Raw genomic sequence first — 113588 nt, 5'->3', positions numbered from 1 at the left:
TCGAAGTTCGCGACATCGGGCTGCTCGTCGAACATGACGGGCTTGCCATCGACGATGCCCTTCATGGCCGGGCGGTGGAAATGGTCATAGCCGAAGATGACGTCGACGCCGAGGTCGTCGGCGGCCAGGACAGCCTCGCGCCAGGTGCGGTAGTCGGGTGTGCCGCCGGGCTGGATCTGTACGGCGACGCGGATGGGACGGGTCATGGATGCTCCTGAGTCGGGGGAGGGCGACTCTTGGGCCAAGTTCACCGGGCCCAGTGTTTATTCCGGACCGCGAAGGGACGCGAACGGTTCAGCCAGATTTGACCGACACCGACGAAGGACGCGAGAGTGAGGCCATGATGACGATCACATACCGTCACAAGGCAGTCGTCGGCTTGGCCGTCGTCGCATTGATCACCGTGGGCTGCAGCAATGGCAGTAGCGTCGACGCGTCGGCGCCGCCGCAGGTCGGGTTGATCGCCACCTCCGAGGCCGAAGCCCCGCCCGCCGAAGTGAAGCTCATCGGGGAGCGGGACGTCGAGGTGACGCTGACCGGTCCGATTGCGACCAAGTACGCATCGGCCACCGAATATCAGCGGCAGGCTCTCGGTAAGCCACTGACGGGTGACCGCAATGCGGGGGCTCGGGAGAGCGGTGTGCTGTTCCAGCAATTTCAGGGCGGCGTAATCACTGCCAAGAACGGCGAAGCGGGCACGCCTGGGTACATCACCTGGGGCAAGATCCGGGAGGCCTGGAATGTCCCGCGTGACCCGGAGGGCGTGCCTGCGGTCACCGGCGAGAACGGCTCAGTGGGTCCGCTGGGCGCACCCACCAGCGACGAGGACACCGTCGGCGATCTCCTGGTGACGACCTTCGAACACGGCAAGATCGAGTACGACGCGAAAACGGATCAGGTCGAGGTGACGGTCAACGACAAGGTCGTACCGGCCGGGCTCTAACTCATCCCAGGATTGCCCGCGCGGCGCGTTCGGCGATCAGCATGACCGGCGCGTTGGTGTTCCCGGACGTGATGGTGGGCATGGCCGACGCATCGACCACCCGCAGGCCGGCGACGCGGTACACGCGACAATCGGTGTCGAGCACCGTGGCGGCCGACCGCGGCAGACCACGGGTGTCGAAAGCTCCCATCGCGCAGGTGCCCACCGGATGAAAGATGGTGGTACCGAGTTCGCGGGCCGCCTGCTGCAGGTCTTCGTCGGTCACCAATTGCGGGCCGGGAAGCAGTTCTTCTGGGCGATACCGGGCCAGCGAGGGCGCCGCCATGATCTGCCGGGTCATCCTCAGGCCCCGCACGGCGACTTCACGATCGGCGTCGGTGGACAGGTAGTTACAGGTGATCTTGGGGTTGGTCAGCGGATCGGCACCGGCTATCCGCACATGACCTCGCGAGCTGGGTCGCAGATTGCAGACCGAGGGAGTGATGGCTCCAAACGGGTGCAGCGGTTCGCCGAACTTGGTCAGGGACAAGGGCTGCACGTGCCACTCCAAATTCGGACTGGCCAACGCGGGATCGCTCTTGGCGAAAGCTCCCAGCGTGGAGGGCGGCATGGTCATGGGTCCTGAACGCAGCAGCAGGTACTGAAGTCCCATGCCTGCACGGGTGATCCAGTTCCGGTACAGCGTGTTGACGGTCCGGGCGCCCCGCACCCGGTAGACCGTTCGCAGCTGCAGGTGATCCTGGAGGTTTTCGCCCACGCCCGGCAGATCGACGGCCACCGGCACCTGGTGCTGGGTGAGCAGCCCGGCCGGGCCCAGACCAGAGGCCTGCATGAGCTGCGGTGACCCGATCGCTCCGGCGCTCAGGATCACCTCCCTGCGCGCATGGATGTCGACGAGCTGGCCGTCCTTGAGCAGCTGCACACCGGTGGCGCGGCGCTGAGCCGTCATCCAGGCACCGCGACGCTGATCGTCGTGGACCTCGTCGTCCATCAACAGCTTTACGGCTTGAGCGTGGGTGTAGACGGTGAGATTCGGTCGGTGGGCGACGGGATGCAGGAAGGCATCGGCCATCGACCAGCGACGGCCGCGTCGTTGATTGACATGAAAGTAGGCACTGCCGGAATTGTCTCCCCGGTTGAACTCGTCGATCGGGTCGATGCCCACCTGGGCAGCGGCGGCCTGCCAGGCATCCAAGATCTTCCAGCGCACCCGCGGCCGCTCGACGGCGATCTCACCACCGGCACCGTGCCAGTCGTCGGCTCCGCCGAAGTAGTCTTCCAATTCTTTGTAGATCGACAATGTCTCCCCGGAGCCGTCCCACCGCCAACGGTCGTCACCGGTGGCTTGGGCCCACAGCTCGTAATCGGTTGCCTGTCCACGCATGTGGATCATGGCGTTGATCGACGAGCTGCCACCGATGACGCGGCCGCGCGCGTAATGAATGGTGCGGTCGGCCAGACCCGTGTCGGCCTCAGTGGTGAAGCACCAGTCGGTGCGGGGGTTGGCGATGGTGTACAGGTAGCCCACCGGGATCTTGATCCAGAACCAGTCGTCTTTGCCGCCGGCCTCGATCAACAGCACGCGGTGATCGGGGTTGGCGCTGAGACGGTTGGCGAGCAGGCAGCCCGCACTACCTGCTCCCACGATGACGAAGTCGAATTCGGTGGCGGGGCTCATCTTCCTCCATGCGTCGGTGCGGCAACCGACGATCGCACATGTGCGAGGACACCGAGACCCTTCGGTCACATAGACGGGTGGCCCCGGCGGTCAGTCAGCCTCGTTCACGTCACCGGGATGCGGGACATTTTCGTCATCGACATAGGGTGCGTGATCGGTGTCGACCTGGCTGTGGTCGCGCGGACCCTCGTTGGCTCCCTGGGACTCAACTGCATCCGCTGCGTCACTGGGCATTGTCATCGTCGGATCCTCCGGGTTCGGTGGCGGGCTGGGCCCGCCGGAATGTTCGCCGGTGTGCGGGTGCCCTTTTTGCGCCGACCCGAACCACGCTCAGAGGGGCCGGCAGGTTCTGAGGTAACTGAGGAACGAAGCCTGCAGGCCGGTGACGTGCGTTTCGTGCAGGATCTCGCGGGTGACCGATTCGCGGCGCGAGGTGAGTCGGTGAAGGACCGTGGCCGTGTTCTTCGCGAGACTCTGGTAGACGGCCAGGTCTCCGAGAAGCTCTCGGTCGTTGAAGGTGACGTGAAGCTTGGTGGCCCGCCGGCTGTCGTCCATCTCATCGAGCTGGGCGAAGATCTGACTGTTCTCGGCGATGACGCCGGGGCTGCCCGCTCCGATGCTCTCGAAGAGCGTGGCGCCGGTGAGCCAGGCGTAGAGACTGAACAGTCCACCGTAGGAGTAGCCGAAAAGGCCGTGACCGCTTGTGGCGGTGCCATAGTCGCGTTCGATCCTTGGGTGCAGTTCCGTCGTCAGGAAGCTCAGGAACACATCGGCGTGGGTGTCGCGTAATTCGGCGAGGTAGGCGTCGGCTTCCTCGCGGGTACGCGCGCCTGCCTGCAGGCCCATTTCCACGGCATCGACGAGCTCCCGGGCGATGGGCTCGCCCGGTGGCACAAAGTCTCTGTTGCGCAGCCGATCCCAGTCCTGTGCTTCCTCGCCTGCGTAGCCGACGCTGACTTGGATGTAGGGCTGGATCTTCTGCATGGGGTCCATCTGGGTCACGATCAGGGGAGCGGTCAGACCCACAGCCCAGTTGCCGTCGAGCACATACAAGACAGGTGCCTGGGTCGTGGCGGGGTCGTAGCCCGGCGGCGTGGTCACCCAGACGCCGTAGTCATGCCCAGCCCGGGAACGCATCTCGAAATAGTCGGTGCCGGCCAAACAGCCTTGCCACATGGAGCTCATCGAAGTCCTTCACAACTTGGCCGGCTCACAGCTCGGTGGACTCGGCAGGTTTTCCATTGGATAAATACTATCCAATGGATAAACTGCAAGCATGCTCTTGTCAAGTGAGGAACGCGGAGGCGGCGCGCGCGACCGTCTGCTGGCTCGGCTTCTCGACGCCTACGGGCAGGCCCTTCCCTCGCCGGAGGTGTCGCTGCGTGAGGTCGCCGCCCGGGCCGGGACCAGCCACGCCTTGCTGCGCTACCACTTCGGTTCGCTCCCGGGCGTTTTGGCGGCCATGCTCACGGTGCAGCGAGCTCATGACAACGAGGCGCTCCTCGCGACCGCTCGGCAAGGCACCTTCGACGACCTCGTCGTCGCGATCTGGCGGACCTACACCCGCCCCGAACAGCTGTCACGGATACGCGGTTTCTTCCACGTCGTGGGGCTGGCGGCGTACAGCCCGGGGGACTTTGGTGAATTCATCGACTCACTCGACGACCTGACCGCGATGCTGGTCTCGCTGGCGGAAAGCGAAGGGCACGACACCAGGCAAGCACTGAGCATGGCCACCGTGGCCACTGCCGCGATTCGTGGCCTGCTGCTGCAGGAAGTGCTGACCCCGGGGGGCCAATCGGAGGACACGGTGGACCTGATCCTGCGTATGAGCAGAGGCTGACAGGACCAGCCGGGCGGAGGATCGTTCGCGGTTGTCAATCCGCAAACGCTCGGAGAACCGAAAGGCTGTCCTCGTACACGTGGTGGCGGGTGATCAGTCCGTTCACCACAGTCAGGTGCAACGCAAAGGCGGCGTCGTAGCTGCGGCCAGTCGGTGCGGCAGTGTTGTGGAGCTCGCCGAGTACGACAGCGTCCGCCCCGTCTACCAGCACGGAATTCACCTCGGCGGAACTGAGTTTCGTGATGTGATGTTCTGCGATGAGCCGCTAGTGTTGCTCGACACCGCCACGAGTGGACCGCTGTTGAATCCACGGGACGACGTCTGCGTAGTCGCCGGTCGGCCAGTTCAGTTTCCACGAGATCTGCTCGGCATAGAGCTCGGCGATGCTCGTGGGATCACCGACCGCGATGCGCCGCAGCAGTTCGTTGACTGTCTCCCTGGTATCCACAGTCCGAGTCTGGCATTTGGCGGATCGCCAAGCGATTACGTGACACGTCATGGTGGCGACGACGCAGCCTTGAAGGCCGATGCCGCACGTATGGCAGGAATGCCTACATATGCGAGGATGATGACGCGGTCGGCACGCGTCGGCCGGATCGGAGTCGGGCGATGCAGCGGCCGCATCAGGTGGTGGTCCTCGTACTCGACGGCGCGCTCCCGCTGGATGTCGGAATCCCGGCGGAGGTCTTCCATCCGGAGACGGGGTTCGCCTACGAGGTGTCGGCCTGCGGGGTCACCGCCGGGACGGTGCCGTCGCACGGGGGCTTCGGCTACGCCGTCCCGCGAGGCCTGGACGCACTGGCCGACGCGGACACGATCGTCGTCCCGGGGTACGCCCCGGCCGGTCGGCCGATACCGGTGGAGGTGTGCGAGGCGCTTCAGGGCGCCGCATCTCGCGGGACGCGCATCGCGTCGATCTGCTACGGCGCGTTCGCCCTCGCGGAGGCCGGGCTGCTCGACGGTCTGCGGGCGACGACGCACTGGGATGCGGCGGACAAGCTCGCGGCGCGGTACCCGGACGTGACGGTCGAGCCGAACGTGCTCTTCGTCGACGAGGGATCCATTCTCACCTCGGCGGGCGCCGCCGCCGGTCTCGACCTGTGCCTGCACATCGTTCGCTGCGACCTCGGCGTGAGCGCGGCGAACGAGATCGCACGAGGGCTCGTCACCGCGCCCTACCGGACCGGGGGTCAGGCCCAGTACCTGCCGAAGACCAACTCGGCGGCCCATGGCGAAACCCTTGCCGCGACACGCGAATGGGCCATGACCCGGCTCGACCAACAGCTCACGATTGCCGGGCTCGCCGCACACGCACGGATGTCGCCCCGAACGTTCCTGCGGCGCTTCACCGAAGAGACCGGCAGCACCCCGCTGCAGTGGATCCTCCGGGCGCGGGTCGACACCGCCCGCGAACTCCTGGAGAGCACCAGGCTTTCGGTCGACCGCATCGCGGAGCAGGTCGGCCTGGGAACCGGATCTAATCTGCGACTGCACTTTCGGAGGCTGCTCGATGTGTCCCCGTCGGAGTACCGAGCCACCTTCTCCGGGCGGAGTTGACTGCTACGAGATGCGAGGGGGGAGCGTGGCGGTGTCACCGGCCACGTCGATCGCGACCTTGCCGCGGAGTGCATACGACCGCCTGTTCTCCATGAGCTCATGAGCCTCACCCATTCGAGCGAGCGGAAGAGTGGCGCCGATGACCGGTTTCACCAGACCACGCTCGACCAGCGTGGTGAGCGCGTCCAGCTTTCCTCGGTTCTGTCGGGTGAAGACGAAATGATAGGCCGCGTTCTTGCCCCACGCCTCGATGAGGTTCTGCGGCTGCGCGATGTCAACGATGCTGACGACGCGCCCAAAGTCTGCGAGCGTCAACGGACTGCGGGTGAGCGCGTCGCCACCGATCGTGTCGAAGACGACGTCGACCCCGTTGCCTGCGGTCATCTCGGCCACCGCATCCACGTAGTCGGTCGACGTGTGGTCGATCGCCGCATCCGCTCCGAGTGAGCGCACGAACTCGTGGTCGCCGGCTTTCGCGGTGGTGATCACCCGTGCGCCGATCGCCGTCGCGACCTGGATCGCGATCGTGCCGACCCCGCCCGCGCCGCCGTGGATGAGGATCGTCTCGCCCACGCCGAGCTGAGCCCGCGTCACCAGGGCTTCCCAGACCGTGCCGCCGACGAGGGTCAGGCTCGCCGCCTCAAGGTGACTGATGTTCTCCGGCTTGCGGCCGACGAGGTCGACGTCGGCGACGTGCTGCTCGGCGTATGAGCCTGGGCCGCCGAAGATCTGGGGCGTGTAGTACACCGCATCACCGGCGCGGAACTCGGTGACGTGGGATCCGACCTCCTCGATCACGCCGGAGATGTCGTGCCCGATGATCGCCGGTAGCGCCACATTGTCCGCGTAGTCGCCGCGACGGATCTGATAGTCGAGCGGGTTGACGGCGGTCGCATGAACGCGCACCCGTACCTGGCGGGGACCGACGGCCGGTACGGAGACCTCGCGCAGCTCGAAAGCATCGGGCCCTCCGAAACGGGCGAGCACAACGGCTTTCATCAAGTCAGTCATCTAGGTGTTCCTCAACGTGGTTCTGGGCGCGCGGGTCTATCCCAGTGTTTCGCGCACGATCCACCCACTCCAGTGGCAGCAATGCCAATATCCGCGAGGATAATGACAAGCGTGTCAAGGATTGAGGGCTACAGTTGGCCCAGCGGCCGGCAGACATTGGACAGGGCGTTCCAATACTGACCGGGCGCACAGTTCTCCGCCGGACGTGGCGTCTGGCAGGTGTTGGTGATCGGATCCCAGAATTGTCCGTTGACACAATTCGGGGGTTCTGCCGATCCGATCCCGGCTCCGAACAGCGAGCCGGCAGCGATCGGGGCGGCCGCAAGAATGGCGATGGTGGAACGGCGTAGAAGATTTCGCATGAGTTGATCTTGCCCGACGAAGTGGATTGCAAAACGCCTTCAGTGCGAAACCATTCCCATCTGCACAGTTCGGGATGATTCGTCAGCCGAGCAGAGCGCAGTTCGCTGTCGCGCAGCGGGTGCCGCCCGGCTCAGCTGTAGCGCGCCACAAGCGCGCCGCCGATCGAAGCGAGGTGATCGCGCACGCCCTGCGGTTCGGTGACTTCGAGCCATTCGGTGAGCCAGGCAAGTTCGCCCGCGAGGGCGTACTCGTCGCGGCCACGGATCACGATCTCGATCCGGCCGTCGGGCGTGGAACCACCCACCTCGAGGCGGGTCCCGAGCACCATCCGGAGCAGGCTGAGCCCGTCGGGAGCGCACATGGCCCGGGCCGCGAGGGGAGTCCGCTTTCGATCGACCTCGTCGGCGATCTCTCGCCAACTCTCGGCAAGGTCGAATCCGTCTGGTCGGTTCACGGCGTCGTCGGTCAACTCGATTGAGAAGACACGGTCGATCCGGAAGGTCCGTCGACCGGCCTCCGTCTGGGAGACCAGGTACCACGTCGGCCTCTTGGCCACGATGCCCAGTGGGTGCACGGTCCGCTCGGTCTCCGAGCCCATGCGGTCGACGTAGCCGAGTCTTACCTGGACACCGCGGATCACCGCTTCCTGAAGTTCCTCCAGGAACCGGGGTGGCGGAGGCTCGGGCTGGCCGGCTCCCCAGTGCCGCGGGTCTACGACGACGGATGCCGCTGCGGTCTCGGCCTGCTCGCGGAAGGGCTCGGGCAGCGCGCGTACGAGTTTGCGCAGAGCTGCCTTCACGTTCGGGGTGGCGGTCGAGGCGGGTCCGGCAACCAGAAACAGCGCGCGAGCCTCGCTCGCTGTCAGCCCAGACAGATCGGTGCGAGCGCCGCCCAGCATGCGCCACCCGCCCCCTCGGCCCGGCACGGCGTACACAGGCACCCCGGCGCTGCTCAACGCTTCGAGGTCGCGGCGGGCGGTGCGCTCGGACACCTCCAACTCGAGAGCGACCTCCGATGCTGTGACGCGCTCGCGCCGTTGCAGCAGGAGGAGGACAGCCACTAGCCGGTCGGCTCGCATGCAACCACACTCCCACATCAAACCGGCCACAAGGTGACCGGTTTAGGTCGGCACAATCGCGCCATGAACACACCCACCAGCACCACGGACCCCCGCCCGATTCTCGCCCGTGCCATCACTACCGGCGGGTCCGTCGTCGCCGGCGTGCGGCCGGAGCAACTCGCGGACCCGACGCCCTGCCCAGACATGGACGTGCGAGCACTGCTCGCCCACCTCGTCGGCGTGCTTGACCGAGTTGCCGCGCTCGGCGACGGCGCAGATCCGCTCGCGGTCACCGACACCCCTGTGGCCGAGGATCGCTGGCGCGATGTGTGGCGGGAGTCGGGGAGACGCGCCGCCGATGCCTGGAGCGATGACGCCGTGCTCGAACGACCCATGGCACTGCCGTGGATCGAAGGTGGCGGCGCCGAAGTGCTGGCTTCCTACTTCTCCGAGCTGACCGTCCACACGTGGGACCTTGCGACGGCGACCGGTCAGCAGCCCGACTGGGACGACACAGTGGTCGTCGCGGCGCTCGACGGCGCTCGCCGGATCTTGCCGGCCGAGAATCGCCGGGCTCTCTACGAGCAGATCTCGGCTGCAAGGGGCCTCGACGCGGTCGCCGTCCCGTTCGCCGAGGCTGTCCCGATCTCCGACGACGCCCCTCGCATCGACCGCCTCGTTGCCTGGAATGGCAGGGATCCGTTCTGGTCCTGACGCGCTGGGTCAGGTCATGGCTGTGCTGATGGCGGCCAGCTTGCTTGCCGGCCGGTCGCGTAGATTCTCTGAGAACAGTCCGAGCACCTGAAGCACTATTCAACGAAGGCCATCATGTCCGAGGACCAGAGCACAGACGTTCCACCGAACCACCTTTCGATCGATCCGCGCAGTGCCTTCTATAGCGAAGAGGCGCTTCGCCGCGACGTGGGTATTCGCTTCAATGGCGTCGAGAAAACCAACGTTCACGAATACAACGTGGCCGAGGGATGGGTGCGCGTTGAAGTCCCTACCGCGAAGGATCGCCGCGGAAATCCCATGGTCGTCAAGCTCAGCGGCACGGTAGAACCTTATTTCCGCTGAGCGGAATGGCGGACGTCTCGCGCTCCGTGGGGGAGTAACGGGTCACGCGACACTGCTGACGATCGCGATAACCAGCCCGCCCAGGGTGAGCACCCCGACCATCGCCGCGGCGGCGATCGCCCGCTGCCGGTGATGCCGACGTGCGTAGAAGATCGCGACCGCGATACCGGCGAGGATCAACGCTGCATAGGCCATCAGCCCGACCGTCAGAGCCGCCGTTGACGCGGGGCTGGCCAGGGTCACGTTGGGCACGCCGTGAGCCTACGGCGCGAGTGGATCGCTCCGTCCGTCAGTCAGTTGTCCTACCGCGGCAAATGGTGGTAGATATCGCGGCCAAAGGCATGGTTGGGCTTGTCTTCGGTAATCAGCGGTAGCGTTCTGCATCCCACATCGGTACCATTGCGCTGTGAGCAAGCAGATTGCCGTTCGGCTTCCGGACGAAGTCGTCGATTTCATTGACAGGGAAGTGGACCAACGGCACGTCGAGAGCCGCGCATCATTTGTGCTCAAAGCGCTCGAACGCGAGCGTCGCCGTCTGATCGCTGCTCGCGATGCGGCGATTCTCGCCAAGCCCACCACCGCGGACGATGACTTCGACGAGCTCGCTGCTCATACGTCCACCTTCGAGCTGGATATCGATTGAGACCAATACACGTCGCCCAGCTCGACAAGGCTCGGCCGGTTCTGATCCTGACTCGGGAGCTCGTGCGGCCCCACCTCACCAGGGTCACCGTGGCACCGATCACCGGAACAGTTCGCGGCCTGTCGACCGAAGTTCCAGTAGGTGTGCGTAACGGGCTCGAGAAAGATTCCGTCGTCAGCGTCGACAACATTGTCACGATCCCGGCTGCGGCACTGGGCCGTCAGATTGGCTTCTTTCTTCCTGATCAAGAGGAATCGCTGACAACGGCGATCCAGCACGCGTTCGATCTCGACTGACAAGCAGGGGTCAATGCGAGCGATGTACGAGACGATCCGGATGCGCGTGCTCTGTTCGCTGAAGGGCCACACCGGGGTTGTCGGCGGGTAGGCGCCATTGGCGTTGCCGCTGCTGTGCGAAAACAGCGCTGATGAGGATCTTGTGACTTCTTTGACCACATCAGACGCGGCGGTAGTACCTGCGAGACTGGACGTATGAGTACCACACCGCAGTGCTGGCTGACCGACATGGATGGCGTCTTGGTCCGGGAGGAGCACGCCCTGCCAGGGGCCGCGGAGTTCCTCCAGGCGCTCAGCGACCGGCAGCGGCCCTTCCTGGTACTCACCAACAACTCGATCTTCACGCCACGTGACCTGGCGGCCCGGTTGGCGCGGTCGGGCCTGATTGTGCCCGAGGAGTCGATCTGGACCTCGGCCCTTGCGACGGCGGCCTTCCTGCACGACCAGCTGCCGGGCGGCTCGGCCTATGTGATCGGCGAGGCCGGCCTGACCACGGCGCTGCACCACGTGGGCTACACGTTGACAGACGTCGGCCCGGACTTCGTCGTGCTGGGAGAGACGCGCACGTACTCGTTCGAGGCCATCACCAAGGCGATCCGCCTGATTCTCGGCGGGGCGCGTTTCATCGCCACCAACCCCGACGTGAGCGGTCCGTCGGCGGAGGGTCCGCTGCCTGCCACGGGCTCGGTCGCCGCGCTGATCACCAAGGCGACCGGCAGGGAGCCCTACTTCGTCGGCAAGCCGAATCCGATGATGTTCCGCAGCGCGATGAACCGCATCGATGCCCATTCGGAAGGCACCGTAATGATCGGCGATCGGATGGACACCGACGTGGTTGCGGGCATCGAGGCCGGGCTGGAGACGATCCTGATTCTCACCGGCTCGACGACGCGCGAGGAGATCGAGCGCTATCCGTTCCGGCCCAGCCGGGTGTTCGAATCCATCGCCGACGTGATCGAACTCGTCTGACGCGACGTCTGATGAACACGGCGCACTTAACTTGACATAATGTAGATTATCGGCATAAATCTGAACTGGGTGAACGTTCGAGAGGTGCTGCTGTCCGGCCGGAACCGGTTGGCGCACATCGGGAAAGCTCGACTGCTACCCCCGTAACCCGCGTGTTCGCGTTGCGGCACTTTCAACATGGGTCAACCGGACATGGTGAAACCGAGGCCCAATTCCGCGACTGCCCGGGGTTTCGGGCCCCGATCGCAGCGACCGAAAACCGTGCCTTCCGCAAGCGCCCTGGCAGCCGCTCTCGGGGCATTCGTCACTGTGACGATAATGCCCCTTGGGCCGGGAGTGGCCGACAACGAAGAACGGTGACGAAGGCGGGTTTCGGGGTGCGTAAGTCCCGGCCGACGAAACGGTCGCTGTCCAGGTCCGACAGATACGCGGCCACCATTCGGATCATCGCCCCACACGGTGCGGACGCCCGTCGCGACCGTCGGCTATCCCCCGGTTGATCCTCGCAGCAGACCGGCGGCGGTTCGTCCAGCTGGGCACGTGAGCCCGCAAAACGTCACTGTGACAAAAGGATCCAGGTACTCGCCCGTTTGTGAGACACGTTCTCCGGATATACGCAAAGGATGACTACGCATGCCGTGTCAGGCGCATCGCTGATAGCGCTGGCTTCCGCCGGCGTCCTACTGCTTTCAGGATGTTCGTCCGATGGCGGCGGCACGAACGCCGACCCGGCCACGAACGCAACGTCGAGCTCGGAGTCGACATCGACCGGCGCTCCTTCGGCGACCGGCACATCGACGACAGCGGCCGCAGCGACGCCGGGGCCCGACGTCGACCTCGCCACGGCGACGTTCCCCGTCGACCTCAATCGTGCGCTCGCGGTGGCCGATGAAACCGCGCCCGGCGGCACCATTACCAAAATCGAGCTTGAGTTCGACCGGCCCGCGAATGCCTGGGTGTGGAAAATCGACTCGCAGAACAACACTGAGCAGCGCGAGATCAAGATCGATGCGAACTCCGCGCGGGTGATCGCCGACGAGCGAGATCAGGAGTCATCGGCTCCGGTGGCTGTCGACCCGCGGAAGCTCGACCCGGCGGACGCATTGGGCCTTGCGACCGCGCTGGTGCCCGGGTCGGTCGAATCGTGGGCGCTTGAGTTCGACGACGGCCGCCAGCGGTACTCGTTCGACATCCGGACGCCGGCTGGCGCCGACGACGACGTGGATGTCGACGTCGACACTCGCGTCGCAACCAGGTCATAGAGTCACGGAGACGAAGCATCCTCCTGCACAAGGCATTCCAGTCGAAGAGAGTTACTGCTCCCGAGCGCCGATCAACGCTTCAGAGATGACGCTGGTTGCCTTCTGCAGTGCGGGAATAGCGCGAGCGATCACATCCTCGTCGACATGACTCGATGCGCCGGAAATGCCGATCGCCATCGGGGTCGGGGCCCCTGGCACCGCCATCGCGATGGAGCGAACGCCGACCTCGTGCTCCTCATTATCGATCGCGTAGCCGTCGGTGCGCACGCGTTCGACGTTCGCGAACACCGCAGAAAGAGTCGCCGCACTGTTCTCGGTCGGTGCGGGAAGTCCGGACTGCGTCACCAGTTTCAAAATTCGGGCATCGTCCAATTCGCTCAACACAGCCTTACCCACGCCAGACGTATGAAGGCCGATGCGCTTGCCGACTTCATTGTGCGTCCGCGTCCGCTCCGAAGACAGAACCTGTCCGGTATAGATCACCATGTCACCGTCGAGCACCGCGAGACTCGCCGTCTCTGACAGTTCGTCGACCAACGACTGCAGCACCGGATCGGCGACCGCGCCCAACTGTCGGTTCGCCACTTCGCCGAGTCGAATCAGCCTCGGCCCCAGGGCGTAACGGCGATTCGGTAGTTGACGCACGTAACCGAGTCCGACCAGCGTGCGCAGGAGGCGGTGGATCGTCGGTGGCGGCAGCGGAGACTCCGCCGACAATTCCGTCAGTGAGCACTCCCCTCCCGCCCGTCCGATCAATTCCATCAGCTCGAACGCGCGCTCCACCGATTGGACGCCGCCCGATCTCTCCGCCATACGAACCACTTCCCGCCGATGAATTTCGTTCCATCCAACACACTCAAAAAGAGTTCCGCAATACGGAATAAGTAACCATTGGAAGAACATGCAACCGGAGCCCGGAGCCGCGCGTTAAACTCCACATGGTGGAATTTATTTGGCGCGGAGACTTCCAGCCAGGAAAGGGGCACCTGTGACTCGACGCCTCGACGGTGCGGTGCTGGCCGACGTCGACCGCCGCCTCTCGAACGCCGATGCTCAATTGGGCACCCGATACCCCGGCGATGACGGCCGTCGACAGCCCGTCCACACCGTTTACATCCCGGGCAACCGGTACTCGGCAACGATGCCCGCCAATTGGGGATCCGCCGCTCTCGCAGCCGCGGAGAACGCCGGCGGCCTCGACGCCGTGGCCTCGCTCGTCGGTGCGAGCAGCGGAACCGACTGCGCTCCGGAGACTCTCGCAGCCCTTGTCGAGAACAAGCTGACCACCGAGCCGATCGAAGACCTCCGCATCGACTTCGAGGACGGCTACGGCACCTTCGACGATGCGACCGAGGACGCCGATGTCGCACAGGCGATCGCCGCGCTGCGGATCGCGCTCGACGCAGGTACCTCCACGCCGTTCGTCGGCACCCGCTTCAAGTGCTTCGAAGCGGGCACCCGGGCGCGCGGATTGCGCACGCTCGACATGTTCGTCAGCGGACTCGTCGACTCCGGCGGCCTCCCCGATGGCCTCACCCTCACCCTCCCCAAGGTGACCTCCGTCGACCAGGTCGAAGCGATGGTCGCGGTCGCGAGCGCCCTTGAAGGGGCGAACGGACTGCCGGCCGGCCGCATCCGCTTCGAGGTGCAGGTCGAAACACCGCAGGCGATCCTCGACGCCGACGGCCGCGCACCCGTTGCCCGGTTCATCCACGCCGGCCAGGGCCGCGTCAGCTCGCTGCACTACGGGACCTACGACTACTCGGCGTCCCTCGGTATCGCCGCCGCCTACCAGTCGATGGAGCATCCCGCGGCCGACCACGCCAAGAACGTCATGCAACTCGCCGTCGCCGGCACCGGCGTGCACCTGTCCGATGGCTCGACCAACATCCTCCCGGTCGGTGACCCCGACAACATGGCCACGGCGTGGAAGCTGCACGCGCGCCTCGTCCGGCGACACCTGGAACGCGGTATCTACCAGGGCTGGGACATGCATCCCGCCCAACTCGTCACCCGCTACCTGGCGACCTACGCGTTCTACCGTGATGCCTTTGCGCCCGCCGCGACGCGCCTGCGCAACTACGTCCATCAACTCGACTCGACCGTCATGGACGAACCGGCCACCGCTCGCGCACTCGGCAACGTGATCCACCGTGGCAGCGTGTGCGGCGCCCTGACCGTCGACGAGATCGAGGCAGCTACCGATCTCCCGATCTCCACCGTGCGTGATATCGCGCTCGGCCGCACAACCAGGAGCAATCAGTGACCACTGCGTCGTACTACACGCCCCGCGGCGGACTGCCCCCGCAGACCGATCTGCTGACCGACCGCGCCATCGTCACCGAGGCCTATACGGTGATCCCGCGTGGCGTCCTCTCCGACATCGTCACCTCGGTGCTTCCGGAGTGGACCGATACGCGGGCATGGATTATCAACCGTCCGGTCGCCGGCGGCGCGACGACGTACTACCAGGCGATCGTCGAGGTCAAGCCGGGTGGTGGGGCGCAGCAACCCGAGCCGCAACCGGAGGTGCAGAGCTTCCTGTTCGTTACGTCCGGTGCGCTCACCGTCGACGCGGCAGGTCAGTCGCAGACACTCACCGAGGGCGGATTCGCCTACCTTCCCGCGGGCACCGACTGGTCGGCCCACAACACGGGCGACGCCGACGCGACGTTCGTCTGGATCCGCAAGCGCTATGAAGCCGTCGCGGGCCACACGGCATCCGTCAAGTTCGGTAACGAGCAGGACATCGCGCCGTCGGCCATGCCCGGGACCGACGGCAAATGGCGTACGACGCGCATGCTCGACCCACAGGATCTCGCGTACGACATGCACGTCAACATCGTCACCTTCGAGCCCGGCGCGACCATTCCGTTCGCCGAGACCCACGTGATGGAACACGGCCTCCTGATGCTCGAAGGCAAAGCCGTCTATCACCTCAACGGTGACTGGGTGGAGGTCCAGGAAGGCGACTTCCTCTCGCTGCGCGCCTTCTGTCCGCAGGCGTGCTACGCGGGCGGGCCGTCAAACTTCCGCTACCTGCTGTACAAGGACGTCAACCGGCAGATCATGCTCTAAGACGTTGGGCTACAACTGGAATGGCCACCCGATGACCGTCTTCTTGCGGGGGTTCGCGTAGGTACGGACCTTCGATGTGGACAGGCCCATCCGGACCAGCCCTTCGGCGATGGTGACCGCGGCGCGGACTCCGTCGACGATCGGGACGCCGGTCGCGGCCGTCACCTTCTCCTCGAGTTCGGCCATGCCGCCGCAGCCGAGGCAGATCACCTCGGCGTGATCGTTCTCGACTGCCTCGCGTGCCTGGCGGACGATCGCCTCGACCGCCCGGTCCGGATCCGACTCGAGTTCGAGCACACCGAGGCCCGACGCCCGCACCGACGCGCATCGTGCATCGAGTCCCGCGAGCTTGAGACGGTCTTCGATCAGGGGGACGGTGCGGTCGAGGGTGGTGACCACCGAATACTTGTGTCCGAGATACATCGCCGTCGACGCCGCCGCCTCGGTGATGTCGACCACCGGGACGTCGAGCAACTCCTGCAGACCTTCCCGGCCGTGCTCGCCGTAGCCGGCCTGGATCACGGCGTCGAACGGTTCGGAGTACGAGGTGATCGCGTCCATGACGGCGATGGCCGCGAGATAGCTCTCGAAGTTCCCTTCGCACGAGTCCGCACCGAATCGTGGCGTGATGCCGACGATCTCAGTACCCGGCGACGCGACACCGCGCGCCGACTCGGCGATCGCATCGGTCATCGAGGCCGTGGTGTTGACGTTGGCGACGAGAATCCTCATGGGTGGTCCCTACTAGTGAGTGCTCGCCACGGCAATGGACTCGCCGGAGACGTCGTTGAAGGGCCCCCGGCGGTCGGCGACCACCAGGTACACGATCGCCCCGAGCCCCGCACCGATGAACCACGAGAACTCCGAGACGATCTTGAATGCCGGAACGAACGCCATCAGCAGTGCCGCCACCGCGGTGATGACGAGAGCAACCACGGCCCGCACGTTGACGCCCCTCGTGTACTGGTATTCGCCGTCCGCATCGGTGGTGAACAGGGCTGGAACGTTGATCTTGGAACGACGCACCAGCCAGTAGTCGGCCATGATGATGCCGAACAGCGGCCCGAGGATGGCACCGAGCCCACCGAGGAAGTAGTTGATGACAGCAGGCGAGTTGTACAGGTTCCACGGCAGGATCACCAGACCAATGACGGCCGAGATGAATGCTGCACGACGAAAGTTCAATTGCTTCGGGAACAGGTTGTTGAGCGCATAGATGGGGGCGACGAAGTTCGCCATCAGGTTCACCGCGACGGTCAAAATCAGCAGCGCAAGTGCGGCGAGCACCAGCAGCAGGGTGTTCGGCACTTCTTGGACGATGTCGGCGGGCGCTTCGATGATGCGTCCGTCGATGCGGAACTGAGCGCCGGCCAGCGTGATGACGATGGCGCCGAACACCAGCATGTTGAGCGGGATACCCCAGAAGTTGCCCTTCACGATGGCCCGCTTCGACGTCGCGTTACGGGTGAAGTCGCAGAAGTTGAGGACGAACGTGCCATAGATCGCGACCCAAAGGCTGGCGCCGCCGACGATCTGCAACCACATGTCGACGCCGGTCAGCGAGTCGGGGGTCGTCCACGCGATGGTCCAATCGGCGTTGCTGAGCATCCAGACCGCGAGCGCGATCATCGTGAACAGGATGACCGGACCCGCGAATGCCTCGTACCTGCGGATCATCTCCATGCCGTAACTGACGATGATCACCTGGATCACCCAGAGGACGACGAACGAGATCCAGCCGAGCGTCGACAATCCCAGGAAGCTGTTGGTGTCGAGGGTCTGGGCGGACGGCACGAGCGCGATGATCATGATGCGCAGCACTACGGACGCGAGATAGGTCTGGATGCCGAACCAGGCGATCGCGACCGCGCCGCGGATGAGGGCGGGGATCTGCGCTCCGAGGGTGCCGAACGAAATGCGGCTCATCACCGGGAACGGGACGCCGGTCTTCTCCCCCATGAACCCGGACAGGTTGAGCAGTAAGAAGAGGAAGACGCCGCCGAGTCCGAGCGCCAACAGGATCTGCCACCCACCGAGGCCCAGGGCGAACAGTCCGATGGCGAACGAGTAGTTGCCCAGGCTGTGTACATCGTTCGCCCACAACGTGAAGATGTTGTACGCGCTCCACCGTCGGCCTTCGCGCTTGGTGGGCGCGAGGTCGGGGTTGTACAGATGAGGACTCACGTCGGCGAACGGGGTTACATCACGACGACTGGAGTCGCCGATGAGCCCGGTGGACTCTGTGCTCATGGATACGCCTGTCACGGTCGGTGCGCCGGCGCTTGGCGCCGCCGCAAATAATCCACTGTGTGGAAGTAAGATTCCACGGATTCGACAAGTTAGTCGCATCGGCACGCCCCGTGTCAAGCTTTTCGGACGATTGACTGTGTCAGCGCTCACACCTAGAGTCGCCCCAGAAATGGAGTTCAAGTTCCACGATGAGGAATTTCGCTCAAGCAACGGAGAGCTGCCGATGACCGCCGATACCCCCGACCATTCTGATTTCGACCTGGTGGTCCGCGGCGAACGCACGCTGACAACGGCGGGGATCGTCGCTCGCGAAATCGGCATCCGCGACGGTCGCGTTGTCGCGATCGAGCCGCTGGGCAGCGGCCTCACCGGCACGGAGGTCGTCGGACTCAGCGACGACCAGGTGATGATCCCCGGGTTGGTCGATACACACGTGCACGTCAACGAGCCGGGACGCACCGAGTGGGAGGGGTTCGACTCCGCCACCCGTGCGGCGGCCGCGGGCGGTGTGACCACGCTGATCGACATGCCGCTCAACTCGATTCCGCCGACGGTCAACGTCGACGCACTGAACGCCAAGCGCGCGGCGGCATCTGGCAAGACGCACATCGACGTCGGCTTCTGGGGCGGCGCCATCCCCGGCAACACCGGCGACCTGCGCGGCCTGCATGACGATGGCGTCTTCGGCTTCAAGTGCTTCCTGCTGCACTCCGGCGTCGACGAGTTCCCCCATCTCGACGCCGACGAGATGGAGAAGGACATGGCCGTACTGGCCGGGTTCGACTCCATGATGATCGTGCACGCCGAGGACTCCCGCGCCATCGACCGAGCTCCCTCGGCCGAGGGCAACAAGTACGAGCGCTTCCTCGCGTCGCGGCCGCGCGGCGCCGAGAACGTGGCGATCGCGGAAGTCATCGAACGCGCGCGGTGGACCGGCGTCCGCGCGCACATCCTGCACCTCTCGTCGTCGGACGCCCTGCCCATGCTCGCCACTGCCAAGCGCGACGGCGTCAAGATCACCGTCGAGACCTGCCCGCACTACCTGACCCTGCTGGCCGAGGAGATCCCGAACGGCGCGACCGCATTCAAGTGCTGTCCACCGATCCGGGAGGCGTCGAACCGCGAACTGCTGTGGCAGGGCCTGCTCGACGGCACGATCGACTGCATCGTCTCTGACCACTCACCGTCGACGGTGGACCTGAAGGACGTCGAGAACGGCGACTTCGGCGTGGCGTGGGGTGGCGTCGCGTCGCTGCAGCTCGGCCTGTCGCTGATCTGGACCGAGGCCAAGCGTCGCGGCATCGAACTCACGCAGGTGCTCGAGTGGATGGCGGCCAAACCCGCCGAACTCGCCGGACTGAACACCAAGGGCAAGATCGCCCTTGGCTACGACGCCGATTTCGCGATCTTCGAGCCCGAGTCCGCGCAGGTCGTCGACGTGCACAAGCTGCACCACAAGAACCCGGTCAGCCCGTACGACGGGCGCGCACTTGCCGGTGTGGTGACGAGTACCTGGTTGCGTGGCAGGAAGATTGACTTCCAGACCGCTCAGGGCCGGATGCTGCGCCGCGGCGGCGTGTAGCGCACCCAGGCTCATCTCGCTGGGCGCCCGAGCGCATAGGCTGTCTCGGTGAAACTTCTGCTCGGTCCCGTGCTGCGCCACGTCGGCGAAACCACCGCGATGGTCTGGGTGGAGACCGACGAACCCACCGAGGTCGAAGTCCTGGGGTGCTCGGCGCGCACCTTCCAGGTGCAGGACCAGCATTACGCGCTGGTTCCGGTGCAGGGACTGACCCCGGATTCGACCACCGAGTACCAGGTGCGCATCAACGGCACGCAGGTCTGGCCAGAGCCCGACTCCGAATTCCCGCCGAGCGTCATCCGCACCCGGGGCCCGGCGGCATCTGACCGGTTGCGGCTGATCTTCGGTTCGTGCCGGTATCCGAAGACCGGCGATGCCAAGATCGACAAGAAGCTCGGTGAGGACGCCCTGGACTGCTATGCGGAACGACTGACCTCGCAGCCGCACGAGGATTGGCCCGACGTGCTGATCCTGCTCGGCGATCAGGTCTACGCCGATGAGTTGACTCCGGAAGCGCGCCAGCAGATCACCGGCCGGCGCACCAACAAGAAGCGTCCACCGGACGAGGTGGTCAGTTTCGGCGAGTACGTGGGCCTGTACCGGCACACCTGGGGCGATCCCGAGATCCGCTGGGTGATGTCGACGCTGCCCACCGCGATGATCTTCGACGACCACGACATCCGTGACGATTGGAACACGTCTGCGGCGTGGCGGGCAGCCGTCAACAAGAAGCCGTGGTGGCGGGACCGGATCCGTGCCGGCCTGGCGTCCTACTGGGTCTATCAGCACATCGGCAATTTGAGCCCGCAGCAGCTGGAGCAGGATGCGGACTATCAGCAGGTGCTGGCCAACGCCGGTGACTGCTGGCCGCTGCTCGCCGAACTTGCCGACCGCGCAGACCGGGAGGTCGACGGGGAGAAAGGCCTGCGGTTCAGTTTTCGCTGGGATCTGGGGCGCAGCAGGCTGATCATGGTCGACTCGCGAAATTCCCGGATCCTTGACGGCGGGAACCGGAAGATGTTGGGCGACGCGGAGTTCAGCTGGCTGGAGAAGCATGTCAACGAGGGTCTGGAGGGCCTTGACCATCTGATTCTCGCGTCCTCGCTGCCGTGGCTGTTGCCGCCGGCGATCGGTGACATGCAGACCGTCAACGAGTTCGCGGCCGAACGGTCGGGCTTGCACGGTGCGGTGGCCGAGAAGATCAGACAGACAGCGGATTTCGAGCACTGGCCGGCGTTCTTGAAGTCATTCCTGCGGTTGAGCGAACTCATCATCGAAGCAGCCAGCAGTTCTGAGGCTGGGCCGGCGACGGTCAGCGTGCTCTCCGGCGATGTCCACCACAGCTACGCGGCGCGGGCACACTTCCCGGGTGACTCCGCTGCCCGGGTACACCAGCTGGTCTGCTCCCCCGTCCACAACTACGTCCCGTTCTTCGTCAAGCCGGTGTTCAAGCTGGGCTGGTCGCCGCGAGCGGCCCGGGTTGCCCGACGGTGGGCGCGTCGTCACGGGGCGCCCGATCTGCCGATGTCGTGGCGCAACCTGAGCGGCCCGCTGTTCGGCAATACCATCGCCACCCTGGAGACGGCGGGGCGCACCGCGCGAGTGGTTTTCGAACAGCCCCGGGAAAACAGTGAGTTGGCGACCGTGACTGAAATCTCGCTGACCGACTGAGCCGACCGTGTCGTAACGCAACCACGCACGGCTGCGATGACATGAGCGGTGCCTCGCTTGAGGAACACGTTCAGGGCAGGCGGGCGAAAATACCGCCGCCTGCCACGGGGGTCTGGCACAGTCTGCGCAGGGCTGTTTGGGGAGGGTTCAATTGGTCACTGGTGTGCGAATCGTCAGTCGCCTGGTCGCGGCGACTGTCCTGGCGGCGGCGGCGTTGCCCGTCATGGTGCCGACTGCCGGCTCGCAGTCGTGCCCCGATATCGGAGTCGTGTTCGCCAGGGGCACCTCGGAGCCGCCCGGCGTCGGCGGTGTCGGACAACGATTTGTCGAAGCGCTACGCGCACAAGCATTTCCGCGAACGGTGGGTGTACACGGCGTCAATTATCCGGCGAGTGACAACTTCACCGGCGGCCCGGCATTCCAGATGAACGTCGTCGAAGGTGTGCGCGACGAGTCCATCCATGTGCAGGGCGTGACCTCGGTGTGCCCGGGCACCCAGATGGTGCTCGGCGGGTACTCGCAGGGGGCGGTCGTGACCGCTCTTGCCACCTCCGGTGTGGTACCCGCGGGTGTCGCGTCGGGGACTGCTCCCCTGCCGCTGCCCGCCGATGCCGTCGACAATGTCGCCGCGGTCGTCCTGTTCGGGACGCCGGCGGGTTGGTCGGCGGAGAAGTACGGCGCCCCGGTGATCGACGTCGGACCCGCCTACGCCGCCAAGGCCCTGGAGTTCTGCGCTCCCGGTGACACCGTCTGCTCGGGCGCGCCGCCGTCCGGATCGAGCGCACCTCATCAGCAGTACGGCGTCAACGGAATGGTCGACCAGGCGGCGGCCTTCACCATCAGCAGGCTGGTGCGGTCACCAGCGCCGGTCTAGCCGTCAATCAGGTTGGCGCGTCGCGTGTTCCGCGGCGCGTCGTCCGGAGAACACGCAATCGGCCAACGACAGACCGCTGACATAGGAGTTGGCGCAGATCCCCACCGCGGTGCGGCCGGCGGCGAACAGGCCCGGGATCGTGGATCCCGACGGGGTCTGCACCGCACCTGTCGGCTCATCGACGGTGAGTCCACCAAGGGTGAACATCGGACACGGATTGATCAGGCTCGGCTTGACCGAGATCGAGATCAATGAGAACGGGCCCTGCCCAACGGGTTCCACGAAGTCGGCCGGTTTGCCCATCGGATCGGGTGCGCCGGCGGCGGCCGCGTCGTTATGGGCGGCGACGGTGGCACGCAGACCCACCGGGTCGACACCGGCTTTGAGCGCGACCTCGTCCAACGTGTCGGCCTGGACTCGGTCGGTACGCAGCATGGCCTCCATCTGGAGCCGCTGAAACCAGATGGCCTGCTCAGGCAGTTGAGTGCGCGCCTGCTTGAGCAACCGATCATCGGCCAGGATCCAGGCACGGCCGTCGTGATCTTGCACCATGGCGTGCCCGACCGCTGCGCCATAGCGCGTCTCATCGATGAATCGTTGCCCCTGCGCATTCACCACGAGTGAGCCCAGGAAGGCACTGGGTGGAGTGATGAAGCGCCATGCCGACACATTGTCCAACCGGTCCACGGCCGCGCCGAGTTCCGCGCCGAGCCGGATGCCGCTGCCGTCGTCGGCGCTGGTGCCGAGTTGCAGTCCGTCACGGTAGGCCGGCGCGTGCTCGGCGATCCACTCCCGATTGGCGATATAGCCGCCCGCGCTGAGAATGACTGCGCGGCGTGCCTGCACGTCGACCGTGCGTGCGTACCGAGATTCCAAGCGCCGCAGGAGTGTGTCCATGGCTGCCCGCAGCGGTGGGTAGTAGATCCCCGGCTTGACGGCCAGCGCGGCGTACCCCCGGTAGCGGCGTTGCACCCAGGACGGGGCCTCGTCGAGCGTGCTGGTGCGCACGCCGACCACCCGGCCCGTCGGATCGGTCAGCAGTGACACCGCTCGAGTCAGGAACTTGGTGCGAACCCCACGGCGTTTCGCCGACGCGGCCAGCGGCTGATAGATCTGCTTGCCCGAGGCGCCCGGCCCTTTGGCCCGGTGGCCGCGTTGCACCGGTGGCGTGATCGCCCGGAACCGGCCGGAATTCTCGCTCCCGGAAAAGTACAGGTAGTACTTGTTGTTCGGGTAGGACGTCTTATACGGGCACACCGACGCCTCGAAGGGCACACCGTGCCCACTGAGCCAGTCGATCATTGCCGGGCTGGAATCCACGAACCGGCGCAGTGTTTCGGGCTGTACCGCGTCACCGATCTCCGCCTGCAGGTAGGCGTACATTCCGTCGGCGGTGTCCCGGATGCCGGCATCGCGCTGCACCCAGGTCCCACCGCCGGCGTAGATGATGCCGCCGGATACCTGAGTGGCACCGCCGCCGTTGAAGCGATCGATGGCCAGGACGTCCGCTCCCCTGTCCCGCGCTTCCAGTGCAGCGCAGACCCCCGCGGCCCCGTACCCGACCACGACGATGTCCGCCGACTCATCCCACTCCATAGCGCCCCCGTCCAGTTCTCGGACCAGTAGTTTGTACTCAAAGTACAACATATGAGTTCATGTCAGCGACGTAGACTGCGGGCGTGGCTGAACAGACGGGGCGCACGGTACCCACGGCCGTGGCCGGGAAGCTCTATGCGGCAGCCGAGCTGATCGCCACCAAAGGCCTGGAGAACACCAAGATCGAGGAGATCGCGGCGGCCTCCGGTGTTCCGAAGGCCACCCTGTACTACTACTTCACCGGCAAGGACGACATCCTCGCCTTCCTGCTGCGGGATTCACTCGGAGAGCTCGCCGAGGAGGTGGCACAGGCCGCCGACTCCCCCGGCCGCGGCAGCGACCGGCTCGCCGCGGTGATCACCGCCCAGATCGCGCACACCATGAAACGGCCGGGCACCAGCCGGGCGCTCGTCGGCGACCTCGGGCGTGCCATCAGGCTGCCCGAGCTCACATCGGCGGTCCAGCAGGCCTTCTACGAACCGCTGGCCCGGGTACTGCGGGCCGGCGCCGAGGACGGGTCTCTCAAGGTGGTCGGCGACCCGCAGAGCGATGCGATCAGCATCTTCGGCGCCATGATGATGACGGCGCTGTTACACAATGTCATCGCATCCGAGAAGACCGAACACGAAGTCGCACAACAGGTCATCGACCTCATCATGAACGGTCTCGCGCCGACGCAGTGATGTCGGGCCGCGCTCTTCCGGTTATCCCCCAGTGTGGATGGACGCCAGCGGCATCGACGGGTGTGGCGGCGAGGCCCAGTATTGAGCCAGCACCACTCGCCGTCGAGAGGAACCGTCATGACCGCCTCGGTACACACCCAGCAGGTCGTGCTGACCAAGCATTCACCGGCGTATTGGCGGGTGACGTTCACCAACCCGCCGCTGAACATCTTCGGCCCGGAGACGCTGCCGCAACTCGATGCAGTCGTCACGGCCCTGGAGACCGACGACCAGGTGAAGGTCGTCGTCTTCGACAGCGACGTCGACGGGTTTTTTCTGACCCACTACAACTTCGTCGCGCCGCTGGAGGACTCGACGAGCTACCCCGCCGGCAAAACCGGCCTGCAGGCGCTGCCCGACATGCTCGTGCGGTTGAGCCGCGCATCGGTGGTATCGATCGCCGCGATCCGCGGCCGCGCCACCGGGGTCGGCAGCGAACTGGCCCTGGCCAGCGACATGCGCTTCGCCAGCCGCGAGAAGGCCATCCTGTCGCAGTGGGAGGTGGGCGCCGGCCTGGTGCCCGGAGGCGGGCCGATGGCTCGGCTGCCGCGCTTGATCGGACGCGGACGCGCGCTCGAAGTGCTGCTGGGAGCCGACGACATCGACGGTGAACTGGCCGAACGGTACGGCTACGTCAACCGCGCGCTCCCCGACGTCGAACTGGACGCCTTCGTCGACGCGCTGGCCACCCGGATCGCGTCGTTCGACAAGCAGGCGCTCGCCGAGACCAAACGCCTGGTGAACATCAACAGCCTGCCGTCCGATGAGGAGATCGCCCCCGAATGGGATGCCTTCCTCGGCGCACTGCAACGCCCCGCCGCGCAAGCCCGCATCCAGACCCTCTTCGAACGCGGATTCCACCAGCCCGGAGACGTTGAGACCCGCCTCGGCCATCACGTAGGTCTGCTCGGCGCCGACCCGGCCCCGGCGCGATGACCGCGATCGGGGCGGCGCGCCACGATCTGGCGATCGGTGTCATCGGTGGTCCCACGGTGGTGATCGATTACGGCGGAACGCGTTTGGTGACCGACCCCACCTTCGACGAACCCCGTGACTACGGTGCGATGGCCAAGCTGACACCACCGGCCGTGCCGGTTTCCGATCTCGGGAACGTCAATGCCGTGCTGCTGAGCCACGACGATCACAGCGACAATCTCGATATCGCCGGCCGCGAATGGGCGACCACCGCGGTGCCGCTGATCATCACCGGCCCGGGCGCCGCTCGTCGGCTGGGGTCACCCGCCATCGGTCTATCGACCTGGCAGACAACCGAACTTGATCGTGCAGACGGTCAGGGCACCATCACCGTCACCGCCGTGCCCGCCGTACACGGGCCGCTGGACGGCACCCGCGATGACTCCGGGCACGTCAACGCCGAGGTCACCGGTTTCATCCTGCAGTCCGAGGCACTTCCGACGGTGTATGTCAGCGGTGACAACGCCTCGATGCTGCCGGCCAGTCAGATCGCGCAGCGCTTTCCGGCAATCGATATTGCCGTGCTCTTCGCCGGCGCATCGCGGCTGGCGACGAAGAATCAGGGCCGTCCCCTGACCTCGACGGGCCCTCGCGCCGCCGATATCGCCACCGTGCTGGCGGTCCCCCGGGTGGTGATCGCGCACATCGAGGGTTGGTCGATCTACAGCGAGACTTTCGATGACGTCCGCACCGCATTCAGCGAGGCCGGTATCGCCGACCGCCTCGTTCCCTACAGCGCCGGCAGGTGGGCGTTGCCGGCTCCCTGATGACGGGCCGAGGGTTCAGGAATCGAGAAAGGCCAGCAGCTGCTGCGTCATTTCCTCGGGCCGTTCCTCGTAGAGCCAGTGCCCGCAGTCGCCGACAACGATGGCGGTGACGTGATCGGCGTATTCCCGGACCTGCGTCCCGACGAACTCCCCCAGGCTGCCTTCGGCGCCGACCGCCAGGACCGGCATGCCGAGCTTGGTCTTCTTCGTTTGCGCGGTGGCCGCCATATCGAGTGGAAGGGTGCGAAACCAGGCGAGGTTCGCCCGGAGGTGCGCGGGCTCGCTCAGGTAGCCGGCGTAGACGGCGATGTCCTCGGCGGTGACAGAGCCCTTGACCACTTCGAGGGCGTCGGTGAACTTGCTGATCCAGAGCGCTTCCCGCCCCGCGATCATCTCTTCGGCAAACCCGTTCATCAAACTGAAGAACCCGAAGTGCCACGCGCCCGGGCCCTGAGGGGTCAGAGATTGAAAGCTGTAGATGCTCTCGTCGGGGATCGGCGCCTCACTGAGAACCAGTTTGTGCACGTCGTGGGGATGGGCGGCGGCGTAGGCGTAGGCGACCATGGTGCCGATGTCGTGGCCGACCAAGCGGATGTCCGCGTCATGGCCGAGCTCGACGAGCAGGCGGTGAATATCGTCGGCCAGGGTCGTCTTCTCGTAGCCGGTGGGCGGCGCATCACTGCGGCCCGCTCCGCGCAGGCTGGGCGCGATTACCGTGTAATGCTCGGACAGCGCCGGCATGATGTGACGCCACTCGTACCAGGTCTGCGGATAGCCGTGCAGCAGAACCAATGTCGGACCGGACCCACCGATCGCGTAGTCGATTCCGACGTCGCCCACCGACACCTTGTCGCGGGTGAAACCGTCTGGCAGAGCTTCGTTCGGCATCGGCGTCTCCGGCCACTAGGTGGACGGATCGGTCCGTCTGCTGCGGACAGTACCCGCTCCTGCCGCAGTGGGAGTCTGTGTCTCCTGACAGGGAGGAAACCAGTCCTGCCGCGGCGGATGGCTCAGACGGCAGAATCGTTTCACCAAAGGCCACATCCGTCAGAATGGCCTACCAAGGCCGATATCGAGGAGCAGCCATGACGACACCGAAGAACTCCGCACTGGCCGGCCTCGGTCTGACAATCCCGCTGATCGCCGCCCCGATGGCCGGCGGTGCCACCACGCCCGCCATGGTGATCGCGGCGTTCCGCGCCGGCGCGCTCGGGTTCCTGGCGGCCGGGTACAAGAGCGCGCAGAACCTGGAATCCGAGATCGCCGCGGTGCGTGACGCCTCGATCCCATTCGGGGTCAACGTCTTCGTACCCAACGCCGTCCCCATCACCGACGAGGCGTACCGCCACTACGCGGATGCGCTGCACGCGGAGGCGGACCGATTCGGGCTCACCTTGCCCGCGCATCCCGTCGATGACGATGACGCTTTCGGCGCCAAGATCGAGGTGCTGTTGTCGAACCCCGTCCCGGCGGTCAGCTTCACCTTCGGGCTGCCGGGCAACGATGTCATCAGGGCCCTACAGAAGGCCGGCACGGTGGTCATCCAGACGGTGACCACGCTGCCCGAAGCCGAACTGGCGGCCGAAGCGGGCGCCGATATGCTCGCGGTCCAGGCCAGCGTCGCCGGAGGCCATTCCGGAACGTTCACCCCGGACCGGATGCCGGCACCGGTGCCGATCGGAGATCTGATCGGGCAGATCAGCACCGGCGTGGGTCTCCCCCTGATTGCCGCGGGCGGTCTGGCCACACCGGAAGCAGTAGCCGGCGTCCTGGATGCCGGCGCGGTGGCCGCCGCCGTGGGCACGGTGCTGCTGCGCGCCGACGAAAGCGGCGCGTCGGCAACCCACAAGGCCGCGCTGATCGATCCGTCGCGCACCGAGACCACCCTCACCCGCGCGTTCACCGGACGTCCCGCGCGCGGCCTGCGCAACAGCTTCATCGACCGTTTCGAGCCGATCGCTCCGCTGGGCTATCCGGCCATCCACCACCTGACCAGCCCGCTGCGTAAGGCAGCCGCTGCTGCCGGAGAAGCCGATCTGGTGCACCTGTGGGCGGGCACCGGTTACCGGCATGTCCGCGATGAGTCGACCGCAACGATCCTCGCGGCGCTGGCCGGCTGAAATTGCTTGCACGCGCTTCGGTCGGTCGTACACAGTGGACGGGGTGATGACGACGCAATACGGCAGTGCCGACGATCTCCGGGTCGCGATGAGACGTGACCTCGTCGTCGCACTCAAGGCCCGCGACACCGAGACCGTCGCGGCGTTGCGGACCGCCATCGCCGCGATCGACAACGCCGAGGCGGTCGACACGAGTGCGCTGCCCGCTTGCGCGCCAGACGGGCCGGTGGCCGGCGCGACGGCCGGACTGGGCTCCAGCGAGGTTGCGCGGCGCGTCCTCACGGTCGCCGATATGCAATCGGTGGTGAGCGCGGTCGTCGCCGAGTACCTCGACGAGGCGGAACGCTACGAATCCACCGGCCACGGCGAGGCTGCCGAAGTACTGCGCCGCCAAGCGCGGGTGTTGCGCGACTATTCGGGTGATCCCGACTGAACGTCAGTCATCCTCAGGTGGTCTGAGGAGATCTTCCGGGTGATGGAAGTAGTTGAGTGTTGGCTGGCCGGTGTCCAGCAGCGGCGGTGGGTGCCAGTGGATGCGGCCGTTTGCGTCGATGCTGTTGGTCCATCCGGTTTCGTAGGCCAGCCGGTTGTCCCATCCACAGCCGAGCCCGAGGCCGGTGATATCGGTCCGGCCGCCGGCTTCCCAGTCCAGCTCGGCGTGCATTCCCTGACAATCCGCGCCCGCCGCCGGGCAGCCGGGCATTGTGCAGCCCCTGTCCCGAGAGATCATCACCAGCCGTTGCGCCTTATTCGCCAGCCGTTTGGTGCGGCCGAGGTACAGCGGCTCGGCGGTGTGGTGCCGGTAGACCAGCAGGTAGTGGTAGGCGTGCTCGGCGAGCCGGATCAAGTCCCGAATCGGCATCCTCGTCCCGGCCGAGGTGGTCGCAAGTCCGGCACCGGACTGCAACTCGGCCAGGGTGGTGGAGACGACCACGGTGACCGGTAATCCGTTGTGCTGACCGAGTTCCTTGGACATCAGCGCGTTACGCACGACCGCTTTGAGTGCATCGTGGTTGCGCTGGGCGGCGGAGCGGTCATCCCGGGACGCCGCACAGTCCGGCTCGACGTCGAGCAGCGCACGGCGCTCGTCCAGCGCCTCGTCGGACACGGCGGATTGGTCGGCGTCCTGTGCGGGGACTGTCACGGGCCCGGGCGCGACAGTCGGGTCATCGGGCCCGGCCGGCGGCGCTACCGGCTCCGGTGCCGGCAACTCATCGTTGTCCTGGAGTGGGTTGGGTGTCGGGTTGTTGATCGGTTCCGTGTCGACGGGATTGTTGACCCCTGGTGCGCCCCAGACCTGGTTCACGGTTTTGAGGTAGGCGCCCAGTTCCGGGTCCACCCATCCGGTGACCCGGATCAATCCGTCTGCGTCCTGGCGTCCCAGGGTGATGCCGCGTGTGTGGGCGGCCACATCCGGGCTGTCACCGTCCTGGTTGAGGACACACAGTGCGTAGGTGGCGACTTCACGCAGAGTCCGCGGGCTGATCCCGGTCGCCGCGTCGACCAGGTCTCGTTCAAGCTGTGCACATTTCGTCGGGGTGGCGTACTTGGCCGCGGCTGCGACCGCGCCCCGGATCTCGTCGACATGGCCGCTGTTGATGCTGCCGTCGGCCAGCGCCGCCGCACACACCGCCAATTCCGGGTCCAGGGTCTGGCCGTCCATGCTGTAGCGCGGCCCGAGGTCGCGAGCATCTCGAACCCGGCGCTGCGCCTCGGCTTCTGAGATCCGCAGGCGGGTGGCGAGAATCTGGACCCAGGTGCGCGCTCCGACGTCTTTCGGGGTCGCCTGGGCCTGCAGTGCGGCCAGGATCCGGTGGTCCACGGCGGCCGTAGTGCGGGTGCGGTGTTCGCGGCGGCTTTGCAGCGCGAACAATTCGGCCGGATCCATGCGGGTGAAATTCAGTTCGGCCAGTCGCTCGCAGGCGGCGTCGTAGGCATCGAAAGCCGCCGTTACGGCCTCTCGATCCGCTACCACATTCGCAAGCATGTTCGAATTCTACCGCCGAAAGGTGACATCCGGATCGGTTATCCACTGCGTTGAAACCATCCACAGATCTGCTGAAACCATTGGCGCACAGCGATTTCGAGGAGTAAGAGGCGCGCGGAGTTTGGCCGTGGCGCAATCGGGGCAGAATAACCGGATGCCGTCCGTGTTGTGGTTCCGTCGTGATCTCCGGTTGACCGATCTGCCCTCATTGCTGGCCGCCGCAGACGGTGACGGCGATGTGCTCGGCTGTTTCGTCCTCGACCCCCGACTGGAGGCGTCCTCGGGTCCCCGGCGTCTGCAGTACCTCGGCGACAGCCTGCGCCACCTGCAGGGCGAACTGGACGGCCGGCTGCTCGTGGTCCGCGGATCTGCCGAGAAACAGATTCCGTTGATCGCCAAGGATATCGGCGCGGATGCAGTGCACATCTCCGGTGACTTCACACCGTACGGCCGACGTCGCGACGAACAGGTGCAGAACGCGCTCGACGACATCCCGTTGGTGGCCACCGGTTCGCCTTACCTGGTGTCTCCCGGCCGGATCCTCAAGGACGACGACAGCCCCTATAAGGTCTTCACCCCGTTCTTCCGCCGGTGGAATGAACACGGCTGGCGGGATCCCGCCACGTCGACCGCGAGATCGGCGCGCTGGCTCGATCCTGCGGATCTGTCGCACAAGACGCTGCGACCTGTGCAGATTCCGGACCCGGGCGCGGATATGGACGTCACCGCCGGCGAAGCCGCCGCCCTGGAGCAGTGGAAGAACTTCGTCGACGACGACCTGCAGAACTATGAGGAGGACCGCAACCGCCCCGACCTTGCCCGCACCAGTCGGATGTCCGGCCCGCTGAAGTTCGGCACGATCCACCCGCGCACCATGGCCGCCGACCTCAATGCGCGCCGCAAGGGCGATGCTGCGTACCTGCGCGAGTTGGCATTTCGCGACTTCTACGCCGACGTACTCAATCACTGGCCCCGCAGCGTCTGGTGGAATTGGAACGCCGACTTCGACGCGATCGAGATCGACGACGGGTCCGATGCCGAGCATTTGTTCGCGGCGTGGAAGGCCGGTGAGACCGGCTTTCCGATCGTCGACGCCGGCATGCGCCAGCTGCGAGATTCCGGTTTCATGCACAACAGGGTCCGGATGATCACCGCCTCATTCCTGGTCAAAGACCTCCACCTGCCCTGGCAGTGGGGTGCCCGCTGGTTCCTGGAACAGCTGGTCGACGGGGACATGGCGAGCAATCAGCACGGGTGGCAATGGTGTGCGGGCAGCGGCACCGATGCCGCGCCCTACTTCCGGGTGTTCAATCCGACCACGCAGGGGCAAAAGTTCGATCCCGCAGGCGATTACATCCGGCGCTGGGTTCCCGAACTGGTCGACGCCGACGACCCGCACCTGAAGAAGGGCCAGCGCCCGCAGGGCTACCCGGAGCCGATCGTGGATCACAGCCAGGAACGGGCCGAGGCTCTGCGCCGCTATCAGGCGATCACGGGCAAATGATCTGGTGGCACTGATACGGTCGCGCTATGCGTGATTCCGCCACACTTGTCATTGATGTCCCTGCCATCGATGTGTGGAACGTGGTGTCCGATATCCGCAACACCGGCAAGTTCTCCCCCGAGGTCTTCGAGGCGGAGTGGCTCGACGGAGCAACCGGACCGGCGCTCGGCGCGAAGTTCCGCGGGCACGTCAAGCGCAACGAGATCGGACCGATCTACTGGACGACCTGCCGCGTGACGGCCTGCCAACCGGGCAAGGAGTTCGGCTTCGAGGTCCTCATCGGCGATCGCGCGGTCAACAACTGGCATTACCGATTCGAGCCCAACGGCGCGACGTCGACGAAGGTGACCGAATCCTTCTTCCTGCCGCTCCCGGCATTGGTGCGACCCTTTGAGCCGCTGTACTTCCTGCGCCGCCGCCGCAACGTCCGGGACATGACCACGACGCTGAACCGCATCAAGGATTACGTCGAACAAGGCTGACCGCGCAGTCAGGCTTCGATCATGGCGACCGTCGCCGGCAGATCACCCACGAGGAGGCGCATGGCTTCCGCGCCGAAGCCGGCCGCAGCTGAACTCAGCGGGTGCGGACCGGTAACTGTGCCCAGCCGCGCACACTGGAGGTGTGTGCGCGGCGCGCGTTGTCGTAGTCGACATCCCAGTCGGTCCAGCGCTTGAGCACCTCCTCGAACGCCACCCGCGCTTCCAGGCGCGCGAGCGCCGAGCCCAGGCAGAAGTGAATGCCCTGACCGAAGCCCAGATGCGGTGCCTTGCGGTGGATGTCGAACCGGTCAGGGTCGGGGTGTCGCGCAGGATCCCGATCGGCGGACGCGTTGAGCAACAGCAGGTAGGACCCCGCACTGATGGTCTGGCCGTAGTGTTCGACATCGCGGGCCACGTAGCGGGCCTGAACCGGTGACGGCGGCTCGAAACGCAGCGTCTCCTCGACGGCGCCGGGGATCAGCGACGGGTCGGCGACGAGCTGCCTCCGCTGCTCGGGATGCTCGGCGAGCAGCTGCCCCATCGCGCCGATCAGACGCGCGGTGGTTTCGTTACCCGCTCCGGCGATCATCGCGGTGTACGCCAGTACTTCACCGCGTTCGAGCTTGCGACGGTTGCCGCCGGTCTCCTCGATCTCGGCGTTGAGCAGTTCGGTCATCAAATCGTCGGAAGGGTGCGTGGCCCGCCATTCGATGTATTCCACGAACTCGGCGATCGCGTCCTGGAAGATCGACGGGCTGATATCGCCGTCCGGGCTCGAGTCGACGGTGATCCGGGTGTCGTTGCGGTCGCGGATGAGTTGTTGGGCATCCTCGGGAATGCCCAACAGGTAGCCGATGGTGCGCATCGGCATGATGGCACCCAGGTCGACGACGAAGTCGAAGCGATCTGATCCGACGATCGGATCCAGGGCGCGCGAACAGAATTCGCGCACCAGATCCTCGACCGCCAGCATCCGTCGGGGCGTGAACACCCGCGACAGCAGCTTGCGATGCAGGTCGTGCAGCGGCGGGTCCTCGAAGAGCAGAATGCCGGGCGGCACTTCGATACCGCTGAACAGAATGTCGGCGGTGGTGCCGTGGCCCGATCGATACGTCTGCCAGTTCGGCAGTGCCGGAGCGACATCTTCGTAGCGGCTCAGTGCGTAGAAGTTGTACTTCTCGTTGTAGTACAGCGGCGCCTCGTCGCGCATCCGCTTCCAGATCGGATAGGGATCGTCGTCGATGTCGTTGTCGAACGGGTCGTAATACAGCTCGACACTGGGATCAATGGTCACAGCGGAGACCTATCTTGGCTGGTTGGGTACACCGGGAAACAACTGTTCTGTCGGACCTGAGGTGACGTGGCCACCGAGCTTCGTTGCCAGGTGCGGGGCGAATACGGCGCCGTAGGCGAGATGCCCGGCCACGATCATGGCCGCGACGGACAACAGGGCGGATCCGGTACGACTCTTCGACCGGTTGTCCGACCACACCTCAACGACATTGCGGCCCTGCCCGTCGGTACGCCCGAGCAGATAGGTGAACACCATCATCTGCACCGCCATGGCGATGGCGTCGTAGATCGGGTACTGGTACCTGGTGCCCTCGAAGATCGCGAGCCCCGGAATCACCAAGCCGTAGTAGAAGACTCCGAACCGCGGCCCAAAGAAGGCATTGAAGAACAACGCCCAGCAGAAGCCGACGAGCAACCCCACGACGAGCAGGGTCTGCGGCCTCCGCCACCCGAACCGTCGGATCACCCACCGGCCGAGTGCGGCGCCGATCACCGCGGGCAACACGAAGTAGGCGATGTAGCCAATCGGCACCGCCGATGGCAGTCCGCCGCCCCAGGTGAAATTCATCGGCCACCATGACGGCATGCGCGGGAGTGCAGGCGGGAACTGCGCGTACATCGCCCAGTCATACGGCGCTTCGATCCAGGAGAACGAAATGGCCGAGATGGACACCAGCAGCAGAGGATGCAGGCGGCCACGCCGGTAGCTCAAGTACACCCCGTACGCCAGGAACAGCGCTCCCCCGATGTAGGCAAAGGAGAGGCCGACAACGAGGGCGGGCGTCAGCTGGGTGTTCATCGATCACTCTCCCGAGGGCCGTTGCCTCGTGCTTCGGGATCGAAATACCAGACGAGTCCGAAGATCACCATGATCAGTCCGAACAACGTTCCGAGCATGATGAGTTGTCCCACGACACCTCCCCCTAGCCGCCAGGTCCGTTGGGCCACTTGAGGAGTGATCCGGCATCCACCCGGATGTGTTGGCCGGTGATGTAGCGGCTCTCGTCGCTTGCCAGGAACACGCCCAGGTTGGCCATGTCCTCGGGTTCGATGTACGGGATGGGCATCGCCTGGAACAAATTGAACAGCGGCTCGGCGTCCTCCCGGGTGGCGATCTTGCCCTCCGCCTTCAGGTCGGGGCGGAACACCCCGTACATGCCCTCGTTCTGCAGCAGATGGGTGTTGCAGTTCGTCGGGTGCACGGCGTTGACCCGGATCATTCTCGGCGCCAGGTGCAGACACATCTCATCGACATATTCCATGACGATGCGCTTGCTCCAGCCGTACCCGGCGCCGCCGGGCCCCATGTCCGGGCTGGTGGTGGTGCCGCGAATCATGCCCGCGGTGGATCCGGTCACGATGATCGACGCCCCGTCGGGCAGGTGTGGAATGGCCACTGCCACAGTGTTCATCACGCCGAGCAGGTCGACATCGGAGGCATCCACGAAGCCCATCGGGTCGGGGTTGCCCATGGCCATCGGGAGGATGCCGGCGTTGGCAACGACGATGTCGATCTTTCCGAAGTCGGCCACGCCCGCCTCGACCGCATCGCGCAGTTCGTGGCGCTCACGCACATCGGCGATGCGGGCCAGTATCCGTCGGCCCAACCCCTTGACGCAACGTTCGGTCTCGGCGAGATCCTCGGGAGTGGCTAACGGGTAAGGGTTGGAAGGGATGTCGCGGCAGATGTCGACGGCGATGATGTCGGCGCCTTCTCGTGCCATCGCGATCGCATGGGCGCGGCCCTGCCCCCGAGCGGCGCCGGTGATGAAGGCGACCTTGCCTTCGAGTTTTCCGGGCATCTTTTCTGATCCTCTCGTCAGGCTGCCGGCGTGAAGGTGATGTGCAGGTCGCTGAGCCCGCGCATGATGAAGGTGGGCTCGTATCCGTAGCGGCGGTCCTCGGCGGGGCCGTGATGCTCCTCGGAGATCGTGATGTCGCGCATGCGGTCCAGGATCCGCTCGAGCGAGATGCGGCCCTCCGCTCGGGCCAGCGGCGCCCCGGGGCAGGAGTGCGCGCCGCGGATGAAGGCGATCTGCTCACGCACGTTGGGTCGATCGGTCTGGAATTCATTGGGATTGGCAAACTTTCGGGCATCCCGATTGCACGCTCCCGGCAAGACCATGACGGTCGTTCCCGCTGGGATGTTGACGTCGCCGACCGTCGTGGACGCGCTCGCCATCCGGAAATGGGATTTCACCGGGCTCTCCAGCCGCAGTGTCTCTTCCAGGAATGCCGGGATCTTGCTGCGGTCGTCGCGCAGCAGCTTTTCGAAACCGGGGTTGTCCCCGATGAACCGTACCGCCGAACTCACCAGCTTCGTCGTCGTCTCGGTGCCGGCGGCGAACAGGAACGTCGACAGGTTCATCACATCCTCGATATCGGGTGTCGACCCGTCCTCATGCTTGGCCTGCGCGAGTTCGGTCAGCACATCCTCGCGGGGTGTTCGTCGGCGATCCTCGATGTAGCCGAAGAACTTCTCGTTCAGCCACTGCAGTGGGTTGTGCGTGGTCGGCGCTTCCTTGCCGAGTTCGCCGACGGTCTCGAGCGCGAAGACCGCCTTGAATTCCGCATGGTCCTGCTCCGGCACCCCCAGCAGATCAGCGATGACCAGCAGCGAGAACGGCTTTGCGTAATCGGCCAGGAACTCCGCACTCCCCCGCGCGAGGAAGGTGTCGAGCTGTCGGTCGGCGAGCCGCCACATGAAGTCCTCGTTCTCCTTGAGGCGTTTCGGTGTGATCAGCCGGCTCAACAAGCCGCGGGTGCGGGTGTGCAGCGGCGCATCCTGCGAGGTGATGTGTTCGGCCATCGGTACCTGATTGCGGTGCTGCTCGATGAGCTCGCTGACGTCATCGCTGTCGCCGGGGCCGAACGGTAGGCCGGCGAACGGACCGGCCACCGAGTTGCACGACGAGAATGCCGGGTTCTTGTACACCGCGAGCGCTTCGTCGTAACCGGTGATCGCCACGACGTTGAACGGTGTCGCCGGTGCCACCGGACTCTTCGCGCGCAGATGGTCGAAGTACGGGTAGGGGTCCGGCACCAGCGACTCGTCGGTGAAGTAGTCCACTGTGTCGAAGTCGGTCACCGCACGCTCCTGATCGATTCGGTGGCAACAGCCATGAAACCTAAAGTTTGTTGCACAGCACCCTAATGGTTGTTCCGCTGTGCGGTCAACGACCGAACTGACGTGCGGTTTGCGGTCTAACGTGTCCGCAGCACCACGGGGTCGACCAAATATCGGGTTTCGGCGAGGCTGCCCGCGGGACTCAACTCCAGAGCAGGCCACGCATGAGCGCGGACTGCGGGATGTCCTCGACGGCGATCACTCCGGCCGGCGCATCGCACACCCAGTCGATCGTGTTCACGACGCGTGCCGCCGTCGAGATGCAACCGGCATCGGTGGGATCGAGGACCGGGTGTGACAGGTGGGTATTGAGTTCCACGCGGGGATCACCATCGACGACGACCCGGTGCACCCCCACATGCCCGTCCGGTGGAAAGTCCCACTCCGGCGCGGCCGCGGTGGTCAGGCGGTTGACATGCTCCAGAGTGATCACGGTGCGTCCGTCCAGCACGCCCTCGGTGGCGAACCGGATGGCGGCCATCTGGCCGGGCCGCACCGACATCATGGTGCACTCGATGGGCTCCGGGGTGAACCACCGTTCGGTCCGCTGCCGGACCTCGTCGAGCGTCACACCGAGATTGGCCGCCAGCCCACGCACCTGCGGACCCCACAGCGATTCGACCACGCCGGGAAGCAGGAGTGGGGGTGGCTCGTCTGATTCGGCTGTGCCGAACCCCATTGATGCACCAGTGAATTCGGCATCGTCGTAGTTCCCATAGTCAAAGATCTCCTGCACGGTGATGGTACTGACGCGGGTTGCCAGACTCGCCGCCGTGTGGACGAGGGTGTCTCCGGAGTAGCCGGGGTCGATCCCGTTGATGTAGAGCGAGGCACTGCCCGCCTCGCATGCGGCCTGCAGGGGCTCCTTCACCCAGCTCTCGGCGTGACGTGGCGCCGCCATCCAGACCAGCGAGGTGCCCACGACGTTGATCCCGGCGCCGAGAAACCTGGTCAGCTCGTCGATGGCCTGCACCGGCCGGGTCTCGGCGAGCGCGGTGTAGACGACGCAATCCGGTGCGAGGTCGATGAGTGCGTCGATGTCGTCGGTGGCGATGACGCCGGTCGGCGTCGGCAGGCCGCACACGTCGGCGGCGTCGCGTCCGATTTTGTCCGGTCCGGACGCATGCAGCCCGACGAGTTGCATATCGGGCCGCCCGATGAGGGCCCGCAGTGCGTGGCGACCGACATTGCCGGTGGAGAACTGGACCACTCTGCGCATGGATGGCTCCTCGAAGCTTGTCCCGATGTCAACCGAATTGCTTACAGTACCTATGACGGCATGAGTGGCGAGGCACTATCCGAACGTCGCCACCCTGCCGCCGGGCTGACACTTTCGGTGTGACACGTAACGTGAGCGGCATGAGCTACCTCGGTGAGCTTCGGACCAACTGGCAGCCATTGGCGGCGGCAACGGCCGGTTTGAGTGCCGGACTGAGCCTCAGCGCGTACACCAATGCCGCCATGGCCCCGGAGTTCCTGCAGGAATTCGGCTGGAATCGTTCGGATTTCGTGCTGACCGGTGTCATCACCTTGCTCACCTTCGTGTTCCTGCCCATCTACGGTCGCCTCACCGACCTGTTCGGCGTCCGTCGTATCGCCTTCATCGGCGTCATCGGACTCCCCCTGTGCTGGGCCGGCTACGCGTTGATGTCAGGGCCCATCTGGCAGTACTTCGCGATCAACGTCGTGCTGATCGGTCTGGGTGTCACGACGACCCCGGCCATCTACAGCCGAATCGTGGCAACCTGTTTCGACAAGGCACGCGGTCTGGCGCTGGCCATCGCGATTTCCGGCCCACCGCTGCTCGGTGCGGTCGGCGCGCCGGTGCTCGAGGTCATCAACCGCGCCTACGGCTGGCGGGTGGGCTGCCTGGCGGTCGCCGTGACGATCGCGGTGATCGGCAGCCTCGCACTGTGGCTGATCCCGGCAGGCGGGCCCGACGCCCGGCGCACCCGGCGAGAAGGCGAGACCGGCAAGGACTACCGGCTCATCGGGCGCACCCCGGTGTTCTGGATTCTGTTGGCCGGCGTGCTGCTGTGCAACCTGTACCACACCGTCACCACCACCCAACTCGGCGTCGTCCTCGGCGATTCACTCGGCGCCGGAGGCGAGGTCGCGTTGCTGATCTCCATCTTCGCCACCGCAGTGATCGTCGGGCGATTCGTGTGCGGCGTTGCGCTGGACCGCTTTCCGGCGCAACGGGTGGCGGCCCTCGCGATGGCACTGCCCGGCCTGGGATGCCTGTTCATTGCCTCCCCGTGGGACAGCTTCACGGTGCTGGTCGTCGCGGTCTGCTGCCTGGGTGCAGCATGGGGCGCCGAAGGCGATGTCATCGCCTATCTGGTGGCCCGGCGTTTCGATCTGACCCTGTACAGCACCGTGCTGAGCATCCTGTCCGCGGTCATCGGGGTCTCCTCGGCGCTCGGCGCCTTCATCCTCAGCAGGACATTGCAGGTGAGCGAGAGCTTCAACGGCTTTCTGGTGTTCACCGGTGTTGCCGCGTTCGCCGGCGGTGCCTTGTTCTTGCTGCTGGGCAACCAGACAGCCGTTGCCGAGACCGCCGAGGCCGGCGAGCAGGTGCAGCCGGGTTAGTCCCCGGCGGGCCGGCAGACGCCGACCGGCAGCGGCGAGTGGTGTAAAAGGTTGAGGCTGGTGGATCCGATCAGCGCACCGGCCAGTGCACCGTGACCGCGGGTCCCGACGATGACGAGCTGGGCGCCGTCGAGGTGGTGCAGCAGTGCCTGGCTGGGCTTGGCGGGCTCGACGAAGAAACTGACGTCCACATCCGGATGGCGTTGTGCCCAGGGGCCGACCGTGGTGCTCAGCGCACTCCATTCCATGGCTTCCAGTGCCTCCCAGTCGATCAGGAACGGGATCGTGACATCGCCGGGGGCGCGACGGGACGAAGAGGAACGCACGGCCCACAACGGGACGCGCAGTGCGGCGGCGAGTTCGAACGCCAGCCCGAGGGCGGCATCGCTGGTGGTGCCGTCCACCCCGACGACGATCGGTTGCGTTGTCGGGGCGAGGATGTCGCCCCGCCAGGCGATGACCGGACATGCGGACCGGCTGATGGTCTTCAGCGTCAGCGAGCCGATCAGCAACGCCGAGGCCGCCGATACGTCCTGTGAACCCAGCACGATCAGCCGTGCCTGAGCACTCAGGGTTTCCAGCGCTTGGTCGGCGGTCTCGGACGGCGCGCTGGTGGTGATGCTCAGATCGGGTTGGGTGCGCCGTACCGCTTCGGCTGCCGCGTCCAGGATGGAGGCCGCGGCCTCATGCTGCCCGGTGATCGCCGCCGCCCGGACGGCCGCCGCCGCATCGGTGAAATTGTGTCCGAGATAGGGCGTGGCGTACACGATGTGCAGGGGTGCACCCAGCCGCGCGGCCACCCCGCCTGCCCACGTCGCCGCACCCACCGCGCTCGTGGAACCGTCGACTCCGACCACGATGGGCTGCGCACTATCGGTCATCTGCCCATCCTGCCGCATGCGCACCCCGGCATCGGCCGGTGGGACAATGGCCACGTGAATGGCCACGTGCCCGACGGTGATGCAGCAGACGGTGAGCGTGGCGTCCGGCCGGTACGCGAGACGCTGTCGCAGCTGAGACTGCGTGAGCTGCTCGGCGAGGTCCAGGACCGCGTCGAGGAGATCGTCGAGAGCGGTAACCGCGTCGAAGGGCTCGTCGAGGCGATGCTGGCGGTGACGTCCGGCCTCGACCTGGAGATCACCCTGCGCACCATCGTGCACACCGCGATCGAACTGATGGACGCCCGATACGGTGCGCTCGGCGTGCGCGGACGCGAAGAAGACGGCCATGAACTCGTCGAGTTCGTCTACGAGGGCATCGACGCGGACACCCGGGCGGAGATCGGTCCGTTGCCGCAGGGACGCGGTGTGCTCGGACTGCTGATCGACGAACCGAGACCCATCCGGCTGGACAACATCACCGACCACCCGGCTTCGGTGGGGTTTCCGCCCAACCATCCGCCGATGCGGACCTTTCTCGGAGTTCCGGTCCGCATTCGTGACGAGGTCTACGGCAACCTGTATCTGACGGAGAAGAACACCGGGCAGCCGTTCAGCGAGGACGACGAGGTGCTGGCCCAGGCGCTGGCGGCGGCAGCCGGTATCGCGATAGACAATGCGCGTCTCTACGAGCAGTCGCGGGCCCGTCAGTCGTGGATCGAAGCCACCCGGGATATCGCCACCGAACTGCTGGCGGGCACCGATCCGGGCCGGGTGTACCAGCTGATCGCCCACAAGGCGCTCACCCTCACCGGTGCGCAGATCGCCTTCGTCGCGGTCCCTGCCGACGACACCGATGTCACGACCGACGGTGACGTGGTCGTCACCGAGATCGCGGGCGACTCCCCCGTCGCCGCCGACGCGATGGCGCCCATCGCGGTCGCGGGGACCGTTCTCGGCGCGGCCCTACGGGACGGGCGGCCTCGTCGCTGCGAGGTCTTCGATGTCTCGAGCGGCTTCGGAGAACCCGGGCCGGCGCTCGTGGTGCCGTTGCGCGCCACGGATTCGGTGGCCGGTGTGCTCGTCATCCTGCGCCGGGCCGCTACTCGACCGTTCACCGTCGAACACCTGCAGATGACGGCGTCGTTCGCCGATCAGGCCGTGCTGGCCTGGCAGTTGGCCATCACCCAGCGGAAGATGCGCGAACTCGACGTCCTCACCGACCGCGACCGGATCGCCCGCGACCTGCACGACCACGTCATCCAGCGACTGTTCGCGGTCGGGCTGTCGCTGCAGGGCACCGTCGCGCGGGCGGGTTCTGCCGAAGTGGCGCAGCGTCTGTCGGCATCGGTCGACGACCTGCAGGAGGTGATCCAGGAGATCCGCACCACGATCTTCGACCTGCACGGCGGCGCACCGGGTGCGGTGCGTCTGCGGCAGCGCTTACAGGAGGCCGTCGATCAGTTCTCGGCGTCCGGCCTGCGCACCACCATCCAGTTCATCGGTCCGTTGTCGGTGGTCGAGGCCGCGCTGGCCGATCACGCCGAGGCAGTGGTCCGTGAAGCCGTGAGCAACGCGGTACGCCATTCCGGTGCCACCGAGCTCGCGGTGGTGGTCACCGTCGACGACGAGCTCGGCATCACCGTCACCGACAACGGCTGCGGCATCGGCGCGAACATCACCGAGAGTGGGCTCACCAACCTGCGCGGGCGGGCTACCCAGGGCGGCGGGGTGTTCGAGCTCAGGACCGCCGATTCCGGTGGGACCGTGCTGCACTGGTCGGTGCCGTTGCCCTGAAAGGGCGGTCACCACCGGCAGTAGTTGGGTTGCCCCGGTTGGACGTAGCGGAAGTCCATCAGATACATCGCTGGGCTGAGATCGTCGGTGCGCCAGGCCGGATCGGTGACGATGTCCTCGGTGGCGTAGCGGTACCCGTCATGGGCGTACGTCATCGGCACCCTGTAACCGGCCTGCCCCCACGCGTGGATCCACTTGCGGAACTCCACGACCGGCAGTGCGTAACCACGAGGGGAACCGTCGAAGTGATAGATGACGTCGCCGTAGCGATCATCGATATCGAGGATCCAGACCACGTCCTCCTGGTAGCCCCATATTTTGATCGGATTGCTGCCCAGCAGAAAGTGGTTGGACGACTCCCCCTCGGTGCGCAGATTGCTGAACATCGAGAAATTGCCCGCGGTGCGCAGCCCCAGATACGGCGTCAGACCGATGAAGACCAGCAGGATCGGGAAGGCGTAGAGCAGCGCAGGCATCCGCCTGTCCAGGACACGCACGCCCTCCCAGCGGGGGCCGCGATCTGTCGAGAACACCGCCGCCAGCAGCGGCCAGATCGCGATGCCGACGGCGGCGTCGAAGGCCAGTCCGGTGAGCAGCGTCAGCTCCGGTATCCGGTGGACGTGAGCGCTCCACCCACACACCAGCGCGATCCCGAAGCAGATCCCGGTGTAGGCCCGTACCCGTGGGGCAGCCGTCCCCCGGGCGACGGTCAGCAGCTGTAGGTGGCTCGCGGGCACGAAGGTGAACAGCAGGGCGACGGCCAGCGCTCCGAAGTCGACGAACCCGATCAACGCGAGGGCGGCGTGCATGGTCAGCGAGAACGCCAGGATGGCCGCCTGCAACCGCGGGACGGACAGCAGCAGACCGCCACCGAGCTCCCACCCGATCACCGATACCGCCGCGATGACACCGATCGCGGGCGCCAATGCGCCGTGCCGCGGCGCGAAGAGCACCAGCAGTACGGCCGCGAGACCCGCGGCGGCGAGACCGACCACCACCGCGGTGAACACCCGGTTGCCCGCGGTGCCGAATCTCCCTCGTCGCAGCAACCGAAATCCGAGATACGCCAGCACGACCGCGACCGGAAGCACCAGCGGCATTCCCAGGAAGCGGGTCTGCAAGGCGTCGATGATCGATTGCAGCATCCCTGCCGCGCACGAGGCAGCGGGGTCGAAGAAGTCGGAGTTGAGCTTGTCGAAGCCGGCGATGACGTAGACCAGGATCAAACCGACCCGCAGCACGGGGAGCATCGCGGTGTAGTCGTGATCGGGTGCCTGCCGGCGCCGAATCAGTGAGTGCGCGAGCACCAGGATCATCGCCAGGTTCAGGCACAGCACCAGGTTGACGTGGTTGGCGACATCCGGGAATCGGAAGAGCAGAAAGTAGGTCGTCGAGGCCACCAGTAACACCAGGAATTTGAGCCGGGTGATCCCGGTGGCGATGGCGGCGCCGGCGACCAGGATGAAGCCGCCGGTGAACCACGGATCGATCCACTGCTCGCCGAGTTCCATGACGATGGCAATGGTGTAGAGCAGTGCGAACACCGAGAACGGCTTCAGCGCAGGATCGTCCCTATCGGTCACCTGCGTCACGTGCGCAGTTTAACCGCGCCCCACCTCGTCACCTGTTGTAGCGGATCTCGAGGTCACCCGAGTGCACCGCGGGGCTTTCGGTGTCGGCCGTGACCCGTACCCGGACCGGCCGTCCCCGCTGATCGAGAAAGGACAGCGGCGGCTTGCCGTCCTGCAGGTGCGCGTCACCCCACTGCATCAGCGACAGGAAGACCGGCAGCAGGTCCTCCCCCGCCGGGGTGAGGTGATATTCGTCGCGCACCCGGCTGCCGGGTTCGCGGTAGGGCGCCCGCTGGACCACGCCGGCGGCCTCCAGCTGCTTCAGTGCGCGTGACACGGCGGGTGCGGAGCTGCCTATCCGATCCACAAAGGCTTCGAAACGCCTTGTGCCATAAAAGCATTCACGGACAGCGAGAAACGCCGTCTTGGTGCTGAGCAAATCCAGCACCTTGGCCGCCGAACAGCGTTCACCGACGGTCCAGGACTCACGGTCCTGGAGCCGCCGCTCGAATGTCATCGCCATCACTCCAGTGTAACTAATGCTTGCGTTAGTCAGCTAGTCGTGCTTGTATCTCACTAACGTAAACGTTATTCAGCCGGGAGGAACGGCCATGGTGGCAGTAAATGGAAAAACGGTATTGGTGACCGGGGGCCGTCGCGGTCTCGGCTCGGCGCTGGTCGACGAGGTACTCTCCCGCGGTGCGGCGAAGGTGTATTCGACTGCCCGCGAGCAGTATTCGGATGGTCGCACCGGAGTGGTCAGCCTCCCCCTCGAGGTGCGGAACGCGCAGTCGGTCAGCGAGCTGGCCGCGATCGCCACCGATGTCGACATCGTCATCAACAACGCCGGGATCCTGCTGCCGGGCGCACTGCTGACCGGAGATTTCGACGACATCACCACGACGTTCGACATCAACACCCTCGGTCCGCTGCGGGTCACCCGGGCGCTGGCGCCGATACTGGCCGCCAACGGCGGCGGTGCGCTGGTGAACGTGCATTCGGTGCTGTCCTGGCTGGGTGGCAGCGGCGCCTACGGTGCCTCCAAGGCCGCCATCTGGTCGCTGACCAACTCGCTGCGCGCCGAGTTGAGCGCCCAGGGCACCCAGGTGCTCGGCGTACACGTCGGGTTCATCGACACCGAGATGGTGTCCGAGGTCGGCCTGCCCAAGACCGCTCCGGCCGACGTCGCCGCCACCGTGATCGACGCCCTGGAGGCCGGCGCCCACGAGGTCCTGGTCGACGAGGTGACCGCCGCGGTGAAGGCCAAACTGTCCGGGCCCGTCGAGGACCTCGTCTTCGACCTGGCGCACTGACCGGGGTACCTCAGGAAAGCTGAAACTCATGCCGCTTTGGACCATTCACCACACCCCGGGCATCTTCGCCGATACCGAGAAGCGCGAACTCGCGTCGCGCATCACCGATCACTACGAGAAGATCGGGCTGCCGCGCTTCTACGTGGTCGTCGTCTTCAGCGAGACGACACCCTCGAACCTGTACGTCGGCGGCGAGCCGACGCCGGTCGGGGTGCGCGTCGTCATTGAACACATCGCCCGCAGCAGCGTGGATTCCGCGGGCAGGCAGCGCACCAGTCGCTGGATCAAGTCGATCCTGGAGCCCTACCTCGACCGGCACGAGGGATTGCACTGGGAGTTCCACGTCGATGAGACCAGCGAGGAACTGTGGATGATCAACGGGCTCATCCCGCCACCGGCGGGTTCGGAGGCCGAACGCGAATGGGTCCGGTCCAACGCCGCATCCGTGTACTGAGAACTGTTCGCCCAGCGTTCATTCTGCGGTGTGGTGGCGGCATTGCATCGCTGCCAGGGTCCTCGCATGCCCGCCACCCATCGTGTCGTCCCACTGCTCTCGCTGGTCGCCGTCGGCGTCCTCACCCTGAGCGCCTGCAGTGACTCCGCCTCCGAATCCGATGCGCTGCCCGAGAATCCCAGCGTCATCATCCTCAGTGGCGACGGGATGGGTTCACAGCAGCGCACCGCGATCCAGTACCACTCCTACGGGCTCGACGAGCGTCAGCCGATGGACGCGCTGCCCTTCGCGGGCATGCTGGACACGGTCCCGGGCGATCCCGAGTACGCGGTCACCGATTCGGCCGCAGGTGCCACCGCGTGGGCAATCGGTAAGAAGGTTCCCAACGGCACCACGGGTCTGGGCCCGGACGGGGAGTCGGTGCCGAACCTGCTCGACCTGGCCAGAGAACGCGGTATGTCGACGGGTCTGGTGGACGACCATGACGTCACCAACGCCACCCTCGCGGCGTTCGGCGCACCGGTTCCCGACCGGGACCTCAAGGTCGAGATCGCCGAGGGCTATCTCGACCGCGGTGTCGACGTGCTGTTCGGTGGGGGCGAAAAATACTGGTATCCCGCGGGAGACGCCGGCAGGATTCCCGATGCGGGTGAAGACGATGCCAGCGAAGGCGCGTCGAATCTGGTGCAGCGCGCCGAGGAACTCGGCTACGGCTACGCCTACGACCGTGACACCTTCGACGCACTGGCCGGGCCCAAGGCGCTGGCCCTGGTACAGGACAGCGCCAAGCGGCGCGCCACCGAGATCGAAGGCTATGACTACCGGGACGACCCGTACTACGTGGCGCCGGAGAAGCTGGTCGCCAAGGCGCTGGACATCCTGGGGCAGAACGACAAGGGCTTCTTCCTCGTCATCGAGAGTGACGACCTGGATTCCGACGGCCACGAGCACGACGCCCAGAACATGATGCTGGCCGGCGAATCCATGAACGCAATGGTCGAGGTGATCACCGAGTACCAGAAGGAGCATCCCGATGTTCTGCTGATCGTCACCGCCGACCACGAGACCGGCGGCATGGCCATCGAGAACGTGCTCGATGACGGTGAGCCAGAACCCAACAGTGACCAGATCGCCGACGACCCGGTGCCCTATTGGTCCGAAACGCCGGAGAACATGCCGTTACCGGGCGGCGGCGTGCCCAAGCGCAGCGGTCCGTTCACCATCAAGGGCACCGACCGTCAGTTCAAGGTGGACTGGACGACTGCGGAGCACACCGGGACGATGGTGCCGGTGACCGCCGCAGGCCCGCTCGCGGAGCGGTTCACCGGCGTGCACCACAACACGCACGTCTACGACGTCGTGACGGAGTTGTTCGGCAATTGACCACGGCGCTTGACCCTCAGGCCGCGAGATTGCCGTTTTTGTAAGGTTTTTCGAGTAGCAGGCGCGATAACCGCAATCTCGCGGGCGCAGCCCTAGATCACCACAGCCTTGCGGTAGTACACCCGCCGGAAGCCGTCCTCGGTGCGACGGCCGGTCTCCTCGAACCCGCGACGCGGGTAGTAGAGCAGATTCTCCGTCATGGCTTCGTTGGTGTAGAGGCGCAGCTCGGTCAGACCGAGCTCGCGGGCGTCGGCCTCGGCCCGATCGAGGAGCACCGTACCGACCCCGCGGCCCTGCGCCGCGGGGTCGACGGCGATGACATCGACCAGCAGGTGGTCGGTGTGCTCTTCGAGTACCAACACGGCGTCCAGGCCGCCGTCTCCGTCGATGACCCAGACCCGCGAATCTGCCAGTGCGCGGCCGTAATCGGCCGTCATCGGGCCCGGCGGTCGCCCGATCCGCTCGATATACGGCGTGAACGACACGTCGACGAGCCGCTGCACGGCGGGCCGGTCGGCATCGGTGGCCCGGCGAATCTTCACCCGCCGAGCCTAACCGCGGCTAGCGTCCCCGAGTCGGTTGCGAGGCCAGCGATGCCGAGGACGACGGCAGCGTGGACGGCCGGTCGATGATCGTCGAGTTCACCCCGCCCACCCGGTAGCTGGCGCCGCGATGCTCGTCGGGCAGTCGATCACCCTTGCCGAGCAGCTTGTTGCGCAACGTGCCCGGCGCGTAGACATCCTGATAGGCACCGCGCGCGGTGAGTTCGGGAATCACGTGGTCGACGATGTCGGAGAACGATCCCGGGGTCACCGCGTAGGCGAAGTTGAACCCGTCGACGTCGGTCTCCTCGACCCACTCCTGCAACGAATCTGCCACCTGCGCGCCGGATCCGACGAAGCGGGGTCCGAGCCCGCCGATCTTGCCCCACTCCGCGATGTCCTTGATCTGCCACTCCCCGCCGTCGGGATCCGCGGACTGGAACGCCGCCACCGCCGACAGGATGGCATTGGAGTCGACATTGCCCACCGGCTCGTCGAACCCGTACCGGGCCAGGTCCACACCCATCCAGCCGGACATGAACGTCAAGGCGCCCTCCGGGTCGCCGAAGGACAGGTACTCGGCGTGCTTGGCGTGCGCCTCCTCCTCGGTGGCGGCGGTGACCACCGTCGACAGGTTGAAGATCTTCACCGCGTACGGATCGCGGCCGGCGATCTCGAGCTCGCGGCGGATCGTGGTCACGGTCTCGCGCAGAATCGCCTTCGTCGGTGCCGCCGTGAAGATGGCTTCGGCATTCTCGGCGGCGAAGCGGACCCCGCGCGGTGACGATCCGGCCTGGAAGATGACCGGGGTGCGTTGCGGCGACGGCTCGGACAGGTGCACGCCGGGAACGCTGAAATGGGTGCCCTGGTGGCCGATGTGGTGGACCTTGTCCGGATCGGTGAAGACCCCGCGCTCCTTGTCGCGGATGACGGCATCGTCCTCCCAGGAGCCTTCCCACAGTTTGTAGAGCACCTCGAGGTACTCGTCGGCGTGGTCGTAGCGGGTGTCGTGCGCGGGCTGATCGGTCTGGCCCATGTTGCGCGCCGCGGCGGGCAGATACCCGGTCACGACGTTCCAGCCGACGCGGCCCTTGGTGAGATGGTCGAGGGTGGAGATGCGCCGGGCGAAGGGGTAGGGATGCTCGAACCCGGTGCCGGTGGTGATGCCGAATCCGAGGTTCTCGGTGACCAGGGCCATGGCCGAGACCAGCAGCAGCGGATCGTTGACCGGGATCTGGGCCGCCTGCCGGATCGCGGCCTCGTCGCTGGCGCCGTAGACGTCGTACGTGCCGAGCACGTCGGCGATGAACAGGCCGTCGAACCGGCCGCGCTCGAGCAGCTTGGCCAGCTCGGTCCAGTATTCGAGGTCCTTGTACCGCCACGACTGATCGTCGGGGTGCTTCCACAGTCCCGGGGACTGATGGGCGACGCAGTTCATGTCGAAGGCGTTGAAGCGAATCACTCGGGTCACCCCGCCAGCTTTCGCTGCCCACCGGGACACGTCACCGGTTGCATTCAGCCGGATCCGATTGCCGGGGCCTTACCCTGAGGCGGTGACCCACACCGGCAACGACGACGAGAACCCTGGTCGGGTCCATGCCGCCGCGCGGATGGCGCTGGGTGCGGCTTTCGTGACGGCCGCACTTGCCGGCTGTGGCTCCCCCACCATCGTCAACACCGGCGAACCGTGGACCCCGGTCGAAACTCCCGCACCAGCACCGGGACTGCCGGAACACACCTCGAACCGGACCCTGGCCGACGCCTCGGAGTTCTACGACGTCTCCGGCGAGGCCAAGGTGTATCGCTTCGTCACCCCCAGTGGTCGCTGGCAATGCGAGATCGTCCCGCACGCCTCGGCGGGCTGCCGACCGGCCACCTCGTCGACGCTGGGCATCACCGGCGCGCCGACAGCGGTACCCGGCGCCGACGGCGAACCCACCGCGCCGAACACCATCACCATCGATCGCGGCTCCGATGTCCGGTTCGTCGAGACAGTGACCGACACTGACACGGGAACCGGAACCGGGGCGCCGATCGTCACGCTGCCGTTCGGCAAGGTGCTGCAGGTCGCCGGATTCCGGTGCAACGTCCAGGAAGCCACCGGGGTGTCCTGCGGTAGCGAATCGAGCGGCAAGGGGTTCACCTTCTCGGCCGAGGGATTCACCGCGGTGTACACCGATGTCCCTCAATAGAGCGGTCCGCTTCACCGCCGGTCTGGTCTTCGCGCATTTGCTGACCTCCGCCGAGGTCGTCACCGTCCTGATCTCCCTCGGCCGCCAGAGTCCCAGCGGTGCACAGTCGTTGGTCCCCGAGGCCGACCCGGTGGCGTTGCTGATCGTGGTGCTGGTGGGCACCGTGCTCGCGGCGGTCGGTGGCTACCGCATCATCGCGCCGTCGCTGCGCTGGTTCGACGCCGGGGCCGAACCGGACGTCCGGCAGCGTCGCGCGGCGATCAACATGGTCCGGGGACAGTCGGTGCTGCTGGTGTCGATCTGGCTGCTCAGTGGCGCGATCTTCATCGTCATCGGCGATGTCACCGGATGGGTGCCGGTCCTGCTGATCGTGGCGTCGGTGCTGTTCGCCGGCATCGCCACCGCCAGCAGCAGCCTGCTGTTCACCCAGCGGGTGACTCGGCCCGTGGTGGCCGCGGCGTCAAGGGATTTCGAGGGCCGCGTCACCGCACCGGGAGTGCAGGCCCGGCTCATCCTGATGTGGACACTCACCACCGCGTTGCCCAGCATCACGATCGTCGTCATGATCGTGTGCCGGGCCAACGGGTGGCTGATCCCGGAATCGGCTTCGGTGGACGTTCCGGTGGTGCTGCTCTCGTTGGTCTCGGTGTTTCTCGGGTTGCGCACCCTGATGCTGGTCTCGATCTCCATCTCCGATCCCCTGCGGGAGATCATCGACGCCATGGCCGACGTCGAACAGGGCCGCATCGGCAAGCAGGTCGATGTGTACGAGCAGTCCGAGATCGGCCGGCTGCAGAACGGATTCAACCGGATGGTGGCGGGACTGCAAGAACGCGACCGGCTGCGCGACCTGTTCGGCCGCCACGTCGGCCCGGACGTGGCCAGCCTGGCGATCCGCACGGGAGCCGTGGCCGAGGACGTGCTGTCCGGCGAGGTGCGCGAGGTGGCCGTGCTGTTCGTCGACGTGACCGGCTCCACCGCACTGGCGATGACCCGCACACCGGCCGAGGTGGCCGATGTCTTCAACGACTTCTTCCGGATCGTGGTGGCGGCCGTCGACGCACACCACGGGCTGATCAACAAGTTCCAGGGCGACGCCGCGCTGGCCGTGTTCGGCGCACCGATCGCCTCGGAGACGGCGGCCGCGTCCGCGCTGGCTGCGGCCCGGACGCTGGGGGCCGCCCTCGGGCGTCAGGAACTGGATTACGGCATCGGGGTGTCGGCCGGACCTGCGTTCGCGGGCAATATCGGCGCGGAGAACCGCTATGAGTACACCGTCATCGGAGATCCCGTCAATGAAGCTGCGCGGCTGGCCGATTTCGCCAAGACACTGACGGGGCGGATCGCCTGTTCCGGTGCCGCCGTGCAGCGGGCCGGTGACGAAGTCGGGCATTGGGACAGCCACGGAGAGGTGACATTGCGCGGGCGTTCCGAACCGACGGATGTGCACGTGCCACGATGGTCGCCATGAGCGAAGCTTGCGAGCGAATCGTCAACCAATGAGCGACATTGCGCCCTTCCGCATCGCGGTGACCGACGATCAGCTGGACGACCTGAAGCGCCGGCTGGCGAACACCCGCTGGCCCGAGGCCGAATGCGTCGACGACTGGAGCCAGGGCATGCCGCTGGCTTACGCCCAGGAGCTCGCCGGCTACTGGGCCGACGGATACGACTGGCGGGCGCGGGAGTCCGAACTGAATCGCTTCCCGCAGTTCATCACCGCCATCGACGACCTGGACATCCATTTCATCCACCAGCGTTCCCCGCACGAGGACGCGTTCCCGTTGGTCATCACCCACGGCTGGCCGGGATCGATCGTCGAGTTCCAGAAGATCATCGCGCCACTGACCGATCCCACCGCGCACGGCGGGCGCGCCGAGGATGCGTTCCATGTCGTGTGCCCGTCACTGCCCGGCTACGGCTTCTCCGGTAAGCCCGCCACCACCGGATGGGGTGTCGAGCGCATCGCGTCGGCCTGGGACACCCTGATGGGCCGACTGGGTTATCGGCGATACGGAGCCCAGGGCGGGGACTGGGGTGCGGCCGTGACCACGCAGATTGGGCGAAATGGTCGCGGCTGCTGCGCGATTCACACCAACATGCCGATCGGGCAACCCGCTGCCGAGAGCCTGCAGAGCCCGACCGAGGACGATCAGCGGGCTTTCGCGGCGATGAAGCACTACCGCACATGGGAAGCGGGCTACTCCAAGCAGCAGTCCACCCGGCCGCAGACACTGGGTTACGGTCTGGTCGATTCGCCAGTGGCCCAGATGGCCTGGATCGTGGAGAAATTCTGGTCCTGGAGTGACTGCGACGGGCACCCGGAGAACGTGTTCAGCCGCGACGAACTCCTCGACAACGTGATGCTGTACTGGCTGACCGGCACCGGCGCGTCATCGGCACGGCTGTACTGGGAGAGTTTCAGCGCCTTCGGCAAGCGCGAACCGGTGCTGCTGCCCACCGGTGTCGCCGAATTCCCCAAGGAGATCCTGCGCTCGCCGCGTCCCTGGTGCGAGCCGCACTACAACATCACCCGATGGACCACGATGCCGCGCGGCGGGCATTTCGCCGCCTTCGAACAACCGGAGCTGCTCGTCGAAGATGTCAGGGCATTTTTCGCGACGGTGCGGTGAGCCACCGGTAACCGCCGTAAAGCAGCGCGGCCACAACGAAATTGACGAAGTACGCGATATCCGCGCCGTGCCAGGCAACCGCCACCGGCCCCTTGATCAGCGTGGTGTTCATGAACGGCATCGCCGCGGCATAGGAGACCACGAAGACCGCGAGCGCGGCGATGGCGTGCCGGCGTTCGGTGAACGCCGAGGCCACATCGACAGCAGGGCCTGCGCCGCGGGTACGCAGCGCCCAGTCGATACCGATGATGGCCACGAAGGCCGGAATCCAGTACCCGATGAGCAGCAGGACGTCGAGGAATTTCGTCGAGGTGTCGGCGCCCTCGAGCCACAGGATGAGGAAGAAGGCAAGGACGGTCACCACGACCGCGGACACCGGTCGGCGTACCCGTACGCCGAGAGTCTGCAGTGCCAGTGAACCGCTGTAGTCGTTCATGACACCGGAGCCCACCGAGGCCAGGGCGATGATCAGCAGCGCGATCGCGCCCAACGCGCCGCCGCCCATCACATCGCGCACCCCCTCGGCGGTGTGGGCGCCGATGACATCGGCCGCGGCGATCCCGATGCCCTGGACGAAGATGTACGCCAGTACCATTCCGCCGAACGTGTAGCCGAACACCTTCGCCTTCGGTGAGTCGACCGGCAGGTAGCGGCTGAAGTCCGCGGCGTAGCTGGCCCAGGAGATCGTCAGGCTGAGCGCGATCGTCACCTCGAGCACGAACGCGCCGATGAGATCGGCACCGGTCAGCGCTGCCGGGGTCACGACATCGTGGCCTTCGACGAGTTTGACCGCGAACACCACGAAGGTGGCGAACAGCACCACCGTCAGGACGGCCTGCAGCCGGTGGATGAGTTCGTAGCCGACGAACCCGACGGCGCCCTGCACGGCGAGCACGATCAGCACGGCCACCCAGAACGGGATGCCGAGCAGCAGGGCCAGTGCCTGTCCGCCGAACAGGCCGACCAGCGCGTCCCACGCGATGGAGGACAGCCACTGCAGTGCGGCCGGTAGGGCCACACCCGGGCCGAAGGCCAGGCGCGCCGACGGCAGCTGCGCGGTGCCGGTGCGCGGTCCCCAGGTGGACAGATAGGCCACCACCAGTCCGCCCAGCACGGTGCCGATGACCATGGCCAGCAGTCCCAGCCAGAAGCCGAGGCCCAGCAGGATGGCCAGGGTGCCGGTGAAGACGCCGGTCATGTTGACCTGGGGTGCGAACCACACGGTGAACAGTCGTGCGGGCGTGCCGTAGCGGCGGTCCGCCGCGACGGGCGCTATGCCATGGGTCTCGACCGAGAGATCACCGGCCCCGGCCGGGGATCTGCCGCTGAACGACGGCGAATCAATCGTTCGATTCGATGCTTGAGAGCCACTTGCTGCGCCGCCGGTCATGCGAGTATTCGATCACGCCACCCCGGTCCGTCCGGGCCCCCACCTCCGATGGCCGTGCCTGTCAACACATCGGCGCAGCGGATTCTGTCTCAGATGCCGCGAACAAGCTATGGATTCCATTGTCGGAATGTAAATTCGTTGCGGAATCGCTTGCGAAGGTGGTGGTGATCGGCAATTGTTGATCACGACCACCGCAATGCTCGAGGAGGCTCCGCCCTGACCGGTACACACGCCACCGCCACTGACCAGATCGTCGGCGAGGACGGGACGACCCTGCGCAAGGGCGAGCCCGTGATCGAGATCGACCATGTGGTCAAACGCTTCGACGACTACGTCGCCGTGGCCGATGCCGATTTCACGATCGCCGCGGGAGAGTTCTTCTCCATGCTGGGGCCATCGGGCTGCGGTAAGACAACCACCCTGCGGATGATTGCCGGGTTCGAGACGCCGACCGCCGGTGCGATCCGCCTGCAGGGCGTCGACGTGTCGCGGGTGCCGCCGCACAAGCGCAACGTCAACACCGTCTTCCAGCACTACGCACTGTTCCCGCACATGACGGTGTGGGACAACATCGCCTACGGCCCGCGCAGCATGAAGATCGACAAGACGAAAGGCAAAGGGGAGGTCAAACGGCGCGTCGACGAGATCATCGAGATCGTCCGGCTGACCGACTTCGCCAAACGCAAACCCGCCCAGCTGTCCGGCGGTCAGCAGCAGCGCGTCGCCCTGGCCCGCGCCCTCGTCAATTACCCCAGCGCACTGCTGCTCGACGAACCGCTCGGCGCGCTGGACCTCAAATTGCGGCACGCGATGCAGTTCGAGCTGAAACGCATCCAGCGCGAGATCGGCATCACCTTCATCTACGTCACCCACGACCAGGAGGAGGCGCTGACGATGAGTGACCGCATCGCGGTCATGAACGCCGGCAACGTGGAGCAGATCGGTAGCCCGGCCGATATCTATGATCGTCCCGCCTCGGTCTTCGTCGCGGGGTTCATCGGGCAGGCCAACTTGTGGGCCGGTAAGCAGACCGGCCGGGCCAACCGCGACTTCGTCGAGATCGAGGTGCTCGGCACCACCCTGAAATCGCGGCCCGGCGACACCGCCATCGAATCCGGTGGGCAGGCCACGCTGATGATCCGGCCCGAACGCGTCCAGGTCTCCACCGAGCAGCCCACCGGTGATCTCGCGGTGGTCCGCACGACCGTGCGGGACCTCACCTTCCAGGGTCCGGTGGTGCGGCTGTCGCTCGCGGCGGCCGACGACTCGACCGTGGTCGCGCATGTCGGCCCCGAACAGAGCCTGCCGCTGCTGCGCCCGGGTGACGAGGTCTATGCCAGCTGGTCCCCGGAGGCCTCCCTGGTCCTGCCTGCCGCGGACATCCCCACCACCGAAGATCTCGAAGAGATGCTCGACGAATCCTGATCTCCTCGCGTTCGCTCCCCTCCCTCACGAAAGGCACCGCATGTCCAACGAGATCGATCCCCGGCTACTGTCCCGACTGGCTGCCAACCGCACCAGCCGGCGACGGTTCATCGGCGGCAGCGCCGCCACGGCCGCGGCGGCGATCCTTGGCTCCTCGTTCCTCGCCGCGTGCGGATCCGACAGCAGCAGCACCGGTTCGTCGAGCACTCAGGATGACGGTGGACCCGCCAGTGGCACACTGCGCGTGTCGAACTGGCCGCTCTACATGGCCGACGGTTTCATCGCCGCGTTCCAGACGGCATCGGGTCTGACCGTCGACTACAAGGAAGACTTCAACGACAACGAGCAGTGGTTCGCCAAGGTGAAGGAACCGCTGTCGCGCAAGCAGGACATCGGCGCCGACCTGGTGGTTCCCACCGAGTTCATGGCCGCCCGCGTCAAGGGTCTTGGCTGGCTGAACGAGATCAGCGACGCCGGCGTGCCCAACCGCAAGAATCTGCGACAGGATCTGTTGGACTCCAAGGTCGATGAGGGCCGCAAGTTCACCGCGCCGTACATGACGGGCATGGTGGGCCTTGCCTACAACAGGGCGGCCACCGGGCGCGACATCAGAACTATCGACGACCTGTGGGATCCGGCGTTCAAGGGCCGGGTCAGCCTGTTCTCCGACGTCCAGGACGGCCTCGGCATGATCATGCTGTCCCAGGGCAACTCCCCGGAGGACCCGACGACGGAATCCATCACCCAGGCGGTGAATCTGGTCCGCGAGCAGAAGGACAAGGGGCAGATCCGCCGCTTCACCGGCAACGACTACGCCGACGATCTGGCGGCCGGCAATATCGCTGTCGCACAGGCATATTCGGGTGACGTCGTGCAGCTGCAGGCCGACAATCCCGATCTGCAGTTCATCGTTCCCGAATCCGGTGGCGACTGGTTCATCGACACCATGGTGATCCCGTACACCACGCAGAACCAGAAGGCCGCCGAGGCGTGGATCGACTACGTCTACGACCGGGCCAACTACGCGAAGCTGGTCGCCTTCACCCAGTTCGTGCCTGCGCTCTCGGACATGACCGACGAACTCGCCAAGGTCGATCCGGCATCGGCGGAGAATCCGCTGATCAATCCGTCTCCCGAGGTGCAGGCGAACCTGAAGTCGTGGGCTGCGCTCACCGATGAGCAGACCCTGGAGTTCAACACCCTGTACGCCGCCGTCACCGGTGGCTAGGTCGATGGCACAGCGAACGCAGGGAGCATAAATGGCTGGAGTCGCAGCCAGCAGCCGGCAGCGGAGCAAGATCGCCCCGTACCTGATGATCTTGCCCGCGCTGGCTTATCTCGCAGTGTTCTTCGTGGTGCCGTTCTTCTCGTTGGCCCGGACATCGCTGTCCTCATCGGGCGGTTCGGTGTACCTGCCGACACTGACGTTCGACTGGAACTTCGCGAACTTCGTCGATGCGTTCAGGCTCTACCAGGACCCCATCCTGCGGTCGTTCGGTTATGCGGCGGCGGCGACCGTGCTGTGCATGCTGTTGGCGTTCCCGCTGGCCTATGTGATCGCGTTCAAGGCCGGCCGGTTCAAGAACCTGATCCTCGGGTTGGTGATCCTGCCGTTCTTCGTGACATTCCTGATCCGCACCATCGCCTGGAAGACGATCCTCGCCGACGAGGGCTGGGTGGTCAGCGCACTGGGCACGATCGGGTTGCTTCCGGAGGAGGGCCGGCTGCTCTCGACGAGCTGGGCGGTGATCGGCGGGCTGACCTACAACTGGATCATCTTCATGATCCTGCCGCTGTACGTCAGCCTGGAGAAGATCGATCCGCGGCTGCTGGAGGCCGCCCGCGACCTGTATTCCGGTGGCACCCGCAGTTTCCGGAAGGTGATCTTCCCGCTGGCGCTGCCGGGCCTGCTCGCGGGCAGCCTGCTGGTGTTCATCCCCGCGGTCGGTGATTTCATCAACGCCGACTACCTGGGCAGTACCCAGACCACGATGATCGGCAACGTGATCCAGAAACAGTTCCTGGTGGTCAAGGACTACCCCGCTGCCGCCGCGCTGAGCCTGGGGCTGATGGGTCTCATTCTGGTCGGGGTGCTGATGTACACCCGGGCGCTGGGTACGGAGGACCTCGTATGACCGCGATCGGGGCGACGCCGAAGCGCGTTGCCGAGCGGCCGGCGGCGCCGAAACGCGTTCGGACCCGGCCGAAGTGGGGCGACGTCTCACTGCGCATCGTGGCCGGACTGGTACTGCTGTACCTGTTCATGCCGATCCTGGTGATCGTGCTGTTCTCGTTCAACGATCCGGCGGGCAAGTTCAACTACACCTGGCAGGGCTTCACCCTGGACAACTGGGCCGACCCGTTCAAGTACCCGGCGCTCACCGAGGCGCTGAAACTCAGCCTCAACATCGCCTTGGTGTCCACGCTCATCGCGCTGGTGCTGGGCACGTTGCTGGCGATCGCCCTGGTGCGCCAGCGTTTCCGCGGGTACCGGGCGGTGGACACGTTCATGATCCTGCCGCTGACCGCTCCCGAGGTGGTGATGGGGGCCTCGCTGCTGACGTTGTTCCTGGACTTCGGCTGGGCCGCCGGCTACACCACCATCCTGATCGCACACGTCGCCTTCGAGGTCAGTTTCATCGCGATGACGGTGCGGGCCCGGGTGCGCGGTTTCGACTGGACATTGGAGGATGCGTCGCTGGATCTGGGCGCCAACCCGACCCGGACGTTCTTCAAGGTGACGCTGCCGCTGATCGTGCCGGGCATCGTGGCGGCGGGCATGCTGTCGTTCGCGTTGTCACTCGACGATTTCATCGTCACCTACTTCGTCAGCGGATCCACCGTCACCTATCCGCTGTACGTCAACGCGGCGGTCAAAGCCGCTGTGCCACCGCAGATCAACGTGCTGGCCACGGCAATCCTGGTGGTCAGCCTGCTGCTGCTGGCGGCAGGCACCCTGTACCGCCGCAAGAAGGTCGTCATCTAGGCGGTCAGACCGGTGCGGTGATGGGTTCGCGCGCCCCGTGGCGCGCGGCCCCGATACCGGCGGCGACGACGAAGCCGAGGCCGAGCAGGCCGATGAGCGCGGGAACCTGGTGCAGGATCAGCCATCCCATCAACATGGCGAAGCCGGGCTCCAGGCTCATCAGGGTGCCGAACGCTGCCGCGGTCAGTCGCCGTAACGACAGCAGTTCCAGGGCGAACGGGACGACCGGCAGCAGGATGGCCAGGCCGATGCCGATCAGCCACAGCTGCGGGGTCATCGCGGTGAACACCGCCGGGCCCGCGACCGCCGAGGCGACCAGGGCGGCAACCGGCATCGACACCGCGAGCCCGTTGAGCCCGGTGAGCTGCTCGCCGACGCGCTGGGTCAGCAGAATATAGGCGCCCCAGCATAATCCGGCGCTCAGCGCGTAACCCACCCCGAGCGGGTCGAAACTGCCCGACCACGGCTCGGTCAGGAGCAGCACGCCGATCGCGGCGAGGCCCGGCCAGACGAAGCGGTGACGACCCGAGCCGCGCAGCACAGCGACACCGAGCGGCCCGAGGAACTCCAGCGCGCTGGCGGTACCCAGCGGGATGCGTTCCACCGACATCATGAACAGCACGGTGATGCCCGCGGTCACGACTCCGAGCAGCGCGGCGGCGACGAACGCGGAGCGGGTGAACGACGACGGCCGCGGACGGACGATGATCAGCAGCAGGATCCCCGCCCAGAACAGGCGCAGCCAGGCCGCGCCCACCGCGCCGATATCGTCGATCAGCCCCACCGCGATGGCGGCGCCCAACTGCACCGAACACATCGCAGCAACGGCCATGAACGCACCGCTGCGTGCTCCGTTCGTCACCATCACTGCATTCAACGGTGCCCCGCGGTCAGCTGTCCACGAGTTTTCCCAGGATCTGATCGGCGATCCGCTGGTGTCCGGCGCGGTTGGGGTGCACATCGTGATCGCTGCACCAGTAGCTCAGCGCGCACACGTCGGCCGCGGAGCCGACCGGAGAGTCGGCGAACAGCGCGCCGGACCGCGAATACGTCTGCCGCAAGGCCGGATTGAACTTCTCGTCGAAGACAGTGGCCGCGATATCGGCGTGCTCGCCGGCGAGGAACACGTTCAGGTAGGACACGCCGACCACCGGAACGCCGGCGTCGAGCACTCCCCCGAGCTTGCCCAGCATGTCGTCGAGGGCGGACGCAGCGGATGCGCTGGCGGACTCGGCGCAGGCGGGTGCGCCGCCAGATGCCGCCTCGGCGATACAGGGCGCGACATCGTTACCTCCGGCGACCACGGTCACCAGACCCACCTGATCGCGATGCTCGGCGACGAAACGGGCGGCCGCGTCCGCCTGTGACAGATCGGGATATTCGGGGCCGTCCTGCGCCCGGGCACCGGCATCGCAGCCGGACCGACGGGCAATCTGCTGGGCGGTGGCTCCCGAGCAGCCGAAGTTGATCAGCCGCCATCCCGGATTGTCGTTGTGCTGCAGGGCCTCTTCGGTCAGATATGCGAACCCGTCACGGGACGTGCCGTTCGGACCGTCACCGGTGGCATAGGAGTCCCCGATGGACACGTAATAGATCGGGTCGGTGGCGGGTGCGGCCGGGCCGGAACCACAGCCGGTCACGGCCAGCGTGACGGCAAGAACCAGCGCCGCGGCGCGATCAGCGGGTGCGGTCGGGGAACGGATCATTGCGGAAGTCGATCTGTGCGTCCGGGTTGCTCACGGCGGTGACCATCCCGGAACCGATGGCGCCCTCGCTGTCGAACAGTGTCGAGGTCCCGACCGCGATTCCGTCGGCAGCCCAATGGGAGTCGGCCTGCACGCCGATCCACTCGTCGCGCGGCAGCCGGGCCAGCGCGACCGTCAGATCACCGTTGATGTACCCGACGCCCGCGGTACCCAGATTGGTGACGAGGCTGGTCCCCTCGGCAGCCATGGCGGCCCGCACGAACGGCGTGTTGCGGTAACCGTCGACGACGTCGATGGTGCGATTGAGGAAGCGTTTGCGGGACGCATTCTGGTGATCGGCGATGGCGCCCGTCCAGCCGATCTCGTCACTACCGATCCCGATACCGCGGCTCTCGTCGCGATCGGGCGGGCCGACGAACTCGGCGGGCGAGACCCATTCGGTGCCCCGCGGCGGTGCCGAGAGCCGGTACTGGACCAGCGTCGCCCGCACCACCGTCACACCGTCCTGGATCAGTTCGCATTCCGCGTTGCGCACCCGCCGGCCGTCGCGCACCAGGGTCAGTTTGGTGATCGTCGGAACCCCGCGGGCCGCCTTGAACAGGTCGACGGTGAGCCGCGACGGCAGGAACTCCGGATCACCGAAGCCGGTCTCCAGCGCGCGTGCGACCAGCCCGACCAGGGCCGGGCCGTTGAGGTGGTCGGGACCCCAGTGACTCTGCGCGTACGTGCTGGGCGCGTAGGTGTCGTGCTCGGTCTGGGTGAAATGGAACGGACGCGCACTCATTTCCGCATCGTCGCACAGTGTCTGCCGGGTCTTGCGGCCATGCCCACTTGGGACCGGCGGCCGCTACTGGGGAGCGACGATGCCGTGGTCGTAGGCATAGACGATCGCGGCGGCGCGGTCCCGCAGCCGGAGCTTGTCGAAGATGCGCCCGATATGGCTCTTCACCGTCACACCGGAGATGAACAGTTCCGCGGCGATCTCGGCGTTCGTGTGGCCTCGTCCGATCAGCGTCAGCACATCCAGTTCGCGCCCGGTGAGCTCGCTGACCTGAACCTGGTGCCGGCCCTCGGCGGACTTGCGGTAGGTGTTGAGGACCCTGGCGGTGACTGCCGGATCCAGATAGCTGTCGCCGTGGGCGACGGCCCGGACGGCCCGGATGAGCTCCTCGGCCGAGGAATCCTTGAGCACGAAACCCGCCGCACCGGCCCGCAGCACCCCGGACAGCAGATCGTCCTCGTTGAAGGTGGTCAACGCCAGGACCGGCGGTCCGCCCGCCTCGGCGAGTCGCCGGGTGGCCTCGATACCGTCGACCCGTTTCATCCGCAGATCCATCACCACCACGTCGACGGACTGCTCGGCCAGCGCGTCGAGTACCTCGTCACCGTCCGAACATTCGGCGACGACCACGAATCCGTCCTTGCGGCGCAGGATCCGGCGCAACCCGGAACGCACCAGATCCTGGTCGTCGACGAGCAGTACCGCGATATCGCTCAATCCCCCGTCGCTGCGCTCGCCCCGGTATCCCACCGCTCAGCCCCCGCAGCGGGATTCGCCCAGCGGTAGCTCCGCGTGCACCGTCCACCCCTCGCGGGTCGGGCCGATATCGATGACACCGCCCAGCAATTCGACGCGCTGCCGCATACCGCGGACACCGCGGCCATCGGGCGCGCGGCGACGGCTCGCCGAGACGGCCACCGGCATCTCGTTGCGGACCGAGAGCTCGGCATGGTCCCCGATGACCGCCAGGGTGACCGTCGAGCGTGATTCCGGGGCGTGCTTGGCGACATTGGCCAGCGATTCCTGCGCGATCCGGTACAGCGCCAGGCCGACCGCCGGGGAGATACGGGTGGTCGACCCCTCGGTGCGCAGTGTCACGGCCAGGCCGGCGCGGGCGAAATCGTCGCTGAGCCGGGCAATGTCCTCGACGCCGGGTTCGGGTGCGATTTTCATGGGCGCGACGTCGAGCAGCCCGACGGTGCGCCGGATATCGGCCATTGCCTCACGGCCGAGTTTCTCGGCGTCCTCCAGCGCGTCGACGGCGTCATCGATATCGCGATCCTCCTGCAGTGCCCGCCGTGCACCGGTGAGGTGCAGCAGCGTGACCGACAGCGAATGCGCGATGACGTCATGCACCTCGCGCGCGATCCGGCGCCGCTCGTCGGCGGCGGCGTGCTCGGAGAGCGCTTCCTGGGCGTCGCGCTGCGCGACGATCAGCTGCTGCTGAATCCGCATCAGATACCCCACCAGCCAGCCCATGCCCAGCACGCTCAGATACAGCCAGACACCGTCGAGCCGGTGGGACGCGGCCGCAACAGCCAACATGGCGGCCGCCGACCCGGTCGCGGCCAGGCTGCCGGCCAGCGGTGTCATCGCCCCCACCACACCCACCATGAGCACCAGGATCAGCGGGGCGAAATCGAACTCGATCGGGGTCGACGTCCCGAACAGGAAGATCGCCGCGGCACCGGACCAGGCACCCCAGATGAGCAACGGGTTGAACGAGGCCCCGGCAGCAAAGAAGACGACCAGCGGGCACATCGCGACCATGATGCCCACCGGCACCGCGACCAGATGGTCGGAGGCGGGGCGCTGCAGCGTCGACACCACGGCGATCAATGCCAGTGCGGTATCGGTGGTGACGACGAACACCCAGCTCCAACCGAGCTCGTTGAGCTCACCGTGCCGCGCGAAACGCGTACGCAGGAATTCGGGCACGGCGAAGCGCATCGGCCAATGGTAGGTCCGAAACACCACCAAAACCATCATGCTGCGGGCGGGTTGACGCTCCTCCCACGGTAGGAGGCGCGGTATGGGCCGCCGGCATGACGCGGTGGGGGCGCCGCTGTCCCTAGCGTTTCCTTCATGGGGTGGCGTGCAGCGGTGTTGATCGTCGGGCTGTGGCTCGCCCTCGCGGGCGCGGCGAATCTTGCGATACCACAGCTGGAGACGGTGGTGCACGAGCACGCCCGATCGTTCATGCCGGCGGGCGCGCCGAGTTCGGTGGCGGCCGTGCGGTCGGCGGAACTGTTCGGGGCGTCGACCGACAACAACCTCAACTATGTGGTGCTGGAGCGTACCGGCGGTCCGCTCGGCGGTGCAGACCGCGACTACTACGACCGGCTTGTCGCCGCACTGCGCGCCGATACCGCGCATGTCCGCACCGTCACCGACCTCTGGTCGGACCCACTGACCGAATCGTTCGCCGTCAGCGCCGACGGGCGGGCGGTCACGATGATGCTGCGGCTTGCCGGGGTGCTGGGCACCACGCCGGCAGCCGAAGCGGTACATGCGGTCCGCGCCGCCGTTGACGCCGCGAATCCGCCGGCCGGCCTGCAGGCGTTCGTCACCGGGCCGGGCGCGACGATCGTCGACGAATTCACCGCGATCGACCGGCAGATGCTGATGATCACGGCGGCCACCGTCGGGCTCATCCTGTTGCTGTTGCTCGTGGTCTACCGCTCCCTCGCTGCGGCGTTCATCCCGTTGTTCTCGGTGGGATTGGCACTGGGCGTCGCGCGGCCGATCGCCGCGGCGCTGGGCGGTTCCGGTGTGATCGAGGTGTCGTTGTTCTCGGTGGCGTTGGTGGCGGCCATGATGCTCGGCGCGGGCACCGATTACGCAATCTTCCTGATCGGCCGGTTTCAGGAAGGCCTGCGCAACGGGCTGGATTCGACCCGCGCGCTCATCGCAGCTCAGCGCGCAGTGGCTCCGGTGATAGCCGGATCGGCACTGACCGTCGCCACCGCACTGGCGTGTCTGGGCTTCGCCGAGGTCGGCATGTTCCGCAGCGCCGGAATACCCTCTGCGATCGGGATTCTGGTGGTGATGGTGGCATCCCTGTCACTGACACCGGCACTGATTAGCCTCGCCGGCGGCGTCGGCATGCTGGCGCCCAAGCCCACCCGCACCGGCCGGCGCTGGCGCCGGGTCGGTGCCGCCCTGACCCGCTGGCCGGCACCGATTCTGGTCACCGCACTGGCCGCGCTGGCGCTGCTGGCATTGCCGGCGGCCGGGATCCGCAACGGCTGGAACGAACCGGTCGCGACACCCGCCGATACCGGGTCGAACCTCGGATACGCCGCAGCCGAAAGGCATTTCGAGGACAACCATCTGTTGCCGGCCGTGGTCGCCGTGCAGACCGATCACGATGTGCGTACGCCGGCCGGCCTCATCGCCGTCGAGCGCGTCACCCGCGCGGTGATGGGGATACCGGGTGTGCGGGTGGTGCAGTCCCCCAGCAGGCCGGCGGGCATCGTGCCGGAGGAGACCACGCTGGCAGGCCAGATCGGCCGTATCGGTGACGAACTCGCGGGCAGTGTCGGTGACCTCGATGAGCAGTTGAACGGACTCGACGAGCTGCAGGCGGTCCTCGACGACATGGCCGGCGCGCTGTCCGGCCTTCGGGACGGGCTGCAGGGCAGCGCGGCGGGTCTTGGCGAGGTGTCCTTGGCTGCGGCCGATATGCAGCGCGGCACCTCGGATCTGCAGTCCACCGCCGAGACGGCAGCGGGCCGGCTGGACCCGTTGCGCGGGTTCGTCGCATCGACACCGCACTGCCCGGCCAACCCGATCTGCGCCGTCGTGCAGCAGATCGTGACACCGGTCGACGAGGTGGTCGCCGGGACCGCGGCGCTGACAGCAGGAGTGCACAAGCTCACGAGCGGCTCCGTCACCGCCACTGACGCTCTCGGCGGGGTGCCCGTCGATATCGACACCATGACGGCGGCCCTGACCCGGGCCCGTGCGGCCATGGCCGACACCACATCCCAGCTGGGTGCGGTGGGCCCGCAGCTCAACGACTTCACCGGTTACCTGCGCGAGGCGGCGGCGTCTTTCGAGGGCAGCGCGGCCGGCGGGTTCTACGCGCCCCAGCGCGCCCTGGCCGATCCGCGGATGGCGGCGGCCCTGGACAGGCTGATCGCGCCGGACGGGCGGGCCTTCTATCTGCTGGTGTACGGGACGGGCACGGAATGGGGCGCTGCCGGGGCGGCCCGCACCGCGGCGATCGAATCGGCGGTGACCGAGGCGACCAAGGAGGGAACCCTGCGACCGGTGGACGTTCATCTGGCCGGCGTCGGGCCCGCCACCCTGGATTTGCAGCAGATGGTCGCCGGGGACACCCGGTTGCTCGTGATCGCGACGCTGGCACTGATCTTCGCGATCGTCGCGCTGCTGCTGCGCAGCCCGGTGGCCGGCCTGGTGGTGGTCGGCACCGTGGCGTTGTCCTACGCGGCGGCCCTCGGCGCGAGCGTGCTCATCTGGCAGCACCTGCTGGGACTCGAATTGCACTGGGCGGTAGGACCTATCGCATTCATCGCGCTGATCGCCGTGGGCGCGGACTACAACCTGTTGCTGGCCATGCGCATTCGCGAAGAGACGCACACCGACAAGTTGCGCACCGGCATCATCCGCGCGTTCGGCGCCACCGGCGGCGTGGTGACCACCGCGGGGGTGATCTTCGGCATCACGATGCTGGCACTGCTGGGCAGCAGCGTGCTCAGCATCGCCCAGATCGGACTCACCATCGGTGTGGGACTGCTCATCGACACCATGATCGTCCGCACCTTCGTGTTGCCCACGGTGATGGTGCTGCTGGGCCGCTGGTTCTGGTGGCCGCGCCGGCCCTGGCTAGGTCGCGGTGACGAGCAGGTGGTCGGCGGGTTCGTCCCAGTGGTCCAGGTTGACCGCGTGGGTGAGCGGGCGGCGTCGTAGCCTTCCGTGCCTGCCCTTGGGCCAGCCGATGACGATATGCCCGCCGAGCATCCAGTCGTCGGGGACGCCGACGGCGTCGCGCAGCAGGGCCTCGCCGCCGTAGGACGCCCAGCTCGTCAGGCAGGCACCGAGACCCTGTGCGCGGGCAGCCAACAGGAAGTTCTGCATCGCCGGGAAGATGGACCCGCCCAGCAGCAGGTCCGACGCGGTGGGAAAGCGCTTCTGGACGAACAGCACCGAGGTGAACTCCTCGGCCCGGTCGTGCAGTTCGTAGGTGGCCCGATTGTTACGCGCCACCAGGTCGGTTTCCTGATCGGTCGGCCTGCTCATGCCGTAGACCGGTTCGATGACCGACAGCGCATGCCGGGCGGCTTCGGCCACCACGGCCCGTTGCTCGGGTGAACGCAGCACGACGAACCGCCATGCCTGCGCGTTCGCGCCGGACGGTGCCCAGGTCGCGGCCTCCAGGCAGCGTGCCAGCGTCGCGTCGTCCACGGGTTCGTCCGTGAAACGCCGGATGGTCCGCGCCGTCGACAGCACCTCCCAGATGTCACTGCTCGCAGTTGCCATGTCGGCACCCTAGCGTGCGCTCAGCCCATCGTGGCGGCGCCTGCCGCGGTCAGCAGTTCCACGGCCTGCCTGCGGGTCAGGGTTCCCAGTAGCTGAGCAGCCGCCTTCATCACGTCGCCGACCAGCACGGTCGGACCGTTGTTCAGGTTGTCGAATGCCTCGGCCACCACGTCTTCGGCGGTGGCCGCATCGGCGGGGTGGGATCGCGTTGACGGCAGTACTCCCCGCTTGTGTTCAAGGGTGCGCAGCGCCGGGGTGTCGGTCTTGCCGAGAATCAGCCCGATGACGTCGACGCCCGTGTCGCGCAGTTCGGCCCAGAGCGCCTCGGCGAACACCATGTCGAAGGCCTTGGAGGCGCCGTACGCGACCATGTTGGGGGCACCGGCGAATCCGGCTCCCGATCCGAACAGCACGATGCCGCCGCGGCCGCGGGCCACCATGGGCGCGGCGAAATGGTGGCACAACCGCATCGGCGCGACGCAGTTGCGTTGCACCATCGCGTCGGCGGCCGCCAGCGGACTGGCCAGGAACGGTTCGTAGTCGGGATCGGCGCCTGCGCAGTACCCGAGGAATCCGATCTGCAGGTCGCCGGTGGCGGCCGCGATCTGCGCTGCCGCGGTGTCGGCGGCGAGATCGATGGCCAGCGTGCGGGCCTGAACTCCGTGGCGGCTTTCGATTCCTTCGGCGACCTCGTCGAGCAGGGCCTGACGGCGGGCCAGCAGCACCACGTTGACGCCGCGTTCCGCCAGGCCGTCGGCGAGGGCGGCACCCACCCCGTCGGACGCTCCCGCCACCAGTGCCCACGGGCCGTACGTGTCGGCGAACATCGAATCAACCACCGACCGTGGTGATCCGGACGGCGGTGAACACCCGCCGGGCGATCCGCCAGCCGTGGTCCGCGCGGATGAGGTCGTCATCGTAGATGCCGACGGCACTGACCCCGGAGGCGTTGTCGGGCGCCAGGATCAGCCCGTCGACATAGGTGCGGGCCGCCGCGCGGTCACCGTCGAGGGTGATGACGATATTGCTGAGCCGGTGCATGGTGTGGCCGGCCATCGCGTGCGACTGATCCATGAACTCGGTGACGGCCTCGACCCCGGTGAAGCTACCGATCTCGCCGTAGTCGAGCACACAGTCCTCGGTGAAGGCCGCACGAAAGGTGTCCCAGTCCCGGCGATCGATCCCGGTGGCATAGCGCAGCAGCACTTCGGTGATATCGGCGCGGTCGCGGTATGCGGGTGAGTCCGTCATCGGGGATCTCCGTTCGGGTGGACGTGCACCCTGACGTTACGGGCTGACCGGATCGAAGAGCACCGGCAACGCGGTCGGCGAACGGAACACCTGGCCGCGGATGTGTGGATCTCCCCCGTCGGGATCCAGACGCAGATTCGGTAGCCGATCCAGCAACAGGTTGATGGCCGTCCGCATCTCCAGGCGGGCCAGGTGCATGCCCAGGCACACGTGCACGCCGTAGCCCCAGCCCACGTTTGCCTTCTGCTTCCGGAAGATGTCGAAGGTGTCCGGGTTCGGGTACCGGTCGTCCTGGCGGTTCGCCGCGCCCAGCATCGGCATCACCGTCGCACCCGCCGGGATCTGCACGCCACCGAGTTCGGTGTCGCGGGTCGCCACCCGGGTGATGGTGAGCAGCGGTGACTCCCAGCGCACGCCCTCCTCGATGGCCTGCGGCAGCAGGGTGCGGTCGGCGCGGATCGCCTCCAGCTGAGCGGGATCGGAGAGCAGCGCGAACAGCAGACTGCCCAGCGACCGATACGTCGTCTCGACGCCGGCCGGGAGCAGCAGGCGCAGGAACGAGAAGATCTCCTCGTCTTCGAGCTTGTTCCCGTCGATTTCGGCAGCAGCCAATGCACTGATCAGATCGTCCTTGGGTTCCGCGCGACGGGCCGCCAGGATAGGGGCGAAATAGTCACACAGCGCCGCCGACGCCGCGAGTCCACGCTCCGGGTTCATCAGCCAGCTCAGCAGCGAGATGGACCACCGCTGGAACTGTGGGAAGTCCTCCTCCGGCAGCCCCAGCAGCCCGGCGATGATCTGGCTGGGATAGTCGAAGGTGAACTCCTTCACCAGATCTGCCTTGCCGTTCGCCTCGAACTTGTCGATCAGCGCGTTACCGACCCGACCGACCAGTTCGTCTTCCCAGCGCGCCAGCGACTTCTGGGTGAAGGCCTTCTGCACCAGTGCCCGCAACCGGCCGTGCACCGGTTCGTCCATGCCGAGCATCACCCGCTCCCCCAGTACCGGGCCGAAGGCTGCGATGACGCCGGCCGAGGAGAACGTCTCGTTGTCGCGCAGCATCTGCTGGATCTCCTCGTGCCGGTACACGATGAACATCGGCAGCGACTCCTCGTGCGGCAGCATCCCGGAGGTCTCCAGCCGCTGTACCGGCTCCTCCCGGCGGAGTCGGGCCATTTCGGTGTAGGGGTCGCGCACGTCACCGGAGATGGCGTCGTCGAAGGAACCGAAGTCCTCCAGGTCGTCGAAAAGTTGTTCCACGGTGTCGAACTCCTTCTATGCGGCGGGCGGGAGCGAAGCGACTTGGGGTCACTGGGCCGGGTAGGCGATGGATTTGATCTCGGTGTACTGATCGAAGCCGGCTGTGCCGTTCTGCCGGCCGACCCCGCTGTTCTTGTAGCCGCCGAACGGGGTGTCCGCTCCGTACCCCGCGGTGCCGTTGATCCCGATGAACCCAGCGCGCAGCCGCTTGGCCACCGCCAGTGCGTGATCCAGCGATCCGGACATGATGTTGCCTGCCAACCCATACGGGCTGTCGTTGGCGATGCGTACCGCATCGTCCTCGTCCTCGTAGGCGATCACCGAGAGCACAGGTCCGAAGATCTCTTCCTGCGCGATCGTCATCGAGTTGTCGACATCGGCGAAAAGCGTTGGCTTGACGAAGAATCCTTTGTCCAAGCCGTCGGGCTGCTCGGAGCCACCGACCACCAGGCGTGCCCCGTCGGCCACACCCTGCTCGATATAGCCGCGGATGCGGGCACGTTGCCGATCGGAGATCACCGGACCACACAGCGTTGCGGCATCCTGCGGATCACCGGGTTGCACCCCTGCATAGATGCCCTTGAGAATCTCGATGCCCTCGTCGTAGCGCGAGCGCGGCAGCAGCAGCCGGGTCGGGTTCGCACAACCCTGGCCGGCGTGCACGCAGGGTGCGATGCCCATCATGCAACCCAGTGCGAAATCGGCATCCTCCAGCACGATGGTGGCCGACTTGCCCCCGAGTTCGAGGAACAGCCGCTTCATGGTGGCCGCACCCTTTTCCATGATGCGCATACCGACCGTGGTGGACCCGGTGAAGGAGATCAGGTCCACCTTGGGTGAGAGCGTCAACTCCTCGCCGACAAGATGATCCGAGGCCGTCACGATGTTGACGACACCGGCCGGGATGTCGGTGTGCTCGGCGATCAACCGACCGATGCGGGTCGCGTTGAACGGCGTGTTCGGGGCGGGCTTGAGGATCACGGTGTTCCCGGTGGCCAGTGCCTGCCCGAGCTTTTGAATGGTGACCTCGAACGGGAAATTCCACGGCACGATCGCGCCCACCACCCCCACCGGTTCGCGCCAGACCTTGCGGGTGGTGTTCACCCCGGTGACCGACACCAATGCGTCACCCAGCGAGGTTTCCCACGGGTATTCGTCGATGAGCTTGGCCGGGTAGGTGAGCGCATCGCTGAGTGGCGCGTCCAGTTGCGGACCGAAGGTGAGCGAGCGCGGGCAACCGACCTCGGCGATCAGTTCCTCGCGCAGTTCCTCGCGCTCGGCTTCCAGCGCCTCCTGCAGCTGGAGCAGACACCGTTGCCGCAGAACGTGGTCGGTCGACCAGTCGGTATCATCGAAGGCCCGCCGGGCGGCGTCGATGGCGCGGCGCATGTCGGCCGTCGACGCGTCGGTGACCTCACCGATCACCTCCTCGGTGGCCGGGTTCACATTGACGAATGCGCCCGCTCCGCCCTCGACGAGCTTGCCGTCGATCAGCATCCTGGTTTCGTGCCGGACGGTGGTGTCAACCATGTGCGCGCACATCTTCCTCGGCAGGTGTTTCGGCGGGCGGGGGCGGCGGCGCGGGCGCGAACCGCATGGCGCCCAGGCCTGGCAGACCCATGGCCAGCCGTGCCATGTGATGCACGCCGGCACTGGGCAGAATCCGATTGGCTATCAGCAGCATCCGGGCGTCCGGACCGATGGGGCGCCGCACAAAGGCAGCAGTGCCCTCCAGGGCGCCTGCCAGGCCCGCAGCGAAGATCTCCGGCGGGCGGGCAAGTTTCATGGCGAGCCGGCCGCGCCGGTCGATGGTCGCGTGGTGCCGCGCGTAGGGGCCGTCGAAATCCCGGCAGTCGGTGGTGCCGGCATCGGTGATGATGTCGGTGTCATAGGTGCCGGTCACCAGGATGGTCACGCCGATACCGAACGGTGCGACCTCCCCGGCCATCGATTCGCCCCAGCGCTCCAGCGCCCCCTTGGCCGCCGAATAGGCCGCGATGGAGGGCATTCCGCGCACGCCACCCTGGCTCGAGATCAGGATGATCCGGCCCCGTCCGGCCGCCCGCATCGACGGCAGCAAGGTCTTGGTCAGCAGCACCGGGCCCAGCACGTGGGTGCTGAACATCCTCTCCCACAGCTCCATCGGGGTTTCTTCGACCATGCCTGCGGCGGATATGCCTGCGTTGTTGACGATAGCGTACGGCGCGCCGACGGCGGCCTCGATCAGCGCGGCCGCCGCGGTCACGGAGGCTTCGTCGACGAGGTCGAGTGGCACGCCGATCAGCCTCGGATCCCCTTCGGCGGCACCGGTGGCTTCGCGCAGTCGCGGCATCCCGGTGTCCGGGGACCGCATGGCGGCGACAACCTGCCATCCCGCCCGGTACAGGTGCACGGCCGATGCCAGCCCGAGCCCCCTGGACGCGCCGGTGATCACGACACTTCGCGGCTCACTCATCGGGCCGACTCCGGTGCGCACCGGTCACCGCGGGAACCCGGCACGACCGCTGGTCTGCCGTCGGGCTGGCCGGTCATCCAGGTGGACATGATGCCCACCGCGAAAGGTCCCTGAGCGCCGTTCTCCTCGTAATAACCCTGCGGGTCATATACTTTCGCTTCCGGATACGGCCACGGGCAGGCCACCGAGGTGGCCGCGCCGGACATCCTGATCAAGGTGAAACCCAGCCCGTAGGCGAAGTAGGCGACGTTGATGATCACGAACATCACCACCAACATGCCCAGCATGGGCCGGTTGAGGAACAGCCGCGAGCGTTGCGCGAGCTTCTCGGCGACCGTCCGACCGGTGTCGTCGCGGTAGACGAGCAGGCCGGCCGGCACCATCACGAACGTCACCATCACCGATTCCCACAGCAGCGGGAACTGGAAGGTGCTGCCGGTGAAGATGGAGCCGAACGGGATGACCTGCGAGTAGATGTAGAGACCGGTGCGCACCAGGGTGAGTTCGAGCACCATGTCGAACAGGAACCCGATGACGAAGATCAGGACGCCCAGGCTGACCAGGGGGTGCCGCCAGGCGAAGGCGGTGACGGGCTTGCGCGACTGGATCTTTCGCAGGATCCAGACCGCCGGGAAGTACGGCCCGAACTGGAACATGACATAGCCGATGACGACGAAGGGCTCGATGGTCGGCGACAGCGAAACCCACGGCCAGTCAGGCGGCCAGTGCCACAGTTCGGGGTTGTACACCGCGTACGGGGCCCAGTTCATGTACGGGTCCTGCCACACGATCAGGGTGGTGATGGCGGCCATCATGACGATGGGGCTGCCGGGATTGCGCCGCCAGGCGATGATGCAGGCGATCAACAGCGCCGGCACCGAGAAGATGGTGAAGATCTGCCACAGGTCGATCCAGTGCTCGAAACCGAACAGGAAGTCGACGGGACGTGGTCTTCCCTCGACGTCCGGATTGGCGATCCGCGGCGACGTCGGGCCGCTCTGCGCGTGATACGCGATCACCGCGATACCCAGCAGCCCGGCGACGATCCACACCGTGCCCCAGGGAGAGCGGCGGGTGGCGGGCGGCGGTGTCTCGGTGCTCGGTGCGATGTGATCGGTACTCATCTCAGGCCTCCCCGAAGCGGTCGACGAGATGGGAGTTCACACCGTCGGCGTCCAAGGTGCGGGCGACGAGGTACCCGGCGCCCATCCAGGCCCGCCGGGTCCAGTTGCCGAATGAGACGCGGGTTCCCGGTGCACCGGCGGCGGCGGGCAGCATCTTCACCCGCTCCAGTGCGTCTTTGACGCCTCGCGGACTCAAGGGGTGGGCGTCGGTGACGGCGTGCAGCAGTGCGTTGGCGACATCGTGGTTCACCACCGGGACGCAATACTCGGGGCGGCGGCCGAACGCTTTTTCGTAGCGGTCCAGGAATCGCTGGCCCACCTGGTTGGATTCGTCGTACTGGTCGACACCGGTCCAGCCCATGAAGGCCTCCCACATCACCGGATTGACCCAGGCGTTCTGAAACGCCGTGCTGGTGAAACGTGGCGGGTCCCAGCCCAACTCCGCGAGCACCGCATTGAGGAAGACGATGCCGAAGCCGAATCCGCAGTGCACCAGGGCGCTCGGCTTGGCCTGATGGACGATGGCGACGGCCTCGTTCACGTTCTGGGCGGTCTGCGCGATCGTCGCCTCGGCCACGATCCTGATGTTCCTGCGCCGGCAGGCGCTGCGAAAATGTCGCAGGTAGGTCTCTCCGACAAGGGAGGACTCGATGAGCACCCCCACCTCGGTGTGGCCGGCCTTGGCCAGCAGATCGGCCCAGAAGATGGGCTCGTCGGTGAGTGAGCCCTGCGGGAAGGCGAACGTCCACTCGCCCAGCCAGTCGTCGCTGCCGGTGACACTCAGCGCGGGTACCCGGAACCGTTCTTCGATGGCCTCCCGGGTGGGCACCGCGTTGTCGGTGATGTGCGGGCCGAACACCGCGAGGCACCCCTCGTCGACGAGTTCACCGTAGGCGTCGATGACCTTTTTCACCGCACCCTTCGGCAGACCCTCGACCTCGCGGTAGACCAGCTCGATCTTGCGATCGATGCGGCCGTCGGCCAGTGCCTCGTCGAACAGCAGCTGAAACGGCTGGAAGAAGTCGTCCCTCATCTCCTGCGGATAGGCTTCCGGCAGGGTGAAATCCATCAGATAGCCGACCTTGATCGGTTCGGCCGAACTCTCGTAGCCCATGCTCATTCTCCGTCCGCGGGAAGGTATACGTCGATCAGTTCGATCAGGCCTCGTGTCACCGTCGAGTCATCGGTGAGCGGACCGGCGATCGCCGCGCGAGCAGCGACCTGGGGTGTCAGCCCCTCGGCGATGAGCCGACCCGCCGCGATGAGCACCCGGGTGGACGCGACCTCGCGCAGGCCGCCGGTCTCCAGGCGCCGGATCGCCTGCCCGAGGCGCACCAGATCGGCAGCGCGGCGGTGGTCGACCCCGGATTCCTGGGACAGGATCTTCTCCTCGACATCGGGTGCCGGAAAACCGAACTCGATGGCGACCATGCGTTGCCGGGTCGAGTCCTTGAGATCCTTGAGCACACTCTGGTAGCCAGGGTTGTAGGACACCACCAGGCAGAAGCCCGCGGCGGCGTCGAGCGTGATGCCCAGCCGGTCGATCGGGAGTTCGCGACGGTGGTCGGCCAGCGGGTGCAGCACCACAGTGGTGTCCTGGCGCGCCTCCACGACCTCGTCCAGATAGCAGATCGCGCCCTCCCGGACGGCGCGGGTCAGCGGTCCGTCGACCCACTCGGTCTCTCCCTCGCGCAGCAGAAAGCGGCCCACCAGGTCGGCGGTGGTCAGATCGTCGTGACAGGACACGGTGATCAGCGGCCGCCCCAGGTCGTGCGCCATCGCCTCGACGAATCGTGTCTTCCCGCACCCGGTCGGGCCCTTGAGGACCACGGAGAGCCCTTGTCGGTAGGCGGCTTTGAAGACCAGCTCCTCGTCGGCGACCGATATGTAGTACGGGCGGGGTTGCGTGGTGGTTCTCGGCTGAGCCGGATGCATATCGTCCTCTCGTGCAACCAAGTTCGATCACTGTAGCGCGGAACAGATGTTTGGTTCAAGCATGTGGTCAGAGTCGTCAGGCGACGCGCCTGCGAAGGTCGGCCGACCGCAGCGCGGACCGGAACAGCGGGCCGATGATGTCGCCGAGTTGCTCGGGGCGTGGAATAGCCGCATGCGCGGCGCTGCCGAACACCCGTCGTAGTTCGTGCGCCCCGGTACCCGCCCCGACCGTCAGGCAGACGGCGCCGGTGCCCTGTTGGCGCACTTCGGCCAGGGCGCGCCGGGCATCGGCCGCACCGTAGGCGCGTTCGTAGCCGTGGTCATAGGCCAGTCCGTCGGACAGTACGACGAGCAACCGCCGGGAGGTCCCGGCCTTCTCCGCCATCAGCGCGGTGCCGTGCCGGATGGCCGCGCCCAGGCGGGAGTACGCACCGGGTGTCAGGGCGGCCAACCGCTGCGCGACGGCGCTGTCGAAGTTGTCCTCGAAACGTTTGACGGGCAGCACGTGTACCGACGAGCGGCCCTGGGACCGAAACCCGTACAGCGCCACCCGGTCGCCGAGTTCGTGCAGTGCCACCGTCAACGCGTGCGCAGCGAGCACCTGCTGCTCGTGCACGGTGCGCCCGGCCGTCCCGGGCTCGTTGACCGACCCGGACACATCGAGCAGCACCAGCACCGCGAGATCTCTTCTGCGTCGCTGGCTCTCGATGTAGACGGCGGCGTCACCGGCAGTTCCGGCCAGCGTGTCGATCCTGGTACGCACGGCGGCATCGATATCGATATCGTCGCCCTGGGCCTCGCGCCGGCAGCGGTCGAGCCCGACGCCCAGCCGGGTCAGCGGTCGGCGCAACGCATGGACATCAGGACGCGGTGCCGGCGTGACGTCACGCGCCGGCACCTCGACTTCGTCGACCGTGCACCAGTTCTCGCGATAGCGGCGCTGATTGGCATCCCATTCGGGGTACGTTGCGCCCACCGTGCCCCCGGGATCGTCGTCATACGACGGACCGACGGTGGTGGACAGCACGGCGGCCGCTCCCCTGGCACCCGAGCGGGACCGGCGGGTGGCCGAATCCGCCCCGGGCGGGCCACCGCCGCTGCCCCGACGCCGCACGCTTTTCATCATGCGCTGCAGAAGTTTCCCGATCGAGCCACCGCCACCGACCGGGCTGGTGAGGTTGTCCAGCACGTCCAGGTCGGCATCGTCGACCGCGTCCTCGACGAGCTCGTGCAACTCGTTGTCGTGCTTCCTGCGGGCAATGTGACGGCCGGGCCGGTCCGGGTCGTTCGAGCCGGTGGCCATCCTGCGTGGCCGAAGGATTCCGAAGGCCGCGGGCGCCTCGGGCAGGTGCACCCGGCTCAGGGCCAGGTCCAGCGATGCCTGCGCCGAATCCGTGCCGGCCGCGAGCGCGGGATCCAGCAGGGCGCGGATGTCCCGCGACAGCAGCTCCTCGTTGCAGGCCAGGGCGCGGTGCCCTTCGATCGCGAGGTAGCGCTGCGCCAGGGCGCTGCGTCGACCGAGCGTGCACAGGATGGCGGGGTCCAGACTGTCGGCGGCCAGCAGCGATGCCTGAACGGCCAGGCAGCGGCGCTGAAACGCGGTATCGGCCGCGGCGTCCAGGTACACCGCGACGCCGTCGGTCCAGGCGGGTTCCCCGGCCGGGACGGACCGCACCGCCACGGTCCGTCCGGCCAGCGCGGAGGCGAGCAGGGCGTGGACCTGCACGTCGGGCGCATCGTCGTCGGTTGTCACCGTGCTGTGCACCTCGATTTCATGCCTGGACCCAGAACGTTGACCAAATATCTGTTCCACCGTAGAGTTCGGCCCACAGCGAGTCAACGTTCGACATGACGAATGTTCGATATGAAGTAGGCCCCTTGGAATCCTTCGGTTTCACCTACCCGCCACACACCGAGCAGTTCCGCAAGGAACTGCGGGCGTGGCTGGCCGAGCACCTGACACCCGAGATCCTCTCCGCGGCCCAGCGTTACGGTCGCGACGAGGACGCCTTCCGCACCATGCGACGGTGGAATGCCCAGATGGCGGATGCGCGCTGGGCGGCCGTCTCATGGCCCGCCGACTACGGTGGCCGCGGCGCGGGCATCATCGAACAGTTGGTGTACGCCGAGGAAACCACCTGGGCGCGAGTGCCGCACCCGCTCAACGTGATCGGTATCAACAACATCGCACCGGCACTCATGCACTACGGATCCGAGCAACAGAAGCTCGACCTGCTTCCCCGCATGCTGCGCGCCGACGACATCTGGTGCCAGGGCATGTCCGAACCGGAAGCGGGTTCGGATCTGGCCTCCCTGCGTACCCGCGCCGTCGCCGACGGCGGAGACTTCGTCATCAACGGTCAGAAGATATGGACCTCACTCGGCCACCGCGCCGACTGGTGCCAGCTGTACGTCCGCACCGACCCTGACGCACCGAAGCACCAGGGCATCTCCTGTCTGATCGTCGACCTCTCGTTGCCCGGGGTTGAGGTGCGCCCCCTGGTCACCCTCAATGGTGACGCCGACTTCGCGGAAATCTTCTTCACCGATGTCCGGGTACCGGCGAGCGCGCTGCTCGGCGCGCTGAACGAGGGCTGGCAGGTCGCGACCACCACGCTGTCCCACGAACGTGTTGGGGCGGCAAGACTGTACGCCGAGATGCAGACCCGACTCGCCGATCTGGTCACCGACCTGGATGACGCGGGCCACCCGCTCGACGACCCGTCGACGCTGCGCAGGCTCGGCGAATTGGAGATGCGGATCAGCTATCTCGAGACGCTCTGCCAGCGTTCGATCTCGGCCACCGCACACGGTAAAGACGGTTTCGGCACCGCGAGCCTGGCCAAATCGGTGTGGGCGGAGATCGGGCAGGACATGGCCGCGCTGGGCTATGAGCTGCTGGGGGACGCCGGTGCCGATGGTCGATGGGCCGAGCACAGACTCACCTCGCGTGCATTGAGCATCGCCGGCGGTACCACCCAGATCAACACCAGCATCACCGCTCGGCTACTCGGACTGCCGCGCCGATGAACCTCGAGTACAGCACCGAACAGCGTGCGCTGGCGGACACCGTCCGGGCATTCCTCGCCGAGAAAGCCGGTGTCACCGAGCACGTCCGTGTCCTTCTCGACGACCCGCGTGGAACCACCGACCCGGTGTGGCACGGACTCGCCGCCCTCGGCGCAACAGGTCTGCTGGTGGCACCCGAGTACGGCGGATCCGGGGCGACGATGGTGGACGCCGGTATCGTCGCCGAAGCGCTCGGTGCTGCGGTCAACCCGGGGCCCTGGTTGTCCTGCGCTGCCGCCTCTCGCGCTCTCTTTCGATTCGGACTCGAAGCGCAGGCCGCGGTACTGCTGGCCGGTATCGCCGAGGGATCGGTCGTGGCGACGGTGGGACCGCTGCGCGGCCATGGACCCGAAAGCTCCGACGACGGCTCGGAGGTGCTGCTGCGCGGTGAGATCGACCGACTCGCCGATGCAACGGCCGCCGACATCGCACTGATCCCGATCCGTGATCACGCCGGCTGGGCACTGCACTCGGTGTCCACCGCCGACCTCGAGATCACCGAGGTGACCGGTGTCGACCGCACCCGCAAGGTCTTCCGGGCGCGGCTCGATGACGTGTCGGCGCGCGTGCTGGGTCGGGCCGGGGACGAGGCGATCACCTCGCTACGCGATGACGTGCTGGCGTTGGCCGCTGCCGACGCGCTGGGCGCCGCGCAACGATTGCTCGACCTGACGATCGACCATGCCAAGAGTCGCAGGCAATTCGGTCAACCCATCGGCAGCTTCCAGGCCGTTCAGCAGCTCTGCGTGAGCATGTTCCAGACCGTCGAACTCGGGCGCGGTGGAGTGCTGCGCGCGCTCTGGGCCGCCGATGACGCCGACAGTGCGGAACGACCGCTCGCGTCCGCCAGGATCAAGGCATTCGGTGCCAGGCTGGCCACCGTCGGCGACACCGCCATCCCGGTGTTCGGCGGCATCGGCTACACCTGGGAACACGATGCTCACCTGTATCTGAGGCGGCTGCTGGGGTTCTCGACGTTTCTGGGTGGCAGCGACGACTATGTGGAACAGCTGGGCGCCGCACTGGTGGTCGGCTGCCGGGCGGGAAGGGACAGAGTTCGATGAACGACACGATCGATTTCACCGGCCAGGTGGCCATCGTCACCGGTGCCGGCCGAGGACTGGGCCGGTTGTACGCCCTCGATCTGGCCGCACGAGGTGCGGCCGTGGTGGTCAATGATCTCGGCGGCTCCATGCACGGGGACGGATCTGATCCGGGTGTTGCCGACGAGGTGGTGGCCGAGATCCGAGCGGCCGGTGGCACGGCGGTTGCCTCCCACGACTCGGTGGCCTCCGCGGCAGGCGGAACCGCCATCGTCGCGACCGCGATCGAGGAGTTCGGTCGCATCGACGCGGTGGTGAGCAATGCCGGGGTGTTCAGCAGCATTGCGTTCGACGAACTGTCCGAATCGGACTGGCGCACCATGCTGCAGGTCCACCTCGACGGTGGTTTCTACCTGGCCCAGCCTGCCTATCGGGCGATGAAGCAGCAGGGGTACGGACGATTCGTCTTCATCTCGTCCTCGGCGGGAATGTTCGGCCAGCCGTGGGAATCCCACTACGCCGCCGCCAAGACCGGACTTGTGGGCCTGACCAACGTCATCGCGCTGGAGGGCGCCGAACACGGTATCAAGGCGAATGCGGTTCTGCCGTTTGGTTTCTCGCGGATGGTGACCGAGACCCTCGGTAACGAGACAGCCCTCGAAGAGACCGGCTTCCTCAAACTGATCGATCCGGCACTCGTCGTGCCGATCGTCACCTATCTCGCCAGCCGCACGTGCGAGGTGTCCCACCAGAACTACTCGGCGGGTACCGGGCACTTCGCGCGGGTCTTCATCGGCCTTGCCGAAGGCTGGAGCGCACCGGCCGGCACCGTCCCACGGGCCGAGGACATCGCCGCCCACCTGCCCGAGATGTCGTCCACCGAGCGGTTCACCGTGCCCGGGTCGATCTTCGATGAGGTGTTCGCCATGTGCGAACGGTTAGGCGTCACCGCGCTGGGATGAAGCAGTTACCCGTCGTCGGGACATCAGGTCGTAAGCTCAGTATTCGAGCTCGGGTACAGAGACGAGGGATAGGAGCCGATGACCGACCATCCATCAGAGGCTCCCGATACGCGTCGGATCCAGATTCTGCAGACCGCCAATGACGTGATCGCCGAATCGGGCCTGCGCACCTCACTGCAGCAGATTGCCGATGCGGCCGGCATTCTCGCGGGCAGTCTGTACCACCACTTCGAATCCAAGGAAGCCATCCTGGTCGAGCTGACCCGGCGCTATCACGCGGCGCTGGACCTGGTCGGCGAGCAGGCGCTCAGCGGACTCGACGCCCCGGACCCGCGTCCGATCGAGGACCAGATCATCGGCCTCGGATGTGCCATCGCCCGGTGCGCAGTGGCACACCGGGCGGCGCTGCAGATGTCGTTCTACGAGGGCCCGAGCTCGGATCCCGAACTGATGGAACTCACGAAGCGCCGCCCGGCCGGCATCCAATCCGCGATGCTGCAGTTGCTGCGGGCCGGTCGGTGGAGCGGTTATCTCAGGCCCGAGATGGACCTGCCGACGCTGGCCGACCGGATCTGCCAAAGCATGCTGCATGTCGGGCTGGACGTGATCCGGCACAAGGGCAGCAGCGATCAGGTGGCGAGCCTGCTGTGCCGCATCCATCTCCATGGACTGGCCAGCCATGACCTCACCGACGTTCAGCTGGACCGTTCGGCTGCGTTCGCCGCCGCCGACGAGGTGGTGAAGAGTTGGTCGGAGAACACCGAATCCGGAGAAAGTGACAAGGCTGCCCACGTCCGGTCCGTTGCCCGAAGTGAGTTCGGCCGGCGCGGTTATGAAATGACGACCATCCGCGATATCGCCTCGGCCGCCGGGATGGGCACCGGCACCGTGTATCGGATCATCGGATCGAAAGACGAGCTGCTGATGTCGATCATGGTGGCCTTCGGCCACAAGGTCGGCGGCGGTTGGAGTGAAGTCCTGCGGTCGGAGTCCACCCCGTTGGAGAAGCTGGACGCGCTGAGCTGGCTCAATATCAATGCCCTGGAACAGTTTCCGGACGAGTTCCGCATCCAGCTGGCCTGGATGCGGCAGTCTCCTCCCGATGTCGCCGATCCCGGCTGGTCGTTCTCGACTCGGGTACGGCAGATGAAGACGATGCTCTCCGAGGGCATCCGCTCCGGGGAGATCCGGGTGGACAGCCCCAACGCCGAAGTGCTGGCCCGCGGTGTCATCGGTGTGCAGTGGATTCCGGAGAACATTCTGCGTGAGCTCGGCACCGACCGGGCGCTCACCCACTCCCGCGATACCGTCATCCGCGGTGTCGCGTTGCGGTCCGGCTGATCTGAACAAACCCGCTTTGAGATCCAGCCGGGTTTTATCGCTTGCCGATACGGCCCGGGCGAGTAGGTTCTGCAGGCATGACCACAGGTGGATTCGATCAGCAACCGGGCACGTACACCACTCCAGGCGGGCAACCGGGCGGGCTGCTCCCCCGCTGGCTGGCCCGCATCATCGACGGCATCGTCATTGGTATCGTCGCGTTCTTCCTGGCATTCGTCACCGACTCGTTGTCCAACGTATGGGTCACAGGCCTGTTCACCGGCCTGCTGACGTTCGTCTACTACGTCGCGTTCGAGACCACCCAGGGGTGGACGCCGGGAAAGAAGGTACTGGGCCTGAGCGTCCATGGCCCGGCCGGTGCCGCGAAGCCGACGCTGCAGCAATCGGCGATCCGAAATGCGTTCACGCTGCTGCCGATCGTCCCGTTCGTCGGCGGATTGCTGGGTGTCATCGCGATCCTCATCATCGCGGTCACCATCAACGGCAGTGCGACCAAACAGGGCAAGCACGACGAGTTGGCCGGCGGTACCCAGGTCCTCAAGAGCTGACCCCGACACCACGAAAGTCCCCGAATCCGCCAGGATCCGGGGACTTTCGCACGTTGTGCCTCAGATGAACAGATCCAGCAGCAGCACCACGATCAGACCCGAGACCGACAGCACGGTCTCCATGATCGACCAGGACTTGATGGTCTGGCCGACACTGAGTTTGAAGTATTCCTTCACCAGCCAGAAGCCGGCGTCGTTCACATGGGAGAAGAACAGCGAGCCCGCGCCGACCGCCAGCACCACCAGCGACACCTCGCCGGAGCTCATTCCTTCGATCAGACCGATCATCAGTGAGGACGCGGTGATGGTGGCGACGGTGGCGGAACCGGTGGCCAGCCTGATCGCCACCGCGAGGCCCCAGGCCAACAGCATCACCGAGATGTTGGTGCCCTCGGCGAGGTTCTTGAGGGCGGTGCCGATGCCGGTGTCCACCAGCACCTCCTTGAAGCCGCCACCGGCCGCCACGATGAGGATGATCCCCGCCACGGGCGGCAGACCGGACTCGACGCATTTGGTGATCTCGGCGCGCGACATCCCGCCGCCGCGGCCGAGGGTCACCATGCCGACGATCACGGCGATCAACAGCGCGATGAGCGGTGTGCCCAGGGTGTCGAAGATCTTCCGGAACCACTGGCCGTCGTCCTCGATGAAGATGTCGACGAGCGCCTTGCCCAGCATGAGCACCACCGGCAGCAACACGCTGAACAACGTGATACCGAATGACGGCCTGCGGCGCTGCTCGCCTTCCGTCAGCTCATCGGCATCAAAGAACTCCGGTGCGCCGACCACGACCCACTTGCCTGCCAGCTTCCCGAACAGCGGGCCCGCGACGATGATCGTGGGGATTGCGACTGCGACACCGAGTGCGAGGGTGAGTCCGAGGTCGGCTCCCAGGTACCCGATGGCCGCAAGCGGACCCGGGTGCGGTGGCACGAAGCCGTGCATCGCGGAAAGACCTGCGAGGGCGGGGATCCCGATGGTGATCAAGGACAGCCCGGACCGGCGGGCCACCAGGTAGATGACCGGCATCAGCAGCACCAGGCCGATCTCGAAGAACATCGGCAGGCCGATGATCGCACCGACCAGCGCCATCGCCCACGGCAACATCCGGGGTGAGGCGTGTCCGACGATGGTGTCCACGATCTCGTCGGCTCCCCCGGAGTCGGCCAGCAGTTTGGCGAACATGGCACCCAGCGCGATGAGGATGCCGACGCTGGCGGCAGTCTTGCCGAAGCCGTTGGAGAATGAGGCGAGCACCGTCGCGAAGTCCTCGCCCGCAACGACACCCACGGTTACGGCGCCGAAGATCAGGCCGAGGAACGGGTGCAGCTTCACCACGGTGATGAGCACGATGATCACCGCGATACCGGCCAGGAAGGCCAGCATCAGGTGCGGCGTCGATGCGACGGGTTCGACGAGCTTGGGCGGTTCCGCCAGCAGGCGTATCCCGTTGTTCAGGAAATCAGTGTTCATCGGAGCTCCAGTCCGGTCTGGGATACGTAGTTGTCGATGATGGAATCGATGCGCTGATCGACGTCGATGGTCACGCCCGCCTCGTCATCTTCGAGGGGTTCGAGGGTGGCGAACTGAGAATCCAGCAGCGAAGCCGGCATGAAATGGCCGGGGCGGCTGGCCTGCCGTGCGCCGATGGTGTCGGGTGTTCCACTCAGATGCAGGAACTGCACGTCCGGGCAGTGCCTGCGCAGTTGCTCGCGGTACCGGCGCTTGAGCGCCGAACAGCTCATCACGCCACCGGTGGTGCACCGCTCGGCCAGCCATTCTCCGATGGACTCGAGCCATGGATGGCGGTCGTCGTCGTCGAGCGCCTCGCCGGCGGTCATCTTCGCGATGTTCGCCGGGGGGTGGAAGTCGTCGGCGTCGGCGAACGGCACTCGCAACCGTTGGGCCAGGGCGGCCCCGACGGTCGATTTGCCGGACCCCGATACGCCCATCACCACGATTGGTGCTGTCACCTTGCTCTGCCTCCATGTGTCTGACCTCACATAGCGTGCATCAATCATCAGATTATTGCAAGCAGATCACGAAAAGATCCGTTTTTAGTCAGTCACGTCAGGCTATGACAAGATGTATCGGTGGGGTTTACGCCTAATGTCAGCGCGCTGCACGAGAACGTGCTGACCGCGTTGGGCACCGCCGTGGTGTCCGGCGAATACCCGGCCGGCCAGGTGATAAACCTGGAGCGCGTCAGCGCCGAGCACGAGGTGTCCCGCAGCGTCGCGCGCGAGGCCGTGCGCGTGCTGGAGTCGATGGGCATGGTTGCCTCCCGGCGCCGGGTGGGTATCACCATCCAGCCCGCCGAGCACTGGAATGTCTTTGATCCCAGACTCATTCGCTGGCGACTGGAATCCGGTGACCGCGCCGCGCAACTGGTCTCGCTGTCCGAACTGCGTCGCGGATTCGAACCCGCCGCCGCCGCGCTGGCGGCCCGACGTGCCGATCCGCACCAGTGCCGCATCATGGCGGCCGCGGTGTCCGACATGGTGATGCACGGGCGGGTCGGTGACCTCGACTCGTATCTACAGGCGGACAAGGTCTTTCACCGGACCCTGCTGGAGGCCAGCGGTAACGAGATGTTCCGCGCCCTCAACGCGGTGGTCTCCGAGGTGCTGACCGGTCGCACCCATCACGGCATGATGCCCGACGAACCCAATCCGGTGGCCATCGCCCTGCACGACGAGGTGGCGCGGGCCATCCGGTTGCGGGACGAGGCGGGCGCGGAACGGGCCATGCGGGCCATCATCGACGAGGCGAAAGCGGCGGTCGCCGACGACGCACCGGTCGACTGAACGGCGGATGATTGACTGTCGGGGTGAGCAGATCAACGACCATCGCCCGTCGCCTGTTCGATCGGCTGGAACCGGTCCACGCCGTCACCTACTTCGCCCCGGAATCACGCGCCGCCCTCGACGGGCTCGGCTTCCGCGGTTTCTGGATGGGATATTTTGCCGCCCGCTCGGCGCCGCTGGGGGCGGTCGTACCCGAGGTGGTGAGCGCGGTGTTCTGCAACTTCGCGCCGGAGCGGGTCGCCAAGGCGTTGCCCGCCGCCTGGGACATCGCCACGCCCGCGACGGTGCTGCAGGTCCGCCAGGATTCGGCGGTGGCCGCGCTGCAGCGCTACGGATGCACCGATCCCGATGCCATCGACACGGCCGCGGCGCTGCTGGGCACCGCTGCGCGCCACGCACCGTCGGAGGGACGGCCGCTGTTCGCGGCGAACCTGGCGTTGCCGTGGCCGCAGGAGCCGCTGGCTCAACTGTGGCACGCCACAACGCTGTTGCGGGAGCAGCGCGGTGACGGCCATATCGCCGCGCTCAACGTCTTCGGGATCAGCGGGCGCCAGTCGAACGTCCTGCACGCCGCGGCGGACCGGGTGCCCCGCGAGATGATCATGCGCAGCCGCGATTACGACGAGGAGCAGTGGCAACGCCACGTCGGAGAGCTGGCCGAGCGCGGACTGCTCGACGATGCCGGCACGCTCACGCCGGCCGGGGCCGCGCTGAAGGCCGAGATCGAGCAGACCACCGACCGGCTGGCCCTCTCGGCGTTCGATGTGCTCGACGATGGCGACCTGGACATCCTGTTCGGCGCGCTCACGCCGCTGACCCGGCTGGTGGTCGCGGCCGGCGACGTCCCGGCGGCCACCCCGATGGGCTTGGACCGCGGCGATCTCGGCAACGACAGGCTGTAATTCTCAGCGGGGTGCGTACATGATCAGCCCCACCCCGAGAAGGCAGACCAGCGCGCCCGAGATATCCCAGCGGTCCGGACGGAATCCGTCGGCCACCATGCCCCAGATCAGCGACCCGGCGACGAACACCCCGCCGTAGGCGGCCAGTACCCTGCCGAAGTTGGCATCGGGCTGGAACGCGGCGACGAAACCGTAGGCCCCGAGCGCGATCACCCCCGCGCCGACGAAAAGCCAGCCGCGATGCTCGCGAACGCCCTGCCACACCAGCCAGGCGCCGCCGATTTCCAGAACCGCGGCGAGCACGAACAGCACCATCGATTTCAGCACCATCACCGGTGCCAGTGTGGCACGCAACGGGTCAGAGGTTGCGGTTCCACTCCAGCCAGCCGACACCGGTGCGGCCATCGTCGGTGCTGACCGTCGCCCAGGCGCGCGGGAACTGGGCGACCCGGCCGTCGGCGGAGGTCAGCAGCACCGGCGCATGGCCCTTGATGTCGACGGTCAGCTCCGTATCCCCCGGCTGCAACGTCAGCGTCGCCGTGGACGGCAGATCGTCGGAGCCCAAAGTGTGTTGTGCGGAGACTGTTTCGAGTTCGACGAGCGACTCGCCCGCGCGCTGCGAATAGCCGATGCCGATGGGCGCCATCCCGGGTATCCGTAGATCCACCCCGTGCAGGTGGGTGCCGTCCTCCAGATGCAGAGCGCTCCACGTCCAGTCCATGCTCCACCAGTCCCGCACACCCCACGAATGGTCCCGCTGCCCGGGAACGGCATTCAGCGGGTAGTGCTGACCGTCGACGGTCGCGGTGCCCGACACGGTGCAGGCGATCTCGTAGCGCGGGGTGATCCGGTACAGGTACGGCGTGCTGACCGAGTTGAACTCCAGGTCCAGGCCGACCTCGACGGGGCGGCCCAGCTCGCCGCGCAACAGCCCGGCCGGGTCGTCGTAGGCCTCGCCGCGGGCCCGCAGCGTCACCCGGTAGCGCTGCAGCGGCACCGTCGCGGACAATTCGAGATCGATCTGCTCGGTACGCACCCGGGCCGGGTCGGCGGGCAGCGGGGCCTGCAGATCGTTGACCGCCACCGTCGGCATGCCGGGCCCGCACAGCAACGCGTTGATCCACGCCGTGCCCTGGTTCGGTATCAGCCCCAGGCGCACCCAGCCGCCGAGACCCTGTGCGGCATCGACGAAGTCGAAATACCAGCTCTCGTTCCACAGCGCCTCATCGGTATGCGCATGCGGGCCCTCGTCGGCGGCGTCGGGGGTCAGCGGCTCCGGCGCCGCGGCCACCGGCAAGACCGCCAGCGCATCGGTGTCCAGCACGTGCGTGCAGTGCCGCGCCAGCATTGTCATGAACATCTCGTCCCCGCGCTCGGTCTGCGCGACGAGCATGGACGACACGATCGCCATCATCACGCCGAAGAAACTCTGCCGCCGCACTCCGGCCCTGACATCGTCCAGTGACAGCGGCGACCCTTCGCCGAGAGCCTGGTGGTACGCCTCCAGCAGCGCGTCATAGTGGGTGCGCCGCACATCATCGGACAATGCGCACCCGATGAAGTAAGCGACATCGGTCAGCGCAGGACCGCGGGTGACGGTCTGCCAGTCCACCACTGTCAGAGGCCGTTCCGCGCCGGCCTCACCGAACAGCATGTTGTCCAACCGGTAGTCGCCGTGCACGAGTCCCTGCATCGCGGCCGACTCCTGGGTCAGATACCCGTCGAAGGCGTCCACCAGGCGTTCGCACACCAGTCGGTGCTCCGGGGCGATCCGGTCACCGAACCGGTCGGCGAATCCGGCCCACAGTCCGGCCAGCAACGCCTGGCTGACCGGGGCCTCACGGTTCAGCCAGGCCGCCTCCGCGAGTCCGTCATCGCCGAGCAGCGGGCCGTGTACCCGGCCCAGCTGGCTCAGCGCGAGGACGGCCTGTGCGCTTGTGGCGCCGCGGATCTCATCGCCGACCACCGCGGGCGCGGCATCGCCCAGCAGCAGGTCGAAGGCTCCGGTCTCGGCGTCATAGGCGTGATGAAAGCACGGCGCGAACGGCCCGGCATTGTTCGGGGCGATCTCGGCGTAGAACCGGACCTCACGCTCGTAGAGACCCAGCGCGAGACCGGTCTGGCGGCTGTTCGGGTCGGCCGCGGCGACCTTGAGCACCACCGTCGCCGGACCGGAATCGCCGTCGGCGTAGCGGAGGGCGACCCGGTAGCACTCGCTCATCTGCCCGGTGCCGATGCGCTCGAACTCGTGCCCGGTCACCGTGCCGGCGCCCAGCGCCGCGGTGAGCCATTCGTCGGTCAGATCCGTGGGACGCTCGATGAGTTGACTCTGCACGGTGTGAACCTAGCAGTGGCCCCGATCACATATGACAGGTGTCAACTCTTATGGCACTCGGCCGGGCTTGCCGCCACATCGAGCGCCGGATTGCGGTCGAAGAAACCGAACGGCTTCAGCCAGAACGACACCACGTCCACCGGCATCACCGGCCAGTCCTCGGGCCGGGTGATGTGGTGGATACCGAACACGTACCACAGCACGACATCGGTGTTCTCGATCGGCCGGTTGGCCTTCGTCCATTCGCCGAGGCCGGTGTCAGCAACCGACTGGTTCACGAATTCTCCGGCGGGCCAGCGCTCCTCGGGGTGATTCGGTGTCACCCACAGCGCATGCCCGATGACGTTGGCGCGCCGCAGCACCGGTGATTGCGTGTCGAACATGGCGGGCAGCGCCCCGGTCGGCACCAGCTTGTAGGACGGGTGGGTGCCCAGACCGTTCACGACGTTGGTGTTGACGACCTTCCACCCTCGCTGGGTGGAGAAGTCCACATCCTGTTTGCCCTCGTCCTCGGTGCGCAGCGCGACATTGCGTGTCACCAGCGACAGCCCGTACGGGTTCTCCGGCCCGGTCGGCTCGGCGAAGGACTCCGACATGTAGACGGTGTTGTCGGTGCCGTCGACGTCCAGGTCCAGCCGCGCCACCAGGAAATGCTGATGGAAGGGGGCGTAGGTGCGCTCGTCGACCAGCGTGCCATTGGGGTTCGGCTGCCCCGCCGCCAGCGGTGTGGTGACCATGATGCCGGTGGCGCGCACCTCGCACTCGATGTTGCCGTCCTGATAGAGCCGCCAGTAGACCAGGTATTCGTAGTTGGCGACCGTGACGTGGAACGACAGGGTGAGCCTGCGGATCCGGCGCACCTCGGCACCGGTGTCGTGGTCCACGTGCTTCCAGAGCACGGCGGCGTCTTCTTCGTGGATGCAGATCGCATCGGTGATGGTGTACGGCTCGCCCTTGCTGTTGTGCAGCACGGCATCGAGATAACGGATCTCACCGAGACAGTCACAACCCAGTTCCAGGGACTGCGTCATGAAACCGAGCCCCCACTCCCCGATGTCGAACGCGGTGCGGCGGTAATGGTCGACCGACGAGTCGCGGTAGGGCACCACCATCTCCGCGAACGACATCCGGTGCGCGATCGAGCGGTTCCGGTCCCCGTCCTGATAGCGCACCGTGTGCAGCGTCATGCCCTCGCGGTAGTTGAACCCGACCCGCAGCGACCAGTTCTGCCAGCGCAACAGATTGCCGTCCAGCGTGAACGACGGACCCTCGGGCTGGGTGATGTGCAGCGGTTTGAGCGGTTCCCGGCGGGAGGCGGCGCGGATGTGCTCCGGAATGTGGCGCGGCGTGTATTCGCCCATCACGGCCGGGGTTTCGACGTTGACGGTGTCCTCGACGCGCAGCAACTCCATCGAGTTGAGGTCGATCACGCAGTGCAGTCCGCTGACCAGATGCGCGTACGGATTCATCCCCGGCCCGTCCTTGAGCCAGGTGTCCGACCAGCCCAGCCTGCGGCCGCGGAACTCGTCGGGGATGACGGCGTCGCCGTAGGTCCAGGTGTCGACGAAGACCATGTCGATATCGGTGATGCCCCGGGCGGCCAGGGCGGCGAGGAACTCCGGATGCTCACGCAGCATCTGGTCGCACTCGAGGAACTCGTCGACGGTGAAGTTCGGTTGCACGCCGGGCACATGCTCGAACGACTCGGCCCGTGCGTCGGTCAGTGACACCATGCTCTTGTAGGTCGCATTGGCCGACCGGTCGAAGCACACCACCACGGCCCTACGCGGCGGCAGCGGCCCACCGTCCTCGAAGGCCGCGAGTTCGGCCTTGCCTGGCTCCGACATCTCGATGGACGCGTATCGCCAGCCGTCCCCGACGCCGTGTTCGCGGCCCAGGATCGCAGCGACAGCGGTGAATTCGTCGGGGCCCAGCGGGTCCAGCGGGTGCGTCATCGAACCAAACAACCACACCCGGCGCGGTGGCGCAGCCAGTTGCTCCTAACCACTACCGCGCGGCCAGGGTGAAACCTTCCCAGGCCCGGCGGCGGTCCGCGTGCGGGTCGTATTCCAGCCGGGTCCGGCGGTCGAACACCAGGACCGCGCGCATGCTCTCGTCGTAGCGCGGCCAGCCCTCGCCGGGGCCGCCGGTTCGGCTGAACTCACCCCACCGGCTCTGGATCTCGCGGCTGACCCGCTTCGCCGAGGTGCGGTCCCCGCCGGCGGTGAGCAGTGCACCCAGGCGGGTCCGGTAGATGCCGAACACCGCGAGCAGCTCGGTGGCGTGGGTGGCACCCATGCCGGACCAGTTCAGGATGCGCGGGGCATAGTCGTAGCGGTAGAAGTAGGTCGGGGCGTGCACGCTGTGGGCCTCGGCGATATCCCATGCGGCCGTGCCGAATGCGAAGTCCCCGCCCAGCCGGATGCAGGCCCGCTTGCTCGGATAGTCCGGGTACGCCGAGACGATTCTGTCCCGGGTGCCGGTGTCGGAATCGGCCAGCAGCATCTCGATGGTCTGCTCGGTCATCGGGAGCAGCTGCATGAAGCGGGTGAACAACTTGCCCTCGTCGGCGTTGGTGCCCACGATGAGCGGCAGCCGGTGTGCGGTGCCGGTCCGCATGGCGTGCAGCGGATCCTCGGGCAGCAGTTCGGTGCCGCTGGTCGGACCGGCCGGGAAGGCGCCCGGCATGTCCCGCCCGCCGCGTGCGATGAGCTTGTCCAGCGCGGTGACCAGTTCGGCCGGGCGGGCCGACATCACGGCCGCCGCACCATCGGAGGCGGATGCGCCGAGCAGTCCGGCGAACTGTTCGGCAAACACCGGGGCGGCCTCGGCGGTGCGCACCATGCCACTGGCCGGGCTCTCCGAGATCGCCTGCGCGAAAAGGCCCTTGGCATCAGGGACGGCCAGCAGGGTGGCCACCGCGTGGGCCCCGGCGCTCTCCCCGAAGATCGTCACATTCTCGGGGTCGCCGCCGAACACCGCGATGTTCTCCCGCACCCAGCGCAGCGCCAGCACCAGATCGGACAGGAACAGGTTGCCGTCGATCGGGTGCTCGGGAGTCGACAGCGCGGAGAGATCGAGGCAGCCCAGCGCACCCAACCGGTAGTTCACCGACACGTAGATGCAGCCGCGCCGGGCCAGCGCGACCCCGTCATAGATCGGTGTGGCCGAACTGCCCATGATGTAGCCGCCGCCGTGGATGAAGAACATCACCGGCAACGGCCCGTCGGACTCCGGTTCCTCGGGCGCCACCACGTTGAGCGTCAGGCAGTCCTCGCTCATGGGCTGATACCTGCCGACGCCCATCAGGGTGTACATCTTCTGCTGCGGGGCGCAGTAGGTGAATCCGTGGCAGTAGCGCACCCCCGGCCACGGCTCGGCAGGCACGGGCGAGCGGTAGCGCAGGGCGCCCACCGGCGGCTTGGCGTACGGAATGGACCGCCACCGGTGCACGCCGTTACGGGTGAACCCTTCGATGGTTCCGGTGTTGATACGAACCCGGACGGTGTGTTCGTGCATGAGGCCGACGTTAGCGAAGATCCGGCGGTTCGCCGCGTCGTGGCGCGCCCGCTACCCTTGGCCGGATGCGGTTGGTGTTGTTGCTGGTGTCGTCTGCCCTGGTGGCGGGCTGTTCGCAGACGCTGGACTCGCAGAGTTCCACGGCCCGCACCCCGCTGTCGGTGCCGTCGCCGAGCGCCACGAGCAGTGCTTCGCCGGCGCCGGGCAGCCCATCGCGCGGCGCCGAACCGTCCGGGAGCATCGCGCCCGACGCCGAGATCGGCGCGGTCATCTCCCGGATCGAGGAGGGGGCGCCGGCCGCGCCCGAGGATTTCGGGTCCGTCACCCGGGACGGGGTGAGCACCGCGCTCGACGGCGGTATCGCGTTCACCACCGACACCGTCAGCTGCATCAGCACACCGAGGTACCGGGACGGCATCCTGGCCTGCCTGGTGGACCTCACCGATCCGCCGCCGCGGCCACCCGATGTGTTCACGGTCTGGAAGGGCAACTGGGTCGACTTCGACGGGTCCAGCGTGGAGATCGGATCACAGCACGGCGATCCCGGCCCCTTCGTCGACGGCGATGGCGCCGCGCTGCCGGACGGGTCGTCGGTGGCGTTCGGTGACTTCCGCTGCCGCGCCGACACCGATGCGGTGCTGTGCGTCAACTACGCCGAACGCGCCGCGGTGCGGATGGGCGCCGACGGCGTCGACGGGTTCGGCTGCCTCTCCGCGTCGGAGGCGCCGCCCGGCGTCGGTGTCCGGCTGTCCTGTTAGAGCCGGAAGTCGCCGTCGACGACCTGCAGCGTCACCACCTGACCGTCGATGTCGGCGGTGCCGGTCCCATCCTGGAGCGACAGGATCGGCGAGGCGGGTTGCAGGGTGCGGGTGTTGCGCACGTGGTCCCGGAAATCGTTGTCGCTCAACAGGTCCGTATCTGGCACAGGTTTGCCGCCGGGATTGTGCTGCACCCCGGTCGCCGAGTCGCCCGGGCGCACGACCCAGGTCGCCCGCGCCCCGCCGGCCTCGCCGGTGTACATCCCGGCCGGTGCGGGCACCGGGGCGGCGGTGAACCGGTAGGCCACGCCATTCATGGCCAGGTCGCCGACCACCTCCGCACCGTCGACCGATGCGGAAAGGGTGTCGCGGAACTTACCGGTGATGTCGATCTGCCCGTCGGACTGATCGCCGAAGAACCACGCCTCGTCATCGACACCGTTGCAGGCGTAGGCCGCGACCTGAACACCGTCGACGGCGATGCCCACGGTCATGGTCGTGCCGTCGGCTGCCGGCATATCGGCGATGTACTTGGCCGACTGCGGAAACGAGGTCTCGGCCGCCGACGGTGACGAAGAGGTCGCGGTGTCGGTGCTGTTCGAGCAGGCGGTCAGGGCCAGTGCTGCGGCGGCCCCCACGAGCAGGGTACGGGTCGGCGTTCTCATCTGCTCAGCGTGCTGCGCGGCGGCCCGTCGCGCATGAATTTTGTATGGAGATTGGGTGGAGATACCCGGGCAGGGCCGGCCCGGGCGAGCGCAGCGACGGGGAATCAGATCAGAAACGCGGCGAGCTCGGTGCGGAACATCTGCCAGGCGGGTTCGCTCTCGGTGAGCAGATGATTGTTGCTGTTCAGTGCGACCAGCCGGGAGTCGGGTATCAGCGCGGCGAGTTCCTCCCCGTAGCGCATCGGGACCCGGTGGTCATCGGCGGAATGCATGATCAGGGTCGGGCAGGAGACGCGTTTCGCGTCGTCGCGCACATCGATGCGGCCGAACTCGTCGAGGAACCGCACCGCGTTCTCTGACGAGGTGGTGCGGCGCTGCAGGTGGTCGAACGCCTCCCAGTCCGCGCGGGTTCCGTCGGGCTGGAACTGCGCGGCGAACACCTGCCGGAACGCCGGATCGTCGCGTCCCCAGCCCACCCTGGCCAGATCCAGATCCAGTGCCGCGGCGCGCTTCTCGTCCTCCCCCACCGCGCGCACGGCCCGCCCGCGCGCGTAGGCGCCGCACAGCACCAGATGCGACACCCGGTCGGGATGGCGCGCCGCGTAGGCCACCGCGACGGCACCACCCTGGGATACCCCCAGCAGCGGGAAACGTTCCAGGCCAAGCGCTTCGACCACCGATTCCAGATCGGTCACCCAGTCGCCGAAGGTGAAGTCCCCGGTGTCCCAGTCCGAGAGTCCGCAGCCGCGTTCGTCGTACCGGATGAAGGTGTGCGCAAGCGCGAGATCGCGCACCCAGTGCCGCCACACCGGGCTCTCGATGTCGTAACCCAGGTGGGTCATCCAGTTGGCCGCCCGCACCAGGGGCGGGCCGTCACCGGCCACCGCGTAGGCCAGTCGCACCCCGTCGGCCCCCCGGCAGAACGCGATGTGCTGACGCGGCGCAGGGGCCCGCTCGGGCGGGGTGGCCACGGCTTCGGTGAGGGTGCCGACGAACTGGTAGCCGCGGCCCCGGACGGTCCGGATGAAGCGCTGGGATTCACCGTCGTCACCCAGTGCCCGGCGGGCGGCCTTGATCCGGCTGGTCAGGGCCGCCTCGCCGACGAACCGGCCGCCCCAGACGGAGTCGAACAACTCCTCCTTGGTGACGAAGCGGTCGTGGTGGGACACCAGCTGGGTCAGCACGTCGAAGACCTGGGGCTCCACGTGCACCGACTGGCCGTCGCGGCGCAGTTCATAGCGGTGGGTGTCCAGCACGAAGTCGCCGAAACGCCAGACGCCGGCCGGCCGTTCGGGGCTGGGCTTGGTCACGGCCGCACTCCGGTTTCGTCAGCGCCAGCCGTCGGCGGCCTTCGCCGCCTGCAGCAGCGCTTCACACAGCTCGCGCAGCTCGGCCCCGACGACTCCTTCGTCGGCGGCGATCGCGACATCTTCGGCCGCGCACCGGACCTGATAGATGCGATCGGAGAGGTCGGCGGCCTCCTCGGCGGTCAGCACCACCGCATCCGGCGCCACCGAGGTGCCCTTGACTTGCGCGCGCTGTTCGTAGGCGCGCTGGCGGCAGGATTGCCGGCAGTACTGGCGCCGGCGTCCCATGCCCGCATCCGGGACTTCACGGCCGCACCAGCGACACGGCTGGGGCCGGTTGCGCCTTCGCGCAGCGGATGTACCAGGCGTTGCGGATGTCACGCGCCGACTGTAGACCGCCGGACCCGGCGTGCCCAGTATCTGCCGTATCCTGGTGGATTGAGTCGGGAACTTCGCGCGGGTCCGCCGCGTTGATCCTCCGGACGAAATCGCGCGTGATGTGAGGAGAGTGGACGATGGCTGATCGTGTTCTGAGGGGCAGCCGGCTCGGCGCCGTGAGCTACGAGACCGACCGCAACCACGACCTGGCGCCCCGCCAGGTGGCGCGCTACCGCACCGACAACGGTGAGGAGTTCGAGGTTCCGTTTGCCGACGACGCCGAGATCCCCGGCACCTGGCCCTGCCGCAACGGTATGGAGGGCACGCTGATCGACGGCGACGTCCCCGAGCCCAAGAAGGTCAAGCCGCCGCGTACGCACTGGGACATGCTGCTGGAGCGGCGTTCGGTGGAGGAGCTCGAGGAGCTGCTCAAGGAGCGCCTCGACATCATCAAGACCCGTCGCCGCGGCTGATACCGCCTACTGACCTGATCGAGCGTGCGTGATCGCGCGCCGGCACCCGGTGTGCCGGCCGCGGACACGCACGCTCGCCGTCGTTTACAGGGCAGCCGGCCTGCTGCTGACGCCCCGGGCCCGATCCAGGCGCCCGCGCATCCCCCACTCGGCGACCTTGAACATCGCCTCGCGGATGTTGGACCCGCTCATCTTGGAGACACCCAGCTCACGTTCGGAGAACGTGATGGGCACCTCGACGACGGTGAAACCGGCGTTGATGGCCCGCCAGGTCAGGTCGATCTGGAAGCAGTAGCCCTTCGAGTCCACTGCGGACAGGTCGATCTTCTCCAGCACCTCGCGGCGGTAGGCGCGGTAGCCGGCGGTGATGTCCTTGATGCCGACGCCCAGCAGCACCCGCGAATACGTGTTGGCCGTGCGCGACAGCGCCAGCCGGCGCCACGGCCAGTTCCGTACGGTGCCGCCGGGCACGTAGCGCGAACCGATGGCCAGATCCGCGCCACCGTCGACGGCCGACAGCAGCCGGCCCAGTTCCTCGGGCGCGTGACTGCCGTCGGCGTCCATCTCGACCAGCACGGTGTACTCGCGGCTCAGGCCCCAGGCGAAACCGGCCAGATAGGCGGCTCCCAGCCCGTCCTTGCTCACCCGGTGCATGACGTGGATGCGGTCCGGGTCGGCGAGCGAGAGTTCGTCGGCGAGCCCGCCGGTGCCGTCCGGGCTGCCGTCGTCGACGACGAGGATGTGGACGTCCGGCTGAGCGGCATGCACCCGCCCCACGATCAACGGCAGGTTTTCCCGCTCGTTGTAGGTGGGGATGATCACCAGCGTGCGCCGGCTGGGCGACACCAGATCGCTCATGCTGTTCTCTCGTCCTCACTGCCCGCTTCGGGCGAATCCTGTCCGGTAGGCCTGTGCTGCGGGCCGACCGGGGTGCGCACTCCGGCCTCTCGCCGTCTGCGCACGAACTTCCCATTGTGCAGCATGGCGGCGATCACAGCCGCGAGGCCGACTCCCACCAGCACCCATTGCACGGTCGGGCCCCACTCCGTGGCGAAGGTGATGTTCGATTTCAGCCGCACCGCCATGTCCAGATAGGCCGGTTCGAAGAACTCCGTGGTGGCCAGCGGATGCCCGTCGGGGGCGACCACGGCGCTGATCCCGGTGGTTCCGGACACCACCACGTACCGGTCGTGCTCGACGGCCCGCAGCCGGGCGAAGGCGAGCTGCTGGGCGCTCATGGCGGCATCGAAGGTGGCGTTGTTGGCCGGGACCGCGAGCAGCTGGGCGCCGTTGAGGACGGAATCGCGTACGGCCCGGTCGAAGATCACCTCCCAGCAGGTGGCGATCCCGATCGGGATGCCGGCGGCCCGGACCACACCGTTGCCGTCGCCGGGCAGGAAATAGCCGGCCCGATCGGCGTAGGACGAGAACTTGCGGAAGAAGTCCCGCCAGGGCAGGTACTCACCGAACGGCTGGATGATCCGCTTGTCGTGCCGGTCCTGTGGCCCGGTTTCGGGATCCCACACCAGCACCGTGTTGGTCGCCACCGGGGATTCGCGGGTGTAGCCCGGTGCGGCCAGCACCGTGCCGACCAGGATCGGCGCCCGGATGGCGCGTGCGGCCGCCGAGATCTGCGCGGCGGCGTCGGTGTTGCGCAGCGGGTCGATATCGGAGGAGTTCTCCGGCCAGATCACCACCATCGGCTGCGGCGCGCGGCCGGCCCGTACCTCCTCGGCCAGTTTCAAGGTCTCGGCGACGTGGTTGTCCAGCACGGCGCGGCGCTGAGCGTTGAAATCCAGTCCCAGCCGCGGCACGTTGCCCTGTACGGCGGCCACCGTCACCGACGGGTGTTCGCCGGCGCCGGCGCCGGCCTGCCGCACACCGGGCCACACCAGTGCGGTGGCCAGCAGCACCACGCAGATCATCACGCCGGGCAGTACCGCCTCCGGGCGGGCCGCGTCCGAGCCCTCGGCGCTCGGGTGGCTGCGCCGCCACCACATCACGATCTCCAGGCTCAGCGCGGTCAGGCTGAACCCGACCAGGGCCACCGCGACCGACACCAGTGGGGCGCCCCCGAGCTGTGCGAGCGGCAGCAGCGGCCCGTCGTCCTGGCCGAAGGCGACGACACCCCAGGGGAAACCGCCGAACGGCACACTCGATTTCAGCCACTCCTGCACGGCCCACTCCGCGGCGAACCAGACCGGCCAGCCCGGCAGTGCGCGCACGGTGACGGCCAGCAGGCCGAACAGCGCCGGGAACAGCGCCTGCAGCAGCGACAGCGCCAGCCAGGGCCCCGTCCCGACGAACAGCCCGACCCACGGGATCAGGGGCAGATAGAAGGCGAGCCCGAACAGCAGGCCGTAGCCGAACCCGCCGGCGCGGGTGGTCTGTCTGCGGGTCAGCACCCAGCCGAGCAGCGCGAGCGACGGGAACGCCGCCCACCACCAGCCCACCGGCGGAAAGCTCAGGTACATCAGCACGCCGGCGATCACCGAAGCGGTCAGCCGGATCAGCCGCGTACTCAACGCACCCCAGGTGGCGCCGACGATCCGCGCTCCGCGACCGGGAGCGGCGGGCTCGGCGGTAGCTGCGGGGGCGTCGTCGACGGTGTCGGCCGTCTCGGCGTCAGCCATGAAGCACCATGCCGCGGTGGACGGTTCGCAGGCAGCGCGGGAGGTCCGCCTCCTCGTCCAACTGCGGCAACGCCGGCACCCGGGAGCGCGGATCGGTGGACCAGCGGGCTGCGGTCTCGGTCGCCGGGGTGCTGACCTCGAGGTCACCGGCCTCCCAGATGGCGTAGGAGGCGGGCGCGCCGGGCACCAGGGTGCCGGTGACGCCGTCACGCACGCCGCCGGCGCGCCACGCGCCGCGGGTGGCCGCCGAGAACGCCGCCCTGGCCGACACACCGCTGCCCGGGGTGCGGTGCCGGATCGCCGCCCGCACGGTCGCCCACGGGTTCAGTCCGGTGACCGGACTGTCGGAGCCGAAGGCAAGGGGCACGCCTTGGGATGCTAACAGCGCAAACGGATTGAGCGTTGCCGCTCGGGAAACCCCGAGACGCTGGGCATACATCCCGTCCGGACCGCCCCAGTAGGCGTCGAAATTGGGTTGCACACTGCCGATCACGCCCCAGCTGCCCAAGCTGGTGGCCTGTTCGGCGGTCACCATCTCCAGATGCTCCAGCCGGTGCCCGCAGCGTGCGACGGCCGGCCCACCGAACTGCTCGACGACACGGCGCAGCGCCTCGGTGACGGCGGTGACGGCGGCATCGCCGATGACGTGGAATCCGGCGGTGATCCCGGCCTCGGTGCAGGCGTGCAGATGCGCGGCGACCGCGTCGGTGTCCAGGTAGCGGTTGCCGCAGGTGTGTGCGGCGTCCGTGTAGGGCTCGTGCAGCCAAGCCGTGCGCGAGCCCAGCGCGCCGTCGACGAACAGGTCCCCCGCCAGGCCCGCGGCGCCGGTGGTGGCGATCAGGTCACGGGCCTGCGCGGCGCTCTGGACGGCCTCACCCCAGTAGCCGGTGACCTGCACGCCGTGTTCCAGTGCGTGCAACGCATGCCAGTCGGCCAGACCGCCGATATCGGGCCCACCGCATTCGTGCACCGCGACGATGCCGTGACCGGCGGCGGCATCGAGCGCGGCGAGTTGGGCGGTCCGTCGCTGATCGGGAGTCAGCAACTCACGGGCGGCGGCGCGGGCCAGGTGATGCGCGTCGGCGGTCAATGGCCGCTGCGGATCGAACCCGGTCGCGTCGGCGAGACCGGGTGCGGCCGCCCGCAGCGCGCTCGACGCGGCCGCGGAGTGCACGTCGATCCGGCTCAGATAGGCCGCCCTGCCCCCCAGCACTTCGTCGAGGTCGGAGGTGCTCGGCGGGGTCCGGTCCGGCCAGGACGATTCATCCCAGCCCGAGCCCCACACGATGCCGGTGGGCCGGCGCCGGGCGTACTCGGCGAGCAGGAGCAGGCAGTGCTCGCGGGAGGTGGCGTCGCGCAGATCCAGGCCGGTGAGGCTGAGTCCGGTGGCGGTCAGATGCACGTGACTGTCCACGAACGCCGGTGCCACGAACCCGCCGGCCAGATCGATGATGTCGGCGTCGGGGAATTCCGCGCGGGCGGTGTCGTCGGCGCCCAGCCACACCACCGCAGCATCGGGGCCGTCGCTGAATGCGATGGCGGTGGCGTCGGGGGCGGCCGGGCTGTGTACCCGTCCGTTGATCAGCAGAGTCGTCACGAAGGTGACAGGTTAATCGGGCGTGGTGGTGCGGTGCTCCAGCGAGGTCGGTTCCGCGGCGGTTGTGCCGTTCGCGTCGCTGACGTCGACGACGTCGATGACCTCTCCCTCGACGTAGTCGGTCCGGCGGGGCTGCTGGTACCCGGTCGCACCCGTCGAATAGGTCATGACCAGCGGTGTCGCCTTCGCCAGGCTCCTGCCGATCACGGCCACCGCGACCGGCCGTGCGATGCGCCGGGTGGGCGGCATCAGCAGCAGAGCCCCCAGCACGGAGCTGGCCACGCCCGGGATGAAGACCAGTACCGCACCGAGCGCCACCAGGGCGCTGTCGGTGGCCAGCTCGTTGGACGCCGCGCGCGAGTTCAGTGCCGACTGCAGACGACCCAGGTGCCGCGTGAGCTGTCGGCCCGCCAGCGCGAGGCCGACCAGGAAGGTCGCCAGCACCGCCAGCACCGTCCAGCCGAATCCGATGGTGTACACCAGCCCGACCAGCACCGCCAGCTCGACGAGCAGGTACACCAGGAACAACCGCTTCACCATGTGAGGACAACGCGCGAGGCGCCGTGTGGGTTCCTCAAGCCGCCGGGACCGGCTCGATCTCGATCGCGGCGTGCACCTTGTCCACGCCGCCGCGGATCAGGGCCTGCGGGATCCACCACCAGGCATGCCACCAGTAGCGCCGGGTGACCATGTCGAAGACCCGCCGGGTCTCGGATTTCGGCAGGTTGCGGGCGACGGCCTCGACCGGTTCGCCCTTGACCTTGCCGAGCACACCGCACTTCTGGATGGTGACCCGCGGGGTGTTGTTGATCCGCTTGGTCTTCCAGGAGCCGTCGTCGGTGCTGATGAGCAGTTTGCCCTCGTGCGGCACACCCCACACCGGGGTGGACTTGGGCCGGCCGTCCTTGGTGAACGTGGTCAGCAGCAGGTACTTCTCGCGATGGACATCATCGAACGTCGGGGCCATGGCAACAGTTCACCATGTCAAAAGATGACCGTCTCGTTGTCGTGCCGGACGATACGGTCCTGGCAGTGCCACAGCACCGCCCGGCACAGCACCGCGCGCTCGACGTCGGCGCCGAGGCGCACCAGGTCCTCGACGGTGTGGGTGTGGTCGATGCGGACCACGTCCTGCTCGATGATCGGGCCCTCGTCGAGGTTCTCGGTGACGTAGTGCGCCGTCGCCCCGACAAGTTTGACGCCGCGCTCCTTGGCCCGCCGGTAGGTGTTCGCACCGATGAAGGCGGGCAGGAACGAGTGGTGGATGTTGATCAGCGGGGCTCCGACGGCGGCCAGGAATTCGGGGGTGACGATCTGCATGTACCGGGCCAGCACCACCAGGTCGACGTTGCCGCGCAGCAGTTCGAGCTGGCGCGCCTCGGCCTCGGCGCGGGTGTCCCTGGTGGCCGGGATGTGCACGAAGGGAACCCCGAAGGGGCGCACCTGGTCGGCCAGTTCGGGATGGTTGGCGATGACCATGACCACCGACATGTCCAGTTCGCCGCGCCTGTTGCGCCACAGCAGGTCCAGCAGACAGTGATCGGCCCGCGACGCCAGGATCGCGACCCGCTTCGGCCTGGCGGCGTCGGTGAACCGGTAGTCGATCTCGAATTCCGGCGCGATCCCGGCGGCGAACTCACGTTCCAGTTCGGCGCCCGCGGCGGCCAGCCCCGGCAGATGAAAGACGGTGCGCTGCAGGAAGACTCCGCCTTCAGGCTGGGTCGAGTGCTGATCCAGGGAGATGATGTTGGCGCCGGCAGCGGTCAGGAACGTCGACACCGCGGCGACGATGCCGGAGCGGTCCGGGCAGCGCAGCAACAGCCGGCCGATGTCCTTGGGGCGGCCGGCTGTCGCGGATCCCGCGGGATGGCTTCCGGTCATCTACGCGGCCGCGCGCAACTCCAGCGCAACGTTGTTCTTCATGCCGCCGCGCAGTTTGGAGAACAGGTTGAAGACCTTGCCGATCACGCCGTAGCGCTGACCGATCCCGTCGTAGACCCGCCCGACCGCGGCTTGGTCCAAGATGGCCGCCACCGCCTCGACTTCCTCGCTCTTGGGCTTGCCGCCGCGATCGCAGACGGCCACCGTCACCCGCGGGGTGTTGCGAATCCGCTTGACCTTCCACGATTTTCCCTGGGTGATGGCCAGCAGCCGGTCACCGTCGGGGACGGCCCAGATGGCGGTCGGCTTGGGCCGGCCGTCCTTGGTGAACGTGGTGAGCAGGACGTAGTCGGCCTTGGCGACGTCGGCGAAGGTGAGAGCCATGCAGTGAATCCTATGTGCACCGGCGCCGGGCTCAGCCTTCCAGTTCGCCCTCGGTCTCCAGCAGCACCTGCTTGAGGCCGTCGAGCGTGGCGGCATCCGGTGCCGCCCACATGCCGCGCCCGGCCGCCTCCAGCAGTCGCTCGGCCATCCCGTGCAGCGCCCACGGGTTGGACTCGTTCATGAACTTGCGGTTCTCGTCGTCGAGCACGTAGGTCTGGCTGAGTTGTTCGTACATCCAGTCCGCCATCACATGCGCGGTGGCGTCGTAGCCGAACAGGTAATCCACGGTGGCGGCCATCTCGAAGGCGCCCTTGTAGCCGTGCCTGCGCATGGCGTTGATCCAGCGGGGGTTGACCACGCGGGCCCGGAACACCCGGGTGGTCTCCTCGCTCAGGGTCCGGGTGCGCACTGCGTCGGGGCGGGTGTTGTCGCCGATGTAGGCGGCCGGGTCCTTGCCGGTCAGCGCGCGCACGGTGGCGATCATGCCGCCGTGGTACTGGAAATAGTCGTCGGAGTCGGCGATGTCGTGCTCGCGGGTGTCGGTGTTCTTCGCCGCCACCGCGATTCGCCGGTAGGCCCGGTTCATCTGGTCGGTCGCCGGCGCGCCATCGAGACCGCGCCCGTAGGCGAAGCCGCCCCAGGCGGTGTACACCTCGGCCAGGTCCTGGTCGTCGCGCCAGTTGCGGCTGTCGATGAGCTGCAGCAGGCCCGCGCCGTACGTTCCCGGTTTGGACCCGAAAATTCTTGTGGTGCTGCGTCGTTCGTCACCGTGTTCGGCCAGGTCGGCCTGCGCGTGGGCCCGCACGTAGTTGTCCTCCGGGCCTTCGTCCAGTCCGGCGACCAACGCGACGGCGTCGTCGAGCATGGTGACCACGTGCGGGAAGGCGTCCCGGAAGAACCCGGAGATACGGACCGTCACGTCGATGCGTGGCCTGCCCAGCTCCTCCAGCGAGATCGGCTCCAGGTCCACCACCCGGCGCGACGCGTCATCCCAGATCGGGCGGACGCCGAGCAGCGCCAGCACTTCGGCGATGTCGTCGCCCGAGGTGCGCATCGCCGAGGTGCCCCACACCGAGAGGCCGACCGAGGGCGGCCAGGTCCCGTAGTCCTCGCAGTACCGGGTCAACAGCGAATCGGCCATGGCGACACCGGTTTCCCAGGCCAGCCGCGACGGCACCGCCTTGGGATCCACCGAATAGAAGTTGCGTCCGGTCGGCAGCACGTTGACCAGACCGCGCAACGGGGAACCGGACGGGCCGGCCGGGATGTAGTGGCCGTCCACGGCCCGCAGCACCGCGTCGATCTCCCCGTCGGTGCCCCGCAGGCGGGGCACCACCTCGGTGGCGGCGAAGCGCAGGATCTGGCCGATGACAGGGTCGTCGGTGAGGCCGTCGACCGCCGCAGCGTCCCAGCCGCTTTCCTGCAGGCCGGCCACCAGTGCGCGGGCGGCGGATTCGGCGGCGTCGACGGCGGTGCGTTCGTCGGCGCCGTCCTCGGCGAGCCCGAGTGCCTGACGCAGGCCGGGCACGGTGTGCTCGCCGCCGAACAACTGGCGGGCCCGCAGGATGGCCAGCACCAGATCGAGTTCGGACTCCCCCGTGGGCGCCTGCCCCAGGATGTGCAGGCCGTCGCGGATCTGCACATCCTTGATCTCGCAGAGCCAGCCGTCGACGTGCAGCAGCATGTCGTCGAAGGAATCCTCGTCGGGCCGGTCCTCCAGGCCCAGATCGTGGTCCATCTTCGCCGCGCGCATCAACGTCCAGATCTGCTGACGGATGGCGGGCAGTTTCGACGGATCGAGGGCGGAGAGATTCGAGTGCTCGTCGAGTAGCTGTTCCAGCCGGGCGATATCGCCGTAGGTCTCGGCGCGGGCCATCGGCGGGATGAGGTGGTCGACCAGCGTCGCGTGGGCCCGCCGCTTGGCCTGGGTGCCCTCGCCGGGATCGTTGACCAGGAAGGGGTAGATCAGCGGGAGGTCGCCGAGTGCGGCGTCGGTGCCGCAGTCCGCGCTCATGCCCAGCGTCTTGCCCGGCAGCCATTCCAGGTTGCCGTGCTTGCCGAGGTGGATGACGGCGTCGGCCTTGAATGCGCCCGTGTCACCGAACTGCCCGTCCAGCCAGCGGTAGGCGGCCAGGTAGTGATGGCTCGGCGGCAGATCGGGGTCGTGGTAGATGGCCACGGGGTTCTCGCCGAACCCGCGCGGCGGCTGCACGAGGATCACCACGTTGCCGGATTTCATTCCCGCGATGACGATCTCACCGTCGGGGTCGTGACTGCGGTCGACGAACAGCTCGCCGGGCGGCGGTCCCCAGTGCTGCACCACCGCGTCGGCCAGACCGGCGGGCAGCGTGGCGAACCAGCGCCGGTAGTCGGCCGCCGACACCCGGATCGGGTTGCGCGCCAACGTTTCCTCGGTGAGCCAGTCGGGATCCTGTCCCCCGCGCTCGATCAGCGCGTGGATGAGCGCGTCACCATCCTCGGCGTCCACACCGGGGACCTCACCGATGTCGATGCCATGCTCGCGCATGGCCCGCAGCAGGGCCACCGCGGAGGCCGGGGTGTCCAGGCCGACGGCATTGCCGATGCGCGCGTGTTTGGTCGGGTAGGCCGAGAACACCAGCGCGACCTGCTTGTCGGCGGCGGGCACGTGCCGCAACCGGGCGTGCCGCACGGCCAGTCCGGCCACCCGGGCGCAGCGTTCCGGGTCGGCGCTGTAGGTGATCAACCCCTCGTCGTCGATCTCCTTGAACGAGAACGGGACGGTGATGATGCGGCCGTCGAACTCCGGCACCGCGACCTGGGTGGCGACGTCGAGCGGGGACATGCCGTCGTCGTTCTCCGACCACTTGGACCGGGAACTGGTCAGACACAGCCCCTGCAGGATCGGGACGTCCAGGGCGGCCAGGTGCGCGACGTTCCAGTTGTCATCGGTGCCGCCGGCACCGACGGTGGCCGGGGTGGCGCCGCCGGCGGCGAGCACGGTGGTGATGAGTGCATCCGCGGTGCCCAGCAGCTCGAGCAACTCGGGTTCGGCGGTCCGCAGGGAGGCGCAGTAGACCGGCAGCGGCCGGCCACCGGCCGCCACGATGGCATCGCAGAGCGCAGCGATGTAGCCGGTGTTCCCGGCCAGATGCTGGGCCCGGTAGTACAGCACCGCGACGGTCGGGCCTGCGGCATCGGTCTGCGGACGCTCCAGCACACCCCAGCCGGGGATGGCGACCGGCGGGTCGAAACCCTCGCCGGTCATGAGCAGTGTGTCGCTGAGGAAGGCGTGCAGGCCGCGCAGGTTCTCGGTGCCGCCCTGGGCCAGATAGATGTGGGCTTGCAGCGCGACGCCGGCCGGGACGGTCGAATGGCGCATCAGTTCGGCGTCGGGAGCCTGCTCTCCGGACAGCACCACGGTGGGCACCCCGAGGCCGACCAGGGTGTCGATGCCGTCCTGCCAGGCGCGGTACCCGCCGAGGATGCGGACGACGGCGATATCCACCCCGTCGAGCAGCTCAGCGAGCTCGCGGCCGAGTTCGTCCTGCAGCAGCCGGGACGGATTGGCCCAGCGATAGTCGGCACCACTGGCGCGCGCGGTGATCAGGTCGGTATCGGACGTAGACAGCAGCAGCACGGTCGGCACTGCTCAATCCTGCCTCACCACGCGCGCCGCGTGGTCTGCCGGTCAGCGGTCGGAGCGGCTCCAGCGGCCGTACCAGGAGTCGCGGTAGGGGACGGAGATGGCGGCGAACACGAGCGCGACGCCCGTGGCGATGGCGATGAGTGAGGCCATGTCATGGCCTCCTTCCTGAACGGGTACCGGCGGTACCGGGTTGATGATCGAAACGTAGCCCCGGGATGCGTCGGCATCGGCTTTCTGTGCCTGAGCAGACAGGTGGCCGAATTATGTGACGCATGTCATATTCAGGCCGTCTGCACCGTCGCCACCTGCGCGTTCAGGAGTTCGAATCCGGCTTAGCCAAACCGTTTACGTCGCGGGCCGCGGCTGGCGCAATGGATCCATGAGCCTTCGCACCTCACTGGATGTCGTCAAACTCGGTGCCCACATCGGCGCCCGTATAGATGGTGTGCGGCTGTCCGCCGATCTCGACGAGTCGACGGTGGCCGCGATCAACGACGCGCTGCTGACCCACAAGGTCATCTTCTTCCGTCATCAGGACGATCTCGACGACGATGGTCAACTGGCGTTCGCGCAACGCCTCGGCACCACGACCGCGGCCCACCCGACCGTGCTGTCGCGCGGCACCCGGGTGCTGCCCATCGACTCCCGATACGACAAGGCCAACAGCTGGCACACCGACGTCACCTTCGTGGATCGCATCCCGAAGGCCTCCCTGCTGCGTGCGGTGGCACTGCCCGAGTACGGCGGCACCACGGTGTGGGCCAACACCCAGACCGCCTACGAACAGTTGCCCCCGGCCCTGCGCGCGCTGGCGGAGAACCTGTGGGCGGTGCACACCAACACCTATGACTACGCCGCGGACTATGACGGCCGGCACGAGCAGGTCGCCGACACCGTCCGCGCGCACCGCGAGGAGTTCGAGTCCGCCTACTTCGAGACCGAGCACCCGGTGGTGCGGGTGCATCCGGAAACCGGCGAGCGGGTGCTGTTGCTCGGCCACTTCGTCAAACGGTTCGCCGGGCTCGGATCCACCGAGTCTGCGGCCTTGTTCGGCTTGCTGCAGGCGCGGATCACCAAGCTGGAGAACACTGTTCGCTGGAGCTGGGAGCCCGGCGATCTGGCCATCTGGGACAACCGGGCCACCCAGCACTACGCGGTCTCCGATTACGACGACCAGTTCCGCCGGCTCAGCCGGGTGACCTTGGCCGGCGATATCCCCGTCGACGTGGCGGGCAGGCCCAGCCGGGTCATCGCCGGGGATGCCTCGAGCTACTCGGCCGTGGTCGACCCGGTGCCGGGCCGGCACGCGAAGGCCAGCTGATTCGCTACAGACGTCCCATCTCGCGGGACATCAGCCCGTCCTCGAGGAATTCGTAGCGTTGGCACTCGTGTTTCTCCTCGTACTCGAACACGGCGTGCGCCCGCTCCCCCGCATGGTGCACCGCATCGGTGACGCGGTGCAGGTCGGGGTGCGGCAGGTGCGGGTGAGGCAGATTAGGATGGGGCAGATGAGCTGTCAGATGGGACATTTCGGGTCCTCCTACACTCGGGACGACGGATGCGCCGCCATTGCGTAGACGCTACGAGCGGGCAGGACACGACGACCGCGTAGATCACTACTCGTATTTCGGAGATCGGATTCGGTGCGCGCTGAGTACCGTGGACCCGTGAGCCGTACCCGTGATCAGGACGCCTGCCCCGGCGCCCTGCAGGTCCACCAGGCAGCCGACGGTGCGCTGATGCGGGTGCGCCTGCCCGGCGGCGTCATCTCGGCGACCGGTCTGGAGACGTTGGCCCACCTCGCCGCCGACTGCGGCGGCGGAGCGCTGGAACTGACATCGCGCGGCAGCCTGCAGATCCGCGGCATCACCGACCCGGGACGGGTGGCCGACGCACTCGCCGGCGCGGGCCTGCTGCCGTCCCCGACCCATGAACGGGTCCGCAACATCGTGTCCTCGCCGCTGTCCGGCCGCAGCGGCGGCCTGGCGGACGTGCGGGGCTGGGTCGGCGATCTGGACCGGGCGCTGCAGCAGGACCCGGCGCTGGCCGCACTGCCGGGCCGATTCTGGTTCTCCATCGACGACGGCCGCGGCGATGTGTCCGGGCTGCACGCCGACGTCGGGGTGCAGTGCGGTGACACGGGTGTCGCCCTACTGCTCGCCGGCGCGGACACCGGTATCCGGTTGTCCGCCGATGACGCGGTGCACACCATGGTCGAGATCGCCAAGCGGTTCCAGGCGGTGCGTGGAAAGCGCTGGCGGGTCACCGAACTCGACGACCCCAGCGCACTGATCGGCGATCTCACCGTCACCGTGCCGGACCCGGCGGACCGGTACCCCCACCACACCGGACGTCCTCCGGTCGGCTGGATACCGCAGCCGCTGGATCCTGTTGCGAACCGGGTGGCGCTGGGCGCGGCGGTCCCGCTGGGCGTGCTGCCGGCCCGCACCGCCGAATTCCTGGCCGCCATCGAGGCGCCGATCGTGGTGACACCGTGGCGATCGATCCTGGTCTGCGATCTCACCGAGGAGGTCGCCGACACCTCGTTGCGGGTGCTGGCTCCGCTGGGCCTCGTCTTCGACGAGAACTCCCCGTGGTTGACGGTGAGTGCCTGCACGGGAAGTCCTGGCTGTGACAAATCTCTCTCCGATGTGCGCGCCGACGCGCGGGCCGCGCTGACCGAGGGCGCACCGGGGGTCCATCGTCATTTTGTTGGCTGCCCACGGGCCTGCGGCAGCCCTCGGGGCGCCGAGGTACTGGTGGCCACCGGACACGGCTATGAGGGGCGCCACCCGTAGGGTGATCGGGTGCTCGATTACACCCGCGACGCTGCGGAAATCTATCGCCAATCCTTCGCGACCATCCGGGACGAAGCAGACCTGACCCGCTTCCCCGATGACGTCTCACGCGTCGTGGTCCGGCTCATCCACACCTGCGGTCAGGTCGACGTCACCGACCATGTCGCCTTCACCTCCGATGTCGTCGCCCGCACCCACGCGGCGCTGGCCGCGGGCGCACCGGTGCTCTGCGATTCGTCGATGGTGGCCGCCGGCATCACCCGCTCCCGGCTGCCCGCCGACAACGAGGTCGTGTCACTGGTCGCCGATCCGCGCGCCGCCGACCTGGCCCCCAAGCTCGGCAGCACCCGTTCCGCGGCGGGCGTCGATCTGTGGGCCGACCGGTTGGGCGGCGCGGTGCTCGCGATCGGCAATGCCCCCACCGCGCTCTTCCGGCTGCTCGAACTGCTCGACGAGGGCGCGCCGGTGCCCGCTGCGGTGCTGGGCGGGCCGGTCGGATTCGTGGGCTCCGCACAGTCCAAGGATGAACTGATCGCCCGGCCGCGCGGCATGTCGTATCTGGTGGTGAAGGGCCGGCGCGGGGGCAGCGCGATGGCCGCGGCCGCCGTGAATGCGATTGCGAGCGAACGCGAATGACGAATATCTCCACGGCAAAGGGCACCCTCTACGGCGTCGGCCTGGGTCCCGGTGACCCGGAGCTGGTGACGGTCAAGGCGGCCCGGCTGATCGGCGAGGCCGACGTCGTCGCCTACCACAGTGCGCGACACGGCCGGAGCATCGCGCGCCGGATCGCCGCGCAGTACCTGCGCGAGGGCCAGATCGAGGAACACCTGGTCTATCCGGTGACCACGGAGACCACCGAGCATCCCGGCGGCTATGCCGGTGCGATGGAGGATTTCTACGCCGAATCCGCCGACCGCATCGCCGTACATCTGGACGCCGGGCGCAACGTGGCACTGCTGGCCGAGGGCGACCCGCTGTTCTACAGCTCGTACATGCACATGCACACCCGGCTCACCGAGCGGTTCGAGGCCGTCATCGTGCCCGGCGTGACGTCGGTGAGTGCGGCGTCGGCGGCCACCGGTACCCCGTTGGTGCAGGGCGACGAGGTGCTGACCATCCTGCCAGGCACGCTGCCCGCCGCCGAGTTGACCCGCCGCCTCGCCGATACCGACGCCGCCGTCATCATGAAGCTGGGTAAGTCCTATCCGGAAGTCCGGCAGGCACTTTCGGAGACCCACCGGCTGGACCGGGCGTTCTACGTGGAACGGGCCAGCACCGATCAGCAGCGTGTGCTCGCGGCAAGTGAGGTCGACGAGACCTCGGTGCCCTACTTCTCCATCGTGATGCTGCCCGGCGAGGCGGCCGCACCGCGCAACCGTCCTTCCGCCGTCGCTTCGCTCGCCCCGAGAGGCAGCGTGGCGGTGGTCGGGCTCGGTCCCGGCGATCTGGACTGGATCACCCCGCAGGCGCGCCGCGAACTGGCCGCTGCCACCGACCTGATCGGCTACTTCCCCTATCTCGACCGGGTCGGCGCCCGCGCCGGACAGACCCGGCATGCCAGCGACAACACCGATGAACCGGCGCGTGCCCGGCTGGCCTGCGAACTGGCCCGGCAGGGCCGCGCGGTGGTGGTGGTGTCCTCCGGTGACCCCGGCGTGTTCGCGATGGCCACCGCGGTGCTCGAGGAGGCCGTGGACTGGCCCGATGTCGAGGTCCGGGTGATCCCCGCGATGACCGCGGCGCAGGCCGTGGCCAGCCGGGTCGGTGCGCCACTGGGCCACGACTACGCCGTCATCTCGCTCTCGGACCGCCTCAAGCCGTGGGAGATCATCGCTGCCCGGGTCAGTGCGGCAGCGGCCGCCGACATGGTGATCGCGGTGTACAACCCGGCGTCGAAAACCCGGACCTGGCAGGTCGGCGAGATGCAGAAGCTGCTGCTGGAACACCGCGATGCCGGCACCCCGGTGGTGATCGGCCGTGATGTCGCCGGCCCGAACGAGACGGTACGGGTGGTGGCGCTGGGCGATCTGGATCCCGCCGAGGTGGACATGCGCTGTCTGCTGATCATCGGCTCCTCGCAGACCCGCTGGCACGGTGACACGGTGTTCACGCCGCGCAACTACCCGGGCTGACAACTGTCGAGAATCGTTGACAGTTGTCAGAGGCGGGGATAATGTCCCGCTGGTGCAGCCGGGCAACGATGTCGTCGAGCAGTCGGTTTCTGCTGCCCGCTCGGTGACCGACCGGCGCCAACCGCAGCGCAGCGATCAGCGCCGCAGCGCCATCCTGGCCGCCTTCGACGACGCCCTGCGGGCCCGCGGTTTCGAGGCGGTCAACATCGCCGACGTCGCCGCCGGCGCCGGTGTCAGCCGGTCGGCGTTCTACTTCTACTTCGAGAACAAGGCCGCCGCGGTGGCCGCCCTGCTGGAGTCGATGTACGACGACGTCTTCGCCGCCAGTGACATCGTGACCGCCTCCACCGGGTCACCGCGGTGGCGGATCCACGCCATGCTGGAGGCGCTCATGGATACCGGTGCGGCGCACCGGTATCTGTTCACCGCCATGCTGGATGCGCGCGCCGCGAGCAGTGCGATCCGCGAGATCTGGGACAACTCACGGGAGGCGTTCGTCCCGGCCATCGCGGCCATGATCGAGGCCGAGCGCGCCGCCGGTCGCGCGCCCGCCGGTCCCGCCGCCGAGGTGCTGGCCGGTCTGCTGCTCGAGCTCAACGACCGCATTCTCGAGCGCTTCACCCTCGGCGGACCCCGTACCCGTGCTGAGCTTGTCATCGGCGCGGAAACCATCTGGCTGCACACCATTTACGGCACGGCGATCGGAGTAGATGAAATGCGAGAGACGCCATGAGCAACCCGATCCCCCGCGGCCCCGAGGATGTGACGCCGGCCTGGCTCGGCGCGGTGCTGGACGCCGATGTGCGCAGTGTCGGCACCGCCCCCATCGGTACCGGTCAGACCGGCGCCACCTACCGGTTGACGGTGCAGTACGGCACCGAGACCGACCTGCCTGCCAGCTTCGCCATCAAGCTGCCGTCCCAGGACGACACGGTCCGCGACCGGGTCGCGATCGGATACCGCTCCGAGCACGCGTTCTACACCAATGTGGCCGACCTGGTACAGATCCCCATCCCGCGCAACTTCCACTGTGAGATCGGCGGCGAGGGCGCCGATTTCGTGCTGCTGCTGGCCGATATGGCGCCCGCCGAGCAGGGCGACCAGATCGCCGGGTGCAGTGCGGCCGAGGCTCAGCTGGCCGTGCGGGCCCTTGCCGGGCTGCACGCACCCAGTTGGTGTGAACCGAAACTGACCGACTTCCCCGGTATCGCCATGCCCAAGCCGGACGCCGCAATGGCCTCCGGTATGGGCGATGTGGCCAAGATGGCCACCGATATCACCCTGGAGAAACTCGGCGACCGGATGACCGCCGAGGACCGGGCCACCCTGTCGGCATCCATGTCGGTGGTGACACCCTGGCTGCTGACCGAGCCGGACAGGTTCGCGCTGCTGCACGGTGACTACCGGCTGGACAACATGCTGTTCGATCCGGACCGGACACAGATCACCGTGGTGGACTGGCAGACATTGGGGTCGGGTCTTCCGGCAAGGGATCTCGCGTACTTCACCGGGACCAGCCTGGACCCGGTGACCCGCGCGGCCGCCGAACGGGACCTGGTGGCCGAGTACCACGCCGGCCTGGTGGCGCTCGGTGTCGCCGGCTACGACGCGGACACCTGCTGGCGCGATTACCGCCTGGGCATGTTGCAGGCGCCGCTGATCATCGTGTTCGGGGTGGCCTTCGCCAACTCCACCGAGCGCGGTGACGACATGATGCTGGCGATGGCCGAACGTTCGTGCCGGGCGATCCGCGAGCTCGACACCCTCACCCTCATCTGAGCCCGGTCAGCCAATCGGCGGCAGCGTCCACGGTGTGCACCACGCGCACACCGGCCGGCAGTGCGGGTCTGCTGACCATGATGACGGGCACCCCGAGCTCGGCGGCCGCCTCGAGTTTCGCATGCGTCATGGCACCACCGCTGTTCTTGGTCACCAGCGCATCGATTCCGAACTCCCGCAACAGATCACGCTCGCCCTCGACGCGGTAGGGCCCACGCGAGAGCAGCACCTCATGCTGCGCCGGCAGCAGTGGGTCCTCCGGTGCGGTCACCGCACGGATCAGGAACCACGCATCGGCATCCTTGAACGCCGCGGTGCCCGAACGTCCGGTGGTGAGGAACACCCGCCGGTAGCCGTGGCGTGCGACCACCTCGGCGGCCTCGGTGTCGGAACCGACGACGATGGCGTCACCGTCCGGCCAGGCCGGGCGGGCCAGCACCAGATGGGGCAGGCCGGCCTGTGCGGCGGCTTGTGCGGCATTGGCGGTGATGGTCGCGGCGAAGGGATGGGTGGCATCCACCACGGTGGTGATGTCGTTGCCGCGCAACCACTCCGCCAAGCCGTCGGCGCCGCCGAACCCGCCGATGCGCACCTCGCCGACCGGCAGCGCCGGATCGGGCACCCGTCCGGCCAGCGAGCTGATCACCGGGATGCCGGGGTGCAGCCGGGCGGCGAGCGCCCGAGCCTCCCCGGTGCCGCCGAGGAGCAGGACCCGCACTAGTGCCGGCTTCCGCGCCGGCGGCCCGACGAATACAGGTAGCTGTCGGTGAAGCCCGCGGCCGCCAGCACATCGCCGACGATGATGACCGCCGTGCGGGTGATCCCGGCGGCGTGCATCTGGCCGGCGACCTCCCCCAATGAGCAACGCAGCACCTGCTCCTTCGGCCAGCTCGCGAAGGCGACCACGGCACACGGGGTATCGGCGGTGTAGCCACCGGCGGTGAGCTGCTCGACGATGGTGTCGATCTGCGCCGCGGCCAGATGCAGCACCAGGGTGTTGCCTGGCGTGGACAACGCGGCCAGGGTTTCCTTTTCGGGCATCGCGGTGGACAGGGTGGCCACCCGGCTCAGCGTCACGGTCTGCGACACGCCGGGCACCGTCAGCTCACGGCCCACCGCGGCGGCCGCCGCCGCGAAAGCCGGTACGCCGGGCACGATCTCCCACCCGATGCCCAGGGCGTCGAGGCGCCGGCACTGCTCGGCCAGCGCGCTGTAGATCGACGGGTCCCCGGAGTGCAGTCGGGCCACATCGAGCCCGGCGGCGTCGGCATCCGCCAGTTCGCCGATGATCTGCTCCAGGTTCAGCGGCCCGGTGTCGATGACACGGGCGTCCTCCGGGCACTCCGCCAACAGGTCCTCGGGCATGATCGAGCCGGCGTACAGGCATACCTGGCAACGGTTCAGCAGCCGCTGTCCACGCACGGTGATGAGGTCGGCCGCACCCGGTCCCGCTCCGATGAAGTAGACCGTCACGGCTTGCCCACCACCCACTGGGTGACGGGGTAGGCCGGCCGGAATCCGGTGAATCCGCCGATTGGTTCGCCGCGGTAGTGCTGGAACCGGCGCAACTGGCCTCCTAGCGTCGAGTAGCGGTCGATGACTGCGGCCTCCGATTCTGCCGTGACGACGTTGGCGACCAACCGGCCCCCGGCCGGTAACCGGTCGAAACAGGCGTCGAGCAACCCGGGCTCGGTGATACCGCCGCCGATGAAGATCACCGAGGGCTCCGCGGCGCCGTCGAAGTCGGTGGGGGCCGGCCCGCGCACCTCGACGTGCACCCCGAAGGCGATCGCGTTGGCGGCGATCCGGGACCGCCGTTGCTCGGAACGTTCGAAAGCCACCGCGGTACAACCCGATCCGCTGCGGCACCATTCGACGGCGATGCTTCCCGAGCCGGAGCCGACGTCCCACAGCCGTTCGCCGGGGCGCGGCCCCAACGCGGCCAGGGTCACCGCACGGATGCTCTGCTTGGTGATCTGCCCGTCGTGGGCGAAGCTGTCATCGGGCAGGGTGTGATACCGGCGCTCATCGGGCAGGTAGTGCACCGCAACGACATTCAGGTCGTCGATGTCGTCCGGCCCAGCGACGGCCCAGTCCCGGGCGAGTGCCGAACGGCGCCGCTCCCCCGGCCCGCCCAGCTGCTCGAGCACGGTGAGCTCGGAGTCGCCGCGGCCCGTCTCGGTCAACAGCGCCGCCAGGGAGGCGGGGCCCGCGGCGTCGCGGCTGAGCACCACCGCGCGTCCCCCGCGGCGCACCGCGGTGTGAGCGGGGGCGGTGACCAGGCTGATGACCTCGGTGTCCTGCACGGACCAGCCCATCCGGGCGCAGGCCAGCGTCACCGAGGACACGTGCGGCAGCACCCGCACCGACTCGGCGCCGAACCGGCGGATCAGGGTCGCGCCGATACCGTGCAACATCGGGTCGCCGCTGGCCACCACATGCACATCGCCGTCATGGCTGCCGACGAGTTCGTCGAGTGCGGGCAGCAGCGGCGACGGCCACGTCCGGCGCTGTGCCCGCACGGTGCCGTCGAGCAGATCCAGCTGTCGGGGCGAACCGAAAACGACGGTGGCACCGGCAAGTTCGGCGCGCGCGGCCGCACCCAGGCCGGCCATGCCGTCGGCTCCGATGCCGATCACGATGATCATCTGCATCCTCTGCTCTTCGCGCAGGCGCTCATCGCCGTCCTCTGCTCTTCGCGCAGGCGCTCATCGCCGCAACCTCCGCCAGATCGGTCCGGGCA

110 protein-coding genes and 1 pseudogene (2 of these 111 running past the window's edge) are annotated in these 113588 nt (G+C 67.2%); 49 read left to right on the top strand and 62 right to left on the bottom strand.

Translation table 11 applies throughout. The features are described 5' to 3' along the window. Window positions 1-206, bottom strand: partial view of an LLM class F420-dependent oxidoreductase gene (locus ASE48_RS02330; protein ID WP_057165367.1) — the 5' portion only. Its footprint begins 604 nt before the window's first position; only the first 206 of its 810 coding nucleotides appear in the window; its start codon is at window positions 204-206; its stop codon lies beyond the left edge, outside the window. A 134-nt stretch (window positions 207-340) separates the two neighbouring features. On the opposite strand from ASE48_RS02330, the gene ASE48_RS02325 reads away from it, so the two are divergent. Continuing rightward, window positions 341-943, top strand: a complete 603-nt coding sequence (locus ASE48_RS02325; RefSeq protein ID WP_057165591.1) for an LGFP repeat-containing protein — start codon at window positions 341-343, stop codon at window positions 941-943. Window position 944: 1 nt separating this feature from the next. Here the strand turns inward: ASE48_RS02325 and ASE48_RS02320 are convergent, their stop codons facing one another. The 3 genes from ASE48_RS02320 to ASE48_RS02315 all read right to left on the bottom strand — a co-directional run bounded on the left by ASE48_RS02320 (window position 945) and on the right by ASE48_RS02315 (window position 3806). Further along, window positions 945-2621, bottom strand: coding sequence for a GMC family oxidoreductase (locus tag ASE48_RS02320; RefSeq protein ID WP_057165366.1), 1677 nt, complete (start codon window positions 2619-2621; stop codon window positions 945-947). 90 nt (window positions 2622-2711) lie between these two features. Next, the gene (locus ASE48_RS33055; RefSeq protein WP_200962038.1) at window positions 2712-2861 is read right to left on the bottom strand and encodes a hypothetical protein; all 150 of its coding nucleotides are present in this window, start codon (window positions 2859-2861) and stop codon (window positions 2712-2714) included. Window positions 2862-2951: 90 nt separating this feature from the next. Beyond that, window positions 2952-3806: an alpha/beta hydrolase gene (locus ASE48_RS02315; protein WP_057165365.1), complete on the bottom strand. Its 855-nt coding sequence runs from the start codon at window positions 3804-3806 to the stop codon at window positions 2952-2954. A 91-nt stretch (window positions 3807-3897) separates the two neighbouring features. On the opposite strand from ASE48_RS02315, the gene ASE48_RS02310 reads away from it, so the two are divergent. Continuing rightward, entirely contained in the window at window positions 3898-4464 is a 567-nt protein-coding gene (locus ASE48_RS02310; RefSeq protein ID WP_057165364.1) for a TetR/AcrR family transcriptional regulator, read from the top strand. Window positions 4465-4729: 265 nt separating this feature from the next. On the opposite strand, the gene ASE48_RS33280 is transcribed toward ASE48_RS02310, so the two are convergent. Next, a complete protein-coding gene (locus ASE48_RS33280) occupies window positions 4730-4912 on the bottom strand; it encodes a hypothetical protein (protein ID WP_235570627.1) in 183 nt (60 codons plus the stop codon). 161 nt (window positions 4913-5073) lie between these two features. On the opposite strand from ASE48_RS33280, the gene ASE48_RS02300 reads away from it, so the two are divergent. Further along, window positions 5074-6021 carry a GlxA family transcriptional regulator gene (locus ASE48_RS02300; protein WP_057165363.1) on the top strand — a complete coding sequence of 316 codons (948 nt, stop codon included), beginning with the start codon at window positions 5074-5076 and terminating at the stop codon, window positions 6019-6021. Between the two features lie 3 nt (window positions 6022-6024). Here the strand turns inward: ASE48_RS02300 and ASE48_RS02295 are convergent, their stop codons facing one another. The 3 genes from ASE48_RS02295 to ASE48_RS02285 all read right to left on the bottom strand — a co-directional run bounded on the left by ASE48_RS02295 (window position 6025) and on the right by ASE48_RS02285 (window position 8473). After that, window positions 6025-7032: a zinc-dependent alcohol dehydrogenase family protein gene (locus tag ASE48_RS02295; protein ID WP_057165362.1), complete on the bottom strand. Its 1008-nt coding sequence runs from the start codon at window positions 7030-7032 to the stop codon at window positions 6025-6027. A gap of 128 nt (window positions 7033-7160) precedes the next feature. Further along, on the bottom strand, window positions 7161-7394 hold the full coding sequence (locus ASE48_RS02290) for a hypothetical protein (RefSeq protein WP_057165361.1): 234 nt from the start codon (window positions 7392-7394) through the stop codon (window positions 7161-7163). A gap of 131 nt (window positions 7395-7525) precedes the next feature. After that, window positions 7526-8473 (bottom strand): helix-turn-helix transcriptional regulator, encoded by a 948-nt coding sequence (locus ASE48_RS02285; protein ID WP_057165360.1) that lies wholly within the window; start codon window positions 8471-8473, stop codon window positions 7526-7528. Window positions 8474-8536: 63 nt separating this feature from the next. On the opposite strand from ASE48_RS02285, the gene ASE48_RS02280 reads away from it, so the two are divergent. Continuing rightward, a complete protein-coding gene (locus tag ASE48_RS02280) occupies window positions 8537-9169 on the top strand; it encodes a TIGR03086 family metal-binding protein (RefSeq protein WP_082613937.1) in 633 nt (210 codons plus the stop codon). Between the two features lie 114 nt (window positions 9170-9283). Then, entirely contained in the window at window positions 9284-9532 is a 249-nt protein-coding gene (locus tag ASE48_RS02275; protein ID WP_057165359.1) for a DUF3297 family protein, read from the top strand. A gap of 42 nt (window positions 9533-9574) precedes the next feature. Here ASE48_RS02275 and ASE48_RS02270 read toward each other — a convergent pair whose 3' ends face one another. Then, window positions 9575-9784, bottom strand: a complete 210-nt coding sequence (locus ASE48_RS02270) for a hypothetical protein (protein ID WP_057165358.1) — start codon at window positions 9782-9784, stop codon at window positions 9575-9577. Between the two features lie 154 nt (window positions 9785-9938). On the opposite strand from ASE48_RS02270, the gene ASE48_RS02265 reads away from it, so the two are divergent. The 4 genes from ASE48_RS02265 (at window position 9939) to ASE48_RS32000 (ending at window position 12702) form a co-directional block, all read left to right on the top strand. Next, window positions 9939-10175: a YlcI/YnfO family protein gene (locus ASE48_RS02265; RefSeq protein ID WP_057165357.1), complete on the top strand. Its 237-nt coding sequence runs from the start codon at window positions 9939-9941 to the stop codon at window positions 10173-10175. Beyond that, complete coding sequence (locus ASE48_RS02260) at window positions 10172-10471, top strand: type II toxin-antitoxin system PemK/MazF family toxin (RefSeq protein WP_057165356.1); 300 nt, start codon at window positions 10172-10174, stop codon at window positions 10469-10471. Before ASE48_RS02265 ends, ASE48_RS02260 begins: the two co-directional genes overlap by 4 nt. 195 nt (window positions 10472-10666) lie before the next feature. Further along, a complete protein-coding gene (locus ASE48_RS02255) occupies window positions 10667-11440 on the top strand; it encodes an HAD-IIA family hydrolase (RefSeq protein ID WP_057165355.1) in 774 nt (257 codons plus the stop codon). A 638-nt stretch (window positions 11441-12078) separates the two neighbouring features. After that, window positions 12079-12702, top strand: coding sequence for a PepSY domain-containing protein (locus tag ASE48_RS32000; RefSeq protein WP_162264170.1), 624 nt, complete (start codon window positions 12079-12081; stop codon window positions 12700-12702). Window positions 12703-12753: 51 nt separating this feature from the next. Here ASE48_RS32000 and ASE48_RS02245 read toward each other — a convergent pair whose 3' ends face one another. Then, entirely contained in the window at window positions 12754-13515 is a 762-nt protein-coding gene (locus ASE48_RS02245) for an IclR family transcriptional regulator (protein WP_057165353.1), read from the bottom strand. Window positions 13516-13690: 175 nt separating this feature from the next. Here ASE48_RS02245 and ASE48_RS02240 point away from each other — a divergent pair, with 175 nt between their 5' ends. Together ASE48_RS02240 and ASE48_RS02235 are read left to right on the top strand one after the other, a co-directional pair. Continuing rightward, complete coding sequence (locus ASE48_RS02240; protein WP_057165352.1) at window positions 13691-14968, top strand: DUF6986 family protein; 1278 nt, start codon at window positions 13691-13693, stop codon at window positions 14966-14968. Continuing rightward, entirely contained in the window at window positions 14965-15780 is an 816-nt protein-coding gene (locus ASE48_RS02235; RefSeq protein ID WP_057165351.1) for a bifunctional allantoicase/(S)-ureidoglycine aminohydrolase, read from the top strand. The genes ASE48_RS02240 and ASE48_RS02235 overlap by 4 nt, the downstream gene beginning before the upstream one ends. A gap of 9 nt (window positions 15781-15789) precedes the next feature. Here ASE48_RS02235 and ASE48_RS02230 read toward each other — a convergent pair whose 3' ends face one another. Both ASE48_RS02230 and ASE48_RS02225 read right to left on the bottom strand, forming a co-directional pair. Next, window positions 15790-16512 (bottom strand): aspartate/glutamate racemase family protein, encoded by a 723-nt coding sequence (locus ASE48_RS02230; protein WP_057165350.1) that lies wholly within the window; start codon window positions 16510-16512, stop codon window positions 15790-15792. A gap of 12 nt (window positions 16513-16524) precedes the next feature. Beyond that, window positions 16525-18030, bottom strand: a complete 1506-nt coding sequence (locus ASE48_RS02225; RefSeq protein WP_057165349.1) for an NCS1 family nucleobase:cation symporter-1 — start codon at window positions 18028-18030, stop codon at window positions 16525-16527. 223 nt (window positions 18031-18253) lie between these two features. Between ASE48_RS02225 and allB the strand changes: the two genes are divergently transcribed. The 3 genes from allB (at window position 18254) to ASE48_RS02210 (ending at window position 22157) form a co-directional block, all read left to right on the top strand. Beyond that, window positions 18254-19612, top strand: a complete 1359-nt coding sequence (gene allB, locus ASE48_RS02220; RefSeq protein WP_057165589.1) for an allantoinase AllB — start codon at window positions 18254-18256, stop codon at window positions 19610-19612. A 48-nt stretch (window positions 19613-19660) separates the two neighbouring features. Next, on the top strand, window positions 19661-21283 hold the full coding sequence (locus tag ASE48_RS02215; protein WP_235570625.1) for an alkaline phosphatase D family protein: 1623 nt from the start codon (window positions 19661-19663) through the stop codon (window positions 21281-21283). A 169-nt stretch (window positions 21284-21452) separates the two neighbouring features. Next, window positions 21453-22157, top strand: coding sequence for a cutinase family protein (locus ASE48_RS02210; protein WP_235570698.1), 705 nt, complete (start codon window positions 21453-21455; stop codon window positions 22155-22157). Window positions 22158-22160: 3 nt separating this feature from the next. On the opposite strand, the gene ASE48_RS02205 is transcribed toward ASE48_RS02210, so the two are convergent. Beyond that, complete coding sequence (locus ASE48_RS02205) at window positions 22161-23753, bottom strand: FAD-binding protein (RefSeq protein ID WP_057165347.1); 1593 nt, start codon at window positions 23751-23753, stop codon at window positions 22161-22163. Between the two features lie 83 nt (window positions 23754-23836). On the opposite strand from ASE48_RS02205, the gene ASE48_RS02200 reads away from it, so the two are divergent. The 3 genes from ASE48_RS02200 to ASE48_RS02190 all read left to right on the top strand — a co-directional run bounded on the left by ASE48_RS02200 (window position 23837) and on the right by ASE48_RS02190 (window position 26217). Beyond that, window positions 23837-24436 carry a TetR/AcrR family transcriptional regulator gene (locus ASE48_RS02200; protein WP_057165346.1) on the top strand — a complete coding sequence of 200 codons (600 nt, stop codon included), beginning with the start codon at window positions 23837-23839 and terminating at the stop codon, window positions 24434-24436. Between the two features lie 117 nt (window positions 24437-24553). Next, on the top strand, window positions 24554-25411 hold the full coding sequence (locus ASE48_RS02195; protein WP_057165345.1) for an enoyl-CoA hydratase/isomerase family protein: 858 nt from the start codon (window positions 24554-24556) through the stop codon (window positions 25409-25411). Further along, window positions 25408-26217, top strand: coding sequence for an MBL fold metallo-hydrolase (locus ASE48_RS02190; protein ID WP_235570613.1), 810 nt, complete (start codon window positions 25408-25410; stop codon window positions 26215-26217). Before ASE48_RS02195 ends, ASE48_RS02190 begins: the two co-directional genes overlap by 4 nt. A gap of 15 nt (window positions 26218-26232) precedes the next feature. Here ASE48_RS02190 and ASE48_RS02185 read toward each other — a convergent pair whose 3' ends face one another. Further along, window positions 26233-27105, bottom strand: coding sequence for an alpha/beta fold hydrolase (locus tag ASE48_RS02185; protein ID WP_057165344.1), 873 nt, complete (start codon window positions 27103-27105; stop codon window positions 26233-26235). A 197-nt stretch (window positions 27106-27302) separates the two neighbouring features. Here ASE48_RS02185 and ASE48_RS02180 point away from each other — a divergent pair, with 197 nt between their 5' ends. Together ASE48_RS02180 and ASE48_RS02175 are read left to right on the top strand one after the other, a co-directional pair. After that, window positions 27303-28337 (top strand): nitronate monooxygenase, encoded by a 1035-nt coding sequence (locus tag ASE48_RS02180; RefSeq protein WP_057165343.1) that lies wholly within the window; start codon window positions 27303-27305, stop codon window positions 28335-28337. 46 nt (window positions 28338-28383) lie between these two features. Next, window positions 28384-28770, top strand: coding sequence for a hypothetical protein (locus tag ASE48_RS02175; protein WP_057165586.1), 387 nt, complete (start codon window positions 28384-28386; stop codon window positions 28768-28770). Window positions 28771-28773: 3 nt separating this feature from the next. Here ASE48_RS02175 and ASE48_RS02170 read toward each other — a convergent pair whose 3' ends face one another. Next, window positions 28774-30324 (bottom strand): DUF222 domain-containing protein, encoded by a 1551-nt coding sequence (locus ASE48_RS02170; protein ID WP_057165342.1) that lies wholly within the window; start codon window positions 30322-30324, stop codon window positions 28774-28776. Window positions 30325-30478: 154 nt separating this feature from the next. Here ASE48_RS02170 and ASE48_RS02165 point away from each other — a divergent pair, with 154 nt between their 5' ends. Continuing rightward, window positions 30479-31828 (top strand): cryptochrome/photolyase family protein, encoded by a 1350-nt coding sequence (locus ASE48_RS02165; protein WP_057165341.1) that lies wholly within the window; start codon window positions 30479-30481, stop codon window positions 31826-31828. 26 nt (window positions 31829-31854) lie between these two features. After that, window positions 31855-32310, top strand: coding sequence for an SRPBCC family protein (locus ASE48_RS02160; protein ID WP_057165340.1), 456 nt, complete (start codon window positions 31855-31857; stop codon window positions 32308-32310). Window positions 32311-32404: 94 nt separating this feature from the next. Here the strand turns inward: ASE48_RS02160 and ASE48_RS02155 are convergent, their stop codons facing one another. The 5 genes from ASE48_RS02155 to ASE48_RS02135 form a co-directional block, all read right to left on the bottom strand. After that, complete coding sequence (locus ASE48_RS02155) at window positions 32405-33604, bottom strand: cytochrome P450 (protein ID WP_057165339.1); 1200 nt, start codon at window positions 33602-33604, stop codon at window positions 32405-32407. A gap of 9 nt (window positions 33605-33613) precedes the next feature. After that, complete coding sequence (locus tag ASE48_RS02150) at window positions 33614-34402, bottom strand: spirocyclase AveC family protein (protein ID WP_057165338.1); 789 nt, start codon at window positions 34400-34402, stop codon at window positions 33614-33616. 124 nt (window positions 34403-34526) lie between these two features. Then, window positions 34527-35405, bottom strand: coding sequence for a mycofactocin-coupled SDR family oxidoreductase (locus ASE48_RS02145; protein WP_057165337.1), 879 nt, complete (start codon window positions 35403-35405; stop codon window positions 34527-34529). Between the two features lie 17 nt (window positions 35406-35422). Continuing rightward, window positions 35423-36691 carry a cytochrome P450 gene (locus ASE48_RS02140; protein ID WP_057165336.1) on the bottom strand — a complete coding sequence of 423 codons (1269 nt, stop codon included), beginning with the start codon at window positions 36689-36691 and terminating at the stop codon, window positions 35423-35425. Between the two features lie 181 nt (window positions 36692-36872). Next, complete coding sequence (locus ASE48_RS02135) at window positions 36873-37949, bottom strand: NAD(P)H-dependent amine dehydrogenase family protein (protein WP_057165335.1); 1077 nt, start codon at window positions 37947-37949, stop codon at window positions 36873-36875. A 119-nt stretch (window positions 37950-38068) separates the two neighbouring features. On the opposite strand from ASE48_RS02135, the gene ASE48_RS02130 reads away from it, so the two are divergent. Next, entirely contained in the window at window positions 38069-39322 is a 1254-nt protein-coding gene (locus ASE48_RS02130; RefSeq protein ID WP_235570611.1) for an MFS transporter, read from the top strand. On the opposite strand, the gene ASE48_RS02125 is transcribed toward ASE48_RS02130, so the two are convergent. After that, window positions 39319-40203: a universal stress protein gene (locus ASE48_RS02125; protein ID WP_057165585.1), complete on the bottom strand. Its 885-nt coding sequence runs from the start codon at window positions 40201-40203 to the stop codon at window positions 39319-39321. The two genes, ASE48_RS02130 and ASE48_RS02125, sit on opposite strands and share 4 nt — an antisense overlap. 54 nt (window positions 40204-40257) lie before the next feature. On the opposite strand from ASE48_RS02125, the gene ASE48_RS02120 reads away from it, so the two are divergent. Continuing rightward, complete coding sequence (locus ASE48_RS02120; RefSeq protein WP_327049637.1) at window positions 40258-41997, top strand: GAF domain-containing sensor histidine kinase; 1740 nt, start codon at window positions 40258-40260, stop codon at window positions 41995-41997. 8 nt (window positions 41998-42005) lie between these two features. Here ASE48_RS02120 and ASE48_RS02115 read toward each other — a convergent pair whose 3' ends face one another. Together ASE48_RS02115 and ASE48_RS02110 are read right to left on the bottom strand one after the other, a co-directional pair. Then, window positions 42006-43589 carry a hypothetical protein gene (locus ASE48_RS02115; RefSeq protein WP_057165332.1) on the bottom strand — a complete coding sequence of 528 codons (1584 nt, stop codon included), beginning with the start codon at window positions 43587-43589 and terminating at the stop codon, window positions 42006-42008. A 28-nt stretch (window positions 43590-43617) separates the two neighbouring features. Then, window positions 43618-44085 carry a winged helix-turn-helix transcriptional regulator gene (locus ASE48_RS02110; protein ID WP_057165584.1) on the bottom strand — a complete coding sequence of 156 codons (468 nt, stop codon included), beginning with the start codon at window positions 44083-44085 and terminating at the stop codon, window positions 43618-43620. 94 nt (window positions 44086-44179) lie between these two features. Here ASE48_RS02110 and ASE48_RS02105 point away from each other — a divergent pair, with 94 nt between their 5' ends. The 3 genes from ASE48_RS02105 (at window position 44180) to ASE48_RS02095 (ending at window position 46718) form a co-directional block, all read left to right on the top strand. Then, window positions 44180-44881 carry an SDR family oxidoreductase gene (locus ASE48_RS02105; RefSeq protein WP_057165331.1) on the top strand — a complete coding sequence of 234 codons (702 nt, stop codon included), beginning with the start codon at window positions 44180-44182 and terminating at the stop codon, window positions 44879-44881. 28 nt (window positions 44882-44909) lie between these two features. Continuing rightward, window positions 44910-45335 (top strand): tautomerase family protein, encoded by a 426-nt coding sequence (locus tag ASE48_RS02100; RefSeq protein ID WP_057165330.1) that lies wholly within the window; start codon window positions 44910-44912, stop codon window positions 45333-45335. A 66-nt stretch (window positions 45336-45401) separates the two neighbouring features. Next, on the top strand, window positions 45402-46718 hold the full coding sequence (locus ASE48_RS02095; protein ID WP_082613934.1) for an alkaline phosphatase: 1317 nt from the start codon (window positions 45402-45404) through the stop codon (window positions 46716-46718). A 92-nt stretch (window positions 46719-46810) separates the two neighbouring features. On the opposite strand, the gene ASE48_RS02090 is transcribed toward ASE48_RS02095, so the two are convergent. Continuing rightward, on the bottom strand, window positions 46811-47260 hold the full coding sequence (locus tag ASE48_RS02090) for a GNAT family N-acetyltransferase (RefSeq protein ID WP_057165329.1): 450 nt from the start codon (window positions 47258-47260) through the stop codon (window positions 46811-46813). Between the two features lie 19 nt (window positions 47261-47279). Next, on the bottom strand, window positions 47280-48731 hold the full coding sequence (locus ASE48_RS02085) for an LLM class flavin-dependent oxidoreductase (RefSeq protein ID WP_057165328.1): 1452 nt from the start codon (window positions 48729-48731) through the stop codon (window positions 47280-47282). A gap of 82 nt (window positions 48732-48813) precedes the next feature. Between ASE48_RS02085 and ASE48_RS02080 the strand changes: the two genes are divergently transcribed. Genes ASE48_RS02080 through ASE48_RS02070 form a run of 3 tightly spaced genes read left to right on the top strand, consistent with a single transcriptional unit; the run spans window position 48814 to window position 52085 of the window. Then, the gene (locus ASE48_RS02080) at window positions 48814-49452 is read left to right on the top strand and encodes a hypothetical protein (protein WP_057165327.1); all 639 of its coding nucleotides are present in this window, start codon (window positions 48814-48816) and stop codon (window positions 49450-49452) included. Beyond that, on the top strand, window positions 49439-50923 hold the full coding sequence (locus ASE48_RS02075; RefSeq protein WP_057165326.1) for an adenylate/guanylate cyclase domain-containing protein: 1485 nt from the start codon (window positions 49439-49441) through the stop codon (window positions 50921-50923). The genes ASE48_RS02080 and ASE48_RS02075 overlap by 14 nt, the downstream gene beginning before the upstream one ends. A 37-nt stretch (window positions 50924-50960) precedes the next feature. Next, entirely contained in the window at window positions 50961-52085 is a 1125-nt protein-coding gene (locus tag ASE48_RS02070; protein ID WP_057165582.1) for an epoxide hydrolase family protein, read from the top strand. On the opposite strand, the gene ASE48_RS02065 is transcribed toward ASE48_RS02070, so the two are convergent. Further along, window positions 52057-53475: a purine-cytosine permease family protein gene (locus ASE48_RS02065; RefSeq protein ID WP_057165325.1), complete on the bottom strand. Its 1419-nt coding sequence runs from the start codon at window positions 53473-53475 to the stop codon at window positions 52057-52059. The two genes, ASE48_RS02070 and ASE48_RS02065, sit on opposite strands and share 29 nt — an antisense overlap. Window positions 53476-53766: 291 nt before the next feature. On the opposite strand from ASE48_RS02065, the gene ASE48_RS02060 reads away from it, so the two are divergent. The 4 genes from ASE48_RS02060 to ASE48_RS02045 are packed head-to-tail and all read left to right on the top strand — an operon-like array spanning window position 53767 to window position 57886. Next, window positions 53767-54900: an ABC transporter ATP-binding protein gene (locus tag ASE48_RS02060; RefSeq protein WP_057165324.1), complete on the top strand. Its 1134-nt coding sequence runs from the start codon at window positions 53767-53769 to the stop codon at window positions 54898-54900. A 40-nt stretch (window positions 54901-54940) separates the two neighbouring features. After that, window positions 54941-56128: a polyamine ABC transporter substrate-binding protein gene (locus ASE48_RS02055; protein WP_057165323.1), complete on the top strand. Its 1188-nt coding sequence runs from the start codon at window positions 54941-54943 to the stop codon at window positions 56126-56128. Window positions 56129-56159: 31 nt separating this feature from the next. Then, window positions 56160-57035, top strand: coding sequence for an ABC transporter permease (locus ASE48_RS02050; RefSeq protein WP_057165322.1), 876 nt, complete (start codon window positions 56160-56162; stop codon window positions 57033-57035). Further along, window positions 57032-57886 (top strand): ABC transporter permease, encoded by an 855-nt coding sequence (locus ASE48_RS02045; protein WP_057165321.1) that lies wholly within the window; start codon window positions 57032-57034, stop codon window positions 57884-57886. Before ASE48_RS02050 ends, ASE48_RS02045 begins: the two co-directional genes overlap by 4 nt. A gap of 4 nt (window positions 57887-57890) precedes the next feature. On the opposite strand, the gene ASE48_RS02040 is transcribed toward ASE48_RS02045, so the two are convergent. The 5 genes from ASE48_RS02040 to ASE48_RS02020 form a co-directional block, all read right to left on the bottom strand. Continuing rightward, a complete protein-coding gene (locus ASE48_RS02040) occupies window positions 57891-58751 on the bottom strand; it encodes an EamA family transporter (RefSeq protein WP_057165320.1) in 861 nt (286 codons plus the stop codon). 25 nt (window positions 58752-58776) lie between these two features. Then, the gene (locus tag ASE48_RS02035) at window positions 58777-59592 is read right to left on the bottom strand and encodes an SGNH/GDSL hydrolase family protein (RefSeq protein WP_057165319.1); all 816 of its coding nucleotides are present in this window, start codon (window positions 59590-59592) and stop codon (window positions 58777-58779) included. Next, window positions 59564-60376, bottom strand: coding sequence for an acyl-CoA thioesterase domain-containing protein (locus tag ASE48_RS02030; RefSeq protein WP_057165318.1), 813 nt, complete (start codon window positions 60374-60376; stop codon window positions 59564-59566). Before ASE48_RS02030 ends, ASE48_RS02035 begins: the two co-directional genes overlap by 29 nt. Before the next feature lie 63 nt (window positions 60377-60439). Beyond that, the gene (locus tag ASE48_RS02025) at window positions 60440-61090 is read right to left on the bottom strand and encodes a response regulator transcription factor (RefSeq protein WP_057165581.1); all 651 of its coding nucleotides are present in this window, start codon (window positions 61088-61090) and stop codon (window positions 60440-60442) included. 36 nt (window positions 61091-61126) lie between these two features. Further along, on the bottom strand, window positions 61127-62323 hold the full coding sequence (locus tag ASE48_RS02020) for a sensor histidine kinase (RefSeq protein ID WP_057165317.1): 1197 nt from the start codon (window positions 62321-62323) through the stop codon (window positions 61127-61129). A gap of 135 nt (window positions 62324-62458) precedes the next feature. Between ASE48_RS02020 and ASE48_RS02015 the strand changes: the two genes are divergently transcribed. Next, window positions 62459-65308, top strand: a complete 2850-nt coding sequence (locus ASE48_RS02015) for an MMPL/RND family transporter (protein WP_057165316.1) — start codon at window positions 62459-62461, stop codon at window positions 65306-65308. Here ASE48_RS02015 and ASE48_RS02010 read toward each other — a convergent pair. The 10 genes from ASE48_RS02010 to ASE48_RS01965 all read right to left on the bottom strand — a co-directional run bounded on the left by ASE48_RS02010 (window position 65225) and on the right by ASE48_RS01965 (window position 75656). Next, a complete protein-coding gene (locus ASE48_RS02010) occupies window positions 65225-65878 on the bottom strand; it encodes a nitroreductase family protein (RefSeq protein ID WP_057165315.1) in 654 nt (217 codons plus the stop codon). The genes ASE48_RS02015 and ASE48_RS02010 overlap by 84 nt on opposite strands. 20 nt (window positions 65879-65898) lie before the next feature. Then, entirely contained in the window at window positions 65899-66705 is an 807-nt protein-coding gene (locus ASE48_RS02005) for an SDR family NAD(P)-dependent oxidoreductase (RefSeq protein ID WP_057165314.1), read from the bottom strand. A 4-nt stretch (window positions 66706-66709) separates the two neighbouring features. Further along, a complete protein-coding gene (locus tag ASE48_RS02000; RefSeq protein WP_057165313.1) occupies window positions 66710-67129 on the bottom strand; it encodes a nuclear transport factor 2 family protein in 420 nt (139 codons plus the stop codon). Window positions 67130-67165: 36 nt separating this feature from the next. After that, entirely contained in the window at window positions 67166-68389 is a 1224-nt protein-coding gene (locus ASE48_RS01995; protein WP_057165312.1) for a cytochrome P450, read from the bottom strand. A 48-nt stretch (window positions 68390-68437) separates the two neighbouring features. After that, entirely contained in the window at window positions 68438-69919 is a 1482-nt protein-coding gene (locus ASE48_RS01990) for an aldehyde dehydrogenase family protein (RefSeq protein WP_200962037.1), read from the bottom strand. Then, window positions 69912-70844: an SDR family oxidoreductase gene (locus ASE48_RS01985; protein WP_057165579.1), complete on the bottom strand. Its 933-nt coding sequence runs from the start codon at window positions 70842-70844 to the stop codon at window positions 69912-69914. The genes ASE48_RS01990 and ASE48_RS01985 overlap by 8 nt, the downstream gene beginning before the upstream one ends. Continuing rightward, a complete protein-coding gene (locus ASE48_RS01980; protein WP_057165311.1) occupies window positions 70841-71968 on the bottom strand; it encodes a spirocyclase AveC family protein in 1128 nt (375 codons plus the stop codon). The genes ASE48_RS01985 and ASE48_RS01980 overlap by 4 nt, the downstream gene beginning before the upstream one ends. A 1-nt stretch (window position 71969) precedes the next feature. Continuing rightward, on the bottom strand, window positions 71970-73082 hold the full coding sequence (locus tag ASE48_RS01975) for an ABC transporter substrate-binding protein (RefSeq protein WP_057165310.1): 1113 nt from the start codon (window positions 73080-73082) through the stop codon (window positions 71970-71972). A 2-nt stretch (window positions 73083-73084) separates the two neighbouring features. After that, window positions 73085-73903: a CbbQ/NirQ/NorQ/GpvN family protein gene (locus ASE48_RS01970; RefSeq protein WP_057165309.1), complete on the bottom strand. Its 819-nt coding sequence runs from the start codon at window positions 73901-73903 to the stop codon at window positions 73085-73087. Between the two features lie 76 nt (window positions 73904-73979). Beyond that, window positions 73980-75656 carry a nitric oxide reductase activation protein NorD gene (locus ASE48_RS01965; RefSeq protein WP_082613967.1) on the bottom strand — a complete coding sequence of 559 codons (1677 nt, stop codon included), beginning with the start codon at window positions 75654-75656 and terminating at the stop codon, window positions 73980-73982. 125 nt (window positions 75657-75781) lie between these two features. Between ASE48_RS01965 and ASE48_RS01960 the strand changes: the two genes are divergently transcribed. From ASE48_RS01960 to ASE48_RS01940, 5 genes are all read left to right on the top strand, one after another. Next, complete coding sequence (locus ASE48_RS01960) at window positions 75782-76933, top strand: acyl-CoA dehydrogenase family protein (RefSeq protein WP_235570591.1); 1152 nt, start codon at window positions 75782-75784, stop codon at window positions 76931-76933. After that, window positions 76930-78036, top strand: a complete 1107-nt coding sequence (locus tag ASE48_RS01955) for an acyl-CoA dehydrogenase family protein (RefSeq protein WP_057165307.1) — start codon at window positions 76930-76932, stop codon at window positions 78034-78036. Before ASE48_RS01960 ends, ASE48_RS01955 begins: the two co-directional genes overlap by 4 nt. Beyond that, complete coding sequence (locus ASE48_RS01950; RefSeq protein WP_057165306.1) at window positions 78033-78977, top strand: SDR family NAD(P)-dependent oxidoreductase; 945 nt, start codon at window positions 78033-78035, stop codon at window positions 78975-78977. Before ASE48_RS01955 ends, ASE48_RS01950 begins: the two co-directional genes overlap by 4 nt. A 78-nt stretch (window positions 78978-79055) precedes the next feature. After that, window positions 79056-80318, top strand: coding sequence for a TetR/AcrR family transcriptional regulator (locus ASE48_RS01945; RefSeq protein ID WP_057165305.1), 1263 nt, complete (start codon window positions 79056-79058; stop codon window positions 80316-80318). A 77-nt stretch (window positions 80319-80395) separates the two neighbouring features. Next, window positions 80396-80866, top strand: coding sequence for an RDD family protein (locus ASE48_RS01940; RefSeq protein ID WP_057165304.1), 471 nt, complete (start codon window positions 80396-80398; stop codon window positions 80864-80866). Between the two features lie 60 nt (window positions 80867-80926). Here ASE48_RS01940 and ASE48_RS01935 read toward each other — a convergent pair whose 3' ends face one another. Beyond that, window positions 80927-82339 carry a GntP family permease gene (locus ASE48_RS01935; RefSeq protein WP_057165303.1) on the bottom strand — a complete coding sequence of 471 codons (1413 nt, stop codon included), beginning with the start codon at window positions 82337-82339 and terminating at the stop codon, window positions 80927-80929. Then, on the bottom strand, window positions 82336-82839 hold the full coding sequence (locus ASE48_RS01930; protein ID WP_156409001.1) for a gluconokinase: 504 nt from the start codon (window positions 82837-82839) through the stop codon (window positions 82336-82338). The genes ASE48_RS01935 and ASE48_RS01930 overlap by 4 nt, the downstream gene beginning before the upstream one ends. 120 nt (window positions 82840-82959) lie before the next feature. Here ASE48_RS01930 and ASE48_RS01925 point away from each other — a divergent pair, with 120 nt between their 5' ends. Then, the gene (locus ASE48_RS01925; protein ID WP_156409000.1) at window positions 82960-83673 is read left to right on the top strand and encodes a FadR/GntR family transcriptional regulator; all 714 of its coding nucleotides are present in this window, start codon (window positions 82960-82962) and stop codon (window positions 83671-83673) included. A gap of 23 nt (window positions 83674-83696) precedes the next feature. Then, window positions 83697-84575: an SCO6745 family protein gene (locus tag ASE48_RS01920; RefSeq protein WP_057165301.1), complete on the top strand. Its 879-nt coding sequence runs from the start codon at window positions 83697-83699 to the stop codon at window positions 84573-84575. 3 nt (window positions 84576-84578) lie between these two features. On the opposite strand, the gene ASE48_RS01915 is transcribed toward ASE48_RS01920, so the two are convergent. From ASE48_RS01915 to ASE48_RS01900, 4 genes are read right to left on the bottom strand one after another with little or no spacing between them, the layout of a single operon-like run. Continuing rightward, window positions 84579-84905 (bottom strand): YnfA family protein, encoded by a 327-nt coding sequence (locus tag ASE48_RS01915; RefSeq protein WP_057165576.1) that lies wholly within the window; start codon window positions 84903-84905, stop codon window positions 84579-84581. A 28-nt stretch (window positions 84906-84933) separates the two neighbouring features. After that, complete coding sequence (locus tag ASE48_RS01910; protein ID WP_057165300.1) at window positions 84934-86910, bottom strand: DUF7064 domain-containing protein; 1977 nt, start codon at window positions 86908-86910, stop codon at window positions 84934-84936. A 41-nt stretch (window positions 86911-86951) separates the two neighbouring features. Next, window positions 86952-88865, bottom strand: coding sequence for a primary-amine oxidase (locus ASE48_RS01905; RefSeq protein WP_057165299.1), 1914 nt, complete (start codon window positions 88863-88865; stop codon window positions 86952-86954). A 52-nt stretch (window positions 88866-88917) separates the two neighbouring features. After that, window positions 88918-90429 carry a carboxylesterase/lipase family protein gene (locus ASE48_RS01900; RefSeq protein ID WP_057165298.1) on the bottom strand — a complete coding sequence of 504 codons (1512 nt, stop codon included), beginning with the start codon at window positions 90427-90429 and terminating at the stop codon, window positions 88918-88920. Window positions 90430-90494: 65 nt separating this feature from the next. On the opposite strand from ASE48_RS01900, the gene ASE48_RS01895 reads away from it, so the two are divergent. Then, complete coding sequence (locus ASE48_RS01895) at window positions 90495-91187, top strand: hypothetical protein (RefSeq protein ID WP_057165297.1); 693 nt, start codon at window positions 90495-90497, stop codon at window positions 91185-91187. On the opposite strand, the gene ASE48_RS01890 is transcribed toward ASE48_RS01895, so the two are convergent. The 3 genes from ASE48_RS01890 to ASE48_RS01880 form a co-directional block, all read right to left on the bottom strand. Continuing rightward, window positions 91184-91852: a hypothetical protein gene (locus tag ASE48_RS01890; RefSeq protein WP_057165296.1), complete on the bottom strand. Its 669-nt coding sequence runs from the start codon at window positions 91850-91852 to the stop codon at window positions 91184-91186. The genes ASE48_RS01895 and ASE48_RS01890 overlap by 4 nt on opposite strands. 104 nt (window positions 91853-91956) lie before the next feature. Continuing rightward, the gene (locus ASE48_RS01885; RefSeq protein ID WP_057165295.1) at window positions 91957-93162 is read right to left on the bottom strand and encodes an alpha/beta fold hydrolase; all 1206 of its coding nucleotides are present in this window, start codon (window positions 93160-93162) and stop codon (window positions 91957-91959) included. Between the two features lie 18 nt (window positions 93163-93180). Next, complete coding sequence (locus tag ASE48_RS01880; RefSeq protein WP_057165294.1) at window positions 93181-93540, bottom strand: hypothetical protein; 360 nt, start codon at window positions 93538-93540, stop codon at window positions 93181-93183. A gap of 134 nt (window positions 93541-93674) precedes the next feature. Here ASE48_RS01880 and ASE48_RS01875 point away from each other — a divergent pair, with 134 nt between their 5' ends. Next, window positions 93675-94010 carry an RNA polymerase-binding protein RbpA gene (locus ASE48_RS01875; protein WP_057165293.1) on the top strand — a complete coding sequence of 112 codons (336 nt, stop codon included), beginning with the start codon at window positions 93675-93677 and terminating at the stop codon, window positions 94008-94010. Window positions 94011-94094: 84 nt separating this feature from the next. Here the strand turns inward: ASE48_RS01875 and lnt are convergent. From lnt to cobN, 7 genes and pseudogenes are all read right to left on the bottom strand, one after another. Then, window positions 94095-96643 (bottom strand): annotated as a pseudogene (gene lnt, locus ASE48_RS01865) (apolipoprotein N-acyltransferase). After that, window positions 96636-98240 (bottom strand): amidohydrolase, encoded by a 1605-nt coding sequence (locus ASE48_RS01860; protein WP_057165291.1) that lies wholly within the window; start codon window positions 98238-98240, stop codon window positions 96636-96638. The pseudogene lnt and the gene ASE48_RS01860 overlap by 8 nt, the downstream one beginning before the upstream one ends. Before the next feature lie 12 nt (window positions 98241-98252). Beyond that, complete coding sequence (locus ASE48_RS01855; protein ID WP_057165290.1) at window positions 98253-98780, bottom strand: FxsA family protein; 528 nt, start codon at window positions 98778-98780, stop codon at window positions 98253-98255. Window positions 98781-98814: 34 nt separating this feature from the next. After that, window positions 98815-99207: a PPOX class F420-dependent oxidoreductase gene (locus ASE48_RS01850; RefSeq protein WP_057165289.1), complete on the bottom strand. Its 393-nt coding sequence runs from the start codon at window positions 99205-99207 to the stop codon at window positions 98815-98817. 17 nt (window positions 99208-99224) lie between these two features. Then, window positions 99225-100121: a formyltetrahydrofolate deformylase gene (purU, locus tag ASE48_RS01845; RefSeq protein ID WP_057165288.1), complete on the bottom strand. Its 897-nt coding sequence runs from the start codon at window positions 100119-100121 to the stop codon at window positions 99225-99227. Continuing rightward, a complete protein-coding gene (locus ASE48_RS01840) occupies window positions 100122-100505 on the bottom strand; it encodes a PPOX class F420-dependent oxidoreductase (RefSeq protein WP_057165287.1) in 384 nt (127 codons plus the stop codon). 31 nt (window positions 100506-100536) lie between these two features. Then, the gene (cobN, locus tag ASE48_RS01835; RefSeq protein WP_057165286.1) at window positions 100537-104133 is read right to left on the bottom strand and encodes a cobaltochelatase subunit CobN; all 3597 of its coding nucleotides are present in this window, start codon (window positions 104131-104133) and stop codon (window positions 100537-100539) included. A gap of 379 nt (window positions 104134-104512) precedes the next feature. On the opposite strand from cobN, the gene ASE48_RS01830 reads away from it, so the two are divergent. Next, the gene (locus ASE48_RS01830) at window positions 104513-105454 is read left to right on the top strand and encodes a TauD/TfdA dioxygenase family protein (RefSeq protein WP_057165285.1); all 942 of its coding nucleotides are present in this window, start codon (window positions 104513-104515) and stop codon (window positions 105452-105454) included. Window positions 105455-105458: 4 nt separating this feature from the next. Here the strand turns inward: ASE48_RS01830 and ASE48_RS32505 are convergent, their stop codons facing one another. Continuing rightward, window positions 105459-105662, bottom strand: a complete 204-nt coding sequence (locus ASE48_RS32505) for a hypothetical protein (protein ID WP_156408998.1) — start codon at window positions 105660-105662, stop codon at window positions 105459-105461. Window positions 105663-105800: 138 nt separating this feature from the next. Here ASE48_RS32505 and cobG point away from each other — a divergent pair, with 138 nt between their 5' ends. The 5 genes from cobG to ASE48_RS01805 are packed head-to-tail and all read left to right on the top strand — an operon-like array spanning window position 105801 to window position 110845. Continuing rightward, window positions 105801-106931 (top strand): precorrin-3B synthase, encoded by a 1131-nt coding sequence (gene cobG / locus ASE48_RS01825; RefSeq protein WP_057165284.1) that lies wholly within the window; start codon window positions 105801-105803, stop codon window positions 106929-106931. 9 nt (window positions 106932-106940) lie between these two features. Beyond that, the gene (locus ASE48_RS01820) at window positions 106941-107567 is read left to right on the top strand and encodes a precorrin-8X methylmutase (protein ID WP_057165283.1); all 627 of its coding nucleotides are present in this window, start codon (window positions 106941-106943) and stop codon (window positions 107565-107567) included. Further along, window positions 107564-109066, top strand: coding sequence for a precorrin-2 C(20)-methyltransferase (locus ASE48_RS01815; RefSeq protein WP_162264169.1), 1503 nt, complete (start codon window positions 107564-107566; stop codon window positions 109064-109066). The genes ASE48_RS01820 and ASE48_RS01815 overlap by 4 nt, the downstream gene beginning before the upstream one ends. A gap of 52 nt (window positions 109067-109118) precedes the next feature. Continuing rightward, the gene (locus ASE48_RS01810) at window positions 109119-109799 is read left to right on the top strand and encodes a TetR/AcrR family transcriptional regulator (RefSeq protein ID WP_057165282.1); all 681 of its coding nucleotides are present in this window, start codon (window positions 109119-109121) and stop codon (window positions 109797-109799) included. Further along, window positions 109796-110845: a phosphotransferase family protein gene (locus tag ASE48_RS01805; protein ID WP_057165281.1), complete on the top strand. Its 1050-nt coding sequence runs from the start codon at window positions 109796-109798 to the stop codon at window positions 110843-110845. Before ASE48_RS01810 ends, ASE48_RS01805 begins: the two co-directional genes overlap by 4 nt. On the opposite strand, the gene ASE48_RS01800 is transcribed toward ASE48_RS01805, so the two are convergent. The 4 genes in view from ASE48_RS01800 to ASE48_RS01785 are tightly spaced (at most 60 nt apart) and all read right to left on the bottom strand, a layout consistent with a single transcriptional unit that may run on beyond the window. Then, the gene (locus ASE48_RS01800) at window positions 110838-111563 is read right to left on the bottom strand and encodes a cobalt-precorrin-6A reductase (RefSeq protein WP_057165280.1); all 726 of its coding nucleotides are present in this window, start codon (window positions 111561-111563) and stop codon (window positions 110838-110840) included. The two genes, ASE48_RS01805 and ASE48_RS01800, sit on opposite strands and share 8 nt — an antisense overlap. After that, on the bottom strand, window positions 111563-112318 hold the full coding sequence (cobM, locus tag ASE48_RS01795) for a precorrin-4 C(11)-methyltransferase (protein WP_057165279.1): 756 nt from the start codon (window positions 112316-112318) through the stop codon (window positions 111563-111565). The genes ASE48_RS01800 and cobM overlap by 1 nt, the downstream gene beginning before the upstream one ends. Beyond that, a complete protein-coding gene (gene cbiE, locus ASE48_RS01790; RefSeq protein ID WP_200962049.1) occupies window positions 112315-113493 on the bottom strand; it encodes a precorrin-6y C5,15-methyltransferase (decarboxylating) subunit CbiE in 1179 nt (392 codons plus the stop codon). Before cbiE ends, cobM begins: the two co-directional genes overlap by 4 nt. A gap of 60 nt (window positions 113494-113553) precedes the next feature. Beyond that, window positions 113554-113588, bottom strand: the final stretch of a protein-coding gene (locus tag ASE48_RS01785; protein WP_057165277.1) for an SDR family NAD(P)-dependent oxidoreductase. 709 nt of this gene lie beyond the right edge of the window; the window shows 35 of its 744 coding nt (coding positions 710-744); its start codon lies off the right edge, out of view — the gene reads right to left on this strand; it ends in the stop codon at window positions 113554-113556.

The organism is Mycobacterium sp. Root265, assembly GCF_001428895.1.
GTDB lineage: Bacteria > Actinomycetota > Actinomycetes > Mycobacteriales > Mycobacteriaceae > Mycobacterium.
Note: the sequence above shows the minus strand (reverse complement) of the source record. Positions and strands in the feature narration are given on the sequence as shown.

What these genes read in the sequence shown, in the direction of transcription:
- ASE48_RS02325 (WP_057165591.1), top strand. Translation starts at nt 341, where the DNA reads ATGATGACGATCACATACCGTCACAAGGCAGTCGTCGGCTTGGCCGTC.
- ASE48_RS02320 (WP_057165366.1), bottom strand. Translation starts at nt 2,621, where the DNA reads ATGAGCCCCGCCACCGAATTCGACTTCGTCATCGTGGGAGCAGGTAGT.
- ASE48_RS33055 (WP_200962038.1), bottom strand. Translation starts at nt 2,861, where the DNA reads ATGACAATGCCCAGTGACGCAGCGGATGCAGTTGAGTCCCAGGGAGCC.
- ASE48_RS02315 (WP_057165365.1), bottom strand. Translation starts at nt 3,806, where the DNA reads ATGAGCTCCATGTGGCAAGGCTGTTTGGCCGGCACCGACTATTTCGAG.
- ASE48_RS02310 (WP_057165364.1), top strand. Translation starts at nt 3,898, where the DNA reads ATGCTCTTGTCAAGTGAGGAACGCGGAGGCGGCGCGCGCGACCGTCTG.
- ASE48_RS02300 (WP_057165363.1), top strand. Translation starts at nt 5,074, where the DNA reads ATGCAGCGGCCGCATCAGGTGGTGGTCCTCGTACTCGACGGCGCGCTC.
- ASE48_RS02295 (WP_057165362.1), bottom strand. Translation starts at nt 7,032, where the DNA reads ATGACTGACTTGATGAAAGCCGTTGTGCTCGCCCGTTTCGGAGGGCCC.
- ASE48_RS02290 (WP_057165361.1), bottom strand. Translation starts at nt 7,394, where the DNA reads ATGCGAAATCTTCTACGCCGTTCCACCATCGCCATTCTTGCGGCCGCC.
- ASE48_RS02285 (WP_057165360.1), bottom strand. Translation starts at nt 8,473, where the DNA reads ATGCGAGCCGACCGGCTAGTGGCTGTCCTCCTCCTGCTGCAACGGCGC.
- ASE48_RS02280 (WP_082613937.1), top strand. Translation starts at nt 8,537, where the DNA reads ATGAACACACCCACCAGCACCACGGACCCCCGCCCGATTCTCGCCCGT.
- ASE48_RS02275 (WP_057165359.1), top strand. Translation starts at nt 9,284, where the DNA reads ATGTCCGAGGACCAGAGCACAGACGTTCCACCGAACCACCTTTCGATC.
- ASE48_RS02255 (WP_057165355.1), top strand. Translation starts at nt 10,667, where the DNA reads ATGAGTACCACACCGCAGTGCTGGCTGACCGACATGGATGGCGTCTTG.
- ASE48_RS02245 (WP_057165353.1), bottom strand. Translation starts at nt 13,515, where the DNA reads ATGGCGGAGAGATCGGGCGGCGTCCAATCGGTGGAGCGCGCGTTCGAG.
- ASE48_RS02230 (WP_057165350.1), bottom strand. Translation starts at nt 16,512, where the DNA reads ATGAGGATTCTCGTCGCCAACGTCAACACCACGGCCTCGATGACCGAT.
- ASE48_RS02225 (WP_057165349.1), bottom strand. Translation starts at nt 18,030, where the DNA reads ATGAGCACAGAGTCCACCGGGCTCATCGGCGACTCCAGTCGTCGTGAT.
- allB (WP_057165589.1), top strand. Translation starts at nt 18,254, where the DNA reads ATGACCGCCGATACCCCCGACCATTCTGATTTCGACCTGGTGGTCCGC.
- ASE48_RS02205 (WP_057165347.1), bottom strand. Translation starts at nt 23,753, where the DNA reads ATGGAGTGGGATGAGTCGGCGGACATCGTCGTGGTCGGGTACGGGGCC.
- ASE48_RS02195 (WP_057165345.1), top strand. Translation starts at nt 24,554, where the DNA reads ATGACCGCCTCGGTACACACCCAGCAGGTCGTGCTGACCAAGCATTCA.
- ASE48_RS02190 (WP_235570613.1), top strand. Translation starts at nt 25,408, where the DNA reads ATGACCGCGATCGGGGCGGCGCGCCACGATCTGGCGATCGGTGTCATC.
- ASE48_RS02185 (WP_057165344.1), bottom strand. Translation starts at nt 27,105, where the DNA reads ATGCCGAACGAAGCTCTGCCAGACGGTTTCACCCGCGACAAGGTGTCG.
- ASE48_RS02180 (WP_057165343.1), top strand. Translation starts at nt 27,303, where the DNA reads ATGACGACACCGAAGAACTCCGCACTGGCCGGCCTCGGTCTGACAATC.
- ASE48_RS02175 (WP_057165586.1), top strand. Translation starts at nt 28,384, where the DNA reads ATGACGACGCAATACGGCAGTGCCGACGATCTCCGGGTCGCGATGAGA.
- ASE48_RS02170 (WP_057165342.1), bottom strand. Translation starts at nt 30,324, where the DNA reads ATGCTTGCGAATGTGGTAGCGGATCGAGAGGCCGTAACGGCGGCTTTC.
- ASE48_RS02165 (WP_057165341.1), top strand. Translation starts at nt 30,479, where the DNA reads ATGCCGTCCGTGTTGTGGTTCCGTCGTGATCTCCGGTTGACCGATCTG.
- ASE48_RS02160 (WP_057165340.1), top strand. Translation starts at nt 31,855, where the DNA reads ATGCGTGATTCCGCCACACTTGTCATTGATGTCCCTGCCATCGATGTG.
- ASE48_RS02150 (WP_057165338.1), bottom strand. Translation starts at nt 34,402, where the DNA reads ATGAACACCCAGCTGACGCCCGCCCTCGTTGTCGGCCTCTCCTTTGCC.
- ASE48_RS02145 (WP_057165337.1), bottom strand. Translation starts at nt 35,405, where the DNA reads ATGCCCGGAAAACTCGAAGGCAAGGTCGCCTTCATCACCGGCGCCGCT.
- ASE48_RS02135 (WP_057165335.1), bottom strand. Translation starts at nt 37,949, where the DNA reads ATGCGCAGAGTGGTCCAGTTCTCCACCGGCAATGTCGGTCGCCACGCA.
- ASE48_RS02125 (WP_057165585.1), bottom strand. Translation starts at nt 40,203, where the DNA reads ATGACCGATAGTGCGCAGCCCATCGTGGTCGGAGTCGACGGTTCCACG.
- ASE48_RS02110 (WP_057165584.1), bottom strand. Translation starts at nt 44,085, where the DNA reads ATGACATTCGAGCGGCGGCTCCAGGACCGTGAGTCCTGGACCGTCGGT.
- ASE48_RS02105 (WP_057165331.1), top strand. Translation starts at nt 44,180, where the DNA reads ATGGTGGCAGTAAATGGAAAAACGGTATTGGTGACCGGGGGCCGTCGC.
- ASE48_RS02100 (WP_057165330.1), top strand. Translation starts at nt 44,910, where the DNA reads ATGCCGCTTTGGACCATTCACCACACCCCGGGCATCTTCGCCGATACC.
- ASE48_RS02095 (WP_082613934.1), top strand. Translation starts at nt 45,402, where the DNA reads ATGCCCGCCACCCATCGTGTCGTCCCACTGCTCTCGCTGGTCGCCGTC.
- ASE48_RS02075 (WP_057165326.1), top strand. Translation starts at nt 49,439, where the DNA reads ATGTCCCTCAATAGAGCGGTCCGCTTCACCGCCGGTCTGGTCTTCGCG.
- ASE48_RS02065 (WP_057165325.1), bottom strand. Translation starts at nt 53,475, where the DNA reads ATGACCGGCGGCGCAGCAAGTGGCTCTCAAGCATCGAATCGAACGATT.
- ASE48_RS02055 (WP_057165323.1), top strand. Translation starts at nt 54,941, where the DNA reads ATGTCCAACGAGATCGATCCCCGGCTACTGTCCCGACTGGCTGCCAAC.
- ASE48_RS02050 (WP_057165322.1), top strand. Translation starts at nt 56,160, where the DNA reads ATGGCTGGAGTCGCAGCCAGCAGCCGGCAGCGGAGCAAGATCGCCCCG.
- ASE48_RS02045 (WP_057165321.1), top strand. Translation starts at nt 57,032, where the DNA reads ATGACCGCGATCGGGGCGACGCCGAAGCGCGTTGCCGAGCGGCCGGCG.
- ASE48_RS02040 (WP_057165320.1), bottom strand. Translation starts at nt 58,751, where the DNA reads ATGGTGACGAACGGAGCACGCAGCGGTGCGTTCATGGCCGTTGCTGCG.
- ASE48_RS02035 (WP_057165319.1), bottom strand. Translation starts at nt 59,592, where the DNA reads ATGATCCGTTCCCCGACCGCACCCGCTGATCGCGCCGCGGCGCTGGTT.
- ASE48_RS02030 (WP_057165318.1), bottom strand. Translation starts at nt 60,376, where the DNA reads ATGAGTGCGCGTCCGTTCCATTTCACCCAGACCGAGCACGACACCTAC.
- ASE48_RS02020 (WP_057165317.1), bottom strand. Translation starts at nt 62,323, where the DNA reads ATGCGCTTCGCCGTGCCCGAATTCCTGCGTACGCGTTTCGCGCGGCAC.
- ASE48_RS02015 (WP_057165316.1), top strand. Translation starts at nt 62,459, where the DNA reads ATGGGGTGGCGTGCAGCGGTGTTGATCGTCGGGCTGTGGCTCGCCCTC.
- ASE48_RS02010 (WP_057165315.1), bottom strand. Translation starts at nt 65,878, where the DNA reads ATGGCAACTGCGAGCAGTGACATCTGGGAGGTGCTGTCGACGGCGCGG.
- ASE48_RS02005 (WP_057165314.1), bottom strand. Translation starts at nt 66,705, where the DNA reads ATGTTCGCCGACACGTACGGCCCGTGGGCACTGGTGGCGGGAGCGTCC.
- ASE48_RS02000 (WP_057165313.1), bottom strand. Translation starts at nt 67,129, where the DNA reads ATGACGGACTCACCCGCATACCGCGACCGCGCCGATATCACCGAAGTG.
- ASE48_RS01990 (WP_200962037.1), bottom strand. Translation starts at nt 69,919, where the DNA reads ATGGTTGACACCACCGTCCGGCACGAAACCAGGATGCTGATCGACGGC.
- ASE48_RS01985 (WP_057165579.1), bottom strand. Translation starts at nt 70,844, where the DNA reads ATGAGTGAGCCGCGAAGTGTCGTGATCACCGGCGCGTCCAGGGGGCTC.
- ASE48_RS01980 (WP_057165311.1), bottom strand. Translation starts at nt 71,968, where the DNA reads ATGAGTACCGATCACATCGCACCGAGCACCGAGACACCGCCGCCCGCC.
- ASE48_RS01975 (WP_057165310.1), bottom strand. Translation starts at nt 73,082, where the DNA reads ATGGGCTACGAGAGTTCGGCCGAACCGATCAAGGTCGGCTATCTGATG.
- ASE48_RS01970 (WP_057165309.1), bottom strand. Translation starts at nt 73,903, where the DNA reads ATGCATCCGGCTCAGCCGAGAACCACCACGCAACCCCGCCCGTACTAC.
- ASE48_RS01955 (WP_057165307.1), top strand. Translation starts at nt 76,930, where the DNA reads ATGAACCTCGAGTACAGCACCGAACAGCGTGCGCTGGCGGACACCGTC.
- ASE48_RS01950 (WP_057165306.1), top strand. Translation starts at nt 78,033, where the DNA reads ATGAACGACACGATCGATTTCACCGGCCAGGTGGCCATCGTCACCGGT.
- ASE48_RS01945 (WP_057165305.1), top strand. Translation starts at nt 79,056, where the DNA reads ATGACCGACCATCCATCAGAGGCTCCCGATACGCGTCGGATCCAGATT.
- ASE48_RS01940 (WP_057165304.1), top strand. Translation starts at nt 80,396, where the DNA reads ATGACCACAGGTGGATTCGATCAGCAACCGGGCACGTACACCACTCCA.
- ASE48_RS01935 (WP_057165303.1), bottom strand. Translation starts at nt 82,339, where the DNA reads ATGAACACTGATTTCCTGAACAACGGGATACGCCTGCTGGCGGAACCG.
- ASE48_RS01915 (WP_057165576.1), bottom strand. Translation starts at nt 84,905, where the DNA reads ATGGTGCTGAAATCGATGGTGCTGTTCGTGCTCGCCGCGGTTCTGGAA.
- ASE48_RS01905 (WP_057165299.1), bottom strand. Translation starts at nt 88,865, where the DNA reads ATGACGCACCCGCTGGACCCGCTGGGCCCCGACGAATTCACCGCTGTC.
- ASE48_RS01900 (WP_057165298.1), bottom strand. Translation starts at nt 90,429, where the DNA reads ATGCACGAACACACCGTCCGGGTTCGTATCAACACCGGAACCATCGAA.
- ASE48_RS01895 (WP_057165297.1), top strand. Translation starts at nt 90,495, where the DNA reads ATGCGGTTGGTGTTGTTGCTGGTGTCGTCTGCCCTGGTGGCGGGCTGT.
- ASE48_RS01890 (WP_057165296.1), bottom strand. Translation starts at nt 91,852, where the DNA reads ATGAGAACGCCGACCCGTACCCTGCTCGTGGGGGCCGCCGCAGCACTG.
- ASE48_RS01875 (WP_057165293.1), top strand. Translation starts at nt 93,675, where the DNA reads ATGGCTGATCGTGTTCTGAGGGGCAGCCGGCTCGGCGCCGTGAGCTAC.
- ASE48_RS01855 (WP_057165290.1), bottom strand. Translation starts at nt 98,780, where the DNA reads ATGGTGAAGCGGTTGTTCCTGGTGTACCTGCTCGTCGAGCTGGCGGTG.
- ASE48_RS01850 (WP_057165289.1), bottom strand. Translation starts at nt 99,207, where the DNA reads ATGGCCCCGACGTTCGATGATGTCCATCGCGAGAAGTACCTGCTGCTG.
- purU (WP_057165288.1), bottom strand. Translation starts at nt 100,121, where the DNA reads ATGACCGGAAGCCATCCCGCGGGATCCGCGACAGCCGGCCGCCCCAAG.
- ASE48_RS01840 (WP_057165287.1), bottom strand. Translation starts at nt 100,505, where the DNA reads ATGGCTCTCACCTTCGCCGACGTCGCCAAGGCCGACTACGTCCTGCTC.
- ASE48_RS01830 (WP_057165285.1), top strand. Translation starts at nt 104,513, where the DNA reads ATGAGCCTTCGCACCTCACTGGATGTCGTCAAACTCGGTGCCCACATC.
- ASE48_RS32505 (WP_156408998.1), bottom strand. Translation starts at nt 105,662, where the DNA reads ATGTCCCATCTGACAGCTCATCTGCCCCATCCTAATCTGCCTCACCCG.
- ASE48_RS01815 (WP_162264169.1), top strand. Translation starts at nt 107,564, where the DNA reads ATGACGAATATCTCCACGGCAAAGGGCACCCTCTACGGCGTCGGCCTG.
- ASE48_RS01805 (WP_057165281.1), top strand. Translation starts at nt 109,796, where the DNA reads ATGAGCAACCCGATCCCCCGCGGCCCCGAGGATGTGACGCCGGCCTGG.
- cbiE (WP_200962049.1), bottom strand. Translation starts at nt 113,493, where the DNA reads ATGATCATCGTGATCGGCATCGGAGCCGACGGCATGGCCGGCCTGGGT.